The sequence below is a fragment of the Enterobacter sp. ENT03 genome (assembly GCF_019218745.1).
Classification (GTDB): Bacteria; Pseudomonadota; Gammaproteobacteria; order Enterobacterales; family Enterobacteriaceae; genus Enterobacter_D.
This window is the reverse complement of sequence record NZ_JAHUXA010000005.1, coordinates 57672-173014: the sequence shown is the minus strand read 5'-3', so window position 1 is coordinate 173014 and position 115343 is coordinate 57672. Positions and strand designations below refer to the sequence as shown.

112 protein-coding genes and 2 tRNA genes (2 of these 114 cut by a window edge) are annotated in these 115343 nt (G+C 54.6%); 65 read left to right on the top strand and 49 right to left on the bottom strand.

Annotated features, from left to right (window positions below; all coding sequences use genetic code 11):
• A protein-coding gene (gene msrP, locus KW828_RS10020; RefSeq protein WP_218336222.1) for a protein-methionine-sulfoxide reductase catalytic subunit MsrP crosses the window boundary here: on the bottom strand, positions 1 to 732 show its 5' portion. It extends 270 nt beyond the left edge of the window; 732 of the gene's 1002 nt are visible here — the first part of the coding sequence; its start codon is at positions 730 to 732; its stop codon lies off the left edge, out of view.
• Positions 733 to 914: 182 nt separating this feature from the next.
• Here msrP and csrD point away from each other — a divergent pair, with 182 nt between their 5' ends.
• The 8 genes from csrD (at position 915) to tldD (ending at position 13203) form a co-directional block, all read left to right on the top strand.
• Entirely contained in the window at positions 915 to 2855 is a 1941-nt protein-coding gene (csrD, locus tag KW828_RS10015; RefSeq protein ID WP_218336221.1) for an RNase E specificity factor CsrD, read from the top strand.
• Between the two features lie 307 nt (positions 2856 to 3162).
• Positions 3163 to 4206 carry a rod shape-determining protein MreB gene (mreB, locus tag KW828_RS10010; protein WP_006818047.1) on the top strand — a complete coding sequence of 348 codons (1044 nt, stop codon included), beginning with the start codon at positions 3163 to 3165 and terminating at the stop codon, positions 4204 to 4206.
• A 68-nt stretch (positions 4207 to 4274) separates the two neighbouring features.
• Positions 4275 to 5270 (top strand): rod shape-determining protein MreC, encoded by a 996-nt coding sequence (mreC, locus tag KW828_RS10005; RefSeq protein WP_218336220.1) that lies wholly within the window; start codon positions 4275 to 4277, stop codon positions 5268 to 5270.
• Positions 5270 to 5758 carry a rod shape-determining protein MreD gene (mreD, locus tag KW828_RS10000; protein ID WP_218336219.1) on the top strand — a complete coding sequence of 163 codons (489 nt, stop codon included), beginning with the start codon at positions 5270 to 5272 and terminating at the stop codon, positions 5756 to 5758. Before mreC ends, mreD begins: the two co-directional genes overlap by 1 nt.
• Before the next feature lie 9 nt (positions 5759 to 5767).
• Positions 5768 to 6361, top strand: coding sequence for a nucleoside triphosphate pyrophosphatase (locus KW828_RS09995; RefSeq protein ID WP_218336218.1), 594 nt, complete (start codon positions 5768 to 5770; stop codon positions 6359 to 6361).
• Positions 6351 to 7820: a ribonuclease G gene (rng, locus tag KW828_RS09990; RefSeq protein WP_218336217.1), complete on the top strand. Its 1470-nt coding sequence runs from the start codon at positions 6351 to 6353 to the stop codon at positions 7818 to 7820. Before KW828_RS09995 ends, rng begins: the two co-directional genes overlap by 11 nt.
• Before the next feature lie 58 nt (positions 7821 to 7878).
• Positions 7879 to 11673 carry an AsmA2 domain-containing protein YhdP gene (gene yhdP, locus KW828_RS09985; protein ID WP_218336216.1) on the top strand — a complete coding sequence of 1265 codons (3795 nt, stop codon included), beginning with the start codon at positions 7879 to 7881 and terminating at the stop codon, positions 11671 to 11673.
• A gap of 81 nt (positions 11674 to 11754) precedes the next feature.
• Positions 11755 to 13203 (top strand): metalloprotease TldD, encoded by a 1449-nt coding sequence (gene tldD, locus KW828_RS09980; RefSeq protein WP_218336215.1) that lies wholly within the window; start codon positions 11755 to 11757, stop codon positions 13201 to 13203.
• 140 nt (positions 13204 to 13343) lie between these two features.
• Here tldD and aaeR read toward each other — a convergent pair whose 3' ends face one another.
• Positions 13344 to 14273, bottom strand: a complete 930-nt coding sequence (gene aaeR / locus KW828_RS09975) for an HTH-type transcriptional activator AaeR (RefSeq protein WP_218336214.1) — start codon at positions 14271 to 14273, stop codon at positions 13344 to 13346.
• 177 nt (positions 14274 to 14450) lie between these two features.
• On the opposite strand from aaeR, the gene aaeX reads away from it, so the two are divergent.
• From aaeX to KW828_RS09950, 5 genes are all read left to right on the top strand, one after another.
• Positions 14451 to 14654 carry a p-hydroxybenzoic acid efflux pump operon protein AaeX gene (gene aaeX, locus KW828_RS09970; protein ID WP_072569538.1) on the top strand — a complete coding sequence of 68 codons (204 nt, stop codon included), beginning with the start codon at positions 14451 to 14453 and terminating at the stop codon, positions 14652 to 14654.
• A gap of 7 nt (positions 14655 to 14661) precedes the next feature.
• On the top strand, positions 14662 to 15594 hold the full coding sequence (aaeA, locus tag KW828_RS09965) for a p-hydroxybenzoic acid efflux pump subunit AaeA (protein WP_218336213.1): 933 nt from the start codon (positions 14662 to 14664) through the stop codon (positions 15592 to 15594).
• Positions 15595 to 15599: 5 nt separating this feature from the next.
• The gene (aaeB, locus tag KW828_RS09960; RefSeq protein ID WP_218336253.1) at positions 15600 to 17567 is read left to right on the top strand and encodes a p-hydroxybenzoic acid efflux pump subunit AaeB; all 1968 of its coding nucleotides are present in this window, start codon (positions 15600 to 15602) and stop codon (positions 17565 to 17567) included.
• An 84-nt stretch (positions 17568 to 17651) separates the two neighbouring features.
• Positions 17652 to 19106 (top strand): NAD-dependent succinate-semialdehyde dehydrogenase, encoded by a 1455-nt coding sequence (locus KW828_RS09955; RefSeq protein WP_218336212.1) that lies wholly within the window; start codon positions 17652 to 17654, stop codon positions 19104 to 19106.
• Positions 19107 to 19152: 46 nt separating this feature from the next.
• The gene (locus KW828_RS09950; protein ID WP_218336211.1) at positions 19153 to 19428 is read left to right on the top strand and encodes a barstar family protein; all 276 of its coding nucleotides are present in this window, start codon (positions 19153 to 19155) and stop codon (positions 19426 to 19428) included.
• Positions 19429 to 19482: 54 nt separating this feature from the next.
• On the opposite strand, the gene yhcN is transcribed toward KW828_RS09950, so the two are convergent.
• Both yhcN and argR read right to left on the bottom strand, forming a co-directional pair.
• Positions 19483 to 19746: a peroxide/acid stress response protein YhcN gene (gene yhcN / locus KW828_RS09945; RefSeq protein WP_218336210.1), complete on the bottom strand. Its 264-nt coding sequence runs from the start codon at positions 19744 to 19746 to the stop codon at positions 19483 to 19485.
• 369 nt (positions 19747 to 20115) lie between these two features.
• Positions 20116 to 20586 carry a transcriptional regulator ArgR gene (gene argR, locus KW828_RS09940; protein ID WP_072569543.1) on the bottom strand — a complete coding sequence of 157 codons (471 nt, stop codon included), beginning with the start codon at positions 20584 to 20586 and terminating at the stop codon, positions 20116 to 20118.
• A gap of 414 nt (positions 20587 to 21000) precedes the next feature.
• Here argR and mdh point away from each other — a divergent pair, with 414 nt between their 5' ends.
• The gene (mdh, locus tag KW828_RS09935; RefSeq protein WP_218336209.1) at positions 21001 to 21939 is read left to right on the top strand and encodes a malate dehydrogenase; all 939 of its coding nucleotides are present in this window, start codon (positions 21001 to 21003) and stop codon (positions 21937 to 21939) included.
• A 63-nt stretch (positions 21940 to 22002) separates the two neighbouring features.
• Here the strand turns inward: mdh and degS are convergent, their stop codons facing one another.
• The 3 genes from degS to zapG all read right to left on the bottom strand — a co-directional run bounded on the left by degS (position 22003) and on the right by zapG (position 25099).
• Positions 22003 to 23070 carry an outer membrane-stress sensor serine endopeptidase DegS gene (gene degS / locus KW828_RS09930; protein WP_218336208.1) on the bottom strand — a complete coding sequence of 356 codons (1068 nt, stop codon included), beginning with the start codon at positions 23068 to 23070 and terminating at the stop codon, positions 22003 to 22005.
• 88 nt (positions 23071 to 23158) lie between these two features.
• A complete protein-coding gene (degQ, locus tag KW828_RS09925; protein ID WP_218336207.1) occupies positions 23159 to 24529 on the bottom strand; it encodes a serine endoprotease DegQ in 1371 nt (456 codons plus the stop codon).
• A 171-nt stretch (positions 24530 to 24700) separates the two neighbouring features.
• Positions 24701 to 25099 (bottom strand): Z-ring associated protein ZapG, encoded by a 399-nt coding sequence (gene zapG, locus KW828_RS09920; protein ID WP_218336206.1) that lies wholly within the window; start codon positions 25097 to 25099, stop codon positions 24701 to 24703.
• A 193-nt stretch (positions 25100 to 25292) separates the two neighbouring features.
• Here zapG and zapE point away from each other — a divergent pair, with 193 nt between their 5' ends.
• The 10 genes from zapE to nanQ all read left to right on the top strand — a co-directional run bounded on the left by zapE (position 25293) and on the right by nanQ (position 33814).
• On the top strand, positions 25293 to 26417 hold the full coding sequence (zapE, locus tag KW828_RS09915) for a cell division protein ZapE (RefSeq protein WP_218336205.1): 1125 nt from the start codon (positions 25293 to 25295) through the stop codon (positions 26415 to 26417).
• A 243-nt stretch (positions 26418 to 26660) separates the two neighbouring features.
• Positions 26661 to 27089, top strand: coding sequence for a 50S ribosomal protein L13 (rplM, locus tag KW828_RS09910; RefSeq protein WP_017374839.1), 429 nt, complete (start codon positions 26661 to 26663; stop codon positions 27087 to 27089).
• A gap of 14 nt (positions 27090 to 27103) precedes the next feature.
• Positions 27104 to 27496, top strand: a complete 393-nt coding sequence (gene rpsI, locus KW828_RS09905; RefSeq protein WP_064543072.1) for a 30S ribosomal protein S9 — start codon at positions 27104 to 27106, stop codon at positions 27494 to 27496.
• A 313-nt stretch (positions 27497 to 27809) separates the two neighbouring features.
• On the top strand, positions 27810 to 28448 hold the full coding sequence (sspA, locus tag KW828_RS09900) for a stringent starvation protein SspA (protein WP_072569548.1): 639 nt from the start codon (positions 27810 to 27812) through the stop codon (positions 28446 to 28448).
• Positions 28449 to 28453: 5 nt separating this feature from the next.
• On the top strand, positions 28454 to 28951 hold the full coding sequence (gene sspB / locus KW828_RS09895) for a ClpXP protease specificity-enhancing factor (protein ID WP_088221653.1): 498 nt from the start codon (positions 28454 to 28456) through the stop codon (positions 28949 to 28951).
• A 135-nt stretch (positions 28952 to 29086) separates the two neighbouring features.
• Positions 29087 to 29869: a transcriptional regulator NanR gene (gene nanR / locus KW828_RS09890; RefSeq protein ID WP_218336204.1), complete on the top strand. Its 783-nt coding sequence runs from the start codon at positions 29087 to 29089 to the stop codon at positions 29867 to 29869.
• A gap of 149 nt (positions 29870 to 30018) precedes the next feature.
• A complete protein-coding gene (gene nanA, locus KW828_RS09885; RefSeq protein ID WP_218336203.1) occupies positions 30019 to 30912 on the top strand; it encodes an N-acetylneuraminate lyase in 894 nt (297 codons plus the stop codon).
• Positions 30913 to 30978: 66 nt separating this feature from the next.
• Positions 30979 to 32478 (top strand): MFS transporter, encoded by a 1500-nt coding sequence (locus tag KW828_RS09880; RefSeq protein ID WP_218336202.1) that lies wholly within the window; start codon positions 30979 to 30981, stop codon positions 32476 to 32478.
• Positions 32475 to 33350, top strand: a complete 876-nt coding sequence (locus KW828_RS09875) for an N-acetylmannosamine kinase (RefSeq protein WP_218336201.1) — start codon at positions 32475 to 32477, stop codon at positions 33348 to 33350. The genes KW828_RS09880 and KW828_RS09875 overlap by 4 nt, the downstream gene beginning before the upstream one ends.
• Positions 33347 to 33814, top strand: a complete 468-nt coding sequence (gene nanQ, locus KW828_RS09870; RefSeq protein WP_218336200.1) for an N-acetylneuraminate anomerase — start codon at positions 33347 to 33349, stop codon at positions 33812 to 33814. Before KW828_RS09875 ends, nanQ begins: the two co-directional genes overlap by 4 nt.
• Before the next feature lie 31 nt (positions 33815 to 33845).
• Here the strand turns inward: nanQ and KW828_RS09865 are convergent, their stop codons facing one another.
• The 3 genes from KW828_RS09865 to gltB form a co-directional block, all read right to left on the bottom strand.
• Complete coding sequence (locus tag KW828_RS09865; RefSeq protein WP_218336199.1) at positions 33846 to 36677, bottom strand: autotransporter outer membrane beta-barrel domain-containing protein; 2832 nt, start codon at positions 36675 to 36677, stop codon at positions 33846 to 33848.
• A gap of 300 nt (positions 36678 to 36977) precedes the next feature.
• Entirely contained in the window at positions 36978 to 38396 is a 1419-nt protein-coding gene (gene gltD, locus KW828_RS09860; RefSeq protein WP_218336198.1) for a glutamate synthase subunit GltD, read from the bottom strand.
• 9 nt (positions 38397 to 38405) lie between these two features.
• Entirely contained in the window at positions 38406 to 42866 is a 4461-nt protein-coding gene (gene gltB, locus KW828_RS09855; RefSeq protein ID WP_218336197.1) for a glutamate synthase large subunit, read from the bottom strand.
• A gap of 671 nt (positions 42867 to 43537) precedes the next feature.
• On the opposite strand from gltB, the gene KW828_RS09850 reads away from it, so the two are divergent.
• From KW828_RS09850 to mtgA, 4 genes are all read left to right on the top strand, one after another.
• Entirely contained in the window at positions 43538 to 44467 is a 930-nt protein-coding gene (locus KW828_RS09850) for a TIGR01212 family radical SAM protein (protein ID WP_218336196.1), read from the top strand.
• A 105-nt stretch (positions 44468 to 44572) separates the two neighbouring features.
• On the top strand, positions 44573 to 46912 hold the full coding sequence (gene arcB, locus KW828_RS09845; RefSeq protein ID WP_218336195.1) for an aerobic respiration two-component sensor histidine kinase ArcB: 2340 nt from the start codon (positions 44573 to 44575) through the stop codon (positions 46910 to 46912).
• A gap of 232 nt (positions 46913 to 47144) precedes the next feature.
• A complete protein-coding gene (elbB, locus tag KW828_RS09840; RefSeq protein ID WP_218336194.1) occupies positions 47145 to 47798 on the top strand; it encodes an isoprenoid biosynthesis glyoxalase ElbB in 654 nt (217 codons plus the stop codon).
• Positions 47795 to 48526 (top strand): monofunctional biosynthetic peptidoglycan transglycosylase, encoded by a 732-nt coding sequence (gene mtgA, locus KW828_RS09835; RefSeq protein WP_218336193.1) that lies wholly within the window; start codon positions 47795 to 47797, stop codon positions 48524 to 48526. The genes elbB and mtgA overlap by 4 nt, the downstream gene beginning before the upstream one ends.
• A 41-nt stretch (positions 48527 to 48567) precedes the next feature.
• Here the strand turns inward: mtgA and npr are convergent, their stop codons facing one another.
• From npr to KW828_RS09780, 11 genes are all read right to left on the bottom strand, one after another.
• A complete protein-coding gene (gene npr, locus KW828_RS09830) occupies positions 48568 to 48840 on the bottom strand; it encodes a PTS phosphocarrier protein NPr (RefSeq protein WP_088221666.1) in 273 nt (90 codons plus the stop codon).
• Positions 48837 to 49691: an RNase adapter RapZ gene (gene rapZ / locus KW828_RS09825; RefSeq protein ID WP_072569561.1), complete on the bottom strand. Its 855-nt coding sequence runs from the start codon at positions 49689 to 49691 to the stop codon at positions 48837 to 48839. The genes npr and rapZ overlap by 4 nt, the downstream gene beginning before the upstream one ends.
• 45 nt (positions 49692 to 49736) lie before the next feature.
• Positions 49737 to 50228 (bottom strand): PTS IIA-like nitrogen regulatory protein PtsN, encoded by a 492-nt coding sequence (ptsN, locus tag KW828_RS09820; protein ID WP_218336192.1) that lies wholly within the window; start codon positions 50226 to 50228, stop codon positions 49737 to 49739.
• An 82-nt stretch (positions 50229 to 50310) separates the two neighbouring features.
• Positions 50311 to 50598 carry a ribosome hibernation promoting factor gene (gene hpf, locus KW828_RS09815; protein WP_088221668.1) on the bottom strand — a complete coding sequence of 96 codons (288 nt, stop codon included), beginning with the start codon at positions 50596 to 50598 and terminating at the stop codon, positions 50311 to 50313.
• 22 nt (positions 50599 to 50620) lie between these two features.
• Entirely contained in the window at positions 50621 to 52054 is a 1434-nt protein-coding gene (gene rpoN, locus KW828_RS09810; protein WP_218336191.1) for an RNA polymerase factor sigma-54, read from the bottom strand.
• A 47-nt stretch (positions 52055 to 52101) separates the two neighbouring features.
• On the bottom strand, positions 52102 to 52827 hold the full coding sequence (gene lptB, locus KW828_RS09805) for an LPS export ABC transporter ATP-binding protein (RefSeq protein ID WP_218336190.1): 726 nt from the start codon (positions 52825 to 52827) through the stop codon (positions 52102 to 52104).
• Positions 52828 to 52833: 6 nt separating this feature from the next.
• Positions 52834 to 53388, bottom strand: coding sequence for a lipopolysaccharide ABC transporter substrate-binding protein LptA (gene lptA / locus KW828_RS09800; RefSeq protein ID WP_218336189.1), 555 nt, complete (start codon positions 53386 to 53388; stop codon positions 52834 to 52836).
• Positions 53357 to 53932 carry an LPS export ABC transporter periplasmic protein LptC gene (gene lptC / locus KW828_RS09795; protein WP_218336188.1) on the bottom strand — a complete coding sequence of 192 codons (576 nt, stop codon included), beginning with the start codon at positions 53930 to 53932 and terminating at the stop codon, positions 53357 to 53359. Before lptC ends, lptA begins: the two co-directional genes overlap by 32 nt.
• Positions 53929 to 54495 (bottom strand): 3-deoxy-manno-octulosonate-8-phosphatase KdsC, encoded by a 567-nt coding sequence (gene kdsC / locus KW828_RS09790; protein WP_218336187.1) that lies wholly within the window; start codon positions 54493 to 54495, stop codon positions 53929 to 53931. Before kdsC ends, lptC begins: the two co-directional genes overlap by 4 nt.
• 14 nt (positions 54496 to 54509) lie before the next feature.
• Positions 54510 to 55496, bottom strand: coding sequence for an arabinose-5-phosphate isomerase KdsD (gene kdsD, locus KW828_RS09785; RefSeq protein ID WP_218336186.1), 987 nt, complete (start codon positions 55494 to 55496; stop codon positions 54510 to 54512).
• A 12-nt stretch (positions 55497 to 55508) separates the two neighbouring features.
• Positions 55509 to 56486, bottom strand: a complete 978-nt coding sequence (locus KW828_RS09780; RefSeq protein ID WP_218336185.1) for a calcium/sodium antiporter — start codon at positions 56484 to 56486, stop codon at positions 55509 to 55511.
• Between the two features lie 224 nt (positions 56487 to 56710).
• Here KW828_RS09780 and mlaF point away from each other — a divergent pair, with 224 nt between their 5' ends.
• From mlaF to murA, 7 genes are all read left to right on the top strand, one after another.
• On the top strand, positions 56711 to 57523 hold the full coding sequence (gene mlaF / locus KW828_RS09775; protein ID WP_218336184.1) for a phospholipid ABC transporter ATP-binding protein MlaF: 813 nt from the start codon (positions 56711 to 56713) through the stop codon (positions 57521 to 57523).
• A gap of 7 nt (positions 57524 to 57530) precedes the next feature.
• Positions 57531 to 58313, top strand: a complete 783-nt coding sequence (gene mlaE, locus KW828_RS09770; RefSeq protein WP_218336183.1) for a lipid asymmetry maintenance ABC transporter permease subunit MlaE — start codon at positions 57531 to 57533, stop codon at positions 58311 to 58313.
• A gap of 3 nt (positions 58314 to 58316) precedes the next feature.
• Complete coding sequence (gene mlaD, locus KW828_RS09765) at positions 58317 to 58871, top strand: outer membrane lipid asymmetry maintenance protein MlaD (RefSeq protein WP_218336182.1); 555 nt, start codon at positions 58317 to 58319, stop codon at positions 58869 to 58871.
• A gap of 13 nt (positions 58872 to 58884) precedes the next feature.
• Positions 58885 to 59520 (top strand): phospholipid-binding protein MlaC, encoded by a 636-nt coding sequence (mlaC, locus tag KW828_RS09760; protein ID WP_218336181.1) that lies wholly within the window; start codon positions 58885 to 58887, stop codon positions 59518 to 59520.
• Positions 59520 to 59813: a lipid asymmetry maintenance protein MlaB gene (gene mlaB, locus KW828_RS09755; RefSeq protein WP_129363609.1), complete on the top strand. Its 294-nt coding sequence runs from the start codon at positions 59520 to 59522 to the stop codon at positions 59811 to 59813. Before mlaC ends, mlaB begins: the two co-directional genes overlap by 1 nt.
• 126 nt (positions 59814 to 59939) lie before the next feature.
• Positions 59940 to 60194: a BolA family iron metabolism protein IbaG gene (ibaG, locus tag KW828_RS09750; protein ID WP_072569576.1), complete on the top strand. Its 255-nt coding sequence runs from the start codon at positions 59940 to 59942 to the stop codon at positions 60192 to 60194.
• A 53-nt stretch (positions 60195 to 60247) separates the two neighbouring features.
• A complete protein-coding gene (gene murA, locus KW828_RS09745) occupies positions 60248 to 61507 on the top strand; it encodes a UDP-N-acetylglucosamine 1-carboxyvinyltransferase (RefSeq protein ID WP_218336180.1) in 1260 nt (419 codons plus the stop codon).
• 75 nt (positions 61508 to 61582) lie between these two features.
• Here murA and sfsB read toward each other — a convergent pair whose 3' ends face one another.
• Together sfsB and ispB are read right to left on the bottom strand one after the other, a co-directional pair.
• Positions 61583 to 61855: a DNA-binding transcriptional regulator SfsB gene (gene sfsB / locus KW828_RS09740; RefSeq protein WP_218336179.1), complete on the bottom strand. Its 273-nt coding sequence runs from the start codon at positions 61853 to 61855 to the stop codon at positions 61583 to 61585.
• Positions 61856 to 62084: 229 nt separating this feature from the next.
• Complete coding sequence (ispB, locus tag KW828_RS09735) at positions 62085 to 63056, bottom strand: octaprenyl diphosphate synthase (protein WP_218336178.1); 972 nt, start codon at positions 63054 to 63056, stop codon at positions 62085 to 62087.
• A 257-nt stretch (positions 63057 to 63313) separates the two neighbouring features.
• Here ispB and rplU point away from each other — a divergent pair, with 257 nt between their 5' ends.
• From rplU to cgtA, 4 genes are all read left to right on the top strand, one after another.
• A complete protein-coding gene (rplU, locus tag KW828_RS09730; protein WP_072569580.1) occupies positions 63314 to 63625 on the top strand; it encodes a 50S ribosomal protein L21 in 312 nt (103 codons plus the stop codon).
• A 20-nt stretch (positions 63626 to 63645) separates the two neighbouring features.
• On the top strand, positions 63646 to 63903 hold the full coding sequence (gene rpmA, locus KW828_RS09725) for a 50S ribosomal protein L27 (RefSeq protein WP_017457338.1): 258 nt from the start codon (positions 63646 to 63648) through the stop codon (positions 63901 to 63903).
• Between the two features lie 96 nt (positions 63904 to 63999).
• On the top strand, positions 64000 to 64965 hold the full coding sequence (locus KW828_RS09720; protein WP_218336177.1) for a DMT family transporter: 966 nt from the start codon (positions 64000 to 64002) through the stop codon (positions 64963 to 64965).
• Between the two features lie 15 nt (positions 64966 to 64980).
• On the top strand, positions 64981 to 66144 hold the full coding sequence (gene cgtA, locus KW828_RS09715; RefSeq protein ID WP_218336176.1) for an Obg family GTPase CgtA: 1164 nt from the start codon (positions 64981 to 64983) through the stop codon (positions 66142 to 66144).
• Positions 66145 to 66204: 60 nt separating this feature from the next.
• Here the strand turns inward: cgtA and dacB are convergent, their stop codons facing one another.
• A complete protein-coding gene (gene dacB, locus KW828_RS09710) occupies positions 66205 to 67638 on the bottom strand; it encodes a serine-type D-Ala-D-Ala carboxypeptidase (protein WP_218336175.1) in 1434 nt (477 codons plus the stop codon).
• 247 nt (positions 67639 to 67885) lie between these two features.
• Here dacB and greA point away from each other — a divergent pair, with 247 nt between their 5' ends.
• Positions 67886 to 68362, top strand: a complete 477-nt coding sequence (gene greA, locus KW828_RS09705; RefSeq protein WP_218336174.1) for a transcription elongation factor GreA — start codon at positions 67886 to 67888, stop codon at positions 68360 to 68362.
• A 154-nt stretch (positions 68363 to 68516) separates the two neighbouring features.
• On the opposite strand, the gene yhbY is transcribed toward greA, so the two are convergent.
• Positions 68517 to 68810, bottom strand: a complete 294-nt coding sequence (gene yhbY / locus KW828_RS09700) for a ribosome assembly RNA-binding protein YhbY (protein ID WP_218336173.1) — start codon at positions 68808 to 68810, stop codon at positions 68517 to 68519.
• Between the two features lie 123 nt (positions 68811 to 68933).
• Between yhbY and rlmE the strand changes: the two genes are divergently transcribed.
• The 6 genes from rlmE (at position 68934) to KW828_RS09670 (ending at position 74536) form a co-directional block, all read left to right on the top strand.
• Entirely contained in the window at positions 68934 to 69563 is a 630-nt protein-coding gene (rlmE, locus tag KW828_RS09695) for a 23S rRNA (uridine(2552)-2'-O)-methyltransferase RlmE (protein WP_072569586.1), read from the top strand.
• 99 nt (positions 69564 to 69662) lie between these two features.
• The gene (gene ftsH, locus KW828_RS09690; protein WP_218336172.1) at positions 69663 to 71597 is read left to right on the top strand and encodes an ATP-dependent zinc metalloprotease FtsH; all 1935 of its coding nucleotides are present in this window, start codon (positions 69663 to 69665) and stop codon (positions 71595 to 71597) included.
• Between the two features lie 99 nt (positions 71598 to 71696).
• A complete protein-coding gene (gene folP / locus KW828_RS09685) occupies positions 71697 to 72545 on the top strand; it encodes a dihydropteroate synthase (protein WP_218336171.1) in 849 nt (282 codons plus the stop codon).
• A complete protein-coding gene (gene glmM, locus KW828_RS09680; protein ID WP_218336170.1) occupies positions 72538 to 73875 on the top strand; it encodes a phosphoglucosamine mutase in 1338 nt (445 codons plus the stop codon). The genes folP and glmM overlap by 8 nt, the downstream gene beginning before the upstream one ends.
• Positions 73876 to 74103: 228 nt before the next feature.
• Entirely contained in the window at positions 74104 to 74436 is a 333-nt protein-coding gene (gene secG, locus KW828_RS09675) for a preprotein translocase subunit SecG (RefSeq protein ID WP_072569590.1), read from the top strand.
• 13 nt (positions 74437 to 74449) lie between these two features.
• Positions 74450 to 74536: transfer RNA gene (locus KW828_RS09670), tRNA-Leu, on the top strand.
• A 116-nt stretch (positions 74537 to 74652) separates the two neighbouring features.
• Here KW828_RS09670 and argG read toward each other — a convergent pair.
• Entirely contained in the window at positions 74653 to 75999 is a 1347-nt protein-coding gene (gene argG / locus KW828_RS09665; RefSeq protein ID WP_218336169.1) for an argininosuccinate synthase, read from the bottom strand.
• Between the two features lie 454 nt (positions 76000 to 76453).
• Between argG and KW828_RS09660 the strand changes: the two genes are divergently transcribed.
• From KW828_RS09660 to mtr, 12 genes are all read left to right on the top strand, one after another.
• A tRNA-Met gene (locus KW828_RS09660) sits at positions 76454 to 76530 on the top strand.
• 209 nt (positions 76531 to 76739) lie between these two features.
• On the top strand, positions 76740 to 77192 hold the full coding sequence (rimP, locus tag KW828_RS09655) for a ribosome maturation factor RimP (protein WP_140419630.1): 453 nt from the start codon (positions 76740 to 76742) through the stop codon (positions 77190 to 77192).
• Between the two features lie 28 nt (positions 77193 to 77220).
• A complete protein-coding gene (gene nusA, locus KW828_RS09650; protein ID WP_129363586.1) occupies positions 77221 to 78708 on the top strand; it encodes a transcription termination factor NusA in 1488 nt (495 codons plus the stop codon).
• Positions 78709 to 78732: 24 nt separating this feature from the next.
• Positions 78733 to 81444 (top strand): translation initiation factor IF-2, encoded by a 2712-nt coding sequence (gene infB / locus KW828_RS09645; protein ID WP_088221696.1) that lies wholly within the window; start codon positions 78733 to 78735, stop codon positions 81442 to 81444.
• Positions 81445 to 81575: 131 nt separating this feature from the next.
• Positions 81576 to 81977: a 30S ribosome-binding factor RbfA gene (gene rbfA, locus KW828_RS09640; RefSeq protein ID WP_088221697.1), complete on the top strand. Its 402-nt coding sequence runs from the start codon at positions 81576 to 81578 to the stop codon at positions 81975 to 81977.
• On the top strand, positions 81977 to 82921 hold the full coding sequence (gene truB / locus KW828_RS09635; protein ID WP_218336168.1) for a tRNA pseudouridine(55) synthase TruB: 945 nt from the start codon (positions 81977 to 81979) through the stop codon (positions 82919 to 82921). The genes rbfA and truB overlap by 1 nt, the downstream gene beginning before the upstream one ends.
• A 151-nt stretch (positions 82922 to 83072) precedes the next feature.
• Positions 83073 to 83342, top strand: coding sequence for a 30S ribosomal protein S15 (gene rpsO / locus KW828_RS09630; RefSeq protein WP_004385056.1), 270 nt, complete (start codon positions 83073 to 83075; stop codon positions 83340 to 83342).
• 244 nt (positions 83343 to 83586) lie between these two features.
• Positions 83587 to 85722: a polyribonucleotide nucleotidyltransferase gene (pnp, locus tag KW828_RS09625; RefSeq protein WP_088221700.1), complete on the top strand. Its 2136-nt coding sequence runs from the start codon at positions 83587 to 83589 to the stop codon at positions 85720 to 85722.
• Between the two features lie 112 nt (positions 85723 to 85834).
• The gene (gene nlpI / locus KW828_RS09620; protein WP_218336167.1) at positions 85835 to 86719 is read left to right on the top strand and encodes a lipoprotein NlpI; all 885 of its coding nucleotides are present in this window, start codon (positions 85835 to 85837) and stop codon (positions 86717 to 86719) included.
• Between the two features lie 110 nt (positions 86720 to 86829).
• Positions 86830 to 86907 carry a protein YrbN gene (gene yrbN, locus KW828_RS09615; protein WP_099458804.1) on the top strand — a complete coding sequence of 26 codons (78 nt, stop codon included), beginning with the start codon at positions 86830 to 86832 and terminating at the stop codon, positions 86905 to 86907.
• Positions 86900 to 88837, top strand: a complete 1938-nt coding sequence (locus KW828_RS09610) for a DEAD/DEAH family ATP-dependent RNA helicase (protein ID WP_218336252.1) — start codon at positions 86900 to 86902, stop codon at positions 88835 to 88837. Before yrbN ends, KW828_RS09610 begins: the two co-directional genes overlap by 8 nt.
• A gap of 154 nt (positions 88838 to 88991) precedes the next feature.
• Positions 88992 to 90236 (top strand): tryptophan permease, encoded by a 1245-nt coding sequence (mtr, locus tag KW828_RS09605; RefSeq protein WP_218336166.1) that lies wholly within the window; start codon positions 88992 to 88994, stop codon positions 90234 to 90236.
• Between the two features lie 135 nt (positions 90237 to 90371).
• Here mtr and KW828_RS09600 read toward each other — a convergent pair whose 3' ends face one another.
• The 3 genes from KW828_RS09600 to KW828_RS09590 all read right to left on the bottom strand — a co-directional run bounded on the left by KW828_RS09600 (position 90372) and on the right by KW828_RS09590 (position 93358).
• Complete coding sequence (locus tag KW828_RS09600) at positions 90372 to 91379, bottom strand: luciferase-like monooxygenase (protein ID WP_218336165.1); 1008 nt, start codon at positions 91377 to 91379, stop codon at positions 90372 to 90374.
• Between the two features lie 99 nt (positions 91380 to 91478).
• Positions 91479 to 92372: a U32 family peptidase gene (locus tag KW828_RS09595; protein WP_218336164.1), complete on the bottom strand. Its 894-nt coding sequence runs from the start codon at positions 92370 to 92372 to the stop codon at positions 91479 to 91481.
• Entirely contained in the window at positions 92363 to 93358 is a 996-nt protein-coding gene (locus tag KW828_RS09590) for a peptidase U32 family protein (RefSeq protein ID WP_218336163.1), read from the bottom strand. Before KW828_RS09590 ends, KW828_RS09595 begins: the two co-directional genes overlap by 10 nt.
• 241 nt (positions 93359 to 93599) lie before the next feature.
• Between KW828_RS09590 and KW828_RS09585 the strand changes: the two genes are divergently transcribed.
• On the top strand, positions 93600 to 94124 hold the full coding sequence (locus KW828_RS09585; protein ID WP_218336162.1) for an SCP2 domain-containing protein: 525 nt from the start codon (positions 93600 to 93602) through the stop codon (positions 94122 to 94124).
• The gene (locus KW828_RS09580; protein WP_218336161.1) at positions 94118 to 94621 is read left to right on the top strand and encodes a GNAT family N-acetyltransferase; all 504 of its coding nucleotides are present in this window, start codon (positions 94118 to 94120) and stop codon (positions 94619 to 94621) included. The genes KW828_RS09585 and KW828_RS09580 overlap by 7 nt, the downstream gene beginning before the upstream one ends.
• On the opposite strand, the gene KW828_RS09575 is transcribed toward KW828_RS09580, so the two are convergent.
• Complete coding sequence (locus tag KW828_RS09575; protein ID WP_218336251.1) at positions 94608 to 94925, bottom strand: GIY-YIG nuclease family protein; 318 nt, start codon at positions 94923 to 94925, stop codon at positions 94608 to 94610. The two genes, KW828_RS09580 and KW828_RS09575, sit on opposite strands and share 14 nt — an antisense overlap.
• Positions 94926 to 94963: 38 nt before the next feature.
• Between KW828_RS09575 and KW828_RS09570 the strand changes: the two genes are divergently transcribed.
• The gene (locus tag KW828_RS09570; protein ID WP_218336160.1) at positions 94964 to 95401 is read left to right on the top strand and encodes a YhbP family protein; all 438 of its coding nucleotides are present in this window, start codon (positions 94964 to 94966) and stop codon (positions 95399 to 95401) included.
• Here KW828_RS09570 and KW828_RS09565 read toward each other — a convergent pair.
• Complete coding sequence (locus KW828_RS09565; RefSeq protein ID WP_218336159.1) at positions 95387 to 95905, bottom strand: type 1 glutamine amidotransferase domain-containing protein; 519 nt, start codon at positions 95903 to 95905, stop codon at positions 95387 to 95389. The genes KW828_RS09570 and KW828_RS09565 overlap by 15 nt on opposite strands.
• Positions 95906 to 96034: 129 nt before the next feature.
• Between KW828_RS09565 and KW828_RS09560 the strand changes: the two genes are divergently transcribed.
• The gene (locus KW828_RS09560; protein ID WP_218336158.1) at positions 96035 to 96682 is read left to right on the top strand and encodes an NAD(P)H-binding protein; all 648 of its coding nucleotides are present in this window, start codon (positions 96035 to 96037) and stop codon (positions 96680 to 96682) included.
• Between the two features lie 76 nt (positions 96683 to 96758).
• Complete coding sequence (locus KW828_RS09555; protein ID WP_218336157.1) at positions 96759 to 97796, top strand: permease; 1038 nt, start codon at positions 96759 to 96761, stop codon at positions 97794 to 97796.
• A 43-nt stretch (positions 97797 to 97839) separates the two neighbouring features.
• Here KW828_RS09555 and dolP read toward each other — a convergent pair whose 3' ends face one another.
• From dolP to KW828_RS09535, 4 genes are read right to left on the bottom strand one after another with little or no spacing between them, the layout of a single operon-like run.
• Positions 97840 to 98415 carry a division/outer membrane stress-associated lipid-binding lipoprotein gene (gene dolP / locus KW828_RS09550; RefSeq protein ID WP_218336156.1) on the bottom strand — a complete coding sequence of 192 codons (576 nt, stop codon included), beginning with the start codon at positions 98413 to 98415 and terminating at the stop codon, positions 97840 to 97842.
• 9 nt (positions 98416 to 98424) lie between these two features.
• Complete coding sequence (gene diaA, locus KW828_RS09545) at positions 98425 to 99015, bottom strand: DnaA initiator-associating protein DiaA (protein ID WP_088221712.1); 591 nt, start codon at positions 99013 to 99015, stop codon at positions 98425 to 98427.
• A gap of 23 nt (positions 99016 to 99038) precedes the next feature.
• Positions 99039 to 99434, bottom strand: coding sequence for a YraN family protein (locus KW828_RS09540; protein ID WP_218336155.1), 396 nt, complete (start codon positions 99432 to 99434; stop codon positions 99039 to 99041).
• Complete coding sequence (locus KW828_RS09535; protein WP_218336154.1) at positions 99392 to 101488, bottom strand: penicillin-binding protein activator; 2097 nt, start codon at positions 101486 to 101488, stop codon at positions 99392 to 99394. The genes KW828_RS09540 and KW828_RS09535 overlap by 43 nt, the downstream gene beginning before the upstream one ends.
• A 62-nt stretch (positions 101489 to 101550) precedes the next feature.
• Here KW828_RS09535 and rsmI point away from each other — a divergent pair, with 62 nt between their 5' ends.
• Positions 101551 to 102414, top strand: a complete 864-nt coding sequence (rsmI, locus tag KW828_RS09530; protein ID WP_218336153.1) for a 16S rRNA (cytidine(1402)-2'-O)-methyltransferase — start codon at positions 101551 to 101553, stop codon at positions 102412 to 102414.
• A gap of 73 nt (positions 102415 to 102487) precedes the next feature.
• On the opposite strand, the gene KW828_RS09525 is transcribed toward rsmI, so the two are convergent.
• From KW828_RS09525 to agaF, 6 genes are all read right to left on the bottom strand, one after another.
• A complete protein-coding gene (locus KW828_RS09525; RefSeq protein WP_218336152.1) occupies positions 102488 to 103240 on the bottom strand; it encodes a galactosamine-6-phosphate isomerase in 753 nt (250 codons plus the stop codon).
• A 59-nt stretch (positions 103241 to 103299) separates the two neighbouring features.
• A complete protein-coding gene (agaD, locus tag KW828_RS09520; protein ID WP_218336151.1) occupies positions 103300 to 104091 on the bottom strand; it encodes a PTS galactosamine transporter subunit IID in 792 nt (263 codons plus the stop codon).
• Positions 104081 to 104884, bottom strand: coding sequence for a PTS galactosamine transporter subunit IIC (gene agaC / locus KW828_RS09515; RefSeq protein ID WP_218336150.1), 804 nt, complete (start codon positions 104882 to 104884; stop codon positions 104081 to 104083). Before agaC ends, agaD begins: the two co-directional genes overlap by 11 nt.
• Positions 104885 to 104936: 52 nt before the next feature.
• Positions 104937 to 105413 carry a PTS galactosamine transporter subunit IIB gene (gene agaB / locus KW828_RS09510; RefSeq protein ID WP_218336149.1) on the bottom strand — a complete coding sequence of 159 codons (477 nt, stop codon included), beginning with the start codon at positions 105411 to 105413 and terminating at the stop codon, positions 104937 to 104939.
• Between the two features lie 247 nt (positions 105414 to 105660).
• The gene (locus KW828_RS09505) at positions 105661 to 106818 is read right to left on the bottom strand and encodes an SIS domain-containing protein (RefSeq protein WP_218336148.1); all 1158 of its coding nucleotides are present in this window, start codon (positions 106816 to 106818) and stop codon (positions 105661 to 105663) included.
• Between the two features lie 20 nt (positions 106819 to 106838).
• The gene (gene agaF / locus KW828_RS09500) at positions 106839 to 107273 is read right to left on the bottom strand and encodes a PTS galactosamine/N-acetylgalactosamine transporter subunit IIA (protein WP_218336250.1); all 435 of its coding nucleotides are present in this window, start codon (positions 107271 to 107273) and stop codon (positions 106839 to 106841) included.
• Between the two features lie 322 nt (positions 107274 to 107595).
• Here agaF and KW828_RS09495 point away from each other — a divergent pair, with 322 nt between their 5' ends.
• On the top strand, positions 107596 to 108384 hold the full coding sequence (locus tag KW828_RS09495) for a DeoR family transcriptional regulator (RefSeq protein ID WP_371316114.1): 789 nt from the start codon (positions 107596 to 107598) through the stop codon (positions 108382 to 108384).
• Positions 108385 to 108439: 55 nt separating this feature from the next.
• Here the strand turns inward: KW828_RS09495 and KW828_RS09490 are convergent, their stop codons facing one another.
• The 8 genes from KW828_RS09490 to agaE form a co-directional block, all read right to left on the bottom strand.
• Positions 108440 to 109213 (bottom strand): DeoR/GlpR family DNA-binding transcription regulator, encoded by a 774-nt coding sequence (locus tag KW828_RS09490; RefSeq protein ID WP_218336146.1) that lies wholly within the window; start codon positions 109211 to 109213, stop codon positions 108440 to 108442.
• A gap of 110 nt (positions 109214 to 109323) precedes the next feature.
• Positions 109324 to 110367, bottom strand: a complete 1044-nt coding sequence (gene gatD, locus KW828_RS09485) for a galactitol-1-phosphate 5-dehydrogenase (RefSeq protein WP_218336145.1) — start codon at positions 110365 to 110367, stop codon at positions 109324 to 109326.
• Between the two features lie 45 nt (positions 110368 to 110412).
• Positions 110413 to 111786, bottom strand: coding sequence for a galactitol-specific PTS transporter subunit IIC (locus tag KW828_RS09480; RefSeq protein WP_218336144.1), 1374 nt, complete (start codon positions 111784 to 111786; stop codon positions 110413 to 110415).
• A gap of 4 nt (positions 111787 to 111790) precedes the next feature.
• Positions 111791 to 112075: a PTS galactitol transporter subunit IIB gene (gene gatB / locus KW828_RS09475; protein ID WP_218336143.1), complete on the bottom strand. Its 285-nt coding sequence runs from the start codon at positions 112073 to 112075 to the stop codon at positions 111791 to 111793.
• A 29-nt stretch (positions 112076 to 112104) separates the two neighbouring features.
• Positions 112105 to 112569: a PTS galactitol transporter subunit IIA gene (gatA, locus tag KW828_RS09470; protein WP_218336142.1), complete on the bottom strand. Its 465-nt coding sequence runs from the start codon at positions 112567 to 112569 to the stop codon at positions 112105 to 112107.
• Positions 112566 to 113855: a tagatose-bisphosphate aldolase subunit GatZ gene (gene gatZ / locus KW828_RS09465; RefSeq protein ID WP_218336141.1), complete on the bottom strand. Its 1290-nt coding sequence runs from the start codon at positions 113853 to 113855 to the stop codon at positions 112566 to 112568. Before gatZ ends, gatA begins: the two co-directional genes overlap by 4 nt.
• Positions 113856 to 113942: 87 nt before the next feature.
• Positions 113943 to 114797, bottom strand: coding sequence for a tagatose bisphosphate family class II aldolase (locus KW828_RS09460; protein WP_218336140.1), 855 nt, complete (start codon positions 114795 to 114797; stop codon positions 113943 to 113945).
• Between the two features lie 214 nt (positions 114798 to 115011).
• Positions 115012 to 115343, bottom strand: partial view of a PTS N-acetylgalactosamine transporter subunit IID gene (gene agaE, locus KW828_RS09455; protein ID WP_218336139.1) — the final stretch only. It continues 538 nt past the right edge of the window; only the last 332 of its 870 coding nucleotides appear in the window; the start codon falls outside the window, past its right edge; the stop codon is at positions 115012 to 115014.

The window sequence follows — 115343 nt, the reverse complement described above, 5'->3', positions numbered from 1 at the left end:
ATATTTCCACGGTACGGTCAGGCGAACCGGCGCGCCGTTTTGCGGCGGCAGGGCTTTACCGTAGACCCCGACGGTTAACAGCGTCAGCGGATGCATGGCTTCATCTATACGCAGTCCTTCAACATAAGGGTATTTCAGGCCGCCGCCGATAAAGCGATCTTTCTGACCGGGCATTTCGTCAGGGGAATATAAGGTTTCGAACGCCACATACTTTGCATCGCTGGTGGGTTCAACCAGCGCGAGAAGTTTATGCAGCGGGAAGCCGATCCACGGCACCACCATCGACCAGGCTTCCACGCAGCGCATACGATAAATGCGCTCTTCAAGTGGAAAGCGCGTCGTCAGCGCATCATGATCAAGGGTCAGCGGCTTTGCCACTTCGCCACTGATGGTCAGCGTCCAGGGATCGGTTTTCATGCTACCGGCATTCGCCGCCGGATCGGCTTTATCGAGGCCAAATTCGTAAAAATTATTGTAGCCCGTAACTTTTTCTTCAGGCGTCAGAGAAAGTTTACTCTGCCATTCATCAGGTTTATTAAAGTCCAGCGGCTTCCCGGCGGGCGCTTTTGGCCGATCATTACCTTTAAACCAGCTCAGCAGATCAGCATGGGCTGTAGAGGAAAGAGAAAGGGCGGTAGCACTGATGCCCAGCGTTTTTAGTACCTGACGTCGTTGCAGCATAAACACCGATTCTGCCGTGACATCGGCTTCTGTTAGTTTTCGTGGTTTCATCTCATCCTCCGTCTGCTTTATATAAGCATGATGGATGAGTTGCGCCAGCGCGAGTGTGTTACCAAAATTTGCCTGCTAACTTTTGTTTGATAGTATCCCGTTTCCTGCTGCAAGTTAGCGCTTACTCTACACTGTGTCATGACGGCATAAAGCGCCCTTCAACCTACGGAGTTAACTCAGGGATGCGATTAACGACGAAATTTTCAGCCTTTGTCACGCTGCTCACCGGGCTGGCAATGTTTATCACCCTGCTAGGTTGTTCGTTCAGCTTTTACACTGCCATTCAGAACAAAATCAGCAATCGGGTGCAGTCAGTAGCGGCCATTATTGATAGCCGCCTTGTTTCAACGCCGATAAACGTCCTCAGCAAGCAGCTCAATGAAATCATGGTGCCGGTGGATATTGCGCGCATCGTCATTAAGCAGGGCGATCACACGCTGGTTAATCAGACGGTAAAAGATGTCTATCGCCCGCAGGGCAGCACCACGCAGTACCGGGAAATAACCATCAATTCGCTGAAAAATCCCGGCACGACTATTTCGCTGGTTTACCAGGATCCGATGGTTAACTACTTCCATTCCCTGCTCGCCACCGCCCCGTTGACCCTGGCCATCGGCTTTATGGTGATCATTATTTTTCTGGCAGTGCGCTGGCTGCGGCGACAGCTCGCCGGGCAGGAATTGCTGGAAAACCGCTCGTTAAAAATCCTTAACGGCGAACGTGGCCCGCAGGTGCGCGGTAGCGTCCATGAATGGCCATCGCGCACCAGCAGCGCGCTGGATGTGCTGTTAACGGAGATCCAGAGCGCGGCGGATCAGCGCAGTCATATGGATACGCTGATCCGTTCCTATGTCGCGCAGGACACCAAAACAGGACTCAGCAATCGGCTGTTCTTCGATAACCAGCTGGCAACGCTGCTCGACGATCAGGAAAACGTCGGGGCGCACGGCGTGGTTATGCTGATCCGTCTGCCGGATTTTGATTCGCTGCGCGACAAATGGGGGGCGGCTGCCACTGAAGAGAACTTGTTTGTCCTCATCAACTTGCTTTCCACCTTTATGCTGCGTTACCCCGGTGCACTATTGGCCCGGTATCACCGTAACGATTTCGCCGTTTTACTCTCGCACCGGACGTTAAAAGAGTCAGAGAGTATCGCCGCCCAATTGCTCAAATCCGTAGATGCGCTGCCTCCGTCAAAAATGCTGGATCGCGATGACATGATCCACATCGGCATTTGCGCCTGGCGGGGCGGGCAATCCACTGAGCAGGTCATGGAGCACGCCGAAGGTGCCGTGCGTAATGCGGTGTTGCAGGGGGGGAATAGCTGGGCGGTGTGGGACGACACATTGCCGGAGAAAGGCCGCGGTAATGTCCGCTGGCGTACCCTGATCGAACAGATGCTCAGCCGCGGCGGCCCGCGCTTTTATCAGAAACCCGCCGTTACCCGCGACGGGCGCGTGCATCACCGGGAACTGATGTGCCGCATTTTTGACGGCGATCAGGAGGTCATTTCGGCGGAATACATGCCGATGGTATTGCAGTTCGGCCTGGCGGAGCAGTATGACCGCCAGCAGATCACCCGGCTGATGCCTTTTCTGCGCTTCTGGCCCGAGGAAAATTTTGCGCTGCCGATCACCGTGGAGGCGCTGATCCGTCCGCAGTTCCAGCGCTGGCTGCGTGACACGTTGATGCAATGTGAAAAATCGCAGCGCAAACGGATTATTTTTGAACTTGCAGAGGCAGATGTGTGTCAACACATCAGCCGCTTACAACCGGTCGTGCGCTTAATGGCGGCATTAGGTGTACGGATCGTGGTGGCTCAGGCGGGTTTAACCCTGGTCAGTACCCGTTGGATCACGGCACTGGATGTCGAACTGTTGAAGCTCCATCCGAGTCTGGTGCGCAATATCAGTAAGCGCACCGAAAACCAGTTGCTGGTACAAAGTCTGGTTGAGACATGTAAGGGGACGCAGACGCGCGTCTTCGCTACCGGGATCCGTACTAAAGGGGAATGGCAGACCCTGATTGAGCGCGGAGTAGCAGGCGGACAGGGCGATTTTATTGCGTCGTCGATGCCGCTTGACACAGAAGTGAAAAAATATTCACAAAGATACTCTGTTTGACCTGCCGTTTAACGTTATTTCACGTAGAATAACGCGCGCTGTATCTTGTGGGGGTGTGCATGTCTGCCCGCCAGTTCGTGCAGTAAAAAAGCCAGTGAATGACCTTAGACTGGTTGCAAAGTGATAGCGAGGAACGCTGCGGTCTTAATCTGTCCTGATGGAGTCAGGTCGATTTGTAACTCAAGGACATAAACTGCACTAATTTTCACCGTAGCCGTCGATTTTTGCGCCTTGTCGCTGCTGCGTGTGGTTGGTAAAGTAAGCGGATTTTATTCTTCCGCCCCAGCTTTCAGGATTATCCCTCAGTATGTTGAAAAAATTTCGTGGCATGTTTTCCAATGACTTGTCCATTGACCTGGGTACCGCGAATACCCTCATTTATGTAAAAGGACAAGGCATCGTATTGAATGAGCCTTCTGTTGTGGCTATTCGTCAGGATCGTGCTGGTTCCCCGAAAAGCGTCGCTGCGGTTGGTCATGAAGCTAAACAGATGCTTGGCCGTACGCCGGGAAACATTGCGGCTATTCGCCCAATGAAAGACGGCGTTATCGCTGACTTCTTCGTGACGGAAAAAATGCTGCAGCACTTTATCAAACAGGTGCACAGCAACAGCTTTATGCGTCCAAGCCCGCGTGTGCTGGTGTGCGTGCCGGTTGGCGCAACTCAGGTTGAGCGTCGTGCTATCCGCGAATCCGCACAAGGCGCAGGCGCCCGTGAAGTCTTTCTAATTGAAGAGCCGATGGCTGCCGCAATTGGCGCAGGCCTGCCGGTTTCAGAAGCAACGGGTTCCATGGTGGTGGATATTGGTGGCGGTACCACAGAAGTGGCCGTTATCTCCCTGAACGGCGTGGTTTACTCCTCGTCTGTGCGTATCGGCGGCGACCGCTTCGATGAAGCCATCATTAATTATGTGCGTCGTAACTACGGCTCGCTGATCGGTGAAGCGACCGCTGAACGTATCAAACATGAAATCGGTTCGGCTTACCCGGGTGACGAAGTGCGCGAAATCGAAGTGCGTGGTCGTAACCTGGCAGAAGGCGTGCCGCGTGGCTTCACCCTGAACTCTAACGAAATCCTCGAAGCGTTGCAGGAACCGCTGACCGGTATCGTCAGCGCGGTAATGGTTGCACTGGAACAGTGCCCGCCGGAACTGGCTTCTGACATCTCCGAGCGCGGTATGGTGTTGACCGGTGGCGGCGCGTTGCTGCGTAACCTTGACCGCCTGCTAATGGAAGAGACAGGTATTCCTGTCGTAGTTGCAGAAGATCCACTGACTTGCGTCGCGCGTGGCGGCGGCAAGGCGCTGGAAATGATCGACATGCACGGCGGCGATTTGTTCAGCGAAGAATAGTCGGCGTCAGATCCGAAGCGGTGGTGACGCGGCTTCGGATCTGTCCGGCCTGAGAATACGCATAGCCTATGAAGCCAATTTTTAGCCGTGGCCCGTCGCTACAGATTCGCCTTATCCTGGCGGTACTGGTTGCGCTTGGTGTCATTATCGCCGACAGCCGCCTGGGTGCGTTCAGTCAGATCCGAACGTACATGGATACCGCCGTCAGTCCTTTCTACTTTGTCTCAAACGGTCCCCGTGCCTTACTCGACAGCGTATCGCAAACGCTGGCTTCACGTGACCAACTCGAACTTGAAAACCGGGCGCTGCGTCAGGAGCTGCTGCTGAAAAACAGCGAACTGCTGATGCTGGGGCAGTACAAACAGGAGAACGCGCGTCTGCGCGAGCTGCTGGGTTCACCGCTGCGCCAGGATGAACAAAAAATGGTGACGCAGGTCATCTCGACGGTCAACGATCCCTACAGCGATCAGGTGGTTATCGATAAAGGCAGCGTGAACGGTGTTTACGAAGGCCAGCCAGTGATCAGCGATAAAGGCGTGGTCGGACAGGTGGTCGCGGTGGCGAAACTTACCAGCCGCGTGCTGTTGATCTGTGACGCCACCCACGCGCTGCCCATTCAGGTATTGCGTAACGACATCCGCGTTATCGCGGCGGGTAACGGCTGCACTGACGATCTGCAACTGGAGCACCTGCCTGCCAATACCGATATTCGTGTCGGCGATGTGCTGGTCACCTCAGGTCTGGGTGGACGTTTCCCGGAAGGCTATCCGGTAGGCGTTGTGTCGTCCGTTAAGCTGGATACACAACGGGCTTATACCGTGATCCAGGCGCGTCCGACGGCAGGTTTACAGCGTTTACGCTATCTGCTGCTGTTGTGGGGTGCCGACCGTAACGGGGCTAACCCGATGACGCCGGAAGAGGTTCACCGCGTTGCCAACGAACGCCTGATGCAGATGATGCCCCAGGTATTGCCTGCGCCTGATTCGATGGGGCCGCCTGCACCCGTGCCTGCACCTGCAACCGGGCTGTCGCAGCCTGCCGGTACAGTGCCGGGAGGACAATAGTGGCCAGTTATCGTAGCCAGGGGCGCTGGGTTATCTGGCTCTCGTTTCTCATCGCGTTGTTATTGCAGATTATGCCCTGGCCGGATGACATCCTGGCTTACCGGCCTAATTGGGTACTGCTGATCCTGCTCTACTGGATCCTCGCCTTGCCGCACCGCGTGAATGTTGGTACAGGTTTAGCCGTCGGTGCCATACTGGATCTTATCAGTGGCTCCACGCTTGGCGTGCGGGCCCTGTCGCTAAGCATCATTGCTTACCTCGTGGCATTCAAATTCCAGCTTTTCCGCAACCTCGCGCTCTGGCAGCAGGCGCTGGTGGTGATGCTGCTGTCGCTTGCCACCGAGGTGATTGTGTTCTGGGCCGAGTTCCTGGTGATCAACGTCTCTTTCAGACCCGAAGTGTTCTGGAGCAGCGTGGTAAACGGTGTGCTCTGGCCATGGCTTTTCCTGCTGATGCGTAAAATTCGCCAGCAGTTCGCGGTGCAATAAAAGGGTGTTATGACCGATCTCTATCTTGCCTCCGGCTCCCCTCGTCGCCAGGAACTGCTCACGCAACTGGGCGTCTCATTTGAACGTATTCTGCCTGGCACAGAAGAGTGCCGACATGCGCAGGAAAGTGCGCAGCAGTACGTGGTGCGTCTGGCGCGGGAAAAAGCCCTGGCGGGCGTGGCGCAAGCCCCGCGCGATTTGCCGGTGCTCGGCGCTGATACCATTGTTATTTTAAATGGCGAAGTGCTGGAAAAACCGCAGGATAGCTTACATGCTGCTAAGATGTTGCATCAGCTTTCCGGGCAAACGCATCAGGTGATGACCGCCGTGGCGCTGGCCGATCGTCAGCACATTCTTGACTGTCTGGTAGTCACAGAAGTGACATTCAGAGTACTCTCTGACGATGAGATCATGACGTATATCGAAAGCGGTGAACCGATGGATAAAGCGGGCGGCTATGGGATCCAGGGACGGGGCGGCTGCTTTGTGCGACGGATAAACGGCAGTTACCACGCTGTTGTCGGTTTACCGCTGGTAGAAACCTATGAATTGCTAAGCAATTTTAACGCACTGCGCAAGGGACAGAATAAAGATGACGGCTGAATTACTGGTAAACGTAACGCCATCAGAGACACGCGTGGCGTACATTGATGGCGGCATTCTGCAGGAAATTCACATTGAGCGTGAGGCGCGGCGTGGAATAGTCGGCAATATCTACAAAGGTCGCGTGAGCCGTGTGCTGCCCGGTATGCAGGCGGCTTTTGTAGATATTGGTCTCGACAAGGCGGCGTTTCTTCACGCTTCCGACATCATGCCGCATACCGAATGCGTAGCAGGGGAAGAGCAGAAAAACTTCACCGTTCGCGACATTTCAGAGCTGGTGCGTCAGGGACAGGATCTGATGGTGCAGGTGGTGAAAGATCCGCTCGGCACTAAAGGCGCGCGTCTGACCACTGACATCACCCTGCCATCCCGTTACCTGGTCTTTATGCCTGGCGCGTCCCACGTCGGCGTCTCTCAGCGTATTGAAAGCGAAACCGAGCGCGAGCGCTTAAAGCGCGTCGTGGCTGAATATTGCGATGAGCAGGGCGGTTTTATCATCCGTACCGCCGCAGAAGGCGTGTGTGAAGAAGATCTGGCCTCCGATGCAGCCTACCTTAAGCGCGTGTGGACGAAAGTCATGGAGCGCAAAAAACGCCCGCAGACGCGGTATCAGATGTATGGCGAACTGGCGCTGGCCCAACGTGTGCTGCGCGATTTTGCCGATGCGCATCTCGATCGCATTCGCGTCGATTCCCGTCTGACCTTTGAAGCGCTGCTGGAATTCACCGCCGAATACATCCCGGAGATGACCAGCAAGCTGGAGCATTACAGTGGGCGTCAGCCGATTTTCGATCTCTTTGACGTCGAAAACGAAATTCAGCGCGCACTGGAGCGTAAGGTCGAACTGAAGTCCGGCGGGTATCTGATCATCGATCAAACGGAAGCGATGACCACCGTCGACATCAATACCGGGGCCTTTGTTGGCCACCGTAATCTTGACGACACTATCTTTAATACCAACATCGAAGCGACGCAGGCCATCGCCCGCCAGCTTCGTCTGCGCAACCTTGGCGGCATTATCATTATCGACTTCATCGACATGAGTAATGAAGATCATCGCCGCCGGGTACTGCACTCCCTTGAACAGGCGCTGAGTAAGGATCGCGTGAAAACCAGCATCAACGGTTTCTCGCAGCTCGGCCTGGTTGAGATGACCCGTAAACGCACCCGCGAAAGCGTCGAACATGTGCTGTGCCACGAATGCCCGACCTGCCACGGTCGCGGGACGGTGAAAACCGTGGAAACCGTGTGCTATGAAATCATGCGCGAAATTGTCCGTGTGCATCATGCCTACGATTCCGATCGTTTCCTGGTCTATGCTTCACCTGCAGTGGCTGAGGCGCTGAAAAGCGAAGAGTCCCACGCGCTGGCGGAAGTTGAAATCTTTGTCGGCAAACAGGTCAAAGTGCAGATTGAACCGCTCTATAATCAAGAGCAGTTCGACGTAGTGATGATGTAATTCGTAGCATGCTGCGACACGATCAAGGCCTGCTGAGCGGGCTGACAAGGAGAGATGCGTGAGGCGACTGCCGGGGATATTGCTGCTGACGGGGGCGACGCTGGTGGTCATCATCGCGCTGCTGGTAAGCGGCCTGCGACTGATGCTGCCGCATCTGGACAGCTGGCGTCCGGCTATCCTTGCGAAAATCGAATCCTCCACCGGCGTACCGGTTGATGCAAAGCAGGCTACCGCCAGCTGGCAAAACTTTGGCCCGACGCTGGACGTGCGCGGCATTCATGCCGAAATGAAAGACGGTGGCGAGGTGTCCATTCAGCGAGTTACGCTGGCGCTTGACGTCTGGCAGAGCCTGCTGCACCTGCGCTGGCAGTTCCGCGATCTGACCTTTTATCAGCTTCAGGTTCGCACCAATACTCCCCTGCAACAGAGCAATGACAGCGACGGTCTGGAAACGAACCGCCTGAGCGATCTGTTCCTCCGCCAGTTCGACCATTTCGATCTGCGCGACAGCCATATCAGTTTCCTGACCCCCTCCGGGCAGCGTGCCGAGCTGGCGGTGCCGAAGCTGACGTGGCTCAACGGCAAAAACCGCCATCGCGCTGAAGGTGAAGTCAGTCTCTCCAGCCTGACCGGCCAGCACGGCGTGATGAAAGTGCGCATGGATTTGCGTGACGACGAGGGGCTGCTGAATCATGGCCGCGTATGGCTACAGGCGGATGATATTGACGTCAAACCCTGGCTTGGCAAATGGATGCAGGACAATGTGGCGCTGCAAACGGCCCGCTTCAGTCTGGAAGGCTGGCTGACACTGAGTAAAGGCGAAGTGTCCGGCGGCGATGTCTGGCTTAAACAGGGCGGTGCCAGCTGGAAAGGCGATACACAGCCGCACCGTCTGTCCGTCGATAACCTGACGGCGCACATTACCCGCCAGCAGCAAGGCTGGCAGTTTGATATTCCCGAAACCCGCATCACCATGGACGACAAACCCTGGCCCAAAGGCGCGTTGTCGCTGGCCTGGATCCCGGCTCAGGATGCAGGCGGGGCGAACGGCATCCGCAGCGACGAGTTGCGCGTACGCGCCAGCCACCTTGAACTGAACGGGCTGGACGGCATGTTGCCGATTGCCGAAAAAATTTCCCCGGCCCTTGGCGAGATCTGGCGCGCCATGCAGCCGACCGGGCAAGTAGAACAGCTGGCGCTGGATATTCCCCTGCAGGCCACTAACAAAACCCGTTTTCAGGCCAACTGGCACGATCTTGCCTGGCAACAGTGGAAAATGCTGCCGGGCGTGGAACATTTCACCGGGACGCTTTCCGGCAGCGTGGAAGACGGCAGGCTGACCGCCAGCATCAACCAGGCAAAAATGCCGTATAAAACGGTATTCCGCGCGCCGCTGGAAATCGAAAAGGGCGTTGCCACACTTAACTGGCTGAAAAATGACAAAGGTTTTCAGCTTGATGGCCGACAGATTGATGTTAAAGGCACTGGCGTGCATGCGCGGGGCGATTTCCGTTATCTGCAACCCGCCGGGGATGAACCCTGGCTTGGGATCCTCGCCGGGATCAGCACCGATGATGCCGGACAGGCCTGGCGCTACTTCCCGGAAAACCTGATGGGGAAAGCGCTGGTGGATTACCTGAGCGGGGCGATCCAGGGCGGTCAGGTGGATAACGCAACACTGGTCTATGGCGGCAATCCGCACCTGTTCCCGTATAAACACAACGAAGGTCAGTTCGAGGTGCTGGTGCCGCTGCGCAACGCCACCTTTGCGTTCCAGCCTGACTGGCCAGCACTGAAAAATCTCGATATGGAGCTGGACTTCCTTAATGACGGCCTGTGGATGAAAACCGACGAGGTCAGTCTGGGCGGTGTCAAAGGCCGTAATCTGCGGGCGGTGATCCCGGATTACCTGAAGGAAAAACTGCTGATCGACGCCGATATTAGTGGGCCGGGAAAAGCCGTCGGACCTTATTTTAACGATACGCCGCTCAAGGATTCATTAGGCACCACGCTGGAAGAACTTCAGCTTGATGGCGATGTAAGCGCTCGCTTACATCTGGACATTCCGCTTGATGGCGAAATGACGACGGCCAAAGGCGACGTGCAGCTGAATAACAACAGCCTGTTTATCAAGCCGCTCAACAGTACGCTGCATAACCTGAAGGGGCAGTTCAGCTTTGAAAACGGCAATCTGAAAAGCGAGCCGCTTACCGCCCGCTGGTTTAATCAGCCGCTCAACGTCAGTTTCTCCACCACCGAAGGCGAGAAAGCCTATCAGGTGGCGGTAGATCTGGACGGCAACTGGCAGCCAGCGGGTATCGATGCGCTGCCAAAACAACTGCGTGATGCTGTCAGCGGTAGCGCCGCGTGGACGGGTAAGGTGGGCATTGAACTGCCTTATCACGCCGATGCGCATTACAGCGTGGATATTAAAGGCGACTTAAAAAATATTGCCAGCCAGCTGCCTTCTCCGCTGGAGAAAGCCGCCGGTCAGCCGTTGCCGTTAACGGTAAACGTGGACGGCGATCTGCGCCATTTCGATCTGACGGGCAAAGCGGGCAGCGACAACCATTTCAATAGTCGCTGGCTGCTAAGTAAAAAGCTGACGCTGGATCGCGCTATCTGGACCTCGGAAAGCCGCACGCTGCCGCCACTGCCGGAAACCGCTGGCGTGGAACTGAATCTGCCGCCGCTGGATGGCGCGCAATGGCTGGTGCTGCTTCAGCAGGGCGTGGCGACTAACGTCAGTAGTGCGACGGCGTTCCCGGAAAATATCACCCTGCGCACCCCGGCGCTGACGCTCGGCGGGCAGCAGTGGAATAACCTGAGTATCGTGAAGCAGCCGGTAGCGGGTGGTTCGAAAGTTGAGGCGCAGGGGCGTGAAATTAACGCTACCGTCACTATGCTGGATAACGCACCGTGGCTGGCGGCGATCCGCTATCTCTATTACAACCCGACGGCGGCTAAGCGCGATCCGCTGTCGCCAACGACGCTGCTCACTAAACGACAAATTGATTTCAGCGGCTGGCCTGACCTTCAGTTACGCTGCGCGGAATGCTGGTTCTGGGGGCAAAAATACGGGCGGCTTGACGGCGATTTCACCATCAAAGGCGACACCTTAACGCTGAAAGAAGGGCTGCTGGACACCGGCTTTGCGCGTCTGACGGCAAACGGCGAGTGGGTCAACCGCACGGGTGAAGAGCGCACGTCGATTAAGGGCCGACTGAAGGGCGATAAGATCGACGCGGCAACCAATTTCTTTGGTGTTGTCACCCCGCTGCGCAAAGCGCCTTTTGATATTGATTACGACCTGCACTGGCGCAACCCGCCGTGGCAACCGGAAGAGGCCTCCCTTAACGGCATTTTGCGCACCCGACTGGGTAATGGCGAAATCGCGGATGTCAGTACCGGACGTGCCGGACAACTGCTGCGTCTGGTCAGTTTCGACGCGCTGCTGCGCAAACTGCGGTTTGACTTCAGCGATACCTTCAGCGAAGGGTTCTACTTTGACTCGATCCGCAGTACCGCCTGGATCAAAGATGGCGTGATGCATACCGATGATACGCTGGTGGACGGGCTGGAAGCCGATATTGCCATGAAAGGGTCGGTGGATCTGGTTCGCCGTAAGCTTAATGTGGAAGCCGTGGTCGCGCCGGAGATCTCCGCAACCGTCGGCGTGGCGGCAGCCTTTGCCGTTAACCCGATCGTTGGCGCGGCGGTCTTTGCCGCCAGTAAGGTACTGGGTCCATTGTGGAATAAAGTCTCCATCCTGCGCTACCAGATCACCGGCACCATGGATAAACCACAAATTAATGAAGTGCTGCGCCAGCCGCGCAGCCCGGCTAAGCAATGATTTGACGGGGGCGAGTAATTGCCTCACTCTCAATAGATATGTTTTCTACCGCTAACCTGGCGGCAACCAAAGAGTAGCAACATGACGAGTTTGAATCTGGTTAGTGAACAATTGCTAACGGCGAATGGCCTGAATCATCAGGATCTGTTTTCCATTCTTGGCCAACTGGCCGAGCGCCGTCTTGATTACGGCGATCTCTATTTCCAGTCGAGCTATCACGAGTCCTGGGTTTTAGAAGACAACATTATTAAAGACGGCTCGTATCACATCGACCAGGGTGTCGGCGTGCGGGCGGTCAGCGGCGAAAAAACGGGCTTTGCGTATGCCGACCAAATCAGTCTGCTGGCGCTGGAACAGAGCGCGCAGGCGGCACGTACGATCGTGCGCGACAGCGGCGATGGCAAAGTGAAAACCCTGGGCGCGGTGGAATATGGCGCGCTCTATACCAGCATCGATCCGCTGCAAAGCATGACCCGCGAAGAGAAGCTCGACATTTTGCGCCGCGTGAATGCGGTGGCTCGTGCGGCTGATACGCGCGTACAGGAAGTGAATGCCAGCCTTACCGGCGTCTATGAACTGATCCTCGTGGCGGCTACCGACGGCACGCTGGCGGCGGATGTCCGTCCGCTGGTTCGTCTGTCGGTCAGCGTTCAGGTGGAAGACCAGGGCAAACGCGAGCGCGGTTCAAGCGGCGGCGGCGGTCGTTTCGGCTATGAATGGTTCCTCGCCGATGCGGGCGGTGAAGTCCGTGCGGATGCCTGGGCGAAAGAAGCCGTGCGTATGGCGCTGGTCAATCTCTCCGCCGTAGCGGCGCCTGCGGGTACGCTGCCGGTGGTACTGGGTGCGGGCTGGCCCGGCGTGCTGCTGCACGAAGCGGTGGGTCACGGTCTGGAAGGCGACTTTAACCGTCGTGGCACCTCGGTATTCAGTGGGCAGATGGGGCAACTGGTGGCGTCTGAACTCTGTACCATCGTTGATGACGGCACGATGCACGATCGTCGCGGCTCGGTGGCGATTGATGATGAAGGTACGCCTGGCCAGTACAATGTGCTGATCGAAAACGGCGTGCTGAAAGGTTATATGCAGGACAAGCTAAACGCGCGTCTGATGGGCGTCGCGCCAACCGGTAACGGCCGCCGCGAATCCTATGCCCATTTACCGATGCCGCGCATGACCAACACTTATATGCTGGCCGGTAAATCCACGCCGCAGGAGATCATCGAGTCTGTCGAATACGGCATCTACGCGCCTAACTTTGGCGGCGGTCAGGTAGATATTACCTCCGGTAAGTTCGTTTTCTCGACGTCCGAAGCGTATCTCATTGAAAACGGTAAAGTGACGACGCCAGTGAAAGGTGCCACGCTGATCGGCTCCGGTATCGAAGCCATGCAGCAGGTGTCGATGGTCGGTAACGATCTGCAACTCGACAGCGGCGTAGGCGTATGCGGCAAAGAAGGGCAGAGTCTGCCGGTAGGCGTGGGTCAGCCGACGCTGAAAGTGGATAACCTGACCGTGGGCGGCACGGCGTAATTCATTGTGTGAAATTGCCCGGCGGCGCTGCGCTTGCCGGGCCTACAATATTGTAGGTCGGGTAAGCGCAGCGCCACCCGACAAGACCGAGCCCAGATTGTAAGCCGGGTATGTATCTCGCGCCCGACAACGTCCCGACATTATTTCTCTTTCCCCCGCCCGCGCATGGCCTGAAACAGGTTAGCGACCTCAACAAAGTAATCCGTCAGATAGTTAATACACACCTGCACCTTGAGCGGCAGCTTATCTTTTTCGGTATAAAGCGCGTACACCGGACGCGGATCCGACTGGTAGCGCGGAAATAAAATCTCCAGTGTGCCGCGATTGATCTCGTCGATCACCCACATCAGCGGCACATAAGCTACTCCGGCACCAGCGGTCAGCCAGCGGGTCAACGTCATCGGATCGTTTGTCACAAAACGGCCCTCGGGGATCAAGCGCGTGGATAATCCCTCTGGAGCGATCAGCTCAAATTCGTTATCGGGGCGCACGCTATATTCCAGCCAGGAATGATTAGTCAGATCCGCCGGTTTTTCCGGCGTGCCGTACTGCGCCAGGTAGCTTTTCGCGGCGCACACCACCATTGGCATGGTTCCCAGTCGGCGCGAGAACAGGCTCGAATCCTGCAATGCGCCTACGCGGATCACCACGTCCAGCCCGTCGGCGATGAGATCTGGCGCGGGGATGCCGGTGACCAGATTCACCGTCAGCCCAGGGTAATCCTTCAGCATTTGCGCGGTCATTCCGGCGAGAACATTTTGTGCCATAGTTGAAGAACAACCGATGCGCAGTGTGCCGATGGGGGTGTTATTAAAAGCGTACAGCTGTTCATGCACGTCCTGCACTTCATGAAGCATGCGACGGCAGCCCTGATAATAAATCTTACCCGCTTCGGTCAGCGCCAGGCTGCGGGTGCTGCGGTTTAAGAGCTTCACCTGTAGCTCGTCTTCCAGTTTTGAGACGGTCTGGCTGATTGAGGAAACACTCATATGCAGCTGCCGTGCGGCGGCGGTAAATGACCCCAGCTCGACGACCCGGGCGAACACCGACATGCGTTTTAATCGTTCCATTGTTCACTCTGGCTTAAAAGTGATTTAGATCACACTATATAGATAACAGCATAACAGTTAGGCTAGTATATAGTTAGCTGAATAACAGATACGTCACTCTCGCCTGGCCTTTCTGGCCCTTATTCCTGCGGTGACGTGAATAATACTTATCTCCTGCACGCTTTAATCAAGGTCAACATGAGTCTGTTTCCCGTGGTCGTGGTGTTCGGTCTGTCGTTCCCACCGATATTCTTTGAGTTACTTATATCACTGGCGCTTTTCTGGCTGGTGCGCCGACTGTTGCTCCCGACCGGGATCTACGATTTTGTCTGGCACCCGGCATTGTTTAATACAGCGCTATATTGCTGCTTATTTTATTTACTGACGCGCCTGTTCGACTGAGGTTGATGTGAAAACACTAACAAGAAATTTTAGCCGTACTGCCATCACCGTGGTGATGGTTATTCTGGCATTTATTGCCATCTTTCGCGCCTGGGTCTATTACACCGAATCGCCGTGGACACGTGACGCGCGTTTTAGTGCGGATGTGGTTGCCATCGCGCCGGATGTCGCGGGGCTGATCACCGATGTAAAGGTTCACGATAACCAACTAGTACAGAAAGATCAGGTGCTGTTCACCATCGATCAGCCGCGCTATCAAAAAGCCGTCGAAGAAGCGGAGGCTGATGTGGCGTACTATCGCGCACTGGCAAGTGAAAAACGCCGCGAAGCCGGACGGCGTAATCAATTAGGCATTCAGGCGATGTCCCGCGAGGAGATTGACCAGTCCAACAACGTCTTGCAGACGGTGATCCACCAGCAGGCAAAAGCCCAGGCGACGCTGGATCTGGCAAAACTGGATCTCGAACGTACCGTGATCCGCGCCCCGGCTGCAGGCTGGATCACCAACCTTAACGTCTATACCGGGGAGTTTATTACCCGCGGCTCGACGGCGGTGGCGCTGGTGAAACAGAATTCATTTTATGTGCTGGCCTATATGGAAGAGACCAAACTGGAAGGCGTGCGCCCGGGGTATCGCGCCGAAATTACGCCGCTCGGCAGTAACCGGGTGATCAAAGGCACCGTTGACAGCGTGGCCGCCGGGGTTACCAACGCCAGCAGCAGTCGTGATGCCAAAGGCATGGCGACCATTGATTCCAATCTGGAATGGGTTCGCCTGGCGCAGCGCGTGCCGGTGCGTATTCGCCTTGACGATCAGAAAGAGAATCTCTGGCCGGCGGGCACAACCGCAACGGTGGTGATCACCGGCGAAAAAGACCGGGACGAAAGCCAGGACTCCTTCTTCCGCAAACTGGCTCACCGTCTGCGTGAGTTCGGTTAAGCATGATGGGTATTTTTTCCATCGCCACACAGCACATCCGCTTCGCCCTGAAACTGGCGTGCGCCATTGTGCTGGCGCTGTTTGTCGGCTTTCACTTCCAGCTTGAAACCCCGCGCTGGGCGGTACTGACGGCGGCGCTTGTCGCCGCAGGCCCGGCCTTTGCGGCAGGGGGGGAACCCTATTCCGGCGCGATCCGCTACCGCGGGATGCTGCGTATTATTGGCACCTTTATCGGCTGTGCGGCGGCGCTGACTATTATTATTCTGCTGATCCGTGCGCCACTGCTGATGCTGGTGGTGTGCTGTATCTGGGCCGGATTTTGTACCTGGATCTCCTCACTGGTGCGCGTTGAAAACTCCTATGCCTGGGGGCTGGCGGGCTATACCGCGCTGATCATTGTGATCACCATTCAGTATGAACCGCTGCTGACGCCGCAGTTTGCCGTCGAGCGTTGCAGCGAGATCGTGCTGGGGATCGTCTGCGCCATCGTTGCGGATCTGCTGTTTTCGCCGCGCTCGATCAAACAGGAGATCGACCGCGAACTCGACAGCCTGCTGGTGGCGCAATACCAGCTGATGCAGTTCTGCATCATGCACGGCAGCGGTGAAGAGATGGATAAAGCCTGGGGTGCGCTGGTGCGTCGTACCAACGCGCTCGAAGGCATGCGCAGCAACCTGAATATGGAATCCTCGCGCTGGACGCGCGCAAACCGGCGGCTGAAAGCAATTAATACCCTGTCGCTAACGCTGATCACCCAGGCCTGTGAAACCTGGCTTATTCAGAATTCCCGCCCGGAAGCGGTGACGGATACTTTCCGCGAGCTTTTTGCCGAGCCGGTGGAAACCGCGCAGGACGTGCATAAACAGCTCAAACGTATACGCCGGGTACTCATCTGGACCGGCGAGCGCGATACGCCGGACACCATTTACAACTGGGTAAGGGCGGCGACACGTTATCTGCTGCTCAAGCGCGGCGTGATCAGCAATACCAGAATCAGCGCTACGGAAGAAGAGGTGCTGGACGGTGAAACGGTGATGAAGGCCGGTTCCGCCGAGCGCCATCATGCGATGGTAAACTTCTGGCGCACCACCCTCTCCTGTATTCTTGGCACCCTGTTCTGGCTGTGGACCGGCTGGACATCCGGTAATGGCGCGATGGTGATGATCGCTGTGGTGACTTCGCTGGCGATGCGCCTGCCTAACCCGCGCATGGTGGCCGTCGATTTCGTTTACGGTACGCTGGCGGCGCTCCCCTTAGGCGCGTTCTATTTCCTCGTGGTGCTTCCCTCAACGCAACAAAGCATGCTGCTGTTATGTATCAGCCTCGCGGTAATGGCCTTCTTTATCGGTATCGAAGTGCAGAAACGACGGCTGGGATCGCTGGGGGCGCTGGCGAGCACCATCAACATTATCGTGCTGGATAACCCGATGACCTTTGAGTTCAGCCGCTTTCTGGACAGCGCGCTGGGCCAGATTGTGGGTTGTATCCTGGCGTTCACGGTGATCGTGCTGATCCGCGATAACTCCCGCGCGCGCACCGGACGGATGCTGCTCAATCAGTTTATGACTGCGGCGGTCTCCTCGCTCACCACCAATACTGCCCGGCGTAAAGAAAACCATCTGCCAGCGCTGTATCAGCAACTGTTTTTACTGCTGAGCAAATTCCCGGACGATGTTGCTAAATTTCGCCTGGCGCTGACGTTGATCATCGCCCATCAGCGGTTGCGTGACGCGCCGGTGCCGGTGAATGCCGATCTGTCGGCCTGGCATCGCCAGTTGCGGCGCACGGCGGATCACGTCATGTCTGCCACCAGCGACCATAAACGGCGGCACTACTTTACGCAGTTGCTGGCAGAGCTTGACGTCTATCAGGAGAAGCTGCGCAGCTGGTCCGCACCGGATCAGGTGACGTATCCCGTGAAGCGGCTGGTGGATATGCTCCACAAATATCAGCATGCGCTGACCGACAGTTAAGCCGACAAACCGACGCCAGAAGCGTCGGTTTTTTTATGGCTATACTTAACGTTATTGCCCGAAAACTGAGGATCAGGAGGACATATGGCAACGCAGTCACTACAGGATCATGCGCTATTTCAGACAGGCTATTTTGTTGATGGCGTATGGAAAACGCTGGCAACGACTTTCGACGTGACCAACCCGGCGACGGGCGAGGTGATTGCTAAGGTCGCAAAAGCCGGTAAAAAAGAGACCGAAGACGCGATCGCCGCCGCCAGCCGTGCATTTCCCGCATGGCGCGCGAAAACCGCCAAAGAGCGTTCCACCATCCTCTACCGCTGGTATGAACTGATTATCGAGAACAAAACCTGGCTTGGACAACTGATGACCGCTGAGCAGGGCAAGCCACTGAAAGAAGCTGAGGGTGAAGTGGACTATGCCGCCAGCTTTATTCAATGGTTTGCCGAGCAGGCCAAGCGTGCGAATGGCGAGATCATTCCGCCCGCCAAAGCCGGTTCGCGTATTTTTGCCACCCGTGAACCCATTGGCGTGGTGGCGGCAATCACGCCGTGGAATTTCCCGATGGCGATGCTGACCCGTAAGCTCGGCCCGGCGCTGGCAGCAGGCTGTACTGCTTTGATAAAACCCGCGAATAATACGCCGCTCAGCGCCTTTGCGCTGATCCAGCTGGCGAAAAAAGCGGGGGTACCTGATGGCGTGCTTAACGCGGTGGCAGGCACGACGGCGGAGATCAGCGACGCCATTATGGCAAGCCCGGAGGTCCGCAAAATCTCCTTTACCGGATCGACGGCGGTCGGCAAAACCCTGATGCGTAACGCCGCGGAAACCATGAAAAAAGTGTCGATGGAGCTGGGCGGCAATGCGCCTTATATCGTCTTCGACGATGCTGATATTGATGCCGCGGTGCAGGGGGCGGTTGCCAATAAATTCCGTAACGCCGGGCAGGTTTGCGTCAGCGTTAACCGCTTCTATATTCATGAGTCGGTCTACGAGACTTTTGTCAGCAAACTCGCCAGCGCTGTCAGCGCCCTGAAAGTGGGCAACGGGGTGGAAGATGGTGTGGTGGTTGGCCCGCTGATCGAACCCTCAGCGGTGGATAAAGTCCGTGAGCATGTCGAGGATGCCGTGGCGAAGGGCGCGAAAGTGCTGGCTGGCGGTAAGGCCCATGCGGTGGGCGGTAACTTCTGGGAGCCAACTGTGCTTGGCGACTGTAGCGAGGGGATGAAACTGGCCGCCGAAGAAACCTTTGGCCCGCTGGCTGCTTGCTTCCGTTTTACTTCCGAAGAGGAAGTGATCCGCCGCGCTAACGATACGCCGTTCGGTCTTGCCGCTTATTTTTATACGCAGGATTTGGCGCGGGTATTCCGTGTCTCGCAGGCTATTGAAAGCGGCATGATTGGCGTCAATGAATGCGCGGTTTCGACGGAGGTGGCCCCGTTCGGTGGCGTTAAAGAATCAGGGCTTGGCCGCGAAGGATCGGTGCTGGGTCTGGAAGAGTTTCTGGAAGTGAAAACCCTGCATCTTGGGGGATTATAAACATCAGCGGCGGCACTCGCCGCCTGTGTGCGCTGGGTGGCTGGCCATGAACAGTATTTATACTTTTGATTTTGACGAAATCGAGGATCAGACGGATTTCTACCGTGAATTTGCGCGCGCCTTTAATATTCAGCAGACGAAGGTGCACGATCTGGATTCTCTCTGGGAAGTGGTGACCGGGGGAAGCCTGCCGGTACCGCTGGAGATTGAGTTCACGCATCTGGCGGAAAAAGAGCGGCGTCGGTATGGTGCGCTGATCCTGTTATTTGATGAAGCAGAAGAAGAGCTGGAAGGGGCGCTGCGCTTTAATGTGTGCGCCTGAGGCAAAAAAAAGCCCCTGCTGTGCAGGGGCAATAAAATGGCATTGCAGAAGGATTTATTTATAGAGTTCTGCAGTCGCGTGCCAGCTGTCGCCGGTACGGGCTTCGATGATGCGGTAAGAAGACGCACCTTCTTGTTCAGCTTTTTTATCCAGCGCGGCACGAATATCCATCGGAGAAGCATTCACCCCACCTACGGAAACAGTACCGATTGACTGACGGTTCTGTGCCTGGTCGCTGCCGATAGAGTTAGCGGCAAAAGCGCCAAAGGACAGGACGGAAAGGATGCTCAGGGTTGCTACGGTTGTTTTGATTTTCATGATGTTTACCTCGTCGAATTCTTTTACTGAAGGCCTTTCTTTGTGACCTTCATCACAGAATCAAGTATACACTAGTCACGCGAATAATTAATACCATGCTAATGGTTTCACTGTGCATTTAGTTTTAAAGGCAGCGATTTATATACCCAGAGCGAATTAAAAACGGCGATTTTTTAACATCGATCCTATAAATAATCATAAAAATCATGTTGATAGGTGAATTTGGTTTTTTGTGCGGTTTCATTCACTGGGTGAATGTAATAAGGCAGGGAATCGCACTTAATGTTAAAGAAATGTGCGTGATAAATAGCGGAAATGGGGGAAACCGCAGTGGGATCCCCCGGGCGTTAACCGTTGGTAAGGGTGAAACTACAGTTCCTGTTCGAAGAGCACGAGGATCGCTTCGTACAGCTCTTTAACGGTGAAACCGCTGGCAGGCGTGGTGAAAATCGTGTCGTCCCCGGCAATAGTACCGAGAATACCTTCTGATTTACCTAATGAGTCCAGCAGGCGGGCAATCAGCTGCGCGGCACCCGGACTGGTGTGGATAACCACTACGGCTGCGTTGTAATCAATATCCAGTACCAGATTTTTCAGTGGGCTGGAGGTGGTCGGCACGCCCAGTTCCGCAGGCAGGCAGTACACCATCTCCATCTTCGCGTTGCGGGTGCGCACGGCACCAAATTTGGTCAGCATGCGCGAGACTTTGGACTGGTTAATGTTGTCGAAACCCTGCTCCTGCAACGCAAGCACGATTTCACCCTGGGAGCTGAATTTTTCTTCTTTGAGCAGCGCTTTGAACGCTTTGATTAATTCTTCTTGTTTGGCCGAACTTCGCATAAGTCACCCGTGGAGTGGCGAGAGAAACACCATTATTATGCATATAAATGAATTTTTATGCAAATGGTCAGCCCGATTAAAGGCTGAAATAATGTAATGAAAGGGCGCGATTTTATCAAAAAACGTTATCGATAAACATGCCTGCGTCACGCGCCGCCAATTTGGTTAAAAGTAAATTAAATGTTATCAAAATGATGTTGTTTTGAGGGCTTTAACAGGTGTATTGTACCGCCACGGCCCGGTTGCTGACGCTGTAAAGCAGTACACTTCCTTACAAATAGCGGGAAGTGAATAATGCTAAAAGCGTGCGAGGCCGCATTCTTTTGTCATGGATATTGTTAACATTTACCGAAGTATTAAAGGTCGCCAGCAACGGTTTCAACATATTTACCTTACCATAATAAGGAGTTTAGGATGAAAGTTGCAGTCCTCGGCGCGGCAGGTGGTATCGGCCAGGCGCTTGCCCTTCTTCTCAAGACCCAACTGCCTTCAGGCTCGGAACTCTCTCTGTACGACATCGCTCCGGTTACTCCCGGTGTGGCAGTTGATTTGAGTCATATCCCTACTGCAGTAAAAATCAAAGGTTTCTCCGGTGAAGACGCCACCCCTGCGCTGGAAGGTGCGGATGTGGTGCTGATCTCCGCAGGTGTAGCCCGTAAGCCTGGGATGGATCGCTCCGATCTGTTCAACGTTAACGCCGGTATCGTGAAAAATCTGGTCAGCCAGGTGGCGAAAACCTGTCCGGGCGCTTGTGTGGGTATTATCACCAACCCGGTAAACACCACCGTCGCGATCGCGGCTGAAGTGCTGAAAAAAGCCGGTGTTTACGACAAGAACAAACTGTTTGGTGTGACCACGCTGGATATTATCCGTTCCAACACTTTCGTGGCGGAGCTGAAAGGTAAGCAACCGGGCGACGTCGAAGTGCCGGTGATCGGTGGACACTCTGGCGTGACGATTCTGCCGCTGCTGTCGCAGATCCCGGGCGTGAGCTTCACTGAGCAGGAAGTTGTCGATCTGACCAAACGTATTCAGAACGCGGGTACCGAAGTGGTGGAAGCGAAGGCCGGTGGCGGTTCCGCTACGCTGTCGATGGGCCAGGCCGCTGCGCGCTTTGGTTTATCGCTGGTACGTGCGCTGTCAGGCGAAAAAGGTGTGGTGGAATGCGCGTATGTTGAAGGTGATGGCGAATACGCTCGCTTCTTCTCGCAGCCACTGCTGCTGGGCAAAAATGGCGTGGAAGAGCGTCAGTCCATCGGCAAACTGAGCGCGTTTGAACAAAGCGCGATGGAAGGCATGCTGGACACGCTGAAAAAAGACATTCAGCTGGGCGAAGAATTCGTCAACCAGTAAGCGCCTGCGCGGTCGCTGAACGCGAAAAAAAGCCGGAATTGTGTTCCGGCTTTTTTACGTCTGTCAGGTGGTGGCAGGGTATTCCTGAATGGTGACCTTGAGCGAGAGTTTTTTGTCTTCGCGCATCACTTCGACCGGAATTTCTGAGCCAGGGCGGATCTCCGCTACCTGATCCATGGTTTCCAGTGCTGAAACCGCCGGTTTGCTGTTCACCGAAATGATCACGTCGTTCACCTGGATCCCCGCGCGCGCCGCCGGACCGTCCGGTGCCACTTCGTTCACCACGATCCCCTGGATCTGATCGATGCCGCCACCCTGGGTATGCAGCGGGGCGATCTCTCTGCCGCTGATGCCGATATAGCCGCGGATCACGCGCCCGTCACGGATCAGCTTATCCATAATTTTGGTGGCCAGCTGGAATGGAATAGCGAAACCAATACCTTCCGGCGTTTCACCGTCGTTACTCTTGTCAAAGGAGAGGGTGTTGATGCCCATCAGCTCGCCCAGCGAGTTCACCAGCGCGCCGCCGGAGTTGCCGTGGTTGATGGAGGCGTCGGTTTGCAGGAAGTTCTGCCGCCCTGACGGGTTCAAACCGATACGACCGGTAGCACTGACGATCCCCTGCGTAATGGTCTGCCCGAGGTTATACGGGTTACCTATCGCCATCACCACATCACCGATGTGCGGCATGCGTTTACGGTTGATAGGGATCACCGGTAACCCGCCGGTCGCATTAACTTTTAGTACGGCCAGGTCGGTTAAGGCATCTGACCCCACCAGTAAGGCCTCAAACACGCGGCCATCCTGCAGCGCGACGATAATCTGGTCGGCGTCGTTGATCACATGTTTGTTGGTAATAATGTAGCCGCGTTCGTCCATGATCACCCCGGAACCCAAGGTACGGATCTCCAGCTGGTTGTTCGCGGAAGCATTCACGCTGCGGTTATAGACATTGACGACAGCCGGAGCCGCGCGGCGAACCGCCTGGTTATAGCTCACTGGCGTATCATCAGCGCTGTCAAATTTTGGCGTCGACAGAGGGTTGAGCTGGCGTAAAGAGGGCATAGCAGCCAGAAGAAGGCCACCAACAATCAAACCGATTGCAACGGAGCGTATGAGCTTTACAAACATGATGCAGGCGTCACCAGAGAGAGAATGGGCAGCATAGCATGAGTTAACCGGGCATCACACGTGGGATGATGCCCGGCTCCACAAATACCTAACGTAATAATAAATAAAGCGTATCGTTACCGCGCACCACGTGCAGGGCAATGATATTGGGTTTGGCTTCCAGCACTTTGCGCATTTCCGCTATCGACTGCACGCGGTCCCGGTTAACGCCAATGATGACATCATCTTTATGCAGACCGGTCTGCGCGGCAGGGCTGCTCTTTTCGACATCAGAGATAGTGATGCCTTTTGTACCGTCTTTTAACTGACCGTCGTTTAAGGTTGCGCCCTGCAGCGCCGGGGCGATCATTTCTGCGCTGGCCGACGACGAGGTGCTCTTATCCAGCGTGACTTCCACGTCCTGCGGTTTACCGTCACGCAGCAGGCCCAGCTTCACTTTCGAGCCTGGCTCGGTTGTCGCGATACGGGAGCGCAGTTCGGCAAAGCTGTTCAGCGGTTTACCGTTGAGGCTGACGATCACGTCACCGGATTTGATCCCTGCTTTAGCGGAACCCGAGTTTGGCAACACTTCACTGACGAACGCGCCGCGCTGCACGTTGAGGTCAAACGCTTTGGCAATATCCGCGCTCATTTCCATGCCTTTAATACCCAGCAGCCCACGCTTGATTTCACCGAACTGGATCAGCTGCTTCGCGAGGGTTTGCGCCATATTACTCGGAATGGCAAAACCAATTCCGACGCTGCCGCCACTCGGGGCAAGGATTGCGGTGTTAATGCCGATAAGCTCGCCGTTCAGGTTTAACAGCGCGCCGCCAGAGTTACCGCGGTTGATGGAGGCATCGGTCTGGATAAAGTTTTCCAGCCCTTCAAGGTTCAGGCCGCTACGGCCAAGCGCCGACACAATGCCTGACGTGGCGGTCTGGCCAAGGCCAAACGGGTTACCCACGGCGACGGCAAAATCGCCTACCCGCAGGGCGTCGGAATCGGCGACGGCAATTTGCGTCAGGTTCGTCGCGTTTTGCAGTTGCAGCAGCGCGATGTCGCTCTGGTCGTCGCCGCCAATCAGTTTGGCGTCAAACTCACGGCCATCATTCAGCTGCACGCTGATTTTTTGCGCCTGGTTGATGACGTGATTGTTGGTCAGCACATAGCCTTTGGCGGCGTCGATAATCACCCCGGAACCGAGGCCCTCAAACGGCTGCGCCTGTTGATCCGGCGCGTCCTCACCAAAGAATTTTTTCAGCTCTTCCGGCACCTTCGGATTTTGCTGCACTGCCGTGCCTTCTACCTGCACGCTGACGACCGCAGGCAATACTTTTTCCAGCATCGGCGCGAGGCTTGGGATCGCGGCCTGGCCGGGAACCTGCGACGGCAACGCCGCCATGGTCTGTAACGGCGCAGAAAGCGCTAACCCGACACCTAACGCTAACGCACTCAACAGCTGGTTTTTTTTCTTCATTGATGCTGGCTCTCGTAACCTGAAGTGTAAGGAAAAACGCCCCGTAACAGAGGGATGTTATTGAAATTTTGCACGGGTAACAATGAGGACAATGACTAAATAATAGTTGTGATGGGAAAGAAGAGGCGGGCGCAACCTGCGCGCCCGTAAAAAACGTGGCTCAACAGTTGGTTAATTGCGTTTCGGGGCACCGCGCAGCAGGCCCGATGCGCCTTCTGAATAGTCACGCGGCATCTGTACCGGCGCCTGATCGTTGCCCGCTTCCGATTCGGCAAGACGATTGCGGAACGGGTTCATCTCAGCAGACATTTCCGGCAGCAACTGGCTGGAGCTTTTTGCCATGTGCTGATACAGCTGGCGATAATCATGGGCCATGTTATCAAGCAGCTCGGCGCTGTGGGCAAAATGACCGACTAACTCTTCACGATACTCTTCCAGCTCGGCTTTATTTTTTTCCAGCTCGTATTGCAGGGCCTGCTGGTTGCGTAACTTGCGATTACCAAAACGCATGGCTACAGCACCAATCACGATGCCGACGACTAAACCAATTAGCGCATATTCCCAGGTCATGAACATCTCCCGTTGTCTTGTGATTCCGTAGGGTGTTGGCAGGGAGGCTCCTCGCCTGTGCCTGATTATGCCACTATAACCGCTAATTCCGTATAAGTGGAATCCCAGGGCGACATCGCGTAGTGTGGAGCGGCCTTTTTTTCGTCAACCGTGAGCTGCGGCATACCGATACTCAAGGAATAACAATAACATCATGCAAAGTATTACCCCCTCATCGCGATACCAGCAAGCCCTGGATGCGGGCACGCATCAGCCTGATGACGTTCAGCGCGATGCCGTTAACCGTCTGCAGGCTATCTGGCAACAACTGACGCAAACTCCGATTACCCCCCCAGCACGTGGCGGGTTGATGGCGGCTTTCGGCAAATTGCTGGGCAAGAAAGACGAAGCGGCACCAGCCCCGGTACGCGGCTTATATATGTGGGGCGGCGTCGGGCGCGGCAAAACCTGGCTGATGGATATGTTTTATCAAACCCTGCCCGGTAACCGTAAACAGCGTCTGCACTTTCACCGCTTTATGCTGCGCGTCCATGAAGAGTTGACGGCGTTACAGGGAGAGACCGATCCGCTGGAAATCATTGCTGATCGCTTTAAAGCCGACACCGACGTGCTCTGCTTTGATGAGTTTTTTGTGTCGGACATTACCGATGCCATGCTGCTTGGCGGCCTGATGAAAGCGCTGTTCTCGCGCGGCATTACGCTGGTGGCGACATCCAATATTCCGCCGGATGAGCTTTACCGCAACGGCCTGCAACGCGCACGCTTCTTGCCGGCGATTGAGGCGATCAAGGCCAACTGCGATGTGATGAACGTGGATGCGGGCGTGGATTACCGTCTGCGTACCCTGACGCAGGCGCATCTGTGGCTCTCGCCCTTAACTGACGAAACGGCGCAGAAGATGGAAGCACTGTGGCTGGCGCTGGCGGGTACGCCGCGGGAGCAGCAGCCTGAACTTGAGATTAATCATCGCCCGCTGCAAACCCTGGGGGCAGAAAATCAGACGCTGGCGGTTTCTTTTACTACGCTATGCGTCGAGCCACGTAGCCAGCACGATTACATCGCGCTGTCGCGCCTGTATCACACGGTGATGTTGTTCGACGTGCCAGTGATGACACCACTGATGGAGAACGAAGCGCGGCGCTTTATCGCGCTGGTGGATGAATTCTACGAACGTCACGTGAAGCTGGTGGTCAGCGCGCAGGCTCCGCTGCACGAGATCTATCGGGGCGAGCGAGTGAAGTTTGAATTCCAGCGCTGCTTTTCCCGCTTACAGGAGATGCAAAGCGAGGAGTATTTAAAGCGCGAGCATCTGGCCTGATTGCTGCCCCGGCACGGCGTGGGGAAAAGTATCGTCGCAATCACAAAAAGGGGTCGATCTTTGTACCCGACTTCCCTATAATCTTGCGACCCCACGTTACGAGAAAGTTTTTTTCCCAAAACTTTTGTGTGCCGGCATAGGCTATTCGAAGGGGTAGGTTTGCTGGACAATGTCGTGTGAACCTCAACTGACTAAACGTTTGGGTGTTCACCAACGTGTAACTATTTATTGGGTAAGCTTTTAATGAAAACTTTTACAGCTAAACCAGAAACCGTAAAACGCGACTGGTATGTTGTTGACGCGACCGGTAAAACTCTGGGCCGTCTGGCTACCGAACTGGCTCGTCGCCTGCGCGGTAAGCATAAAGCGGAATACACTCCGCACGTAGATACTGGTGATTACATCATCGTTCTGAACGCAGAAAAAGTTGCCGTAACCGGTAACAAGCGTACTGACAAAATGTATTACCATCACACCGGCCACATCGGTGGTATCAAAGAAGCGACCTTTGAAGAGATGATTGCCCGCCGTCCTGAGCGTGTGATTGAAATCGCGGTTAAAGGCATGCTGCCAAAAGGCCCGCTGGGTCGTGCTATGTACCGTAAACTGAAAGTTTACGCGGGTAACGAGCACAACCACGCGGCACAGCAACCGCAAGTTCTGGACATCTAATCGGGATTATGGCAATGGCTGAAAATCAATACTACGGCACTGGTCGCCGCAAAAGTTCCGCAGCTCGCGTTTTTATCAAACCGGGCAGTGGCAAAATCGTTATCAACCAACGTTCTCTGGAACAGTACTTCGGTCGTGAAACTGCCCGCATGGTAGTTCGTCAGCCGCTGGAACTGGTCGACATGGTTGAGAAATTCGATCTCTACATCACCGTTAAAGGTGGTGGTACTTCTGGTCAGGCTGGTGCGATCCGTCACGGTATCACCCGCGCTCTGATGGAGTACGACGAGTCCCTGCGTGGCGAACTGCGTAAAGCTGGCTTCGTTACTCGTGATGCTCGTGAAGTTGAACGTAAGAAAGTCGGCCTGCGTAAAGCACGTCGTCGTCCTCAGTTCTCCAAACGTTAATCTGTTTCTGCTCACGCAGAATACAGTTGGCGAAAAAACCCGCTCCGGCGGGTTTTTTTATGCCTGAAAATTTAGTTATCCATCCTAATCGATTGATTCCTGCCTCTTTTTGAGCATTTGCGCAATACCCTCACCACAAAGCCCGCAAAATCTGGTAAACTATCATCCAATTTTGTGCCCAAATGCCGGGGATAGTTCATTTTTTGTTTGAATATTGAACAACGAAATGTACCCGGGTGGATGGATTACTTACATCTGGCGAGCCACGTTGTGGTTTGCAGCAGTAATATTCTGAATATACCTGGAGGTTTTCATGGCTGTCGCTGCCAACAAACGTTCGGTAATGACGCTGTTTTCTGGTCCTACTGACATCTATAGCCACCAAGTCCGCATCGTGCTGGCCGAGAAAGGTGTTAGTTTTGAAATTGAGCATGTGGAGAAGGATCATCCGCCTCAGGATCTGATTGACCTCAACCCGAATCAAAGCGTACCGACACTTGTAGATCGCGAGCTGACCCTATGGGAATCTCGCATCATTATGGAATATCTGGATGAGCGTTTTCCGCATCCGCCGCTGATGCCGGTATACCCGGTTGCGCGTGGTGAAAGCCGCCTGTACATGCAGCGTATCGAAAAAGACTGGTACTCATTGATGAACGTTGTCGTGAACAGCACCGGTGCTCAGGCGGATACCGCCCGTAAACAGCTGCGTGAAGAGCTGCTCGCAATCGCGCCGGTATTTGGACAGAAGCCTTACTTCCTGAGCGATGAGTTTAGCCTGGTCGACTGCTATCTGGCACCGCTGTTATGGCGTCTGCCGCAACTGGGTATTGAACTCAGCGGCGCGGGTGCCAAAGAGCTGAAAGGCTACATGACTCGTGTATTTGAACGCGATTCTTTCCTCGCTTCACTGACAGAAGCCGAACGCGAAATGCGCCTTGGCCGGGGTTAAAAAGCATGGAAATGTCACAACTGTCTCCACGCCGTCCGTATCTGCTGCGCGCATTCTATGAATGGTTGCTGGATAACCAGCTCACGCCGCATCTGGTGGTAGATGTGACCCTGGAAGGTGTGCGTGTGCCAATGGAATATGCTCGTGACGGGCAGATTGTGTTGAATATCGCGCCGCGTGCTGTCGGCAATCTGGAACTGGCTAACGACGAAGTGCGCTTCAACGCGCGTTTCGGTGGTGTGCCGCGCCAGGTGTACGTTCCGCTGGCTGCCGTACTGGCAATTTATGCCCGTGAAAACGGCGCAGGCACCATGTTTGAGCCGGAAGCGGCTTATGATGGTGATGCCATTTCTCTCAACGACGATGACGAGAGCGCCCCGTCAGAAAGTGAAACGGTCATGTCGGTTATCGATGGCGACAAGCCCGATAACAGTGATGACAACGATCCTGATGACGATCCGCCGCCGCGCGGTGGCCGTCCGGCGTTACGCGTTGTGAAGTAAACTAACAGGCCCCGACGGGCCTGTTTTTTTGCCTTCGATAACTCCCACCGCGCGCCGACGCTGGTCCACCTTTCGCCAGCCTAATATTCCTGTGTTATGATGACCTTGCTGTCACACTCTACTTATCCGGGCGCTATGAACGCATTTGATCCTGACTCTGACCATTCTGCTGAGAACATTGCGCACAAGCTGCGTCGTCGCCCACTGGCGCGTAAAAAGCTCTCGGAGATGGTGGAAGAAGAGCTGGAGCAGATGATCCGCCGCCGTGAAGTGGCCGAGGGCGAGCAGCTACCGTCCGAGCGTGAACTGATGGCGCTGTTCAACGTTGGCCGCCCGTCGGTGCGTGAAGCGCTGGCCGCATTAAAGCGTAAGGGCCTTGTGCAGATCAGCAACGGCGAACGGGCGCGCGTGTCGCGGCCCACTGCCGATACCATTGTCAGCGAGCTGTCCGGCATGGCGAAAGATTTCCTTTCACGGCCTGGTGGTATCGCCCATTTTGAACAACTGCGTCTGTTCTTTGAATCCAGTCTCGTGCGTTACGCCGCCGAGCACGCCACCGAGGCGCAGATTGAACAGCTCAGTAAAGCGCTGGAGTGGAACAGTCAGACGCTGGATGATAACGCGCTTTTCATCCGCTCTGATGTCGAGTTTCACCGTGTACTGGCGCAGATCCCCGGTAATCCTATCTTTAATGCCATTCATCTTTCGCTGCTCGACTGGCTGATCGCCGCCCGGCCGACCGTACCGGAAAAAGAACTGCATCAGCATAATAATGTCAGCTATCAGCAACATATCGAGATAGTCAATGCGATCCGCCAGCGCGATCCTGACGCCGCCGATCGTGCTCTGCATACCCATCTGAACAGCGTTTTTGCCACCTGGCACGTCTTCGACAAAAAGAAAAAATCCCGCACCTGATCCCGTAATGTCCTGACGATCCCCGCACGATCATTTAGTGAGGCAGATCGCATTCCCTGCGTTTGGGGAGTGAAATGTCTATTTTATGATCTGGTATAACAGGTATAAAGGTATATAGTCATGCAATCGTAACCCGTCAGGAGAAGTTCATGTCTGTTCAGTTAAAAGGCGTTATGCCCGCGCTGTTAACCCCGTTCGACGCCAGCGAAAATCTGGATACCGAAAGTCTGCGCCGTCTGGTGCGCTTCAATATCAGTCAGGGAATTGATGGGCTGTACGTCGGCGGATCCACCGGCGAAGCTTTTGTCCAGAGCACTAAAGAACGTGAAGAAGTGCTGGAGATCGTGGCCGAAGAAGCCAAAGGCAAAATTACGCTGATTGCACATGTCGGCACCGTCAGCACCCGGGAAACGCAGCAACTGGCGAAAGCGGCCAGCCGTTACGGATTTGATGCGGTATCCGCCGTCACGCCGTTCTACTATCCCTTCAGTTTCGCTGAGCACTGCGATCACTACCGGGCGGCCATTGATGCGGCCGATGGTCTGCCGATGGTGGTTTATAACATCCCGGCGCTGAGCGGCGTGAAGCTAACGCTCGATCAAATCAGCACGCTGGTCACGTTGCCAGGCGTCGGCGCGCTGAAACAGACTTCGGGCGATCTCTTTCAGATGGAGCAGATCCATCGCGCCCATCCGGAGCTGGTGCTTTATAACGGTTATGACGAAATCTTTGCCTCTGGTCTGCTGGCCGGGGCGAATGGCGGTATCGGCAGCACCTATAACATCATGGGCTGGCGCTACATGGGGATTGTCCGCGCGCTGGCCGAAGGCGACAACACCACCGCGCAGCGTTTGCAGACCGAGTGTAATAAAGTGATCGACCTGCTGATCAAGGTGGGCGTTTTCCGCGGTCTGAAAACCGTGCTGCACTATATGGACGTGCTGGCGGTGCCGCTGTGCCGTAAACCCTTCGCCCCGGTTGATGAACACTACCTGCCAGCGTTGCAAGCCCTGGCGGATCAGTTGCTTGCTGAAAAGCGCTAACCTGATGCCGGGCGGCAACAGGTCAGCCCGGCCCTGAATAAACAGACCGAGCGTCGGGAGTACATTATGACTATGCCTGCCCAAAGCATCCCGTGGTATCGCCATCTTGATCGCAGTCAGTGGCGGGCGTTCAGCGCCGCCTGGCTTGGTTATCTGCTGGATGGTTTTGATTTTGTCTTGATCGCGCTGGTGTTAACCGAGATCCAGGGCGAGTTCGGCCTGACCACGGTGCAGGCGGCAAGTCTGATTTCTGCCGCCTTTATTTCCCGCTGGTTCGGCGGGCTGATGCTGGGGGCGATGGGTGACCGCTACGGTCGACGCCTCGCAATGGTCACCAGCATTATTTTATTCTCCGTCGGAACGCTGGCCTGTGGTTTTGCGCCGGGCTACACCACCATGTTTATCGCCCGTCTGGTGATCGGCATGGGAATGGCGGGCGAATATGGCTCCAGCGCCACCTACGTGATTGAAAGCTGGCCGAAGCAGCTGCGCAACAAGGCGAGCGGCTTTTTAATCTCCGGTTTCTCTGTTGGCGCGGTCATCGCGGCTCAGGTCTACAGCCTGGTGGTGCCGGTATGGGGCTGGCGCGCGCTGTTTTTTATCGGCATCGTGCCAATCGTTTTCGCCCTCTGGCTGCGTAAAAACATCCCGGAAGCGGAAGACTGGCAGCAAAAACACGCCGGTAAAGCACCGGTGCGCACCATGGTCGATATTCTTTATCGGGGAAAACGTCGCGTCCTGAACGTGCTGATGACGGTGATTGCCGCCGCTGCACTGTGGTACTGCTTTGCCGCGCAGATGAAAAATATGGGACTGGTGATCGCCTTTGGCCTGCTGTGTGCGGCGATCTTTATCAGCTTTATGGTGCAAAGCAGCGGCAAACGCTGGCCGACGGGCGTGATGCTGATGGTGGTGGTGCTGTTTGCTTTCCTCTATTCATGGCCGATTCAGGCGCTGTTGCCGACGTACCTGAAGACCGACCTGGCATACGATCCGTCGACGGTCGCGCGGGTGCTGTTCTTCAGCGGCTTTGGCGCGGCGGTGGGCTGCTGTGTGGGTGGTTTTCTTGGCGACTGGCTGGGTACGCGTAAAGCCTATGTTTACAGCCTGCTGGCCTCGCAGCTGTTGATCATTCCGGTCTTTGCCATAGGTGGCGCTAATATCTGGGTGCTGGGTTTCTTACTCTTCTTCCAGCAGATGCTGGGGCAGGGGATCTCCGGGATCTTGCCGAAGCTGATCGGCGGCTATTTCGATACCGATCAACGCGCGGCAGGGCTGGGCTTCACCTATAACGTCGGGGCGTTGGGCGGTGCGCTGGCACCCATTATCGGCGCGCTGTTCGCGCAAAAAATGGAGCTGGGCACCGCGCTGGGATCGCTCTCATTCAGCCTGACCTTTGTGGTGATCCTGTTGATTGGTCTTGATATGCCCTCCCGCGTCCAGCGCTGGCTGCGACCGGAAGCCCTGCGCACGCACGATGCCATTGATGGCAAGCCCTTCAGCGGCGCAATGACACACAACCTGGATAAAAGTGACGTACTGAAGGCAAAGAGGGCGGCGAAATGACCACGCTGGCCATCGACATCGGCGGCACCAAACTTGCTGCCGCGCTGGTGGACGACGAGGGGCGATTATCCCGCCGTGCCACGGTACCGACGCCCGCCAGCCGGACACCTGATGCGCTGGAAGCCGCCCTGCGCGATCTGCTGATGCCGCTCTGTCCACAGGCGCAACGCTTTGCCATCGCCTCTACCGGCATTATTCAGGACGGCGTGCTGACGGCCATTAATCCAGACAATCTTGGAGGGCTGGCGCAGTTTCCGCTGGTAGCTTGTGTCGAAAGACTTACCGCTTTACCGGGGATAGCGCTAAACGATGCGCAGGCTGCGGCATGGGCGGAATATCAACCGCTGGCGGCACGCGTGCGCGACATGGTGTTTCTGACCATTTCGACCGGCGTTGGCGGGGGCGTGGTGCGTGACGGCAGGCTGGTTATCGGGAAGGGCGGCCTGGCGGGGCATTTCGGCCATACGCTCGCCGATCCGCACGGGCCGCGCTGTGGCTGCGGGCGTACCGGCTGCGTGGAGGCTATCGCCTCAGGGCGCGGGATCGCGGCGGCCGCGCAGGACGATCTGGCGGGATCGGATGCGAAAACCATTTTTGCCCTCAGCGCACAAGGGCATGACGGTGCCGGGGCGCTGGTGACGCGCTCGGCAGAAGCGCTGGCGCGTCTGATCGCCGATGTGAAAGCGGCTACCGACTGCCAGTGCGTGGTGCTCGGCGGTAGCATTGGCCTGGCGCCGGGTTATCTCACCCGTGTGCAGACGGCGCTGTCACGCGAACCGGCGCGATACCATACCGAATTATTAGCGGCTCACTATCAGCACGATGCCGGACTGCTTGGCGCGGCGTGGTGGGCTAACGGAGTGAAAGCATGATTTATGGCGATATTCACCAGCCGGAAGCGGCAGGGTTACCCGTCGGCTTGCAGAATGCGCTGCGGCAGGCGCTGGCACTCGCACCGGAGCAGTTGTCGCCCGGACGTCACGAGCTCGCCGGTGAGGCATGTTTCATGAACGTGATGCTTTACAGCACGCAGTTGCCGGATACCAAAAAGGCTGAACTCCACCGACAGTATGTGGATGTGCAGATCGTGTTATCTGGTGAAGAACTGATTTATTACGGCGCGGCGGGAAGCGCGCGGAACTGTGATCAGTGGCATGACGAGGAGGATTATCAGCTGTGTGAGCATATCGATAATCAACAGACGCTGATCCTGCGGGCGGGGATGTTTGCGGTGTTTCTGCCCGGCGAACCGCACAAGCCTGGCTGCATCACGGGGCTGGAAAGTGAAGTAAAAAAAGCGGTGATTAAAGTTCACCGCGCTGAGATCACCGGCTAAAAACTGGGGGCGAACATCGCCCCCAAAAGTATTACCAGCGATAGTTCCAGAGAATATGACCGCCGTAGGCGTCATAACTGTTTTCGCCCCATTCGCCTGTGGCGCGCAGCGAGATCGACATGTTTTTGTTGAGATCGCCGCTAATGCCAACTTCCAGTTGCCCACGGTTTTCTGGGGTTTCGTCATGCGCCGATTCATCATTAAACTGAAGATCGTTCATGCCCGCGCCGTTAAGCCAGTTCACGGAAACCCAGGGCTGCCAGGCACCTGGTGTGGTTTTATCCACATTGCTGAAGCGAACCCCGAGGCGTGTCAGGTAGCTGTCGTCATCCGGCGCGGTGATGCGAGTCCCGTCATTTTCCGTGTGATCTTTTTGGTTGAGGTAGCTATAAACGATTTGGCCCTGTGGCTCGACCTTCCAGTGGCGGTTAGTATCGGAGTCCAGAAGCCATGCGTGGCCCGCTTCAATGGAGGCCGCAAAACCATTGCTGCTGTAGTTTTCACGCGTTGCCCGATCGCCCTGCACCCAGCTGTCATACCAGTTTGCTGCAACCCAGCTATCGATGTAGCTACCCAGGCGTAATTCAGGATCTTGCTGCCAGGTCGCATAAAGACCGACATTGTAGCCGCTGACGTGGCCCTTCGCGGAGCGCTTGTTTGATGCGGCTTGCGCATGGGTTTCGCTTAAGCCAGCGCCCAGCATGAAACCGGCATGCCATTCGCCCTGTTCGGAAGTACGGGTGAGAATATCGCTACCCATCTGAATGACATGTGTTTTGGTGTCGTAGCTGCCGAGAGCGCCATCAACGTTGCTGTCATGGTAGCGTCCACGGACATACATCCAGCCATTTTTCTCTTCACTGCCCCGTGCCAGCAATTGTTCACGATCGTCACGTTTGTGGATAAACATCTGCTGAGCAGCCATATAGTTACCCAGATAGGCGCTGGTTTCTGGATTTAATACTTCTGGCGGAGTGGGATCGTTATCGCCGCCGTTGTCGCCGCCGTTGTCGCCGCCGTTATCGCCGCCGTTGTCGCCGCCGTTATCGCCGCCGTTGTCACCGCCGTTGTCGCCACCGTTGTCGCCGCCGTTATCGCCGCCGTTGTTGCCACCGTTGTCACCGCCGTTGTTGCCGCCGTTATCGTCATCCTTTTTTTCAGAAACGAGGAACCAGTCTTTATTTTTTTTCGTCAGATCGTATTCCCACTTGCCGACTGTCGCCGGCGCAGCAAGGGTGAAGGTGGCATCGGAAGAGCCACCTACCGATATAATCTCAATACCGTTAATTGTTTGCGCGCCCTGTCCGCCGATATTGGTGAGCGCCACCTTCGACTCGCCGCGAGTACTGCCGGTGATGGTCAGTCGGTCAGTCGCAGCGTTGTCATCCGCAAGTGTGGTATTCATGATGAGCTTGCTGCCCGCAGTGCCAGCATAATCACCATTGATGGTAAAGCGTTGTCCCGGTTGGGTGGCCGTGCTACCAATAATCAACGAGCCGCTATTGTTGACGTTGCCATTCACGGTATCTGCGGTAGAAGAAGCCGTATTGCCTGCTGTCGCCACATTCCAGGCCGCAAGGGTGCCGCCTGCCATAATATCGATATTTCCCGTTACTGAACCGTTACTGGCGAGCGTCGCACTATTATTGATTGTGATGGTGGCCGGTGCGGCAGTGGTACCCAGCAAGCTATCCTGTGCGATTAATGTGGTGCCGCCATTGAGTTCAGTCCCGCCAGTGTAACTAAAGGTACCGTTGAGCGTCAGGGTACTGGCATCGGATTTCACGACATGGCCGGTGCCGTTTATATCACTGCTGAAGGTTGAATCGCCGCTCTGGTTAAATACCAGCGTACCGTTATTGATTACCGCATCTGAAGTAAATGCCGCGGTATGAGTGGCATCGCCTAACTGCAAGGTAGCACCATTATTAATCGTTGTGCCGCCAGCATTGTTGACCTTTCCGGTCAGTATTAATATGCCGCTGGAAACTTGCAGGGCTTTATCATTCGCTTTCTGATCCAGGTCGTTACCCAGCAAATCAATGTCACCGCTTAATGTCCAGGCTTCACCCGCCATATTCAGTGAGGCAAAACCGTCCCCCTCATTAAGACCGATAAAATTGCTGTCTTCTGTGCCGCTGTCTTTCAGGAGCAATGTATTAGTTTTGGAGTTAGTGCTAAGGACATCGCCTTCAAGAGTAGAGCCTGATAGGAGTACGAGACTATTCTTTTCTGACGACTCGAACTTTATTGCATAATCTTTGCCGCTGATTGTCCCTGCGTTACTTATATTCGCTGAAGCATCATCAATTACAGTAATACCTGTGCCATTTTCACTTATAATTTTTCCATCGTTTTGTAACGATGCTTTATCATGTTTTACCAGGATCGCATCGCCGTTTTCAGATTTAATTAAATCATGGTTTTCTAAGGCGAAATTATTCTCACCAATAATGGCGTTCTCTTTTCCTGAAATAGTTGCGCCTTCATTGTTAATGATTTCTAATTGCGCGCTACTGATGATCCTTATACCATAGGTATTTCCTTCAATGACGTTATTGTTGATTAGCTTTCCTTCCATGTCATTGATATTTATGGCTCCCCCAACGCTGTTTTTCACAGTCCCATTGTTGGTAATATTTTTAATAAAGGAGCCATTAACATTCAAAGTAGGGGACATGGGTGAGTTTATGTCTAACACTGTCCCCGTATTTATATCGTAAAATTCGGCGGAGTCATCTAATTCGCCAGGCACGGTAATGGTCGTTGCAAATGCTACCGAAGAAGAACATAAAAAAACCGCTGGCATTAATTTCAATATTGATTTGGTGATCAGGTTCAGTTGATGTGGTGTATACGACATAATTACTTCCATTGTAAGCATTGAAATAAGCGAGAAATGCTATTCCTATGTCTTTACCAAGTAAACGCGATAGTCGATAACGGCAGGTTGATGGTTACAAATGACGTTCATTTTAAGATGATATTATTTGGCTGGTGAATTTAATCATATGTACTAATGATTAAAGTAAATGTTTAGTGTGAAAAATTGTGATGCTGTCGAGGATTAAGGCAGAAACAGCTAATAGAATGATTAATTATGTAACAGGTTAAAAATATGAATCACCGTGGCGGTGCAGGATCACACCACCACGGCGAGGGCTTACACTTCCAGCCAGTTCATAATACCTTCTGCCGCTTTACGCCCTTCGGCGATCGCGGTGACCACCAGATCCGATCCACGCACAATGTCGCCACCGGCAAAGATTTTCGGGTTGCTGGTCTGGAAGGCGTTTTCATTGCCTTCCGGCGCGATGATACGGCCCTGCGAATCCAGCTCGACGCTGTGTTTCGCCAGCCACTCCATGCTGTGCGGGCGGAAACCAAACGCCATGACCACCGCATCGGCCGGTAATACGTGTTCTGAGCCCGGCACGATCTCCGCACGACGGCGGCCATGGGCATCCGGCGCACCCATTTCGGTACGCGCCATCTTCACGCCGCTCACTTTGCCGTTGGCATTCACTTCAATGCCCAGCGGCTGCACGTTGAACTGGAACTCAACGCCTTCTTCACGGGCATTTTTTACTTCGCGACGTGAACCCGGCATGTTTTCTTCATCACGACGATAGGCACAGGTAACGTGCGTGGCGCCCTGACGGACAGACGTGCGCACGCAGTCCATCGCCGTATCGCCACCGCCCAGCACTACCACGCGACGACCTTCCATACTGACGAACGGCTCGTCCGGCGTTTCGCCAAAGCCCATTAGCTGCTTCGTGTTGGCGATGAGGAACGGCAGAGCGTCAAACACGCCAGAGGCGTCTTCATTCTCTAACCCGCCGCGCATTGACTGATAGGTGCCGACGCCAAGGAACACGGCATCGTAATCCTTCAGTAAATCGTCAAGCTGCACGTCACGGCCGACTTCCACGTTCAGTTTGAACTCAATCCCCATGCCGGTGAAAATTTCACGGCGACGGGTCATGACCTCTTTTTCCAGCTTAAAGGCCGGAATACCAAACGTCAGCAGGCCACCGATCTCCGGGTGGCGATCAAATACCACCGCTTTTACGCCGTTGCGGGTCAGCACATCGGCACACGCCAGACCTGCCGGGCCTGCGCCGATAATCGCCACGCGCTTATCCGTCTGGCGAACGCCGGTCATATCCGGACGCCAGCCCATCTCGAACGCTTTATCGCTGATATAGCGTTCAATATTGCCGATGGTAACCGCGCCAAACTCGTCGTTAAGCGTACAGGAACCTTCGCACAGGCGATCCTGCGGGCATACGCGGCCACAGACTTCCGGCAGGGTGTTGGTCTGATGCGCCAGCTCAGCCGCTTCAAAAATGCGCCCTTCGTTGGCCAGCTTCAGCCAGTTTGGAATGTAGTTATGGACCGGACATTTCCACTCGCAGTAGGGATTGCCGCAGGACAGGCAGCGATCTGCCTGTGCTTTGGCCTGGCCTTCTGAAAACGGCTCGTAAATTTCAACAAACTCTATTTTACGGATCTTCAGCGCTTTTTTCGGCGGATCGACGCGCTGTAAGTCAATAAATTGATAGACATTCTGACTCATTGCTTCCCCTTACTGCGCCTGCACCCGCAGCTCAGCTGCGGAACGACTACGGTGACCCAACAGTGCTTTAACATCGCTGGACTTCGGTTTAACCAGCGCGAATCTGGTGGAGAACGCTGGCCAGTTCGCCAGGATTTCTTCGCCGCGTGAAGAGCCCGTATGCTGTACGTGCTCGGTGATCAAACCACGCAGATGCTCTTCATGGATAGCAAGATCATCGACGCTCAGCACTTCCACCAGCTCCGGGTTAACACGCTTACGGAATTCGCCGTCTTCATCCAGTACGTAGGCGAAGCCGCCCGTCATACCGGCACCGAAGTTAACGCCCGTTTTACCCAGAATGCAGACAATACCGCCGGTCATATATTCACAACCGTTATCGCCGATGCCTTCTACAACGGTGATTGCACCGGAGTTACGCACAGCAAAACGTTCGCCCGCGCGGCCTGCGGCATACAGACGGCCACCGGTTGCACCATACAGACAGGTGTTACCGATAATGCTCGCCTTATGACTGAGGAACGCTGAACCCACCGGCGGACGCACCGCCAGCAGCCCGCCCGCCATGCCTTTACCGACATAGTCGTTGGCATCGCCGGTCAGGTACAGCTCCACGCCACCCGCGTTCCACACACCAAAGCTCTGGCCAGCAGTACCGCTGAAGTGCGCTTTGATCGGATCGGCTGCCAGCCCCTGATCGCCATGCTTCTGGGCGATATAACCGGACAGCGACGCGCCAACGGAGCGGTCGGTGTTACGAATATCAAACCAGAAGGTTTTGCTCTGGCCGTCGTCCACATAGGGCTTCGCCTGCGACAGCAACTGCGCGTTCAGCACACCGTTATCAAACGGCGGATTATGCTCGGTGCAGTGCAGCGCTTTACCCGGATGCGGTTCGGCAGTTTCCAGCAGTTTGCTCAGATCCAGCTTCTGCTGCTTGGCGGTGTAACCTTCCAGCGCGATCAGCAGATCGGTGCGGCCAATCAGATCCACCAGGCGTTTCACGCCCAGCTGCGCCATCAGCTCACGCGTTTCACGGGCGATAAATTCAAAGTAATTGGTCACTTTGAACGGCAGACCGTGGTAATGGTTTTTACGCAGTTTGTCGTCCTGGGTAGCGACGCCGGTGGCGCAGTTGTTCAGGTGGCAAATACGCAGGTATTTACAGCCGAGCGCAACCATCGGACCGGTGCCGAAGCCGAAGCTTTCCGCGCCGAGGATGGCGGCTTTGATAATATCCACGCCGGTTTTCAGACCGCCATCCACCTGCAGGCGGATCTTATGGCGCAAACCGTTAGCAACCAGCGCCTGCTGGGTTTCCACCAGGCCCAGCTCCCACGGACAGCCCGCGTATTTCACGGACGACAGCGGGCTTGCACCGGTGCCGCCGTCGTAACCGGCAATGGTGATCAGATCAGCATAGGCTTTTGCCACGCCGGTGGCGATGGTGCCAACACCAGGCTCAGACACCAGCTTCACGGAGATCATCGCTTTCTGGTTGACCTGTTTTAAGTCAAAAATCAGCTGCGCCAGATCTTCGATGGAGTAAATATCGTGGTGCGGCGGCGGTGAAATCAGCGTCACGCCTGGCACGGAGTAACGCAGTTTAGCGATGTACGGGGTGACTTTATCACCCGGTAACTGACCGCCTTCGCCAGGCTTCGCGCCCTGAGCTACTTTAATCTGGATCACATCGGCATTGACCAGGTAGGCCGGGGTAACGCCAAAACGTCCTGAAGCCACCTGTTTGATGCGCGACACTTTATTGGTGCCATAGCGCGCCGGATCTTCGCCGCCTTCGCCGGAGTTGGAATTGCCGCCGATGCTGTTCATCGCTTCCGCCAGCGCTTCGTGCGCTTCCGGGCTTAACGCACCGATCGACATGGCTGCCGTATCGAAACGCTTGAACAGCTCTTGGGCCGGTTCCACGTCGTCAATGCTGACGGCGTCGGCAGGCGGATTGATCGCCAACAGATCGCGCAGCGTCGCCGCCGGGCGTTCGTTAACCAGCTTCGCATACTGCTGATAATCGCTGTAATCGCCGGTTTGCACTGCCTGTTGCAGCGTGCGCACCACGTCCGGGTTATAGGCGTGGTATTCCCCGCCATGAACGTATTTCAGCAGACCGCCCTGATCCAGTGGCTTACGCGCCAGCCAGGCACGCTTCGACAGGTTCAGCAGATCCTGCTGGAAGTCGCTGAAGCTTGCGCCGCCGATACGGCTGACCACGCCATTGAAGCAAAGGTCTGCCACATCGTCATGCAGACCGACCGCTTCGAACAGCTTCGAGCAGCGATATGAGGCGATGGTCGAGATGCCCATTTTGGACATGATCTTGTACAGACCTTTGTTGATGCCGTTACGGTAGTTCAGCATCACGGTACGGTAGCTTTTCTCGATGGCGCGGGTATCGATCAGTTTCGCCAGGGTTTCATAGGCGAGGTACGGATAGATAGCGGTCGCGCCAAAGCCCAGCAGCACGGCAAAGTGGTGCGGATCGCGCGCGCTGGCGGTTTCAACAATGATGTTGGCGTCGCAGCGCAGATTTTTTTCCACCAGTCGGGTCTGAACCGCGCCCACCGCCATCGGTGCCGGTACCGGCAGACGATTTTTGGCGATGTTGCGATCCGAGAGCACCAGCAGTACCGTGCCGTCGCGTACCATGGCTTCCGCTTTATCACACAGCGCTTTTACCACCTCTTCAAGCGTGCTGTCGTTCACGTCAAAGGTGATATCAAGCGTGTCGGCGCGGTAGTGATGCTCCGTCATGGTGGTGAGCTGTTTGAAATCGGAGTACAGCAGGATCGGCGATTTGAAACTCAGGCGATGCGCCTGGCCTTCTGCTTCACAGAAGACGTTCATTTCGCGGCCAATGCTGGTAGCCAGCGACATCACATGCGCTTCACGCAGCGGATCGATTGGCGGGTTAGTGACCTGCGCAAACTGCTGACGGAAGTAATCGTAAATGATGCGCGGCTGGCTGGAGAGCACGGCAAACGGGGTATCGTCGCCCATTGAACCGACTGCTTCCTGACCGTTTTCGCCCAGCACGCGGATGATAGAGTCCAGCTCTTCCGCGCTGTAGTTAAACTGTTTCTGGTAGCTGCCCAGCAGATCGTCGTCCATTTCGCGGCTGCCAACTTCTTCATCCGGCAGATCTTCAAACGGCACCAGACGACGGACGTTTTTCTCCATCCACTCTTTATAAGGGTGGCGGCTTTTCAGATCGTCATCGGTTTCCGCAGAGTGCAGGATGCGGCCACCGCGCGTGTCGATTACCATCAGCTCGCCCGGTCCGACGCGGCCTTTTTCCACCACTTCGTCCGGCTGATAATCCCAGATACCCACTTCAGAGGCGCAGGTGATCAGCTTATCTTTGGTGATCACGTAGCGCGCCGGACGCAGGCCGTTACGGTCGAGGTTACAGGCTGCGAAACGACCATCGGACATGACGATGCCCGCCGGGCCATCCCACGGCTCCATGTGCATGGAGTTAAAGTCGAAGAACGCGCGCAGCTCCGGATCCATGTCCGGGTTGTTCTGCCAGGCTGGCGGCACCAGCAGACGCATGGCTCGTACGATGTCCATACCGCCGGCAAGCAGCAGCTCCAGCATGTTATCCATGGAACTGGAGTCAGAGCCGGTTTCGTTGACGAACGGCGCGGCGTCATGCAGATCGGGGATCAGCGGCGTCTGGAACTTATAGGTACGCGCGCGCGCCCACTGACGGTTACCGGTGATGGTATTGATTTCACCGTTATGTGCCAGATAGCGGAAGGGCTGCGCCAGCGGCCAGCGCGGTACGGTGTTAGTGGAGAAGCGCTGGTGGAACAGACAAATGGCTGATTCCAGGCGCAGGTCTGCCAGATCCAGGTAGAAGCGCGGCAAATCTGCCGGCATACACAGACCTTTATAGATGTTGACCAGGTTCGACAGGCTACAAACGTAGAAATCTTTATCTTCCACCAGACGCTTTTCAATGCGACGGCGCGCGATAAACAGGCGGCGCTCCATATCACGTGGACGCCAGCCCGCAGGGGCGTTGACAAAGATCTGCTCAATACGTGGCAGCGAGGAGAGGGCGATTTCACCGAGCACCCCTTCATTGGTCGGCACGTCGCGCCAGCCAACAATAGACAGGGTTTCTTGCTGTAGCTCTTCTTCGACAATACGGCGCGAAGCGGCCGCTTTTTCAGGATCCTGATTCAGGAACAGCATGCCAACAGCGTAGTTTTTGGCTAAGCGCCAGCCGCGCTCTTCGGCAACGATGCGGAAGAAACGATCGGGTTTTTGCAGCAGTAAACCGCAGCCATCGCCGGTTTTACCATCAGCAAGGATCGCGCCACGGTGCTGCATTCGGGCCAGTGCGTGAATAGCAGTACGCACTACCTTGTGGCTAGGTTCGCCTTCTATGTGGGCGATCAGGCCGAAACCACAGTTATCCTTCTCAAGGGATTTATCGTACAACATATCAGTGAACCTCCCCAGGCTCTACGGGAGTCCGTCTTAACCGACGCGCACAGGCGCAGAAAGAGCATGGCGACGGGTTTTAAGGCCCTGGGTGTCGCCCTCTTTTTTTTCCTTTTCGCATCGATACACAAGTGTTGAGGACTTGCTTAAGAGGGAATCTCAATTACTGCATAAATATGATGAGCTGACTGCTCATCCAGAAAGCTTCCAGCGGATCCTCAAGTTATCGGGAATCGGCACACAGGTCAAATGGCAATCTTATTTATACAAATATGTGCTAAAGATAAGTTAACACATTGAATATTATTGTTATTGTTGATTTTTTAACGGCTTTGGCAGGCACGGCGACCTTTAACGGAGTGTGATCTCTCTCACTATAAGAAAGCGCTGTTATTACCGCGCTGTCCTGTGTTTATATTTACCAGCAGAATAATTAACTGGCTTTTATCATGAACCCGCTTAAAGACACTGTTTTACGCTGACGGAATTCTTTTTGAAAAATATCCCGCCAACATAAGTAAAAGTAATCAGCATTCGACTGAATGAAATTGCGGTAATTGTGATTGATTATGCAATGGATGTGCGTCCTCTCTGGCGATTGATCCAGGTCATCGCCGACAAAGACTAAAAATGGCAGGCTTGGCCCTTTCATAAGGCCGGTCTATCAATTTATGCAGTTACAGAAATTAGTCAATATGTTTGGTGGCGATCTCGCCCGTCGTTACGGGCAGAAGGTCCATAAACTGACGCTGCATGGCGGTTTCAGTTGCCCTAATCGCGATGGCACTATCGGACGGGGCGGCTGCACTTTCTGTAACGTGGCCTCCTTTGCTGACGAAACGCAGCAGAACCACTCAATTGCGGAGCAGCTCTCTTATCAGGCCACGCTGGTCAATCGCGCCAGGCGCTATCTCGCCTATTTTCAGGCCTACACCAGTACCTGGGCAGAAGTGCAACTATTGCGCGCCATGTATCAGCAGGCGGTCAGCCAGGCCAGCATCGTCGGACTGTGCGTCGGCACCCGTCCGGACTGTGTGCCGGATGCGGTATTAGATTTGCTGAGTGAATACCATGACGCGGGCTATGAAGTGTGGCTGGAGCTCGGGCTACAAACCGCCCACGATAAAACGCTGCATCGCATTAACCGCGGCCATGATTTTTCCTGCTATCAGCACACCACCCGCCGGGCGCGGGAACGCGGCCTGAAAGTGTGCAGCCATCTGATTGTCGGTCTGCCTGGCGAAGGGCAGGCCGAGTGCCTCGACACGCTGCACCGCGTGGTGGAGACGGGCGTGGACGGGATTAAGCTGCATCCGCTGCACATTGTCACCGGCAGCACAATGGCGAAGGCCTGGGAGGCAGGGCGTCTGCACGGCATTGCGCTGGAAGACTATACCGTCACCGCGGGGGAGATGATCCGCCATACGCCCGCAGAGGTGATTTACCATCGTATATCCGCCAGTGCGCGTCGCCCGACTCTGCTCGCCCCGCTGTGGTGCGAAAATCGCTGGACCGGCATGGTGGAACTGGATCGTTACCTGAATCATCACGGTGTGCAGGGATCGGCTCTGGGTCGCCACTGGGTGATGCCTTCCCCCTGAGTTTTTCCGCGTCGTGCGGGATTAATTCGCACTTTTTCACACAAGCTTCAACGCCTTGCTCAGAATTGAGTATTATTGTGCCAGGTTGTCGCGAAGGGATCCCCTATGAAGCAAATCCGAGTACTGGCGCAATACTATGTCGATCTGATGATGAAGCTCGGCCTGGTGCGCTTTTCCATTCTGCTGGCGCTGGCGCTGGTGGTACTGGCGATTGTCGTGCAGATGGCGGTCACCATGGTGCTGCATGGCCGTGTGGAAAGCATTGATGTTATTCGTTCTATCTTCTTCGGTCTGCTCATCACCCCCTGGGCGGTCTACTTCCTCTCGGTGGTGGTTGAACAACTCGAAGAGTCACGGCAGCGCCTTTCGCGGCTGGTGGATAAACTCGAAGAGATGCGCGACCGCGATCTTAAGCTCAACGTGCAGCTGCGGGATAATATCTCCCAGCTGAACCAGGAGATCAGCGACCGTGTGAAAGCGGAAGCGGAGCGTCAGGCCACGTTCGAACAGCTCAAAATCGAAATGCAGGAGCGCGAACAGACGCAGATCCAGCTGGCGCAGCAATCCTCTTTTCTGCGTTCGTTCCTTGATGCTTCGCCGGACCTGGTTTTCTATCGTAACGAAGACAAAGAGTTTTCCGGCTGCAACCGGGCGATGGAACTGCTGACCGGTAAAAGCGAAAAACAGCTGGTTAACCTGAAGCCGCAGGACGTGTATTCCCCGGAAGCCGCCGAGAAAGTGCTGGAAACTGATGAGAAAGTCTTCCGCCACAATGTGTCACTCACCTATGAGCAGTGGCTGGATTACCCGGACGGGCGTAAAGCCTGCTTCGAGATCCGCAAAGTGCCCTATTACGACCGCGTGGGTAAGCGCCACGGTCTGATGGGCTTCGGACGCGACATTACCGAGCGTAAGCGCTATCAGGATGCGCTGGAGCGCGCCAGCCGCGACAAGACCACCTTTATCTCTACTATCAGCCATGAGCTGCGTACACCGCTCAACGGCATCGTCGGCCTGAGCCGCATTCTGCTGGATACGGAACTCACCGCCGAGCAGGAAAAATACCTGAAAACTATCCATGTGTCGGCGGTAACGCTGGGCAATATCTTTAACGATATTATCGATATGGACAAAATGGAGCGGCATAAAGTCCAGCTGGATAATCAGCCGGTGGACTTCACCAGCTTCCTTGCCGATCTGGAAAACCTCTCCGGTCTTCAGGCGCAGCAAAAAGGGCTGCGCTTCGTGATGGAGCCTGCGTTGCCGCTGCCGCATAAAGTGATCACCGACGGCACACGCCTGCGGCAGATCCTGTGGAACCTGATCAGCAACGCCGTCAAATTTACCCTGCACGGGCAGGTGGTTGTGCGCATCCGTTATGACGCGCCGCAGGAGATGTTGCGCTTTGAAGTGGAAGATTCCGGCATCGGCATCCCGCAGACTGAGCAGGATAAAATCTTCGCCATGTATTATCAGGTAAAAGACAGCCACGGCGGAAAACCGGCGACTGGCACGGGCATTGGCCTTGCCGTCTCCCGTCGGTTGGCGAAAAGCATGGGCGGCGATATTACGGTGTCGAGCATTGCGGGTAAAGGTTCGGTGTTCTCGTTATCAGTGCGGGCTCCGGCCGTTGCGGAAGAAGTGGACGACGCGTTTGAAGAAGATGATATGCCGCTGCCGGCGCTGAACGTTCTGCTGGTGGAAGACATCGAGCTGAACGTGATTGTCGCACGTTCGGTGCTGGAAAAACTGGGTTGTAGCGTGGATGTGGCGATGACCGGCAAGGCCGCGCTGGAGATGTTCAAACCCGGTGAATACGATCTGCTGCTGCTGGATATTCAGCTGCCGGACATGACCGGGCTGGATATTTCCCGTCAGCTTACCAGCCGCTACGCGCCTGACGATCTGCCGCCGCTGGTGGCATTAACCGCCAACGTGCTGAAAGATAAACAGGAATATCTTAACGCCGGTATGGATGATGTGCTCAGCAAACCGCTGGCAGTGCCGGCGTTAACGGCCATGATCAAAAAGTTCTGGGACACCTGTGACGATGAGGAGAGTGATGTGACCCCTGTAGATGATGGTAAATCACAAACGCTGTTGGATCTGCCGATGCTGGAGCAGTATCTGGAACTGGTCGGGCCGAAGCTCATCACCGATGGCGTGGCGGTATTTGAAAAGATGATGCCGGGCTATATCAGCGTGCTGGAGTCTAATTTCACCGCCCGCGATCAGAAAGGGATCACTGAGGAAGGCCATAAAATCAAAGGGGCCGCAGGCTCTATTGGTCTGCGCCGTTTGCAGCAGTTAGGACAACAAATCCAGTCGCCGGATCTGCCTGCCTGGTGGAATAACGTGGGTGAGTGGATCGACGAGATGAAACAGGAGTGGCCGCACGATGTGGCGGTGCTGAAAGCCTGGGTGGCGAATGCCAGTAAAAAATAACCCCGGATAAACCGGGGTGCGCGAATACTGCGCCAACACCAGGGAAACCGAGGCTGCGCCGGGATTGTTGGTTTTATTGATTAACAGGCACAGACGAGATAGACGGAAAGTTCGCTCTTAAGATACCAAAACTTGAATCATTTGTTACGTGAATCAGTGAAATGTGTGAAGCCCGGCGTTGTTATTAAAATAATTAGTGTTTTTCAGTCTATTGCCAGAAAGGATGAGCAGCATGAAAAAAGTAGGTATTGTCCTCAGCGGATGCGGCGTTAACGACGGATCAGAGATCCACGAAGCCGTACTTTCTCTGCTGGCGATCGCCAGAAACGGGGCTGAAGCAGTCTGTTTTGCTCCGGATAAAAGCCAGAGCGATGTGGTGAATCATCTGACCGGCGAACCCATGGCGGAAAGCCGCAATGTGCTGATCGAAGCTGCGCGTATTGCCCGCGGCGCGATCCAGCCCCTCTCGCAGGCGTCGGCGGAAACGCTGGATGCTTTGATCGTGCCAGGTGGCTTTGGCGCGGCGAAAAACCTGAGTAATTTTGCCAGCCAGGGGGCGGAGTGTACCGTTGACCCCGATCTGAAACGTCTGGCGCTGGCAATGCATGCGGCGGGCAAACCGCTGGGCTTTATCTGTATCGCCCCGGCGATGCTGCCGAAGATTTTCGACTTCCCGCTGCGCCTGACCATCGGCACCGATATTGACACCGCCGAGCTGCTCGAAGAGATGGGTGCAGAGCATGTGCCCTGCCCGGTGGATGATATTGTCGTGGATGAAGACAATAAAGTGGTCACCACCCCGGCTTACATGCTGGCGCAGAACATCGCTGAAGCGGCGGCGGGCATTGATAAGCTGGTCGCCCGCGTGCTGGTTCTGACGGAATGAAGCGACGCCGCGCGCCGTTAATGGCAACGGTGAAGTCTTATCTGTGGCGAATCGCACTGGTGCTGGCGCTGTTCTGGGGCGGCGGCATTGCGCTGTTTTCCGTCGTGCCGGTGCCGTTTTCTGCGGTGATGGTCGAACGTCAGCTATCGGCGTGGCTCGGCGGGGATTTCGGCTACGTTGCGCATTCAGACTGGGTCAGCATGAGCGATATTTCACCGTGGATGGGGCTGGCGGTGATCGCCGCAGAAGATCAGAAATTCCCGGAACACTGGGGATTTGACGTCGCCGCCATCGAAAAAGCGCTGTCACATAATGAACGCAATGAGAACCGTATTCGTGGAGCCTCGACCCTTTCCCAGCAGACGGCAAAAAACCTGTTCCTGTGGGACGGGCGCAGCTGGCTGCGTAAAGGGCTGGAAGCGGGATTAACGCTGGGGATGGAGACGGTATGGAGTAAACGCCGCATCCTGACGGTTTATCTGAACATTGCGGAATTTGGGGACGGGGTGTTTGGCATTGAAGCCGCAGCACAGCGCTATTTTCATAAGCCAGCCAGCCGGCTGACGATGTCGGAAGCGGCATTGCTGGCGGCGGTGTTGCCAAATCCACTGCGTTTTAAGGCCGACGCGCCATCGGGCTACGTGCATAATCGTCAGGCATGGATCATGCGCCAGATGCGTCAACTGGGCGGTGAAGGGTTTATGCGCGAGCAGGGATTATATCAATAAATTCACCCAACCCGCGGGAGAGAGGCGGGTGAGGGGATGGCTCAGTCCTCGTCAAACCCGGCGTTGAACAGCGCGATCACCGCAGCCAGGGCCTCTTCTTCCTGCGGGCCGGTGGCCTCGATCTCTATCTGACGGCCTTTTGCGGAATCCAGCATCAGCAGCGCAATCACGCTGTTCGCTTCCGCTTCGGTGCCTTCTTCGTTACGTAGCAGCACGTCCGCATCGAAGCCCTGCATCAGCTCAAACAGTTTCATCGCCGGGCGCGCATGCATGCCCAGCTTATTGGTGATTTCCACGGTTTGTTTTACGGTCATGATTTGCGTTTTTCCAGCGTACGATGACGGGATTGCACATTTTTGCCGCGCGAACGGAAGTAATCCGCCAGCTGTTCAGCGATATAAACCGAACGGTGTTTACCACCGGTACAACCAATGGCGACCGTTAAGTAGCTGCGGTTGTTGGTTTCCAGCATCGGCAGCCACAGTTCCAGATAGCTGCGCGTCTGATAAATAAAGTTATGCACTTCAGTATGACGATCGAGGAACGCCGCCACCGGCTTGTCCAGACCGGTCATTGGACGCAGCTTCGGATCCCAGTGCGGGTTAGGCAGGAAGCGCACGTCGAAGACGTAATCTGCATCAATCGGGATACCGTGCTTGAAGCCAAAAGATTCAAACACCATCGTCAGTTCGCGCTCGCGTTTACCAAGCAGACGCGTACGCAGCATTTCGGCCAGCTCGTGCACCGACATTTCCGAGGTATCAACGATCAGATCGGCGCGAGAGCGCAGCGGCTCCAGCAGATCGCTTTCTTCGTCGATGGCGCTTTCCAGCGACAGGTTTTTGCTGGACAGCGGATGCAGACGACGGGTATCGCTGTAACGACGGATCAGTGTGTTACGGTCGGCATCAAGAAACAGTAACTGCGGAGAAAACGCATCGGGCAGATTGTTCATCGCCTGTTCGAAGATCTCCGGCGATTCCGGCATATTACGCACATCAATGCTCACCGCCGCCGAAATCTGGCGGTCAGCAAGCGAGCGCGCCAGCTCTGGCAGCAGCACGACGGGCAGGTTATCGACGCAGTAGAAGCCCATGTCTTCCAGCGCTCGCAGGGCTACTGACTTCCCCGATCCCGAACGACCACTGACGATCATCAGTACCATGTACCGTTTCTCCTCCGGACAACAAAGACGAAGGCCAATTCCTGGTTAAGCATCGTCCTGGGTGCCTTCTGTTTCCGTGATGATTTTATAAAGTTCTTCATCGCTTTGCGCGCTGCGCAGACGGCGACAAATGGTTTTATCCGCCAGGCGGCGGGCGACTAAAGAGAGCGTATGCAGATGCGTTTTGGTCTGATCGGCCGGCACCAGCAGCGCAAACAGCAAATCCACCGGCTGATTGTCGATAGCATCAAAGGCGATAGGCGTTTCAAGCTGCACGAAGACACCTACGGCACGCAACGTATCTTCCTCCAGCTTACCGTGGGGGATCGCGATGCCGTTACCGATGCCGGTACTGCCCATCTTCTCACGCGTCAAAATAGCTTCGAATACCACTTGAGGTGGCAGACTTAGCTGTTTTGCGGCCAGTTCACTGATGATTTCCAGCGCACGTTTCTTGCTCTGGCAGTGAACACCGCTGCGGGTACATTCCTGGTTAAGGACATTGCTCAATTGAAGAGCTGAATCGTTGTTCATCATAATTTCACCTAAGCGCTAACTGTACAAATGGCCTGTTGTGTTTCACAACAGGCCGTCCTGCACCCGTTAACTGCCCGGACAATTAGTGTTGTTTCAGTTTATCTTTATGTTTTGTGAGCTGCCGAGAAAGTTTATCAATTAAACCATCAATGGCGGCATACATATCCTGCCCTTCCGCACTGGCGTGGATCTCTCCGCCGTTGACATGCAGGGTGGCGTCGGCGACATGCGTCACCTTTTCCACCTTCAGAACAATGTAGACCTGGTTGATCCTGTCAAAAAATTGCTCCAGCTTGGCAAATTTTGTCTGTAAAAATTCGCGCAAGGCTTCAGTAATCTCGACGTTGTGTCCTGTGATATTGAGCTGCATAGTGTCTTCCTTATCGGTTGAGTCAGACCAGCTGTTTACGCTGGTTAGACGGCGGAATGGATAAAGACTCTCGATACTTCGCAACAGTGCGGCGCGCTACCATGATACCCTGGTCGGACAGCAGGGTAGTTAGCTTACTGTCACTCAGTGGTTTCGCCGGGTTTTCTGCGGCAATCATTTTCTTCACCAGCGCGCGAATTGCAGTGGACGACGCTTCGCCGCCGCTGTCGGTATTCACATGACTGGAGAAGAAATACTTAAGCTCAAAAATGCCCCGTGGGCTGTGCAGATACTTCTGGGTTGTAACACGTGAAATGGTCGATTCGTGCATCTCGACGGCCTGGGCAATATCAGCCAGCACCATCGGTTTCATATATTCTTCGCCTTTATCAAAAAAGGCCTGCTGCTGTTCGACGATGCAGCGGCTAACGCGCAGCAGCGTGTCGTTACGACTTTCCAGACTTTTGATCAGCCATTTGGCATCCTGCAAATTACTGCGGATAAACTGACTGTCGGCGTCATTGCGCGACCCGTTGCACATAGCGGCGTAGTGCTGATTGATTTGCAGACGGGGAATGCTGTCGGAATTAAGCTCGACCGTCCAGCGGCCCTGATGCTTACGCACCAGCACGTCAGGTATGACATATTCGGGTTCGCCGGTCTGGATCGACTGACCGGGGCGCGGATCGAGGGACTGGATCAGATTGACGGCTTCTTTCAGCACGTCTTCTTTCAGCCGCGTCACGCGCATCAGCGAACGGAAATCGTGATTGGCCAGCAGATCGAGGTGATCGCTGATGATCAACTGCGCTTCATCGCGCCATGGGGTGTCTTTGGTAAACTGGGAGAGCTGGATCAGCAGGCAGTCGCGCAGATCGCGGGCGGCTACGCCAACCGGATCAAAACGCTGGACGCGCTTTAGCACCGCCTCGACTTCATCCAGCCCGACCTCTTCATCGCCCATGCTTTCGAGAATATCGTCCAGCGAGACGGTCAGATAACCGGTGTCATCCACCGCGTCAACAATGGAGGTGGCGATGGCGCGATCGGTATCGGAAAACGGCGTCAGTTCCACCTGCCACATCAGGTAATCCTGCAGGGATTGAGTGGTTTCACCCTGATAGACCGGCAGTTCGTCGTCCTGATAATCGACACCGTTACCGGAAGGGGTACCGGCGGTGTAGATCTCGTCCCAGCTGGCATCCAGCGGCAGCTCGTCAGGCATTTCTTTCTGTTCAAGGGCATCGACGGAATCCAGGGTTTCGGTGTCCTGGGTCGGCTGGGTGTCTATCTCTTCATGCGGATCGGTTTGCTCCAGCAATGGGTTGCTTTCCAGCGCCTGCTGTAATTCTTGCTGAAGTTCCAGCGTAGACAATTGCAGCAGGCGGATGGCCTGCTGCAATTGTGGCGTCATGGCCAGCTGTTGGCTGAGCCGTAGTTGCAAACCTTGCTTCATATTCAGAGCAGTCTTCTCCGCTTAAACCCTTTATTTTCTCTACCCTATCAGAGTCTGAAGTCTTCCCCAAGATATACGCGCTTAACCTGTTCGTCTTCAAGGATTTGCTGCGGCGAGCCGTGTGCAATCAGATGCCCCTGGCTGACGATATAAGCCCGCTCACATACCGCCAGCGTTTCGCGAACGTTATGGTCGGTGATCAGCACACCGAGGCCGCTGTCGCGCAGGTGTTCAATAATACGTTTGATGTCGATAACGGAAATCGGATCCACACCGGCAAAAGGCTCATCCAGCAGAATAAATTTCGGATCCGCGGCCAGTGCGCGGGCGATCTCTACACGACGGCGCTCGCCGCCCGATAACGCCTGGCCGAGGTTATCGCGCAGGTGTTCAATATGGAACTCTTCCATCAGCTCGTTCGCGCGATCTTCACGCTGTTGCGTGGTGAGATCGTCACGGATTTGCAGTACCGCCATCAGATTATCGAATACGCTCAGGCGGCGGAAAATAGACGCTTCTTGCGGCAGATAGCCGATGCCGCGGCGGGCGCGAGCGTGCAGGGGCAGCAGACTGATGTCTTCGTCGTCAATGATGATGTTGCCGGCATCGCGCGACACAATCCCCACCACCATGTAAAAGGTCGTCGTTTTACCTGCCCCGTTAGGACCAAGCAGACCGACAATTTCACCGGAGTTAACGGTCAGGCTGACGTCTTCCACCACGCGGCGGCCTTTATAAGCTTTGGCGAGATTTTTTGCAGTTAAAGTTGCCATAACGGATCAGTTACTCTTTTTTTGTGCCGGAGCGGAGGTTGCGCTTTTATCCTGCAGTTGCGATGGCACCAGAACGGTGGTGACGCGCTTACCTTTTTCGCTGTAAGCCTGCATTTTCTGCTCTTTCACCAGGTAGGTAATTTTGTCGCCTTTGATGTTGCTGTCGAGCTGCTCAAGGAAGGCGTCGCCGGTCAATACCACGAAGTCATTCTGCAACTCGTAATGCAGCTGCGAGGCGTGGCCTTTCACCGGCTTACCGCTATCCTGCATCTGATAGAACGTAGCAGGTTTACCAAAGCCATCGATCACTTCTTTGCCTTCTTCACCACCCGGGCGCGTCACGACAACTTTATCGGCATTGATTTTGATCGTGCCCTGCGTGACCACCACGTTGCCGGTAAAGGTCACCACGTTGCCCTGCATATCTAACGATTGCTGATCGGATTCAATATGAATGGGCTGATCGGTATCACCGGTCAGCGCAAACGCGGGAATACTGGCGGCCAGAAGCGTACTGGCAAGCATAAGGTTAAGGCTGAGTTTGTTTGTTTTGAATTTCATATGAGGTTCTAACCTTTTCAATCAGCTCGGCGTTTTTGCTGCGTAAGTTGCCGCGCATTTTCAGGCCGCTGGAATTAAATGTCGTTCCGTACAACGTAACCAGATCATTTGACGTAACATCCTGAGTAATCAGGTTAATCTGGGCGTTATCCGTAGTGATTTTACGCAGTTGAGAATCAGCGGTCAGGGCGTTGACCTCAACGTGTCCATAAAGGTAAAGCATCCGGTCATCGGTCAGTTTGGCCTTATCCGCCTTAAGTGACCATGTTGGAATTTTGTCCTTGTCGAAAGTCGTTAACACCGGCTGCGTAAACCATGACAGCTCTTGTTCGGAAAAATATTCGACATGCTGTGCGATCAGACGGTAATTCAGCGCACCTTCCGGGCTGTAAACGACGGTGTCTGTATGCTCGCTACGGTAAGTTGGCTCATTGGTGTTAGCCACGACCTGATCGGTGTCGTCTTTGTCTGCCAGATTAATGCCAATCAGCACCAGTACGACCAGCGACAGCAGAATGATAACCCAACGTCTGGTTTTACTCATATTGATTGCCCTGTGGCTGCTTCAAGTTTGCCCTGCGCCAGTAACAGCAGATCGCAGACTTCCCGGACGGCTCCACGGCCGCCATGAATATAGGTCACGTAATCGGCACGCGGGATCAGCATCGGATGCGCGTCGGCTACCGCCACGCTCAGCCCCACTTCTGCCATCACCGGCCAGTCGATAAGATCGTCGCCAATATAGGCCACTTCATCCGCTGATACCGCCAGATCCGCCAGCAGTTTGTTAAACGCAATACGTTTGTCCGACTGCCCCTGATAAAGATGCGTAATGCCGAGCGTAACGCAGCGATCTTCTAATAGTTTAGCCTTACGGCCAGTAATGATGGCAACGTCGATACCGGAGGTCAGTGCACAACGAATGCCGTAACCGTCACGGACGTTAAACGCCTTTAACTCTTCGCCGTTGTTGCCCATAAAAATCAGTCCATCCGACATGACACCGTCCACGTCGAGGATCAGCAGGCGGATTTTCTCCGCCTTTGCCATCACTTGCGCGCTGACGGGACCGTAGCAGGTTGCAAGTGAAGCACCAGCGTTACTCATTGTTTTTATCCTTATTACACTACGCCTGCGCGCAGTAGATCATGCATATGTACCACACCCAGCAACTGGTCGCCATCGGCAACCATAACCACGGTTATGTGGCGGGACTGCATCAGGTTGAGTACGTCGACCGCCAGCACCCCGGAGCGTACACGAATACCGCCAGGCGTCATGACGTCTGCAATACCCAGACTACGGACATCAGCCCCCATGTCGAATACACGGCGTAAATCGCCATCGGTGAAAATGCCTTCGATTTTCATCAAATCGTCGCAAATTACTGTCATGCCCAGATTTTTGCGCGTGATCTCCAGCAGCGCATCGCGCAACGAGGCGTCTTTGCTGACGTGCGGGATCTCATCGCCGGTGTGCATGATGTCATTCACGCGCAGCAGCAGTTTGCGACCGAGCGCACCACCTGGATGGGAGAGCGCAAAATCTTCCGCCGTAAAGCCGCGGGCTTTCAGCAGCGCCACTGCCAGCGCGTCACCCATCACCAGCGCCGCCGTGGTGCTGGAGGTCGGGGCCAGCCCCAGCGGGCAGGCTTCGCGCGGTACTTTAACGCATAAATGAATATCTGACGCGCGCGCCATACTGCTTTCCGGGCGGCTGGTCATACAGATCAGCGGCACCTGCAAACGCTTTAACACCGGGATCAGCGCCAGAATTTCGTTGGATTCACCGGAATTCGACAGGGCGATCACAATATCCTGCGGTGCCACCATGCCCAGATCGCCGTGCGCCGCTTCGCCGGGATGCACGAAGAACGACGGGGTGCCGGTACTGGCAAAGGTCGCGGCCATTTTACGTCCTATATGACCCGATTTGCCCATCCCCATCACCACGATTTTACCGGCGCAGTAGAACATTTTTTCACAGGCTTCGCTGAAGTCCTGATTAATGTACTGATCGAGATGAGCCAGGCCTTCACGTTCAATATCCAGGACATCCTTACCTGCCTGCTGAAAGTCAAAGCCCGGCGGCAAATCTATGTGCGACATATACAGTTCCCATTAACCGGTAAAGAAAGGCGACAGCCAGTAGAGCATCGCCAACCAAAGGATAAAACCGCTGATTAACAGCGCGCCCGCGCTTTTGCCCGTCTGACAACGTGGACGCCAGCACAAGAGGGCGAAAATCAGGCTGACCACCAGCATCACGCCATAATCACGGCTGAACGCCAGCGGATTAAACGCGCCGGGGGCAATGAGGGCTGGCAGCCCCAGCACGATAGCTAAATTGAAAATATTGGAGCCGATAATGTTGCCAATGGCGATGTCATCTTCACCTTTGCGTGCCCCGGCAATCGCCGTCGCCAGCTCGGGTAAGCTGGTGCCGATGGCGATAACGGTCAACCCGATGGTCAGCTCGCTCATAGCAAAGAAGTTTGCCAGCACGGTGGCGTTATCGATCACCATGCGGGTGGCCATTGGCATAATAATCAGCGCCACGCCCAGCCACAAAAAGGCCACCGACAGGCTGCCTTCACGCGGCAACTCCGCGATCTGTTCACGGGTCAGGCTGTCATTACCCTGACGTTCGGCGAGGCGGCCTATTTTTACACTAAACAGCAGCCATATGACCGCCAGTAACAGCAAGAAGATCCCGTCAAGGCGGGACAGGCTGCCGTCATAGAGCACGCTGCCTGCCAGCAGGCTCATAATTAACATTAGCGGCAATTCGCGACGCAGAATATCAGAATGTACGGTAAAAGGATGGAGTAGCGCGGCAAGACCGAGGATCAGCAGAATATTGACGATATTGGATCCGATCGCCGTACCAATAGCCAGATCGATCTGTCCGTGCATGGACGCGGCGGCAGAGACAATGATTTCTGGCAGCGACGTGCCAATGCTGACGACGGTAAGGCCGATGATCAGCGGCGGGATCCCCAGACTGCGACACAGGATGGATGCGGCAAACACCAGACGATCGGCACTGTAGACCACCAAAAGTAAACCAATTATTAACAGCCCCGTGGCTAAAAGCATCTAAAGTCCTTTCTTCAGGTATAATCATCGGCCCGCAACTACGATCGTCAGGCAGGATTGGGATCGTAAAACCAATGATTTCTTAATTTTGACTTTATGCGGCTTAAAAGTAAAACAAATGCCAGCATTCGCTAACCACAGCGAGTAATATTCTGTAAAAATGTTGGGTTCAGGGTGCGATAGCGCGAAATGCTTACCCCTAACAAGGCTAAAAGGATAAGTAAATGAGCCAGACTGTGGCGAATTTAGTCGATGTCCGTGGCGTCAGCTTCTCCCGTGGCAGCCGGAGCATCTTCGACAATATTTCGCTGACGGTCCCGCGCGGAAAGATCACCGCGATCATGGGGCCGTCAGGGATCGGTAAGACAACGCTACTTAGACTCATTGGCGGTCAGATCCCACCGGACGCCGGTGAGATCCTCTTTGATGGCGAAAACGTGCCGGAGATGTCCCGCACAAGGCTCTACACCGTGCGCAAAAGAATGAGCATGCTGTTTCAGTCTGGCGCGTTGTTCACCGACATGACCGTTTTTGATAATGTCGCCTACCCGTTGCGTGAACATACGCCGTTGCCGGCGCCACTGCTGAAAAGCACGGTCATGATGAAACTTGAAGCCGTCGGGCTTCGCGGCGCGGCAAAACTGATGCCGTCTGAACTGTCGGGCGGCATGGCGCGACGCGCGGCGCTGGCGCGAGCGATCGCGCTGGAACCCGATTTGATCATGTTCGATGAACCTTTTGTCGGCCAGGATCCCATTACCATGGGCGTGCTGGTGAAGCTTATTTCAGAGCTGAACAGCACCCTGGGCGTCACCTGTATTGTCGTCTCGCATGACGTACCTGAAGTGCTGAGTATCGCGGATTACGCCTACATCGTGGCAGACAAAAAAATTGTTGCCCATGGCAGCGCGCAAGGATTGCAGGAAAATGCCGATCCCCGGGTGCGTCAGTTCCTTGATGGCATTGCGGATGGTCCGGTACCGTTTCGTTATCCTGCTGGCGATTATCTTCATGATTTATTAGGAACAGGGAGTTAAGCCACTCATGCTGTTAAATTCACTGGCCTCTCTTGGACAGCGTGGCATCAGTACGCTTGCCACCTTCGGGCGTGCCGGGTTGATGTTATTCAATGCGCTGGTCGGTAAACCCGAGTTTCGCAAGCACGCGCCGCTGCTGGTTCGCCAGCTTTATAATGTGGGCGTGCTGTCGATGCTGATCATCATCGTGTCCGGCTTTTTTATCGGCATGGTGCTGGGATTACAGGGCTATCTGGTGCTCACCACCTACAGCGCGGAAACCAGTCTCGGTATGCTGGTATCGCTTTCGCTGTTGCGTGAGCTTGGACCGGTAGTCGCCGCGCTGCTGTTTGCCGGCAGGGCAGGTTCAGCGCTGACCGCTGAAATCGGGCTGATGCGCGCCACCGAGCAGCTTTCCAGTATGGAAATGATGGCCGTCGATCCGCTGCGTCGGGTGATTTCACCTCGCTTCTGGGCCGGGGTGATCTCACTGCCGTTGCTGACGTTGATTTTCGTTGCGGTCGGCATCTGGGGTGGCTCGCTGGTGGGCGTGAACTGGAAAGGCATTGACGCGGGCTTCTTCTGGTCAGCAATGCAAAATGCCGTCGATCTGCGTCTGGATCTGGTGAACTGTCTGATTAAAAGTGTGGTGTTCGCCGTCTCGGTAACATGGATTGCATTGTTCAATGGTTATGATGCAATTCCGACTTCAGCAGGGATTAGCCGGGCAACTACACGTACCGTTGTGCACTCATCGTTGACCGTTCTCGGCCTCGATTTTGTGCTCACCGCACTGATGTTTGGGAATTGAGTGATGCAAACGAAAAAAAGTGAAATTTGGGTTGGCGTGTTTTTATTGATCGCTATGCTGGCGGCGCTATTTGTGTGTCTGAAAGCGGCGGATGTCACCTCGTTGCGAACCGAACCGACATACCGTATTTATGCCACTTTCGATAATATCGGCGGATTAAAAACCAACTCGCCGGTGCGCATTGGCGGCGTCGTGGTCGGGCGGGTCGCGGATATTACCCTCGATCAGAAAACCTATCTGCCTCGCGTTTCGCTGGATATTGAAGAGCGTTATAACCAGATCCCGGACACCAGCTCGCTGGCGATCCGTACGTCTGGCCTGCTGGGGGAGCAATATCTGGCCTTAAACGTCGGTTTTGACGACCCGGAGCTGGGGTCTTCTATGCTTAAAGAAGGCAGTACGATCGAGGATACCAAATCCGCCATGGTCCTTGAGGATCTGATCGGACAATTCCTTTACAACAGCAAAGGAAGCGATAATAAGCCATCTGAGGAGGCGCCCGCGCCGGATGCCGCTAATACTGATGCAACGACGCCTGCTGAACCGACGATTCATTGAGGAGAATTAACGCATGTTTAAACGACTTTTAATGGTAGCAATGCTGGTGATTGCCCCGCTGACTGCCGCAAATGCTGCGGATCAGAGCAATCCTTACAACCTGATGCAGGAAGCGGCAAAAAAGACTTTTGATCGCCTCAAGAACGAACAGCCGCAAATCCGTTCCAATCCGGATTACCTGCGTCAGATCGTTGATCAGGAGCTGCTGCCTTATGTGCAGGTGAAATATGCTGGTGCGCTGGTGCTGGGACGCTACTACAAAGAAGCCACGCCCGCGCAACGTGAAGCCTACTTTGCGGCGTTCCGTGAGTATCTGAAGCAGGCTTATGGTCAGGCGCTGGCGATGTATCACGGCCAGAGTTATCAGATTGCCCCGGAAAAACCGCTGGGCGATGCGACGATCGTGCCGATCCGCGTCACCATCGTGGATCCAAATGGTCGTCCGCCGGTGCGTCTGGACTTCCAGTGGCGTAAAAACAGCCAGTCCGGTAACTGGCAGGCGTATGACATGATCGCAGAAGGCGTCAGCATGATCACTACCAAACAGAACGAGTGGAGCGATCTGCTGCGTACCAAAGGTATTGATGGCCTGACCGCGCAGCTGCAGTCGATTTCTCGTCAGAAAATCACCCTGCAAGAGAATAAATAATGGCGCAGCATCTCAGCTGGACACGTGACGGTGAGCGCCTTGCTTTGCAGGGCGAGCTTGATCAGGACGTGCTTAACCCGCTCTGGGATGCGCGAGCCGAAGTGCTGCAAGGCGTAAGCGTTATCGATCTCACCGCGCTTACGCGTGTGGATACCGCCGGCGTCGCCTTGCTGGTGCACTTCATCGCCCTTGTCAAAAAACAGGGCAGGGCGGTGAAACTGGAAGGCGTCAGCGATAACGTCCTGACATTAGCGCAACTTTATAATTTGCCTGCCGACGCCCTGCCTCACTAATATTTTCAGTACGTTACTACCCGTAGCCTCGCGAGATTTTTTAGCGAGGCTTTTTGCTTATTTAAGACAGCGCCACTTTCCTCTAAGATGTTGGACTGTTTTCATTCTCGGACAATAGTAGATCCCATGGAAAATCATGAAATTCAGAGCGTGTTGATCAATGCACTCTCTCTCCAGGAAGCCCACGTCACTGGCGATGGCAGTCACTTTCAGGTTATTGCTGTGGGTGAAATTTTCGACGGCATGAGCCGGGTCAAGAAGCAGCAAGCTGTTTATGGCCCGCTGATGGAATACATTGCGGATAACCGCATCCACGCCGTCTCGATCAAAGCGTATACGCCTGCCGAATGGGCGCGCGATCGTAAACTCAACGGTTTTTGAGCTGCCGGTAACGCACCGTCAGTATTTGTGAATTCTTAACAGAGAACAGATGAATGGATAAGTTTCGTGTACAGGGGCCTACGCGGCTTCAGGGCGAAGTGACAATTTCCGGCGCGAAAAACGCCGCCCTGCCAATTCTCTTCGCCGCATTGCTGGCTGAAGAGCCTGTCGAAATCCGTAACGTTCCTAAACTGAAAGATATTGATACCACCATGAAGCTGCTCAGCCAGCTCGGGATGAAAGTGGATCGTAACGGCTCCGTATGGATCGATGCCCGTGACGTCAATATCTTCTGCGCACCGTACGATCTGGTGAAAACCATGCGTGCCTCCATCTGGGCGCTTGGCCCGCTGGTGGCACGTTTCGGTCAGGGTCAGGTTTCCCTGCCGGGCGGCTGCGCGATTGGCGCGCGTCCGGTTGACCTGCATATCAGCGGCCTTGAGCAACTGGGCGCGCAGATCAAACTGGAAGAAGGGTACGTTAAAGCTTCTGTGGATGGCCGCCTGAAAGGCGCGCATATCGTGATGGACAAAGTCAGCGTTGGCGCGACGGTTACCATCATGTCTGCTGCCACGCTGGCAGAAGGCACCACCATTATCGAAAACGCCGCGCGTGAACCGGAGATCGTCGATACGGCGAACTTCCTCAATACGCTGGGCGCGAAAATCACCGGCATGGGCACCGACAAGATCACCATCGAAGGTGTTGAGCGTCTGGGCGGCGGGGTTTACAGCGTACTGCCTGACCGTATCGAAACCGGTACCTTCCTGGTGGCGGCAGCCATTTCCGGCGGTAAAATCGTCTGTCATAAAGCGCAGCCGGATACGCTGGATGCAGTACTGGCAAAACTGCGTGAAGCGGGCGCCGATATTGAAGTGGGCGAAGACTGGATCAGTCTGGACATGCACGGCAAACGCCCGAAAGCGGTTAACGTGCGTACTGCACCGCACCCGGCGTTCCCGACAGACATGCAGGCACAGTTCACGCTGCTGAATCTGGTAGCGGAAGGGACAGGCGTGATCATCGAAACGATCTTTGAAAATCGCTTCATGCACATTCCTGAGCTGATCCGTATGGGCGCGCGCGCGGAGATCGAAAGCAATACCGCAATCTGCCATGGCGTGGAAACTCTGTCTGGCGCACAGGTTATGGCAACCGATCTGCGTGCATCCGCGAGCCTGGTGCTGGCAGGTTGTATCGCTGAAGGCACCACCATTGTCGATCGTATTTATCACATTGACCGCGGTTATGAGTGTATCGAAGATAAACTGCGTGCGCTGGGTGCCAATATTGAGCGCGTAAAAGGCGAATAAGCCTGAGAATAATGCAACCCCCTGTTCGGTGGTAGCGACAAGGGGTTGTTGCAGTCTCGATGACGTCAGCAGCGGTTAGTTGCGCTTCTGCTGGCGCATCATGCTGGTACGATCGATAAACTCATGGGTGACCGGGTCGTGGTAACGCGACGGCCAGATGATCCAGGGATCGGTACCCAGCGCTTTTGCAATTATCCATTCTCCCTTTGGCCATGAGCGCGACAGTGCATTCGCCAGCGTTGATGAACTTAGTCCGTTGCGACGTGACTCTGCCGCCAGTGACGTCCCTTTCTTGCGCAATCCGGCAATAATATCGGCAGGATGCCAGTCGATAAATTTACTTTCCATCACTCCTCCCTGCGGTTGAATTGTGCGCGGCTTTTCCTGATGCGCCGCAGCAACTCACTATACTCCTTACGGCGTGTTGTTCTAAAAAGTTCATGTAAACGAAAGTCGAATTCAGAATTTATTAAGATCGAAAGGCTTGTCTGGCGAGGTTTATTGGGAGCGGGCTTGAGTATTATGAGAACTTATTAGAATCTTTCCGCGCAGTACGCGGAAAGATATTACCGGGGAATTAGCGGTCGCGCTGCACGGCGATATGAGCGAGGCCAATAAGTGCATCGCGCCACGGGGAGTCAGGGAGTACCTGAAGAGCAAAGATTGCCTTGTCGGCTTCTTCTTCGGCTCGCTGACGTGTCCACTCAAGTGAACCACAGTCGGCCATGGCTTCCAGAACGGGTTCTAAAAGATGCCGTCCGTTACCCTGTTCAATCGCCTCGCGGATCATCTGCGCTTGTTGCGGCGTACCGTTACGCATCGCATGCAGCAGCGGCAGCGTGGGTTTGCCTTCATTGAGGTCGTCGCCAACGTTTTTGCCTAAGGTTTCCCCGTCGGCGCTGTAGTCGAGCAGATCGTCAATAAGCTGGAAAGCGGTGCCCAGATAGCGGCCATAGTCCTGCAGGCCTTTTTCCTGCGCCGCAGTACAGTCGGCGAGAATGCCCGAGCACTGCGCCGCGGCTTCAAACAGACGGGCGGTTTTACTGTAAATCACCCGCATGTAGTTTTCTTCAGTAATGTTCGGGTCGTTAACGTTCATCAGCTGCAGGACTTCGCCTTCAGCAATGACGTTTACCGCCTCTGACATCACCTCCAGCACTTTCAGTGAGCCGAGACTGGTCATCATCTGGAAGGAGCGGGTATAAATAAAATCGCCCACCAGTACACTGGCGGCATTGCCAAAAGCCGCGTTAGCCGTGGCTTTGCCACGACGCATATCAGATTCATCAACCACGTCATCGTGCAGCAGCGTGGCGGTATGGATAAATTCGATTAATGCCGCAAGGGTGACGTGCGCATTTCCGTCATAGCCGATAGCCCGTGCGGCAAGAACTGCGATCATCGGACGGATGCGTTTACCGCCGCCACTGACGATGTAATAACCCAACTGGTTAATCAACTGAACATCGGAGTTGAGCTGCTGAAGGATCGCCGCATTCACACCCGCCATATCTTGCGCGGTTAACTCATTGATTTTTTCTAAATTCATCGCTAATGCCGGGCTTAAAGTCCTGTTTACCACATATCAAAATGGGATAACGAAGGGTTACGGGTTAGAATAGTATCGTCGATTGTACTGAAAAAACGCGCCAGATAAACGTTACCGTACACGTTGTGTTTTTTTTCTTCGAGGATTGATGATCACACTTGTCAAAGCTTCGCGTTTTGCGTAATATTCGCGCCCTATTGTGAATATTTATAGCGCACTCTGAATCACACAAAAGGTGCGCGGAAGCGGAGTTTTTTATGTACGCGGTTTTCCAAAGTGGTGGTAAACAACACCGAGTAAGCGAAGGTCAGACCATTCGCCTGGAAAAGCTGGACATCGCAACTGGCGAAACTATCGAGTTCGCTGAAGTTCTGATGATCGCAAACGGTGAAGAAGTCAAAATCGGCGTTCCTTTCGTTGATGGCGGCGTTATCAAAGCTGAAATCGTTGCTCACGGTCGTGGCGAGAAAATTAAGATTGTTAAGTTTCGTCGTCGTAAACACTACCGTAAGCAGCAAGGCCATCGTCAGTGGTTCACTGATGTTAAAATCACTGGCATCAGCGCTTAAGACTAGGGGAGCAGATTTAAATGGCACACAAAAAGGCTGGCGGCTCAACTCGTAACGGTCGCGATTCAGAAGCTAAACGTCTGGGCGTAAAACGCTTTGGCGGAGAAGCAGTACTGGCAGGTAGCATCATCGTTCGTCAACGTGGTACTAAATTCCACGCTGGCAGCAACGTTGGTTGTGGCCGTGACCACACTCTGTTCGCTTTGACTGACGGTAAAGTTAAGTTCGAAGTTAAAGGCCCGAAAAACCGTAAGTTCATCAGCATCGTTGCTGAATAAGTTTTTCGCGTCCCGGTAACGGATGAAAGCCCCGCAACACGTTGCGGGGCTTTTTACATTCGACGTCCGGAAAATCTCTTGTAGGGAAAACGGGCAATGAAGCAGCAGGCAGGCATTGGTATTCTTTTGGCGCTGACGACAGCCATGTGCTGGGGTGCATTGCCAATCGCAATGAAGCAGGTGCTGGAAGTGATGGAACCGCCAACCATCGTGTTCTATCGCTTTTTAATGGCAGCTATTGGTCTGGGTTCGATTCTGGCCATCAAAGGCAAACTGCCACCGATGCGCATTTTCCGTCAACGCCGCTGGCTGGTATTGCTTGCTATTGCCACCGGGGGCTTATTCGGGAATTTCATTCTCTTCAGCTCTTCTCTACAATATTTGACCCCTACGGCTTCACAAGTGATTGGACAACTCTCACCGGTGGGCATGATGGTGGCCAGCGTGTTTATCCTTAAGGAGAAAATGCGCGGCACACAGATCATTGGGGCAATAATGCTGCTTTGCGGACTGGTGATGTTTTTCAACACCAGTCTGGTGGAGATCTTCACTCGTTTGACGGATTACACCTGGGGTGTGATCTTCGGCGTGGGAGCAGCAACGGTCTGGGTAAGCTATGGCGTCGCACAAAAAGTATTATTGCGTCGTCTGGCCTCACAGCAGATCCTCTTTTTGCTGTACACTTTATGTACAATAGCGTTGTTGCCGCTGGCCAAACCGGCGGTGATCGCCGAACTCAGCCAATGGCAAATGGCGTGCCTGATATTTTGTGGGCTGAATACGCTGGTCGGCTATGGTGCGCTGGCGGAAGCCATGGCGCGCTGGCAGGCGGCGCAGGTGAGCGCGTTAATCACGCTTACTCCGCTGTTTACGTTGTTGTTTTCAGATTTATTATCACAGGCCTGGCCCGATTTCTTCGCCAGACCGATGTTAAACCTTTTAGGTTATCTCGGTGCGTTTGTCGTGGTTGCGGGCGCGATGTATTCCGCCATAGGCCATCGCCTGTGGGGACGTCTGCGCAAGCGTGAAGTGGTTGTCACTTTACCCCGCTCAGGCGAATGAGTAACGGAGAGTAAAATGAAGTTTGTTGATGAAGCGACGATCCTGGTCGTGGCAGGTGATGGCGGTAACGGTTGTGTAAGCTTCCGCCGTGAAAAATATATCCCCCGTGGCGGCCCTGATGGCGGCGACGGTGGTGACGGTGGTGACGTCTGGCTGGAAGCGGATGAAAACCTGAATACCCTTATCGATTACCGCTTTGAAAAATCCTTCCGCGCTGAGCGTGGTCAGAATGGTCAAAGCCGTGACTGTACCGGTAAGCGCGGCAAAGATACCTGCGTTAAGGTGCCGATCGGTACACGTGTTATCGATCAGGGTACCGGCGAAACCATGGGCGACATGACCAAACACGGTCAGCGTCTGATGGTCGCGAAAGGTGGCTGGCACGGCCTGGGTAACACCCGTTTTAAATCGTCCGTCAACCGTACGCCACGTCAGAAGACGATGGGGACGCCGGGCGAGAAGCGTGACATTCAGCTGGAGCTGATGCTGCTGGCTGACGTGGGTATGCTGGGTATGCCAAACGCCGGTAAATCCACCTTTATCCGTGCTGTGTCTGCGGCCAAGCCGAAAGTGGCGGATTATCCGTTTACCACCCTGGTACCAAGCCTCGGCGTGGTGCGTATGGATAACGAGAAAAGCTTTGTGGTGGCAGACATCCCTGGCCTTATCGAGGGTGCTGCGGAAGGTGCGGGTCTGGGTATTCGCTTCCTGAAACATCTTGAGCGTTGCCGCGTACTGCTTCACCTCATCGACATCGATCCGATTGATGGTTCCGATCCGGCGGAAAATGCGCGCATCATCACTGGCGAGCTGGAAAAATACAGCGAAAATCTGGCAGGTAAGCCGCGCTGGCTGGTGTTTAACAAAATCGACCTGATGGACAAAGCGCAGGGAGAAGAGAAAGCGAAAGCTATCGCCGAAGCCCTGGGCTGGGATGACAAGTATTACCTGATCTCTGCCGCAAGCCAGCAGGGCGTTAAAGACCTGTGCTGGGATGTGATGACCTTCATCATCGAGAACCCAATCGTTCACGCTGAAGAAGAGAAGCAGCCAGAGAAAGTCGAATTCATGTGGGATGATTATCATCGCCAGCAGCTGGAAGAAGTAGAAGCTGAAGAAGACGACGAAGACTGGGATGAAGAAGACGACGAAGGCGTTGAGTTTATCTACAAGCGTTAAGACAGACTAACCGTCTGACAGTCAAAAGCCCGGTACGCGTAATGCGACCGGGCTTTTTGTTTAATTGTTCTGGTAAATATCTTTGTACAGACGGCTTTCAAAACGCACCAGCGGGATGCGGCGGTTACGCTGGTCGGCAGGTTCAACGGCATAGCCGGAAAGATACTGCACAAACGCCATACGCTGACCGCTGGCGGTCGTAATAAACCCAGCCAGGTTATACACGCCCTGCAGGGAGCCCGTCTTCGCCGACACTTTGCCGTCCACGCCCGCCTGATGCAGACCCGCGCGGTATTGCAACGAGCCATCGTAGCCGGCCAGTGGCAGCATGGAGATAAAGTTAAGCTCGGTATCGTGCTGGGCAATATATTGCAACACCTGCATCATGGTGGCCGGAGAAATCAGGTTATGACGCGACAAGCCTGAACCATCCACCACAATGCTGTTACCTAAATCAACGCCCGCCTGCTGGCGCAGGATCTGCCGTACTGCATCAGAGCCCGCGCGCCACGTCCCCGGCACGCCGAAACGCGCGTGGCCGATGGTACGAAACACGGTATCGGCGATCATATTGTCGGATTTCTTCAGCATGATTTTCAGCAGATCGTGCAAAGGGGCCGACTGCTTACTGGCGATCACCGTTCCCGGCTCATTGACCTGCGTCTGACGTAGCAGGGTACCTGAATAGGTGATCCCTGCCTGTTTCAGTTCGTCTTTAATAATGGCACCGGCATAGCTTGCGCCATCCTGAATGGCGAACGCCAGTGGCAGAGGGTCTGCACGCTGCGTCATACAGCCTGTCAGCGTGAAACGGTTTAAGTCACCCGGAACCACGTCCAGCTCGCAGTACTGGCCCTCTGCGCTACCACGGGCCAGTGTACGCACCTGGCTGAACATGTTCACCGGATAATAGGAGGCGACACGGATAAACGCCAGGTCATTGGCTTTCGGGGCGCTATAGAGCGATACCGAGAAACAGTTACGGTCGACAATCGCCGCTGCGGGTGGCGCGCTGAAGCACTGCGTCATGTCATTCCACGGCCAGCCGGGCGCTTTGTCATGACTGGCAAAAATCGAGGTATCAACCAGCACATTACCCGCGATTTCACGCACGCCCGCTTTCTTCAGTACCGCAACCATATTGCGAATATCCTGACGTTTTAACGTTGGATCGCCGCCGAAACGTGCCGTCAGGTCGCCTTTTAGCACTCCGTTTTCAATCGGCGCTTTGCTTTCAAGAGTGGTGGTGAAGCGGTAATCCGGGCCAAGTTGCAGCAGGGCGGCGAGCGCAGTGATCACCTTCTGCGTACTGGCGGGAAGGGCCATTTGCTGGCTGTGATATTCAATATCCGGTGCCTGAGCGCCAATCTTCTGCACCATCAGGGCGAGGTTCGCGCCGGCAGGTAACTGATTGATGTACTCGTCGACATTCGCCGCCTGAACATTCATCGCTATACTGGTGGTCAATCCGATGACAAATCTGGAAAATCGCATAATCTCGCGCTAACAACCTGGAAACAGGCCGTCATACTACGGTGCATCGCCCTTGAAAGTAAACGATGACCCATAGTGAACTTCGCGGTAAAATGCGTATCAAATTGAAAAATTGCTTCTGACCTGGAGCTTCGACTCCGGGTCAGTTTTCTTTTGCTTCTGGTCCGGGAACCCGATGAAAAACGGGCGGGCTTAGCTGCCGGGGCGGGTCACCGCTCCCTACAGGAATGTTCAAGAGGTATAACAAATGCAAGCTATTCCGATGACCTTACGTGGTGCCGAAAAACTGCGCGAAGAACTGGATTTTCTCAAATCCGTGCGCCGTCCTGAAATTATCGCAGCCATTGCCGATGCCCGTGAGCACGGCGATCTCAAAGAAAACGCTGAATACCATGCTGCCCGCGAACAGCAGGGCTTCTGTGAAGGACGTATTGCAGATATTGAAGCAAAACTGTCCAACGCACAGGTGATTGATATTGCCAAAATCCCAAATAATGGACGTGTGATTTTTGGCTGTACGGTGACCGTACTGAATCTCGATAACGACGAAGAGCAGACCTATCGTATCGTTGGCGATGACGAAGCTGATTTTAAGCAGAATCTGATTTCTGTGAATTCGCCTATCGCTCGTGGCCTGGTAGGCAAAGAGCAGGACGATGTGGTCGTCATCAAAACGCCGGGCGGCGAAGTCGAATTCGAAATCATCAAAGTGGATTATCTTTGATTAGGTTACAATGTGTAATATGTTGACGCATTGTAAAGAAAAGAAAAAGGCCGCGAAGCGGCCTTTTATCAACACTCAGAGCGTGGCATTTTGCTCGTCTGCTTTTAGAAAACCCCTCGTTTTACACAAATTTTGTGTTTAACTGAGGATATTCTTAACGTGGCAGCGCGATTTTACGGTCTGCTGTTGGGCGATACAGAACCAGCGTTTTACCGATGACCTGTACATTACAGGCGCCGGTTTCACGAACAATGGCTTCCACGATCAACGTTTTAGTGTCGCGGTCTTCAGTCGCGATTTTAACCTTGATAAGCTCATGGTGTTGTAACGCATGTTCAATCTCGGCCAGTACCCCTTCGGTCAGACCATTGTTGCCAAGCTGTACTACCGGCTTGAGCGGATGTGCCAGACCTTTCAGGTGCTGTTTTTGTTTAGTACTCAGATTCATCGTATATTTTTGCTTACGTTGGGATTGAAAACGGTTCATTCTACCGCCATCTCCCTTATATCGCCAAATTGCCGTGTGGAAATTTACACCATCGGCTCACGATGAACCCAGATGGAATGTTAAATGACAGGTAAAAAGCGTTCTGCCAGCTCAAGTCGCTGGCTTCAGGAACACTTTAGCGATAAATATGTTCAAGCGGCACAGAAAAAGGGGTTACGTTCCCGTGCCTGGTTTAAACTTGATGAAATACAGCAAAGTGACAAACTCTTTAAGCCGGGAATGACGGTTGTCGACCTGGGCGCAGCACCTGGCGGCTGGTCACAGTATGTGGTAACACAGATTGGTGGCAAAGGCCGTATCATCGCCTGTGATCTTTTACCTATGGATCCTATCGTTGGTGTGGACTTCCTTCAGGGTGACTTTCGTGATGAATTAGTCGTGAAAGCGTTACTCGATAGGGTAGGCGACAGTAAAGTCCAGGTCGTAATGTCAGACATGGCACCGAACATGAGCGGAACACCCGCGGTGGATATTCCCCGCGCCATGTATCTGGTGGAGCTGGCATTGCAAATGTGTCGTGACGTATTGGCCCCTGGCGGCAGTTTTGTAGTGAAGGTGTTTCAGGGCGAAGGCTTCGATGAGTATCTAAGGGAAATTCGCTCCCTGTTTACGAAGGTGAAAGTTCGTAAGCCGGACTCTTCTCGTGCGCGTTCACGTGAAGTGTACATTGTAGCGACCGGGCGAAAATCATAACCCGTTGATTTCAGACAATCGTTTGAATGAAGCTGGATATGGCGTATCCTGACGCTGTTTTTAACACAGTTGTAATATGAGGTTAATCCCTTGAGTGACATGGCGAAAAACCTAATACTCTGGCTGGTCATTGCCGTCGTGCTGATGTCAGTATTCCAGAGCTTTGGGCCCAGCGAGTCTAATGGCCGTAAGGTTGATTACTCTACCTTCCTGCAAGAGGTCAATCAGGACCAGGTTCGCGAAGCGCGTATCAACGGACGTGAGATCAACGTTACCAAGAAAGATAGTAACCGTTACACGACTTACATCCCGGTAAACGACCCGAAACTGCTTGATAACCTGCTGACGAAAAATGTCAAAGTGGTTGGCGAGCCGCCGGAAGAACCTAGCCTGCTGGCTTCAATCTTTATTTCCTGGTTCCCGATGCTGTTGCTGATTGGGGTCTGGATATTCTTTATGCGTCAGATGCAGGGCGGCGGTGGCAAAGGTGCCATGTCGTTCGGCAAGAGTAAGGCGCGTATGCTCACCGAAGATCAGATCAAAACCACCTTTGCTGATGTCGCAGGTTGTGACGAAGCAAAAGATGAAGTGGCGGAACTGGTTGAATACCTGCGTGAGCCGAGCCGTTTCCAGAAGCTGGGCGGTAAAATTCCAAAAGGCGTGCTGATGGTAGGGCCGCCGGGTACCGGTAAAACGCTGCTGGCGAAAGCCATAGCCGGTGAAGCGAAAGTGCCATTCTTTACCATTTCAGGTTCAGACTTCGTGGAAATGTTCGTTGGTGTCGGTGCATCTCGTGTGCGTGACATGTTCGAACAGGCTAAAAAAGCCGCTCCATGTATCATCTTTATCGATGAAATTGACGCCGTAGGCCGTCAGCGTGGCGCAGGTCTGGGTGGTGGTCACGATGAACGTGAGCAGACCCTGAACCAGATGCTGGTTGAGATGGATGGCTTCGAAGGTAACGAAGGTATCATCGTTATCGCTGCGACTAACCGTCCAGACGTACTTGACCCGGCGCTGCTGCGTCCAGGCCGTTTCGACCGTCAGGTTGTGGTCGGTCTGCCGGATGTGCGTGGCCGTGAGCAGATCCTGAAAGTGCATATGCGTCGCGTACCGCTGTCGCCGGATATTGACGCGGCAATCATTGCCCGCGGCACACCTGGCTTCTCCGGTGCAGATCTGGCGAACCTGGTGAACGAAGCAGCGCTGTTTGCTGCCCGTGGTAACAAGCGCGTCGTGTCGATGGTGGAATTCGAAAAAGCGAAAGACAAAATCATGATGGGTGCGGAACGTCGCTCCATGGTGATGACGGAAGCGCAAAAAGAGTCCACGGCGTATCACGAAGCAGGCCACGCGATCATTGGTCGTCTGGTGCCGGAACACGACCCGGTGCATAAAGTGACCATCATTCCGCGTGGTCGTGCGCTGGGTGTGACCTTCTTCCTGCCTGAAGGCGACGCGATCAGCGCCAGCCGTCAGAAACTGGAAAGCCAGATTTCAACGCTGTACGGCGGTCGTCTGGCAGAAGAGATTATCTACGGCGTAGAGCATGTTTCTACCGGTGCGTCGAACGACATTAAAGTCGCGACTAACCTGGCGCGCAACATGGTTACCCAGTGGGGCTTCTCCGACAAACTCGGTCCGCTGCTGTACGCAGAGGAAGAAGGGGAAGTATTCCTTGGCCGTTCTGTTGCGAAAGCGAAGCATATGTCTGATGAAACGGCCCGTATCATCGACCAGGAAGTCAAAGCGCTGATTGAACGTAACTACAATCGCGCCCGTGAGATCCTGAATGCGAACCTGGATATTCTGCATGCGATGAAAGACGCGCTCATGAAATATGAGACCATCGACGCACCGCAGATCGATGACCTGATGGCACGTCGCGATGTGCGTCCGCCGGCGGGTTGGGAAGATCCAGGCGCCTCCAATAACTCTGACGATAATGGCACCCCGCGTGCACCGCGTCCGGTCGACGAACCGCGTACGCCGAATCCGGGCAATACCATGTCAGAGCAGCTGGGCGACAAATAAGTTTTTCGCACTGATGCTGTGTCTGTATCACTTCAAACCCTGGAGCTTGCTCCGGGGTTTTTTATTATTTTGTTCACCTCGTTATACAAGGGATGACTTATGAAACGCTTTGCTCAGGGGTCCGTGCTCGACCTGTCGCATCCACATGTTATGGGTATTCTTAACGTTACGCCGGATTCCTTTTCTGATGGTGGCGCGCATAACACGCTGATCGAGGCGGTAAAACACGCTAACCTGATGATTAATGCTGGGGCGACCATTATTGACGTTGGCGGTGAATCGACACGTCCTGGAGCACGGGAGGTGAGTGTGGATGAAGAGTTGTCCCGTGTTGTTCCGGTGGTTGAAGCGCTCGCTCAGCGTTTCGAAGTGTGGATCTCGGTGGATACCTCAAAGCCGGAAGTGATCCGCGAAATCGCCCGCGTCGGAGCGCACCTCATCAATGATATCCGTTCTCTGACGGAACCGGGGGCGCTGGAGGCGGCGGCAGAGACCGGGCTGCCGGTCTGTCTTATGCATATGCAGGGCGATCCTAAAACCATGCAGGACGCGCCAAAATACGATGATATTATTACTGACGTAATGCGCTTTTTTATCGACAATATTGCTCGGTGTGAGCAGGCAGGGATCGCAAAAGAGAAATTGTTGCTCGACCCGGGATTCGGTTTCGGTAAAAATCTCTCCCACAACTATGAGTTGCTTGCCCGCTTATCTGAGTTCCATCAGTTTGAGCTACCGTTGCTGGTGGGAATGTCGCGAAAATCGATGATTGGCCAGTTACTGAATGTGGGGCCATCTGAACGCCTCAGCGGCAGCCTGGCGTGTGCGGTGATCGCGGCAATGCAGGGCGCGCATATTATTCGTGTCCATGACGTAAAAGAAACGGTAGAGGCTATGCGAGTGGTCGAAGCCACACTGTCAGCGAAGGGAAATAAACGCTATGAGTGAACGTAAATATTTTGGAACAGATGGTATTCGTGGTCGTGTAGGTGATGCACCCATCACGCCGGATTTTGTTCTTAAACTCGGCTGGGCCGCCGGTAAAGTCCTGGCGCGCCATGGCTCACGTAAAATCATTATCGGCAAAGACACGCGTATTTCCGGCTATATGCTGGAATCGGCGCTGGAAGCCGGACTGTCAGCGGCGGGCATTTCTGCATCTTTCACCGGACCTATGCCGACCCCAGCGGTTGCTTACCTGACGCGTACCTTCCGCGCAGAAGCGGGGATTGTCATTTCCGCTTCCCATAACCCGTTCTACGATAACGGCATTAAATTTTTCTCCATTGATGGCACCAAGCTGCCGGATGACGTGGAAGAGGCGATTGAAGCCGAGCTGGAAAAAGAGATCACCTGTGTGGATTCCGCGCTGCTGGGTAAAGCCAGCCGTATCGTGGATGCTGCCGGGCGTTACATCGAATTCTGCAAAGGCACCTTCCCGAACGAACTCAGCCTTAAGGGGCTGAAAATTGTGGTGGATTGCGCACACGGTGCCACCTACCACATCGCGCCAAACGTGTTCCGTGAGTTGGGCGCAAATGTCATTACCATTGGCTGCGAGCCTAACGGCGTTAACATCAACGAAGAAGTGGGTGCCACGGACGTTCGCACGCTGCAGGCCAGCGTAGTGGCAGAAAAAGCCGACATCGGTATTGCTTTTGATGGCGACGGTGACCGCGTGATCATGGTGGATCACGAAGGTAATAAGGTGGATGGCGATCAGATACTCTATATCATCGCCCGTGAAGGCCTGCGTCAGGGGCAACTTCGCGGTGGCGCGGTCGGTACGCTGATGAGCAATATGGGACTGGAGCTGGCGCTGAAACAGCTCGGGATCCCGTTTGCGCGCGCAAAAGTAGGCGACCGCTACGTGCTGGAAAAACTGCAGGAAAAAGGCTGGCGCATTGGCGCGGAAAACTCCGGCCATATTCTGCTGCTGGACAAAACCACCACCGGCGACGGTATCGTGGCTGGCCTGCAGGTTGTTGCGGCAATGGTACGTAACCATATGACCCTGCACGATCTGTGCAGCGGCATGAAGCTGTTCCCGCAAATCCTCATCAACGTGCGCTTTACTGCCGGCAAAGGTGATCCGCTGGAAGATGAAACCGTGAAAGCGGTCACCGCACAAGTGGAAACAGCGCTGGGCAATCGTGGCCGCGTGTTGCTGCGTAAATCCGGTACCGAGCCGTTGATCCGCGTGATGGTGGAAGGCGAAGACGAGGCGCAGGTAACCGAATTCGCGAACCGTATTGCAGACGCGGTGAAAGCCGTCTAATGCAGGGTTAAGCGCTTAAAAAGGCGGCGTTTGCCGCCTTTAAAATGCGTAGATTTGGCTTTTTTGCTGTTTTTTTCTTCACTTGATACAATGCGTTGAAATTGCCCTTGCGCCGGTCATGCGCTTTGGTTAGTATTCACACCCGCTTCAGTGGGAAACGAAATAACGTCCCGCTTTTATGGTCAGAAGCTAATGTTACGCGGCAGCCCCGCAAGGAACAGGTTGATTATGTACGAAGCTCTTTTGGTAGTTTTCCTTATTGTGGCAATTGGCCTTGTTGGTCTGATTATGCTGCAACAAGGTAAAGGCGCTGATATGGGAGCCTCCTTTGGCGCAGGCTCATCTGCTACGCTGTTCGGTTCAAGTGGTTCTGGTAACTTCATGACCCGCATGACAGCTGTATTAGGTACCCTGTTCTTCATCATCAGCTTGGTGTTGGGTAACATTAACAGCAATAAAACCAGCAAAGGAAGCGAGTGGGAAAATCTGAGCGCGCCAGCGAAATCTGAGCAAACTCAGCCAGCTGCTCCGGCTAAGCCGACCAGCGATATTCCGCAGTAATAGCAGTATCAGTGCTGAGGTGGTGGAATTGGTAGACACGCTACCTTGAGGTGGTAGTGCCCTAACGGGCTTGTGGGTTCGAGTCCCATCCTCAGTACCAATATTCCGAAAGAAAGACATCGAAAGATGTCTTTTTTTTCGTCTGTAATTTACCATTGCGGATGAATGGCAAATAAAAAAGGGCGCTTTAAGCGCCCTTTATTTTTACCGCGACGATTATTTCTTCTCGTTATGTTCCAGACTGTCCATCTGCGGCAGACCCGTTGCGGCGGATGCTGTCAGCAGACCCGACTGAGCATAGCCAAACAGCTTCTCGCGAGTATCTGCGATATCCAGATTACGCATGGTCAACTGCCCGATACGATCGTCCGGTGAGAAGACTGAATCGCCTTTTTCCATGGTCAGACGTTCTGCTTTGTAAGTCAGATTGTCCGATACGGTATTCAGGATCGAGTAGTCATTACCGCGACGCAGTTCCAGCGTCACTTCACCGGTAATAGCGCTTGCCACCCAGCGCTGCAGCGCGTCACGCAGCATCAGCGCCTGAGAGTCAAACCAGCGGCCCTGATACAGCAAGCGGCCCAGTTGACGGCCGTGAGCATGGTACTGCTCAATAGTGTCTTCATTATGAATGCCGGTCAGCAAACGCTCATAGGCGATGTGCAGCAGCGCCATGCCAGGGGCTTCGTAAATACCGCGGCTTTTCGCTTCGATGATACGGTTTTCAATCTGATCGCTCATGCCCAGACCGTGACGACCGCCGATGCGGTTTGCTTCCAGCATCAGTTCGACATCATCACTGAAAGTCTGGCCATTCAGAGCAACAGGGTGACCTTGTTCAAAACGGATGGTCACCTCTTCCGCAGGGATCTTAACGTTCTCATCCCAGAATTTAACGCCCATGATGGGGTTAACGATTTTTACGCTGGAGTTAAGGAATTCGAGATCCTTCGCTTCGTGCGTCGCACCCAGCATATTAGAGTCAGTGGAGTAGGCTTTTTCGACGGACATTTTGTATTCAAAACCGCAGGCAATCATAAATTCAGACATTTCCTGACGGCCGCCCAACTCATCAATAAAGTCGGTATCAAGCCACGGTTTGTAGATTTTCAGCTCAGCGTTCGTCAGCAGACCGTAACGATAAAAGCGCTCAATGTCGTTGCCTTTATAGGTGCTGCCATCGCCCCAGATGTTCACGCCATCTTCTTTCATGGCGGCAACCAGCATCGTGCCGGTTACAGCACGGCCCAGCGGCGTGGTATTGAAATAGGTCAGCCCGCCGGTAGTGTTATGAAATGCACCACACTGGATTGCGGCGATACCTTCCGCGACCAGCTGCTTTCTGCAGTCGATTAGGCGTGCGTTCTCTGCACCATACTCCTTCGCACGGCGAGGAATAGCCTCATAGTCATCCTCATCTGGTTGGCCCAGATTTGCCGTGTAGGCGTAAGGAACCGCGCCTTTTTGGCGCATCCACAGCAGGGCCGCGCTGGTGTCGAGACCACCGGAGAATGCAATACCAATACGTTGTCCAACCGGAAGATGCTTGAGAATCGTCGTCATAAAATAAATCCCTGCTTAATATACTGATGGTGAGAGACTTAACAGCCACGCCATGATGTTTGTCACCGGAAGATGATCACCGCTTAGCTTCTCATCATTAATGCATTTTTATGCAAAATTAGTGAGTTTTCATTTAAACATCTTTTGAGGCTGATCGAAAGCAAAGAGTGACGTAATCGTTAAAAAAATCGCGCATAAACGCGTCCTGCGGGCTTTCCGGGACCGAACCTTCACCAGACTGCCCGGATTGGATGAGGTCAGCGACTATGCAAAACCGTGCGTGTTACCTGCATTTTGAGGTTACTCTGCGTTTTCCGCGAAAGGCGTATGGTTTTCCTTGCAATGAACAAAATCAATTGATTATAATGCTCGCCTTATCAGAAGTTCCCGGTGTTTACACCTGTCTTAACTTGCATTTAATGCATGATCGGCGTAGTATTTGCCACGTTTCAGGCGCGGGGTGGAGCAGCCTGGTAGCTCGTCGGGCTCATAACCCGAAGGTCGTCGGTTCAAATCCGGCCCCCGCAACCACTTTCCCTTAGTGTTCTTTTTCAAATATACTGTGAAGACGTTTGAGCCTTCCTCTTTTGGATTTGAAAAAAATACTCCTGGAAGGTTTCCAGGCCGCAGTTGCGGCTATAGGGTTCAGTTATCTAAAGCCCCGATTTATCGGGGTTTTTTGTTATCTGACTACAGAATAACTGGGCTTAGCGCCCTTTTTTTATGTCTTGGGGGTGGGTTTGTCCACATTAGAGCAAAAATTAACAGAGATGATCACTGCGCCGGTTGAGGCTCTGGGCTATGAACTGGTCGGCATCGAATTTGTACGCGGTCGCACATCTACGCTGCGCATCTATATTGATAGTGATAATGGCATCAATGTTGATGATTGTGCTGATGTCAGCCACCAGGTGAGCGCGGTAATGGATGTAGAAGATCCCATCACTGTTGCTTACAACCTGGAAGTCTCCTCACCGGGTCTCGATCGCCCTTTATTCACCGCCGAACACTATGCACGTTATGTCGGCGAAGAAGCCACGCTGGTACTGCGTATGGCGGTGCAAAACCGTCGCAAGTGGCAGGGTGTAATTAAGGGAGTTGACGGTGAAATGATCACCGTTACGGTCGACGGTAAAGATGAAGTGTTCGCTTTAAGTAATATCCAGAAAGCGAACCTGGTCCCCCACTTTTAACAGTCTGGATTGAGGTGAAAGGCCCCCAATGAACAAAGAAATTTTGGCTGTTGTTGAAGCAGTTTCCAACGAAAAATCGTTGCCGCGTGAGAAAATTTTTGAAGCGCTGGAAAGTGCTCTGGCGACAGCAACCAAGAAAAAATACGAGCAAGAGATCGATGTTCGCGTAGAAATCGATCGCAAAAGCGGCGACTTCGACACCTTCCGTCGCTGGGTTATCGTAGAAGAAGTCACTCAGCCGACCCGTGAAATCACGCTGGAAGCTGCGCGTTACGAAGATGAAAGCCTGAATGTGGGTGACTACGTTGAAGATCAGATTGAATCTGTCACCTTTGACCGCATTACTACACAGACGGCAAAACAAGTTATCGTACAGAAAGTACGTGAAGCTGAGCGCGCCATGGTTGTGGATCAGTTCCGCGAGCATGAAGGTGAGATCATCACCGGCGTGGTGAAAAAGGTGAACCGCGACAACATCTCTCTGGATCTGGGCAGCAATGCTGAAGCTGTGATCCTGCGTGAAGATATGCTGCCGCGTGAGAACTTCCGTCCAGGCGACCGTATTCGTGGCGTGCTTTACGCCGTGCGTCCGGAAGCGCGTGGTGCGCAGCTGTTCGTGACGCGTTCCAAACCGGAAATGCTGATTGAACTGTTCCGCATTGAAGTGCCAGAAATTGGCGAAGAAGTCATTGAAATCAAAGCCGCTGCTCGCGATCCAGGTTCTCGCGCGAAAATCGCCGTGAAAACCAATGATAAGCGTATCGATCCGGTGGGTGCTTGCGTAGGTATGCGTGGTGCACGTGTTCAGGCGGTTTCAACCGAACTGGGCGGTGAGCGTATCGATATTGTTCTGTGGGATGATAACCCGGCGCAGTTCGTTATCAACGCGATGGCACCGGCTGATGTCGCCTCCATCGTGGTGGACGAAGATAAGCACACCATGGATATCGCGGTAGAAGCGGGTAACCTGGCGCAGGCGATTGGCCGTAATGGTCAGAACGTGCGTCTTGCTTCTCAACTGAGCGGCTGGGAACTCAACGTGATGACCGTTGATGATCTTCAGTCTAAGCATCAGGCGGAAGCCCATGCAGCGATCGACACCTTTACTAAGTATCTCGACATCGACGAAGATTTCGCCACGTTACTGGTAGAGGAAGGTTTCTCGACGCTGGAGGAACTGGCCTATGTGCCGATGAAAGAGCTGCTGGAAATTGACGGTCTTGATGAAGCGACCGTTGAAGCCTTGCGCGATCGCGCTAAGAACGCACTGACCACCCTGGCCCTGGCACAGGAAGAAAGCCTCGGTAATAATAAACCGGCTGATGACCTGCTGAGCCTCGAAGGGTTGGATCGCGAAATGGCGTTTAAACTGGCTGCTCGTGGTGTTTGTACGCTGGAAGATCTCGCCGACCAGGGCATCGACGACCTGAGTGATATTGAAGGTCTGACCGACGAGAAAGCGGGTGAGCTGATTATGGCCGCACGTAATATCTGCTGGTTCGGTGACGAAGCGTAATAAACTGTAGCAGGAAGGAACAGCATGACAGATGTAACCGTAAAAGCGCTGGCCGCTGAGATTCAGACCTCCGTGGACCGCCTGGTACAGCAATTTGCTGATGCAGGGATCCCGAAGTCGTCTGACGACTCAGTGACAGCACAAGAAAAACAGACATTGTTAGCGCACCTGAACCGTGAACATGGTTCAGCGCCTGACAAGCTGACGTTGCAGCGCAAAACGCGCAGCACACTGAATATCCCTGGCACCGGCGGTAAAAGCAAATCGGTGCAGATCGAAGTCCGCAAAAAACGCACCTTTGTAAAACGTGATCCGCAAGAGGCTGAACGTCTCGCCGCGGAAGAAGAGGCGAAGCGCGAAGCGGAAGAGAAGGCCAGTCGTGAAGCGCAGGAAGCTGCTAAGCGTGAAGCCGAGGAAAAAGCCAAGCGTGACGCACAAGAGAAAGCGAAACGTGAAGCCGAAGAAAAAGCGAAACGCGAATCCGCTAACCCGGTGAAACGCGAAGCTGCGGAAACGAGCAAAGTGAGCAATCAACAAACTGACGAAATGACCAGGACTGCCCAGGCTGAAAAAGCCCGTCGTGAAGCCGAAGCGCAAGAACTTAAGCGCAAAGCCGAAGAAGAGGCACGTCGTAAACTGGAAGAAGAAGCACGCCGCGTGGCAGAAGATGCGCGTCGTATGGCTGAAGAAAACGAGAAAAATGGTGTCAATGTGGCTGCTGAACCGGTTGAAGAGTCCAGTGACTATCATGTAACCACTTCTCAACATGCGCGTCAGGCAGAAGACGACAGCGACCGCGAAGTCGAAGGTGGCCGCAGCCGTACCCGTACTGCTAAAGCACCGCGCCCGAAAAAAGGCAACAAGCACTCCGAATCGAAAGCCGATCGCGAAGAAGCGCGCGCTGCTGTTCGTGGCGGTAAAGGCGGCAAGCGTAAAGGTTCCTCTTTACAGCAGAGCTTCCAGAAACCGGCTCAGGCAGTTAACCGCGACGTTATCATCGGTGAAACCATCACCGTGGGCGAACTGGCTAACAAAATGGCAGTAAAAGGTTCTCAGGTCATCAAAGCGATGATGAAACTGGGCGCAATGGCCACCATCAACCAGGTTATCGATCAGGAAACTGCGCAGCTGGTTGCGGAAGAAATGGGCCACAAAGTTATCCTGCGTCGTGAAAACGAGCTGGAAGAAGCGGTAATGAGCGACCGTGACACTGGCGCTGCGGCAGAAGCTCGCGCACCTGTTGTGACTATCATGGGTCACGTTGACCACGGTAAAACCTCTCTGCTGGACTACATTCGTTCAACGAAAGTGGCCTCTGGCGAAGCGGGCGGCATTACCCAGCACATCGGTGCGTACCACGTTGAAACTGACAACGGTATGATCACCTTCCTGGATACCCCGGGTCACGCCGCGTTTACCTCTATGCGTGCTCGTGGTGCGCAGGCAACGGATATCGTTGTTCTGGTTGTGGCCGCGGACGATGGCGTGATGCCGCAGACTATCGAAGCAATCCAGCACGCGAAAGCGGCGCAGGTGCCGGTAGTGGTTGCGGTGAACAAAATTGATAAGCCAGAAGCTGACCTGGATCGCGTGAAAAACGAACTGTCCCAGTACGGCGTGATGCCGGAAGAGTGGGGCGGTGAGTCTCAGTTCATCCCTGTATCTGCGAAAGCCGGTACCGGTATTGATGACCTGCTGAACGCCATCCTGCTGCAGGCTGAAGTTCTGGAACTGAAAGCGGTTCGCAAAGGTATGGCGAGCGGCGCGGTTATCGAATCCTTCCTGGATAAAGGTCGTGGTCCGGTAGCAACAGTTCTGGTACGTGAAGGTACGCTGAACAAAGGCGACATCGTGCTTTGTGGCTTCGAATATGGCCGTGTTCGTGCAATGCGTAACGAACTGGGTCAGGAAGTTATGGAAGCCGGTCCGTCTATTCCGGTTGAAATCCTGGGTCTGTCCGGTGTGCCGGCTGCCGGTGATGAAGTGACCGTGGTACGTGACGAGAAGAAAGCGCGTGAAGTTGCACTGTATCGTCAGGGCAAATTCCGTGAAGTCAAACTGGCACGTCAGCAGAAATCTAAACTTGAGAACATGTTCGCGAACATGACTGAAGGCGAAGTTCACGAAGTGAACGTCGTACTGAAAGCTGACGTACAGGGTTCTGTCGAAGCGATTTCCGATTCCTTACTGAAACTGTCTACCGACGAAGTGAAAGTGAAGATCATCGGTTCCGGCGTAGGTGGTATCACCGAAACCGACGCCACGCTGGCTGCAGCATCCAACGCCATTCTGGTTGGCTTCAACGTGCGTGCTGATGCCTCTGCGCGTAAAGTGATTGAAGCGGAAAGCCTGGATCTGCGTTACTACTCCGTCATCTACCATCTGATCGACGAAGTGAAAGCGGCGATGAGCGGCATGCTGTCTCCGGAACTGAAACAGCAGATCATTGGTCTGGCCGAAGTGCGCGACGTGTTCAAATCACCGAAATTCGGTGCGATCGCGGGCTGTATGGTTACCGAAGGGACGATCAAACGTCACAACCCGATCCGCGTTCTGCGCGACAACGTGGTTATCTACGAAGGCGAGCTGGAATCCCTGCGCCGCTTCAAAGATGACGTTAACGAAGTCCGTAACGGCATGGAATGTGGTATCGGCGTTAAGAACTACAACGACGTTCGCGTTGGCGATATGATCGAAGTGTTCGAAATCATCGAGATCAAGCGTACCATCGCTTAACCGTCGTAATGCCCGGTGGCTGGGTTGCAGGCCTGATAAGCGTAGCGACATCAGGCCTGGAAGCACCACCCGGCAACTATTTCAAAAGGGGCTTTTAGCCCCTTTTTTGTCTTTATTCTGGAGGACTTATTATGGCGAAAGAATTTGGCCGCCCTCAGCGTGTTGCGCAGGAGATGCAAAAAGAGATCGCGCTTATCCTGCAACGCGAAATTAAAGATCCACGTCTGGGCATGATGACCACCGTTTCCGGTGTCGAGATGTCCCGTGACCTGGCGTATGCGAAAGTGTTTGTTACCTTTCTGAACGACAAAGACGAAGCGGCCATCAAGGCTGGTATCAAAGCATTACAGGACGCGTCCGGTTTTATCCGCTCGCTGCTGGGTAAAGCACTGCGTCTGCGTATCGTGCCGGAACTGACCTTCTTCTACGACAACTCGTTGGTGGAAGGTATGCGTATGTCCAACCTGGTGACCAACGTGGTGCGTCATGACGATGAACGTCGTGTGAACCCGGACGACACCAAGGAGGACTAATGAGTCGTCCTCGTCGTCGCGGTCGCGATGTGCACGGCGTACTGTTACTGGATAAGCCACAAGGCATGTCCAGTAATGATGTGCTGCAAAAAGTTAAACGTCTCTACAATGCTAACCGTGCCGGGCATACCGGCGCGCTGGATCCCCTGGCGACCGGCATGTTGCCGATTTGCCTGGGAGAGGCGACGAAGTTTTCCCAGTATCTGCTGGATTCGGATAAGCGTTATCGTGTTATTGCGCGTCTCGGCCAGCGCACGGATACCTCCGATGCCGACGGACAGATTGTTGAAGAGCGCCCGGTGACTTTCAGTGCAGAGCAGCTGGCTGCCGCGCTGGAGACCTTCCGCGGTGATATTCAGCAAATCCCGTCCATGTATTCGGCCCTGAAATACCAGGGAAAGAAGCTGTACGAGTACGCGCGTCAGGGTATTGAGGTGCCGCGTGAAGCCCGTCCCATTACCGTTTACGAGCTGCTGTTTATCCGTCACGAAGGGGATGAGCTGGAGCTGGAAGTACACTGCTCGAAAGGCACCTATATCCGCACGATTGTGGACGATCTCGGTGAAAAGCTCGGCTGTGGCGCGCATGTGATTTTTCTGCGCCGTCTGGCGGTTAGCAAATACCCGGTCGATCGCATGGTGACGCTTGAGCAGTTGCAGACGCTGGTTGAGCAGGCCGGTGAGCAGGATATTCCTGCTGCCCAGCTTCTTGATCCGTTGCTGATGCCGATGGACAGTCCCGCTGCGGACTTCCCGGTGGTGAATATTCCTGCCGTTAGCGCCGCCTACTTCAAGAACGGTCAGCCCGTTCGCGCGGCCGAAGCGCCGACCGAAGGACTGGTGCGCGTAACGGAAGGGCCAGAGTCGGTGTTTATCGGCATGGCAGAAATCGACGATCAGGGTCGCGTGGCACCACGCCGCCTGGTGGTTGAGTACCCGGCGTAATCCATCGTAGTCACCTTGCGATAACAAGGTACTGCGAGTAGAATATTGCCGCTTAACGTCAGGTAAGGTGTTTAACATCTTCCGTCGTTAAACCTGGGGTTGCTGAATTAGAGATTGGCACCCTTTCATTCTTTTAATTTTGGAGTTTAAAATGTCTCTAAGCGTTGAAGCTAAAGCAAAAATCGTTTCCGAGTTTGGTCGTGGCGAGAACGACAGCGGTTCTACCGAAGTTCAGGTTGCCCTGCTGACTGCTCAGATTAACCACCTGCAGGGTCACTTTGCAGAGCACAAAAAAGATCACCACAGCCGTCGTGGTCTGCTGCGTATGGTTTCTCAGCGTCGTAAACTGCTCGACTACCTGAAACGTAAAGATGTTGCACGCTACACCGCGCTGATCGAGCGTCTGGGTCTGCGTCGCTAAGTCTGGCGAGTTTCACAGAAAGGGGCCTTAACGGCCCCTTTTTTCAACCAGACGGCAGCAATTCACCCTAAACTATTGTATTGTTGCTGTGAATGATCTTCGTTGCAGAGGTTCGCGCGGCTAATGAGAGGCTTTACCCGGTTTGGGTTAGGGTTGTCATTAGTCGCGAGGATGCACAGAAGATCGGGTACTAACGTCAGCACACCCAGCGGTGTGCTGTCATTCATTAAGAAAGGATAAAATTTTGCTTAATCCGATCATTCGTAAATTTCAGTACGGTCAACACACCGTAACGCTGGAAACCGGCATGATGGCGCGTCAGGCGACGGCAGCTGTTATGGTAAGCATGGACGACACCGCGGTATTCGTTACCGTTGTAGGTCAGAAAAAAGCGAAGCCGGGCCAGGACTTCTTCCCGCTGACTGTTAACTATCAGGAGCGTACTTACGCTGCTGGTAAAATCCCGGGTGGCTTCTTCCGTCGTGAAGGTCGTCCAAGCGAAGGCGAAACGCTGATCGCGCGTCTGATTGACCGCCCGGTTCGTCCGCTGTTCCCGGAAGGCTTCGTTAACGAAGTACAGGTTATCGCGACTGTTGTTTCTGTTAACCCACAGGTTAACCCGGATATCGTGGCAATGATCGGCGCCTCTGCTGCGCTGTCCCTGTCCGGTATCCCGTTCAACGGCCCAATCGGTTCTGCCCGCGTAGGTTACATCAATGACCAGTACGTGTTGAACCCGACCCAGGACGAGCTGAAAGAAAGCAAACTGGATCTGGTTGTTGCCGGTACCGAAGGCGCTGTGCTGATGGTTGAATCCGAAGCTGAGCTGCTGAGCGAAGACGTGATGCTGGGCGCAGTGGTGTTTGGCCACGAGCAGCAGCAGATCGTGATCCAGAACATCAACGACCTGGTGAAAGAAGCGGGCAAACCGCGTTGGGACTGGCAGCCAGAAGCCGCTAACGAAGCGCTAAATGCGCGCGTTGCTGCGCTTGCTGAATCCCGTCTGAGCGATGCTTACCGCATCACTGACAAACAAGAGCGTTACGATCAGGTTGGCGTTATCAAATCTGATGTAATTGCCGCTCTGCAGGCAGAAGATGAAACCCTGGACGAGAACGAACTGGGTGACATCCTGCACGCAATCGAGAAAAACGTTGTTCGTAGCCGTATTCTGGCGGGCGAGCTGCGTATCGACGGTCGTGAAAAAGACATGATCCGTGGTCTGGACGTGCGTACTGGCGTTCTGCCGCGTACCCATGGTTCCGCACTGTTCACCCGTGGTGAGACGCAGGCGCTGGTTACCGCGACCTTGGGTACCACCCGTGATGCGCAGAACATCGACGAACTGATGGGCGAGCGTACTGACAGCTTCCTGTTCCACTACAACTTCCCTCCGTACTCCGTTGGTGAGACGGGCATGGTCGGTTCGCCGAAGCGTCGTGAAATTGGTCACGGTCGTCTGGCGAAGCGTGGCGTGCTGGCTGTGATGCCGGAAGCTGACAAATTCCCGTACACCGTACGTGTGGTTTCAGAAATTACCGAATCTAACGGTTCTTCTTCCATGGCGTCCGTATGTGGTGCTTCTCTGGCCCTGATGGATGCAGGCGTGCCGATCAAAGCGGCCGTTGCGGGTATCGCAATGGGTCTGGTGAAAGAAGGCGACAACTATGTTGTGCTGTCTGACATCCTCGGCGACGAAGATCACCTGGGCGATATGGACTTCAAAGTTGCGGGTTCCCGCGAAGGTATCTCTGCGCTGCAGATGGATATCAAAATTGAAGGTATCACCAAAGAGATCATGCAGGTTGCACTGAACCAAGCTAAAGGTGCGCGTCTGCACATCCTGGGCGTGATGGAACAGGCAATCAACGCACCGCGTGGGGATATTTCGCAGTTCGCACCGCGTATCCATACCATCAAGATCAGCCCGGACAAGATTAAAGACGTCATCGGTAAAGGTGGCTCTGTGATCCGTGCGCTGACCGAGGAAACCGGCACCACCATCGAAATCGAAGATGATGGCACCGTGAAAATCGCAGCGACCGACGGCGAGAAAGCGAAATACGCTATTCGTCGTATCGAAGAGATCACGGCAGAAATCGAAGTGGGTCGCGTCTACAATGGTAAAGTGACCCGTATCGTTGACTTTGGCGCATTCGTTGCCATCGGTGGCGGTAAAGAAGGTCTGGTGCACATTTCTCAGATCGCTGACAAGCGTGTAGAGAAAGTGACTGACTATCTGCAGATGGGTCAGGAAGTCCCGGTTAAAGTTATGGAAGTTGACCGTCAGGGCCGCGTCCGTCTGAGCATTAAAGAAGCGACTGAACAAACTCAGCCTGCTGAAGCGCCGCAAGCGCCAGTAGCAGAACAAGGCGAGTAAGGTTGCTGTTTAGCTCTCCGTCGTTGGCGGAGAGTTTTCATTCCGGGCAGGATGCTGTGTTTGCAGCCGGGGGACAGGATGTCCATCTAATTGTTGTCTTCGGGAGTGGGAAATGAAGCCTTTTTTGCGCTGGTGTTTCGTTGCGACAGCTTTAACGCTGGCAGGATGCAGCAACTCTGCCTGGCGTAAGAGCGAAGTCCTGGCGGTGCCATTGCAACCGACTTTGCAGCAAGAAGTGATTCTGGCACGCATGGAACAAATTCTTGCCAGTCGGGCTTTAACCGATGATGAACGCGCACAGCTTTTATATGAGCGCGGAGTGTTGTATGATAGTCTCGGTCTGAGGGCACTGGCGCGAAATGATTTTTCACAAGCACTGGCCATCCGACCCGATATGCCTGAAGTATTCAATTACTTAGGCATTTACTTAACGCAAGCGGGCAATTTTGATGCCGCTTATGAAGCGTTTGATTCTGTACTTGAGCTTGATCCAACTTACAACTACGCGCACTTGAATCGCGGTATCGCTCTGTATTACGGCGGTCGTGACAAGTTAGCGCAAGATGATCTGCTAGCGTTTTATCAAGACGATCCCAATGATCCTTTCCGTAGCCTCTGGCTTTACATCGCTGAGCGTAAGCTCGATGAAAAGCAGGCCAAGGAAGCGCTAAAACAGCGCTTCGAGAAATCGGATAAAGAGCAATGGGGATGGAACATTGTCGAGTTCTACCTCGGTGACATTAACGAAGCAACGTTAATGGATCGCCTGAAGGCGGACGCAACGGATAACACCTCGCTCGCTGAGCATCTCAGTGAAACCAACTTCTATTTAGGTAAGTTCTACCTAAGTCTGGGGGAAAAGGACAGCGCTACGGCACTGTTCAAGTTAGCGGTCGCTAACAACGTACACAACTACGTTGAGCATCGTTATGCATTGTTGGAATTATCGCTCTTGGGCCAGGAGCAAGATGACCTGGCAGAATCGGACCAGCAATAGCTGACGAACAACGATCAGCCCATCAACTTTATTAATAAAGTCATCATCCTAACGGGTGAGGGCGTTTTTGTTCGTTAATCAACTAAATTTGAGCCGGTTCACACTTTTCAATGAAAATTGCAGATCAATTTCACGATGAGTTACGTAGACTGGCCGCCATCAATGAGGCACATGTACTACATGACTGATACCATCGAAACCACTTTTTCTGATCTTGGGCTGAATGCCTCTATCCTTCAGGCCCTGACCGATCTGGGTTACGAAAAGCCATCTCCAATCCAGGCAGAGTGTATCCCACATCTGCTGGGTGGCCGCGATGTTCTGGGTATGGCCCAGACCGGTAGCGGCAAAACTGCAGCGTTTTCATTACCGCTGCTGCACAACCTTGATCCTGAGCTGAAAGCGCCACAGATTCTGGTGCTGGCACCGACCCGCGAACTGGCGGTTCAGGTTGCAGAAGCCATGACGGATTTCTCTAAACATATGCACGGCGTAAACGTGGTGGCCCTTTACGGCGGCCAGCGTTATGACGTGCAGCTGCGCGCCCTGCGTCAGGGTCCACAAATTGTTGTGGGTACCCCGGGTCGCCTGCTCGATCACTTAAAACGTGGCACGCTGAACCTGTCCAACCTGAAAGGTCTGGTACTGGACGAAGCGGATGAAATGCTGCGTATGGGCTTCATCGAAGACGTTGAAACCATCATGGCTGAGATCCCGGCTGAACATCAGACCGCGCTGTTCTCTGCCACTATGCCGGAAGCTATCCGTCGCATTACCCGCCGCTTTATGAAAGAGCCGCAGGAAGTGCGCATTCAGTCCAGCGTAACCACTCGCCCGGACATCAGCCAGAGCTACTGGTCTGTCTACGGCATGCGTAAAAACGAAGCGCTGGTGCGTTTCCTGGAAGCAGAAGATTTTGATGCGGCGATTATCTTCGTTCGTACCAAAAATGCGACCCTGGAAGTGGCTGAAGCGCTGGAGCGTAGCGGTTACAACAGCGCTGCGCTGAACGGTGACATGAACCAGGCACTGCGTGAGCAAACCCTGGAGCGTCTGAAAGATGGTCGTCTGGACATCTTGATTGCGACCGACGTTGCGGCCCGTGGCCTGGACGTTGAGCGTATCAGCCTGGTGGTAAACTACGACATCCCGATGGACTCCGAGTCTTACGTGCACCGTATCGGCCGTACCGGTCGTGCTGGCCGTGCAGGTCGCGCACTGCTGTTCGTTGAGAACCGCGAGCGTCGTCTGCTGCGTAACATTGAACGCACCATGAAGCTGACCATTCCGGAAGTTGAACTGCCGAACGCAGAACTGCTGGGCAAACGCCGTCTGGAAAAATTCGCCGCCAAAGTCCAGCAGCAGCTGGAAAGCAGCGATCTGGATCTGTACCGTGGCCTGCTGTCAAAAATTCAGCCGGTTGCTGACGAAGAGCTGGACATCGAAACGCTGGCTGCTGCGCTGCTGAAAATGGCGCAGGGCGAACGTCCGCTGATCCTGCCACCAGAAGCGCCGATGCGTCCGAAGCGTGAATTCCGTGACCGTGACGAGCGTTTCGAACGCCGTGGCGACCGTAACGATCGCAACGACCGTGGTCCGCGTGCTGACCGTCCTGAGCGTAGCGGTGAAGATCGTCCGCGTCGTGAACGTCGTGACGCTGGCGAAATGGAACTGTACCGCATTGAAGTGGGCCGTGATGATGGTGTTGAAGTTCGTCACATCGTTGGCGCTATCGCTAACGAAGGCGACATCAGCAGCCGTTACATCGGTAACATCAAGCTGTTCGGTACCCACTCCACCATCGAGCTGCCGAAAGGTATGCCGGGCGAAGTTCTGCAACACTTCACCCGTACGCGTATCCTGAACAAGCCGATGAACATGCAGCTGCTGGGTGATGCACAGCCGCACGAACGTCGTGCTGGTGGTGATCGTCCTGCTGGCGAACGTCGCTTCGGTGGCGGTGCTGGCGGCGAGCGTCGTGAAGGTAGCCGTGGTCCACGTCGTGAAGGCGCAGCGCCAGGTGCTGGCCGTTTCAGCGGCGAACGTCGTGAAGGCAACCGTGGCCCGCGTCGCGAAGAAGGCGCTGCCTCCGGTCGTCGTCGCTTCGGTGATGCATAATCGCGTAACGCATAAACCTTTACTGTAAAGCAAACGTTCCAGCCCCGATCTTAACAATCGGGGCTTTTTTTATCTGTTTTGTACTCATGTACTGGTACAATGCATGCGCAATGCTTCACAGACCGAAGCTGTTATAACACCGGAGATTAAACGGATGGCGACGTTAACAACCACACACACCACTCCCTCGCTGCTGGCAGGCGTTGTGATTATTGCGGGTACGATCATTGGCGCAGGCATGTTTTCCCTGCCGGTGGTGATGTCCGGCGCGTGGTTCTTCTGGTCACTGGCGGCGCTGATCTTCACATGGTTTTGTATGCTGCATTCCGGCCTGATGATCCTCGAAGCGAACCTCAACTATCGGATTGGATCCAGCTTCGACACCATTACCCGCGATCTGCTCGGTAAACGCTGGAACGCCATCAACGGCATTTCCATCGCCTTTGTGCTTTATATCCTGACCTACGCCTACATTTCCGCGAGCGGCTCGATCCTGCATCACACCTTTGCGGAGATGTCGCTGAACGTTCCGGCGCGGCTGGCGGGATTTGGCTTTGCAATGCTGGTGGCGTTTATTGTCTGGCTGTCCACCCGCGCGGTCAGCCGCATGACCGCCATTGTGCTGGGTGCCAAAGTCATCACTTTCTTTCTGACCTTCGGTAGCCTGCTGGGGCATGTTCAGCCTGCCACGCTGTTCAACGTGGCCGAAAGCAACGCGTCTTATACGCCTTACCTGCTGATGACACTGCCGTTTTGCCTCGCCTCATTTGGCTATCACGGCAACGTCCCCAGCCTGATGAAATTCTACGGCAAAGATCCGCGCACTATCACGCGCTGTATTGTCCTCGGCTCGCTGCTGGCACTGGGGCTGTATGCGGTCTGGTTGCTGGGTACGATGGGCAATATCCCGCGCCCGGCCTTTATCGCAATCGCCGCGCAGGGCGGAAATATCGATGTGCTGGTGCAGGCGTTAAGCGGCGTACTGAATAGCCGGAGTCTGGATCTGCTGCTGCTGGTGTTTTCCAACTTTGCGGTCGCCAGCTCGTTTCTTGGCGTGACGCTGGGGCTGTTTGACTATCTGGCGGATCTGTTTGGTTTTGATGACAGCGCGGCAGGGCGCTTTAAAACTGCGGCGCTGACCTTTCTGCCGCCAGTGGCGGGCGGTTTGCTGTGGCCGAATGGTTTTCTGTATGCGATTGGCTATGCCGGGCTGGCGGCCACCATCTGGGCGGCGATTGTCCCGGCGCTGCTGGCGCGAAAATCACGCAAGCGCTTTGGCAGCCCGCGGTTTCGCGTCTGGGGCGGTAAACCGATGATTGCCCTGATCCTGATTTTCGGCGTCGGCAACGCCCTTGTGCATCTGTTGTCGAGCTTCAACCTGCTGCCGGTATATCAGTAGTTAATCTCTAGCCGGATGGCGGCTACGCCTTATCCGACCTGCAGCATTGATTTTGTAGGCCGGGCAAGCTTGCGCCGCCCGGCAAAATCTGCAAACGTAGGCCCGGTAAGCGTAGCGCCACCGGGCAGGCCAGAACTATCCCAACAACTCTTCTTTCACCTGCATTGCCAGGTCAAACGAATGCAGACGCGCCTGATGATCGAAAATCTGGCCGTTAACCATGATCTCATCCGCCTGGGTTTCACGCAGAATCGACTCCAGCCCGTGACGGACCTTCGCTTTATCTCCCACCAGCGACATGCTCAGCGCCTGCTGCACACCGTATTTCTCTAACGGCGACCAGAACTGATCGATGTTATCAATCGGCGGCGGCAGCTGCGAGGTTTCACCCCGACGCAGTTTCACAAACGCCTGCTGCATGGACGTGAACAGGAATTCCGCATCGCGATTACTGTCAGCGGCCACGATATTGATGCACACCATCGCATACGGCTTTTCAAGGCGCGCCGAGGGCTTAAAGTTGCTGCGGTACAGGTGCAGTGCCTGGAAGAGCATGTCCGGGGCAAAGTGCGAGGCAAACGCAAACGGCAGACCAAGCTGCGCGGCGAGCTGGGCGCTGTAAAGGCTGGAGCCAAGCAGCCAGACGGGGATCTTCTCGCCGTAGCCGGGCACCGGGCGCACATGCGGGTTCGGATCGCGGGCATCAAACCAGTCCACCAGCTCCGCCACGTCGCGCGGGAAGTTATCAACGTCGCCGCTCATATGACGGCGCAGCGCCATCATGGTGCGCTGATCGCTACCCGGCGCGCGGCCCAGCCCCAGATCGATACGGCCCGGATAGAGCGTATTGAGCGTGCCAAACTGTTCGGCGACCACCAGCGGCGAGTGGTTTGGCAGCATCACGCCGCCGGAGCCGAGGTGCAGGCTCGTGGTATTGGCCGCCAGATAGCCAATCAGCACTGACGTCGCCGCGCTGGCGATGCCGGTCATATTGTGATGCTCAGCCAGCCAGAAGCGATGATAGCCACGTTTTTCAGCGAGACGGGCCAGATCCAGAGAGTGACCAAAGGCGTCTTTCGCAGAAGCGCCCTGCGGGATCGGTGCGAGGTCGAGCACCGAAAAAAGCGGGGAGGTATCGGTCATATTGTGCTCACTTTGTTACAGGCTAATTCTTTAATACTGCATTAAAGCGTAGCTAAAGCTGTTAACAAAGTGAGCTATCTGTGTGAATGAAGCGATCGACTACACCAGTTCCAGACCGGCGACCCGCTTCCAGTAGCCGTTGCAGTCACTGTGTGCCGCCAGCGGCAGTGGGGCGTCGCCGTTCGCGTTGGTGCGGAAGGCCGCCAGCATGTCCAGCGTTTGTGTGCCCATCGGCGACAGGCGCACAATATCTACCAGCCCGTGCATGGAGGTCTGCTCATTGCCGAGGTTATAGACATAGCCGCTCATGGTCTGAATACCGTTTAACACGAACACCTGCTGATCTTCCTGCGACAGCACATTGCGGCCGGTCGGGTAGTTGATGCAGCAGGTTTCGCACTCATCTTTGGGCCGGTCTTCCGAGCGGGCGGTAAAGCAGCGCGCGGAATAGGCCAGCGGCAGATGACCATAGCTCAGCACTTCCACTTCAAACTGATTGCGGATCCCCAGTTCATCGCACTGATTCAGCAGGTTAGCCAGCCAGTCGCGGGATAATTCCACCGGCATACACCAGCGAACCATTCCCTGTTTGTGCAACAGGCGCAGCGTCACGGCGTTATAGCAGTTCAGCGCATGACCGGCGACAAACGGCAGCTTCCGCTCGGCGCACATATTTACCACGCCGAGATCGCTGGCTTCCAGCATGAACTCGCCATTTTCCACATAGCGTTTCAGCTCGTTTAGTTCCGAGGCAGCCTGTACCAGCGCCAGCGTCGACAGCACGACCTGTTTGCCGCTTTGCGCCAGCGCTTTCGCCATCTCCAGCCAGTCGCCCACTTTGGTGGCGCGGCGCTTGCTGCATACCGCTTCGCCAAGATAAATAATATCGGCTTCGCTGCGGGCGGCCTGCTGATAGAAATTTTCCAGCGTCTCTTTTGGCCAGTAGTAGAGCACCGGTCCTAATGCATATTTCATTGCTTTTCTCACTGCCATTTACGGTGATAGGCGCCAAGCGTCGTTTGCGTGCCTTCCGACATCGCCCCAAGCGTATCCATCCACGCCGTCTGCGGGGCGTAGGTTTCCGGCGCGGCCAGGCAGTTATCGATAGCCTGACGCCAGACTTTCGCCACCTGGCTGACGTACGCCGGGCTGCGCTGGCGGCCTTCGATTTTCACCGAGGCAATATTGGCGGCCAGCAGTTCCGGTAACAGCGCCAGCGTGTTCAGACTGGTTGGCTCTTCCAGCGCGTGATAGCGCTCGCCATCCACCAGATAGCGCCCTTTGCACAGCGTCGGATAGCCTGCGTTTTCCCCTTCCTGATAGCGGTCGATCAGCACATCGTTCAGGCGTGATTCCAGGCCCTGCGGCGTCTGCTGCCAGCGCACAAAGCGCGCCGGAGAGCAGGCACCCACAGTATTTGGTGACTCGCCGGTCAGGTAGGAGGATAAATAACACCGTCCCTCCGCCATAATGCACAGGCTGCCGAAAGCGAACACTTCCAGCGGAACCGGCGTGGTGCGCGACAGCTGTTTAACCTGATGGATCGACAGCACGCGCGGCAGTACCACGCGCGCCACGTCAAAATGGCGATGATAAAAACGAATGGCTTCGTCGTTGGTGGCCGATGCCTGCACCGAGACATGGCGTTCTATATGGGGATAGCGTTCGGCGGCGTATTCGAGCATCGCCAGGTCGGCGAGGATCAGCGCATCCGCGCCGAGCTGCGCCGCCATGTCCACCGCCCGCTGCCAGCGCTGGTAGCCGTCAGGGTGGGCAAAAGTGTTAATGGCGATATGCAATTTTTTGCCGTGCTGGTGAACATAGCTCACCGCTTCCTGGAGTTTTTTCTCCGTAAAATTCAGTCCGGCAAAATGGCGGGCGTTAGTGTCATCTTTCAGGCCGATATAGACGGCGTCGGCTCCGTTCTCGATGGCCGCCTTCAGCGCCGGGAGGTTTCCGGCCGGGCAGAGCAACTCCATAATATATCCTGCGGTTCAACGGGCCAGCCTGACCCGGACGCACCTGAGAGGTGCAAAAATTGTTAACGAGCTGGGATTTTAGTTAACCCTTCGGCGACAATTTTTGATTTGAGGCAGTTAATCGCGTATTGATGGCACCAATAATGGCGTATTTCTTCTTCGTAATTGTTGATTTGCGCCGCTATGTGATTTGTATGATGTGGCAGAATAGGCGGACTAATCATTTCAGGGAGTAATGCTTGTGTTGGATAAACTGCGCTCACGTCTCGTTCTCGCGGGTCCGTCTTTACTCAGCGTGCCTGTGAAGCTCGCGCCTTTCGCCCTTAAACGCCAGGTACTGGAACAGGTTTTGCGCTGGCAGTTTCAGCAGGCGCTGGCGGACGGCGAACTTGAGTTTCTCGAAGGACGCTGGTTAAGTATCGACGTGCGGGATATTGGCCTTCAGTGGTTCACCTCCGTTGAGAACGGCCAGTTAATCGTGCGCCAGTCTGCCAACGCTGATGTCAGTTTTAGCGCGAATGCCAGCGATCTGCTGATGATCGCCGCCCGTAAACAGGATCCGGATACGTTGTTTTTCCAGCGCCGTCTGATGATCGAAGGTGATACGGAACTGGGTCTGTACGTGAAAAATCTGATGGATGCCATTGAACCTGAGCAGATGCCGAAACCATTGCGCATCATGCTCATGCAACTGGCTGAATTTGTTGAGGCGGGCCTGAAAACGCCCCCTGAAACTAAACCTCTTTCTGTAGGTGAGCCATGCTGATTAGAGTCGAAATCCCCATTGATGCGCCAGGCATTGACGCATTACTCCGTCGCGCTTATCCGGGCGATGGCGAAGCGGGTCTGGTACAGGATCTGCGTGAAGATGGTTTAATCACGCTCGGTCTGGTGGCAACGGACGACGAAGGGCAAGTCGTGGGCTATGTGGCCTTCAGCCCGGTCTCCGTTCATGGTGAGGATTTACAGTGGGTGGCGCTTGCGCCGCTGGCCATTGACGAAAACTACCGTGGGCAGGGCCTCGCGCGACAACTGGTGTATGAAGGGCTGGATTCGCTCAATGAGTTTGGCTATGCCGCCGTGGTGGCGTTAGGCGATCCGGCATTCTATGACCGACTCGGTTTTGAGCGGGCGGCCCATTACGATCTGCACTGCCGCTGGCCGGGAACGGAAACCGCCTTCCATGTCCATCGCCTGGCAGACGACGCCTTTAACGGCGTCACTGGGCGGGTGGAGTATCACGATCATTTCAATCGCTTTTAAGCACCGGCGTTTGCAGACTCTCTAACAGCGCTGCAAACGAATCCTCTCCGTTGACGAGGCGCTCTTTCTGGCGCTTCGTCAGTTGCTTGATCCGGTATTCGATTCTCAGCGCAAGCGAGCGCTCACCAACCGGTTCGGTAAACGCCAGCCGCAGTTCGCCTTTGCCCCGCAGCGCCTTCGCGCCTTTACCCGACTGGTGCTGGCTAAAACGGCGGGACACGTCGGTGGTAATCCCGGTGTAGAGCGAATTATCAGCGGTGCGAATGAGATAAACAGACCAGAGCGTCATTACAGCGTTCACTATATTAAGATGAGCGCACCATAGCATGAGGAAGAAGTCCGATGGAATCACTCGCCGCCATTAATCGCTGGCTGTCCAGACAACACGTTCTGACATGGTGTGTCACCCGCGATGGGGAATTGTGGTGCGCTAACGCTTTTTATCTCTACGATCCGGTAAAAGTGGCGTTCTATGTGCTGAGTGAAGACCATACCCGACATGCGCAAATGACCGGGCAAAACGCGCCGGTGGCGGGCACCGTTAACGGGCAGCCAAAAACCGTGGCGCTGATCCGAGGCGTGCAGTTTAAAGGGGAGATCCGTCGTCTGAATGAGGAAGAAAGCGGCGTACCGCGAGGGCAGTATACGCGCCGCTTTCCGGTTGCCAGAGCGCTATCGGCTCCCGTCTGGGAAATCATCCTCGACGAGATAAAATTTACCGATAACACGCTGGGCTTCGGGAAAAAACTTCACTGGATCCGCGACTCAGGCACCGAGTAAGCGCAGGGCTTCGCGGTTAAACGCGGGAAGATCGTCCGGCGTCCGGCTGGTGACGATCTGATTGTTGTCGATGACCACTTCCTGGTCATAGAACTCAGCACCCGCGTTTTTCAGGTCGATAACAATGGGTTTGACCGTGGTGAGCTTACGCCCCCGCACCACTTCGGCACTGATCAGCAGTTGTGGACCGTGGCAGATGGCAAACACCGGCTTGCCGGAATTCACAAAGTCACGGGTAAAGGTAACAAAGCGATCGTCGCCGCGCAGCGTATCCGGCGAGTGACCGCCCGGCAGCAGCAGCGCATCAAATTCGTCAGGTTTCACCTCATCGATAGCTTTATCAATGGTGATACTGGCTTCCCCTTTCTTACCTTTGACCGTCTTCCCGGCTTCCATCTCAATGGTGACCACGTCATGGCCAGCTTTACGAAACGCCTCGGCGGGTGAGGTAAACTCTGAATCTTCAAACTCGTCGGTTATCAAGACTGCAATCTTCTTGCCCATATTTCCTCCGCTGTTTTGGGTTCAGACAGGTGATTTCGCCATAAATCGTTAATAATGACGAACAGTGCTATTAAGCCTGGTCCAGTGACGCGACATTGCAAGCCGGACTAATCTGCAAAAGGGGATGAGATGACTCAGGTATTGATCACCGGCGCGACCGGTCTGGTAGGGGGACATCTGCTGCGAATGCTTCGGCAGACACCGGAAATCACCGCCATCACTGCGCCCACTCGCCGCCCGTTAGCGGATGCTGACGGTGTATTTAACCCCTATGATCCGCAGCTCAGTGACGCGCTGGCGCAGGTAAAAGATCCGCTGGATATTGTGTTTTGCTGCCTGGGCACCACGCGCCGGGAAGCGGGGAGCAAAGAAGCATTCATTCACGCAGATTATACGCTGGTGGTGGATACGGCGATTACCGGTCAGCGGCTGGGGGCAAAACATATGCTGGTGGTGAGCGCGACCGGCGCTAATCCTCATTCGCCGTTTTTCTATAATCGTGTTAAAGGCGAAATGGAAGAGGCGCTGAAAGCGCAGCACTGGCCGTATCTGACGCTGGCTCGCCCGTCGATGCTGCTCGGCGATCGCAGTAAAAAGCGCTTTAATGAGTCGCTGATGGCACCGTTATTCCGTCTGTTGCCGGGGAACTGGAAATCCATCGAGGCGCGTGATGTGGCGAAAGCGATGCTGATCACCGCGCTTTCTCCTGGTCAGGAAGGCGTAACGGTACTGGATTCCGCGCAGCTACGGGAAATAGCCCGCCGCGCGCAGGATTAATCGTTCCCAAACGCGGCATGCAGGCGTAGTATTTTCCGGCTCAATAAAACACACTTCATTGTTCCTGGAAAATGCTATGACTGGTCAGTCTTCATCTCAGGCGGTTTCCCCCATTCAGTGGTGGAAACCCGCACTCTTTTTTCTCGTCGTTATTGTCGGGCTCTGGTATGTGAAATGGCAGCCGTATTACGGTAAAGCCTTCACCGCCGCCGAAACGCACAGCATCGGTAAATCTATTCTCGGTCAGGCCGCCAGCAGCCCGTTCCAGGCGGCGCTGGATTACGCGATGGTCTATTTCCTCGCCGTCTGGAAAGCCGCCGTTCTTGGCGTGCTGCTCGGCTCACTGATCCAGGTGCTGATCCCGCGTGACTGGCTGCTGCGCACCCTCGGGCAGCCGCGTTTTCGCGGTACGCTGCTCGGCACGTTGTTTTCCCTGCCGGGAATGATGTGCTCCTGCTGCGCAGCGCCAGTGACGGCGGGTATGCGTCGTCAGCAGGTCTCCATGGGCGGCGCACTGGCATTCTGGATGGGTAACCCATTACTCAATCCCGCGACGCTGGTCTTTATGGGCTTTGTGCTCGGCTGGCACTTTGCGCTGATCCGTCTGGTGGCCGGGCTGGTTACGGTAATTGGCGTGGCTGCGCTGGTGCAGCATCTGGTTAAAGACAGCCCCCAGCCCGCCGGGCCGGTGGACGTGACGATCCCGCAGACGCAGGGCGGTTTTATGGCGCGCTGGGGTAAAGCGCTGTGGTCGCTGTTCTGGAGCACCATTCCGGTGTATATCCTCGCCGTGCTGGTGCTGGGTGCCGCGCGCGTCTGGCTGTTCCCTCATGCGGATGGCGCGATCAATAATTCCCTGCTGTGGATCATCGCGATGGCCGTAGTCGGCTGCCTGTTCGTGATCCCAACCGCTGCAGAAATCCCGATCGTGCAGACTATGATGCTGGCAGGCATGGGCACCGCGCCCGCGCTGGCGCTGCTCATCACCTTGCCGGCGGTCAGCCTGCCGTCGCTGATTATGCTGCGTAAGTCGTTCCCGGCGAAAGCCCTGTGGCTGACCGGTGCGCTGGTGGTATTGTGCGGGATGATTGTCGGCGCGCTGGCGCTGCTGTGAGAGTTGACACCCTCTCCCGCGGGAGAGGGGTAATGTGAGGGGATTATTTAATAAAGGTAAAAGCCGTTGTCACGTGCTTCACGCCGCTTACCCGGCTGGCAATATCTGCCGCCGCCTGCGCTTCACGCTCTGTCACCATACCCAGCAGGAACACTTCGCCGTTCTCGGTGGTGACCTTCACGTTCGACGATTTCACCTGATCGCTGCCTAACAGCTGCGAACGAACTTTGGTGGTGATCCAGGTATCCGATGACGCCGTGCCCAGCCCAATCGGCTGACCCTGACGGATCTCGTTATACACTTCGGTGGTGCCTTCCACGCCCATGGCGATCTGTTTGGCGCGCGCGGAGAGCGAACTGTCCGGAGACTGTCCCACCAGCAGGACTTTGCCCTGATAAGCGGTCACGTTGATACGGGTGTTTTTCTTGATTTGCTCATCTTTCGACAGCGCACTGTTGACGCGCACTTCCAGCGTACCGTCATCCACTTGCGTACCCACGGTACGCGGATCCGTTGCCGCTTTCGTGCCCACCGCTGCCGTCCCGACGACCGCAGCAGCAACACATCCCTGAAGCAATAATGCGGAAATAAGGACTGCGAGGGGCGAAAATGCCTTCATGTGTACTCCTTAATCATCCTGGTGAGGAAAAAGCGTGTTATCGATCAGATCGCACAGGCAGTTCACCGTCAACATATGCATTTCATGAATACGTGCACTTCGATGCGACGGTATGCGAATTTCAACATCCTGAGGTCCCAGAAGCCCGGCCAGTTCGCCGCCGTCGTAACCTGTCAGCGCAACGATCGTCATATCGCGCGTCACCGCCGCTTCCACCGCTTTGACGATGTCCCGGCTGTTACCGCGCGTAGAGATGGCGAGCAGGACATCGCCCGCATGGCCTAATGCCCGCACCTGTTTGGCATAGATCTCTTCCTGACGGCGATCGTTGGCAATCGCAGTTAAGACCACATTATCGGTATTAAGTGCAATGGCGGGTAAACTGGGGCGGTCTGTTTCGTAACGATTGATCATGCTGGCAGCAAAATGCTGTGCATTGGCGGCTGAGGTGCCATTACCACAACAGAGGATTTTGTTGCCGTTGAGCAGGGACTGAACCAGCGTCATGGCCGCACGGGAAATCGCATCCGGCAACGCTTCCGCCGCCGCAATCTGGGTTTGAATGCTTTCCGTAAAGCAGACTTTAATTCTCTCGAGCACGATAATCCCTATAATTTAAGCAATTATGAGTGGTCGTTAAAGGCGTCTTGTATCCACTCAACATCATTTCCGGTGAAGGCTATCACATCGAACCGGCAATCCACAGTATCAAAACTCCCATTGTGCCGGGCAAGCCACAAACGCGCGGTTTGCAGCAATCTCAACTGTTTTTGCCGGGTGACGCTGGCCGCAGCGCCGCCAAATGTCGCCGTTTTGCGGTAGCGAACTTCAATGAAGACCGTCGTCGGACCGTGTTTCATTATCAGATCAATTTCGCCGCCACGCGCATGCACGTTGGCGGCGATAAAACGCAGTCCTTTGCTTTCCAGCCAGCGACGCGCGCGAACCTCCCACGCCTCGCCGGTCTGTTTACGCGTTAACTGGCCGGGACGATCTGCCCCTGCTGGAATTTGAGCCATGATAACTTCCTGTTAATCACACAATCCTGTGTGGCAGAGAGATCGCCGGTGTTGCCGTTAATCTCAAAGCCCGGAACCTGGCGCATTTGCGAGAAGTGATTCGCCAGCGTCCAGGCATCCACGCCCATGGCGTACAGACGCGCCAGCGAATAATCGTTATTCACGCTGCGCAGCGCCTGCTGCATCAGCGCCGGATTACTGCCCGCCAGCATCGGGATCTCGCTGTACTGCAGGCCTTCCATCTCCAGACGGAAATCAGGGCCGGCGATGCCTTTCGCACTGCGTGAACTGGCGTACAGCGTCGCGCGCGACTGGCTGCCATTACGCATGGCGATCATCGGTTTGATCAGCGCAATTTCATCTGGCGTCGCCAGAATATACGCCGCATCAACATTGCCGCCGCCGCTGATCTGGGCATCGCTCGGCGGTGCCGGAATGGTCAGACCGCCAATGGTGACGCCCTGCTGCGCAGGCAGACTGGCGGTGACCGGGCTGCCGGTCAGCGCAATACCGGTATTGCTATTGATGCCCATTTTCAGCTCGGCGGTAGAACCGAATTTCTGTTGCAGCACCGTACCGCCGCCAATTTTTTGCCACTCTTCGGCAAAAGCATTGGTGACGCGATCGCCCAGCGCGCTGCGTGGCACCAGCAACAACGGCGCGCGGTGGCCCTGATCCCAGATATGGTGCGCCGCATCGCGAGCTTCATCTTCCGGCGACAGGGCGAAATAACAGATATTGGCGCGGCTCTCGACTTTTTCCGGCTGATTAAGGGCCAGCACGTTAAGCGCCGTATTGCTCTTCATCAGCTCTTCGACGTTAGGTTTCAGCAGCGGGCCTACCACAATGCTGGCACCATCCTGCTGAACCTGGGTGAGGATTTGATCCAGCGGCTGCGTGGTGGTGTCGTAGACTTTCAGCTCTGCGCCAGGGTTGGCGGGAGTGCTTACCGCAGCCGGTGCGGCGGCTGGCGTCGTCGCCGTTGCGACTGGCGCATCGGAGGATGGCTCTGCCGCGGCAGTATCGGCCGGTTGTGCGTCGGCGGGAGCTGCCGGTTGCGGCTGAGCGTCAGCGTTAAGATCGCCGACCTGCGCCGCTGACGGACTGACAACATCCGCCTGTGGCTCGCTGCCTTCTTCAGTGGTAGCCGCCTGTGCAACCTGCGACGGCACGGCCGGACCCGATACAGCAGCAACGCCGTTCTTCGCGGCTTCAAAACCTTGCTGGATAGTGCGACCAAACACGGCGGCCTGACCGTTCAACGGCAACAGCAGCGCAATTTTGTGGGTGGACGCCGGGGTAAAGTTCTGCACGTTGACCAGCTGTGACGGCAGCATCTTCGCGCCAGGGTTTTGCGGATAACGTACCTGCCAGTCGCTAATACCGGCTTTCAGCATGTTTGGATCGTTACGGTTATCAAACCAGACGCGCTGTAGATCCAGCCAGCCCTGCAGGACATTTTCATCGGCGTTGATCACCAGCGCCTGCGCCTGTTCCGGCGTCATCTGCGACAGCGCCTGCCAGGTGGCATCGATATTGGCCTGTTTTTCTTTCGCGGCCAGTAGTGGCTCCTGGGCAATCAGCGCGCGCAGTAACGTCAGGGAAGGGCGGCCCTGTTGCGTGGTAATACCCGCCTGCCAGAAGCGGCTTTGCTGATTTTTATCGAGCGTCGACGGATCCAGTTTGCCGAGGATCGCCTGCGCGCCCTGGAAATCTTTCTGTGCGACTTTCAGTTCTGCTGCCAGCAACGTCTGCTCACGACGCTGGGCGTCGCTGAGTTCCTGCGGCAGCTTAGCGAACAGTTCGCTGGCCTGCTGCGTTTTGCCTTCTTTCAGCAGTGCACGAATGGCGAGTAATTGCCAGTTGGTCTTGCTATCATCTGCGCTCTGCTGCATCTGGTTCAGGTAATAACCCGAATCAGCCTGCTCTGCGCCCTGCATGTGCGCACTGCTCTGGTCCGGTGATTGCGTTCCGCAGCCTGCAAAAAGCAGGGCGGCCAGCACCACAGGCAGACAACGCGTGGCTTTTGAACGAAGAAATGTTGACGGTACCATTCTGTATCCAGTGATATTTTTTAGGCAATGCTCAATATTAAATCGGCACTACGGACGAAACAATGAAACAACGCGAATCAGCTGAGAATTCTCAAGGTCAGCTTTATATTGTACCCACTCCTATCGGGAATTTGGCTGATATTACACAACGTGCTCTCACCGTGTTGCAAAACGTTGATTTAATTGCGGCTGAAGACACGCGGCACACAGGATTACTGCTGCAACATTTTGCTATTAGCGCGCGTTTGTTCGCCCTGCACGATCATAACGAGCAGCAAAAAGCGGAAACGCTGGTGGCAAAACTCAAAGAAGGCCAGAACATCGCGCTGGTGTCTGATGCGGGCACGCCGCTGATTAACGATCCTGGCTACCATCTGGTGCGCACCTGCCGCGAGGCCGGGATCCGCGTGGTGCCGCTGCCGGGACCCTGTGCTGCCATCGCCGCATTAAGCGCCGCCGGGCTGCCATCCGATCGTTTCTGCTACGAAGGATTCCTGCCAGCTAAATCAAAAGGCCGCCGCGACACGCTGAAAGCGCTGGAAGCGGAACCGCGCACGCTGATTTTCTACGAGTCCACTCACCGTCTGCTGGACAGCCTGGAAGATATTTGCGCCGTGCTGGGCGAGGCTCGCTATGTGGTGCTGGCGCGCGAACTGACCAAAACCTGGGAGTCGATCCACGGTGCGCCCATCGGCGAACTTCTGGCCTGGGTGAAAGAAGATGAAAACCGTCGCAAAGGCGAAATGGTGCTGATCATCGAAGGGCATAAAGCGCAGGAAGAAGAACTGCCTGCGGATGCCCTGCGTACGCTGGCGCTGTTACAGGCGGAATTGCCGCTGAAAAAAGCCGCAGCGCTGGCGGCCGAGATCCATGGCGTGAAGAAAAACGCGCTGTACAAATATGCTCTGGAGCAGCAGGGAGAGTAACTCGCTTGCGGTAGAACTCCCCCGTAGGCCCGGCAAGCTTGCGCCGCCGGGCATTATTTCCGTACTCAAATCTTCAGTCGGTGAACGCTAAAGCTTGTGCGCTGACCCTTTGAAATTCTGAACCGTCAAACAGGCATCGCACACGAGGATGCAACCAGAGGAATGAAGCTGGAAGGGCACAGCTCACGCTTCTTTGTTGTAACTCAGCAAATGCCTTTTGTTTACCTTCTCCGGCGACCAGAAGCAGCACCTCTTTCGCGGAAAGAATATCAGTAAGGCCCAGGGTTATGCCCTGCTCGACGGGGACGGCGGCATTTTTAAGCATGTCGTGATGACGGGTTTTTTCATCCAGTACCGTGATATGGCACGAAGGCATCAGGCATTCCCCAGGCTCGTTGAGTCCCAGATGACCATTCTTTCCCAGACCTAATAAGCAGAGATCAATACCGCCTTTTTGCGTAATAAGGGTTGCGACGCGGCTACACTCGTCTGCGGTAACGTGCTGCGAGCGAAAAGAAATGAAATGTTCAGCGTCGATGCCAAGTGGATCAACAATGTGTTTTCGTAGAAAGCTTTCGCAGGTCCCCACATTTTCAAGCGGTATTCCTAACCACTCATCAAGTTTGACGAACGTCACGCCGCGAATATCAAGATTATTTTTTTTCACTGCGTCAACGAATAACGGATAAGTTAGCTGCGGAGTCCCTCCTGTAGCCAGGCAAATAACCGCCTGAGGGTTAAGCGAGATGGTTTTCAGTAGATGATCGCTCGCGGCCTGGCTGAGTGCCTGAAAGTCAGGGCAGTATTCAAAGTTCATTGTATCCATATAATGAGTCTCTTATCAGGTAATAGCGGGATGCGATTTCCCCGCTATTTCACCGGGTTCTACAGAATTCCTGCCGCGGAAGCAGCAATAGAAAGGATAAACGTTATGCCAATGAGCAATACAGGATGGGCTTTGTTAACACGTAGCAAGTAATACATCAGTAGGGTGTAACCCATAGGTAAAATATTCGGGAAAACCTTATCAAAGAAGTCTTTTTGTAATGCCACACTGTGAGTGTCATCAATAGCAAATATAGTGACGACATTAATATGGACATAGGAAGCAATCAGCCCGCCAATAACCGTGATACCAAGGATCGTCGCCGAGCGGGCGATCATCTGTGAATTTTCCCGCACCTTGTCGATCGCTTTGATCCCCACCGAGTAGCCGACGTGCGTCCAGCCGACACGTAAAAAGAAGATCGCGACATATACAGCAAAAAACAGGATGGGTCCCAGAATATTTCCCTGGCTCGCAAAAGAGGAACAAATTCCGGCCATAATCGGCAGCAGGGTAAACCAGAATATAGCATCGCCGATCCCGGCAATGGGGCCAAAGAGCGCCACTTTTAAGCCTTTAATGGTGTCGCGGTTTTCGCCTTTCTCTTCCATTGAAATCAATAACCCCATCAGAAAACCGACAAGGTTCGGGTGAGTATTAATAAACTCAAGATGATCTTTCATCGCGGCGGTAAGGCCTGCTTTATCATCTTTATAAATCTTTTTCAGAACAGGGAGCATCGCCCAGGTAAAACCACCTGCCTGCATCCTTTCATAGTTAAAACTGGCCTGAAGCAATGAAGAACGAAAACCCAGGCGCGAAATATCTTTTTTACTGATTTCAGATCCCATTGCTGTAATCCTCTTCATTATTTTTATTGGTGACAGGTTGTGGCTGTGCCTGTTGTTTCGCTTTCGCATTAAAAAACTCATACACGGCGAAGCCCGCACCGAGAACGGCGACCGGAAGAAGGTTGCTTACCTGGATGTAACAAACAAAAAGGAAGCCTGCGATCAGATAAGGAATGTATTGTGCTTTGAACATGACGCGTAGCAGCAGACCAAAACCCACGGCTGGCAGAATACCGCCCGCCACTTCGAATCCATGCGTCAGCCAGGCTGGCATGGCTTTCACCAGCGACTGCATTGCGCCCTGCGCCAGGTAAGTACAGAGGAAGGCGATAATGGCGTAGGAGGAGGCGACAATCAGCGTTGTCATCCAGTTCAGGCGCGACAATCCGCCCGTGTCGGCGTCCTTCGCACATTTATCGGCTTTTGCCATAAACAAAGAGAAGGTGGAGTAAAAGAACAGAATGACGTATTGCATCAACAGGCTGAAAGGTAAGCCGAGGCCGATAGCGGTTTTAGCATCAACCCCTGTTGACCAGGCGATCACCGTGGTCATCAGTCCCGCCATAATGGGGTTCGGCGGCTGCACGCCACCGGCCGGTGTCAGACCCGCGAACGCCAGCTCAGTTAAGCCACCCGTGATCAGGCCAATGTGAATATCGCCCAGTATTGCGCCGGTTAAGGTACAGACGATAATTGGGCGGAACATAAAGAGTGCTTCAAGCCAAAAGTCGATCCCCAGAAAAAATACCAGGGCTGCAAGGCCAAGGCCTTGCATCAAGGTTATTTCATGCATTTAAACGCCTCGTTATGGTAATGGGCTTTTGTCGGTTTTCTCGAGACACACGCTAATCAGGAATAATTTCTTTCTGATCGCCAGGCACATCCTGAATGAAGACATTGACGTTTTTGCTTTTAATAAATCGCAAATCGTCTAAATCCTGCGCGTTGACATAAACTTTGCTACTAATTTGCTTTTTACCTTCTGAGAAATGCATATTGCCCACGTTAACCTCTTTTAAAGCAACACCACCCTCAACAAGCTGCCGCACGATGCCAGGAGTACGACAAATAAGAAATATTTTTTGATGCGGTGCGGCTTTGGCGATAACGTTTATTGTCTTTTCCACCGTGAAGAAACGAATGCCAAAGCCATAAGTATCAGCGGTAATGCCCATGAGTTTTTGCTGGACGTCATCATTCGCAACGTCATCGTCAACGACGACCAGTAAATTTGCGCCCAGGGTGGACGTCCATGTCACGCCGACCTGACCATGCACCAGGCGATTATCAATACGTGTTAACAGAATATTTGGAGTATTCATATTATCAATTCCAGCTAAAATTTATTTAAATAGCGAAACGGCCTTAACTTTTTCAGACGAGTGATTCTGTGATTAATTTCCCTGATGAACCACACACTTTAATTTTATTTCTGACAAGCGTTTGCATTGCATTCATACCCACGCCCAAAAGCAATATGTTTAAAAAGACCTGGCATAATGAATATTGAAAGCAGGAATAGCATAACGACCGGCTTGCAGAATATTGAGTGGAAAGGATAGCCATAGACTACTCCTGGTCTTCCCACGGATGGATAACAACGCCCTGGACCACACGGTTAACAGTACCGCTGATGGACGGTGAGTCAGGGGTGATACCCGCCTTAATGGATTGCGTGAGCGCAAAGATCTGCGCGTACATGAGAAAGCAGAACGCTTGTTCAACATCGTTGAATGCGCGTGCGGGTGGCAGGTAAAGATGTGGCCCGTCGCTGATTGCAGCGCAGCTTTCGTCTGCAATCGGCAGCACCTGCATCGCCTGTCCGTCGCGCTGTAATTCACGTAGCAGATCCAGATCGTACTGGCGGGTGTAAGGGTGAGCGGAGATAAACATGACGATCAGCGTGTTTTTATCGATCAGTGATTTTGGTCCATGGCGAAATCCCGTTGGCGTTTCATAGAACGCTGCCAGTTTTCCTGCCGTCAGCTCCAGCACCTTCAGCGCCGATTCCCGCGCCGCGCCCTGTAAGCCACCGCTGCCGAGGTACACCACGCGCTGATAAGGTGCATCACCAAACACTGCACCGCTGAAATCACCCTGTGAGGCGATGATCTGCTGGCAACGATTTGCTACGTCGGCAAAGGTGGTGCTGTTGATCGCATCGGGCGCAAATACCGCAAGGCAGCTCGCCATCATGGTGGTGATACTGCTGGTCATGGCGAACCCGCGATCATGGGTTTCTTCAGGCATCAGCAGCGCAAAGGCGTTATCGCTGGCCTGGGCGTTCTGATACAGCGCCCCTTCGGCATGGCAGGTAATGACAAGGTGATAGCTGTTTTCCACAAACCGATCGACCAGCTCAACGGCGGCCACGCTTTCCGGACTGTTACCGGAGCGCCCGAAAGACACCAGCAACGTCGGCTGTTCCGCCCGTAAATAATCCATGGGATTGGTCAGCAGATCGGTGGTGGGGATAGCCAGTACAGGATGGCGGGTATGCTGCGCCAGCCAGAGTGCGACAGTGTCGCCAATAAACGCTGAGCTACCCGCCCCGGTCAGGATGATGCTCAGGTTGGGCTGAGAGAGCAGGGGCGTGAGAAACGCATCCAGATCGGCGCGTTGCTGTTCTGTCTGCCGAAGCGCCTGTAGCCAGACTTCAGGTTGCTGGCGGATCTCTTTTTCGGTCCAGGTCATGTTCATAGTTAACTCCTTAATGATGATTAACATTTTTTGGTTCAGCGGCGGGATCAAATGCCGTCTGTAAGTTCATCTGGTTCGCGTGTGCGCTGAAGCTCATCGGCCAGGCAGGTCAGCCCCTGATGGCCGCCCGTCAGCGCCTGCTTACGTAGCGCTTCGCCACATAAGCCTTCTCGTTCCATCACGGCTTCCAGCACCAGTTGCAGATTGGTGCCAGCGATCACTTCATGGCCGCCGTGCAGCATCGCCAGCGTTGAGGCCACCCGGAAGGGGGTGCCGCCGAGAAGATCGGTCAGGAACAGGATTTCATTCGCGCTTTGGAGTGTGGCGATGGCGTCTTGCATCTGCGAGGTGAGCAGCGCCGTGGTGGAGGTTTCCGGGAAATCAATCGCAATAAACCGAGGCGGCTGGCCGAGGATCTGTTTCACCGCTTTTTCCAGTCCACAGGCAAAGCCGCCGTGGCCGCAAAGGATAATGCCGGGCAGCGAGTCTGGAATAACGAAGGTGTCGGTATGGACGGAAAGCAGTTCTGACATTGCATTCTCCTTTTTGATTGGGCTTTCACTGTCTTTCTTTTTGCGAGGAGCTTGTCTTTTGGTTTCTTTCATAATGGATTTAATTGCCAGAAAAAGATAATGAAACATTATGGATTTGCGATCCTCCTCGTAAAATAACGAAATGAAAGATTGTGGTATGCGTGAGGTTGTTCAGGCTAGTGTCTTGCAATACAAAGCAATACAAGCGTTAATAGTGAAAACGAACTGAAAGGTTCAATGTTTAACGTGACCGCGTTGGGTACATGAGGTAGTGGAGAAGAAAATGGTGGGAACCAGTGAGCGACGTGAACAGATCATTCAGCATTTGCGCCGCACGGGAAGCGTGCAGGTTAATGAGCTGGCAAGCTTGCATGGCGTATCAACCGTTACGATACGCAACGATTTGGCCTACCTGGAAAAACAGGGAATTGCGATGCGGGCGTACGGTGGGGCGATTATCAACGACACGCCCGGTTCGCCTGCCGAGCCAACCGTAGATGAAAAAAGTATGCGTAATACGGGGGTTAAGCACCGTATTGGTCAAAAAGCTGCGGAGATCATTGAGCCTGGCCACCGCATTATTCTGGACTCAGGTACCACGACGCTGGAAATTGCCCGCTGTATGCGTGAGCATCATGACGTTATTGCCATGACTAACGGTATGAATATTGGCAGTGCGTTGCTGGAAGCGGAAGGCGTAGAGCTGCTGATGACCGGCGGGGCGCTTCGCCGCCAGTCGCTGTCGTTTTATGGCACCCAGGCGGAGCAGTCGCTACAGAACTACCATTTTGACATCTTATTTTTAGGGGTTGATGCGTTTGACGTGGAGCGTGGCGTCAGCACGCATAATGAAGATGAAGCTCGCCTGAATCGCCAGATGTGCGAGGTCGTCGATCGCATTATCGTGGTAACCGACGCCAGTAAATTCAATCACTCCGGCTTGCATAAAATCATTGATACCCAAAGGATTGATACCATTATTACCGATGACAGCATTCCGGCGCAGCGGCTGCAGGAACTGCGTAAAATGGGTATCAACGTACTGCTGGTGGAAGCGTAAAAGCGGAATAATAAAGGTGCAGCGCAGACCTCTTATCTGCGCTGCGTGTGCTGCATCAGACAATAATCAGTTCTCTGTTTTTTTGCCGGAATGCGGTGATGTCACTTTCCCGGATGCTGTCGTCGGTAATGATGCAGTCTATTTTCTCCATCGGCAGCACCTGGTTAAAACCACGCCGGTTGAATTTCGTGGCATCCAGGACGGCGATCACTTTATTGGCGGCGGCAGCCATAACGCCGCTAATGGAATAGCCCTCGTTAAAGGTGGTGATGCCGTTTTTAATATCGATGCCGTCTGCGCCCACAAACATGAGATCGGCACTGATCCCCTGAAGCGACAACTCGGCAATCGTACCGTGCATTGAATGGGTTTTATGGCGCACGGTGCCGCCGCAAACCACCAGAATAATGTCTTTATTGTTTGCAAGTTTATATGCAGCCGGAAGGTTATTGGTGATCACGGTGATATTGGCGCGCGTGGTTAGGGCTTCGGCAATAAGCATGGTGGTGCTACCGCTATCCAGAATAATCGTCATCCCTTCTTCGATCATTGCTGCCGCTGCCTGGGCAATGCGTTTTTTGGGATCGCTGGCCAGCTGATAGCGATCTTCAAGGATCACTTCCTGATTGTCGCCTTCTGCCAGATGGCTGCCCGGTTTTGCCGCACCGCCGTGAAAGCGGGTGACCAGACCCTTTTCTTCCAGCAGTCGCAAATCGGCGCGGATGGTCACTTCTGAAATGCCAAAGGTATTTGAGAGATCCAATACCAGCACGCTGCCCTGAGTGTTAATCAGGTCAACAATTTTGTTCCTTCGCTCAAATGAATTCATACAAGTTTGCCTGACGATAAATTGCGCCTAGTTTAATCGAAGGATTGCGAAAGGTGAACGCTAAATTTCGAAAGGGAATGTGAGCCAGCGCAGGTTGCTGGCTCATGAGGTCAGTCCAGCTTGAGCATTATTTTTCCCTGCATGGGCGCGCCATTCAGGGCTTTAACCGCGCTGGCAAAGCTTTCTGCATCGCCGCGATGGGCGATCAGCGGTTCAAGCTGGAGGCGTTTTTCTGCCAGCAGGCGGGCTGCTGTTTGCCATTCGTCACCCGGCCAGGGGCTGGAGTAGTTCATCCAGCTACCAATAAGCGTAAGCTCTTTACGCAGGATCTGTCCGAAGACCGTCTGGGGCAGTGTCAGATCGTGGTGCAGAGTACCCACCAGCGCCAGTTGCGCGCGCGGCCCGGCAATTTCAATGGCCAGCGATACCGTTTTCGGGTTGCCTGCCGTCTCCAGCACCAGTTGGTCAAACTGCACATCCGCCAGCGCCGCCTGTATCTCGCTGGCACTCATTTCCAGGCTGTTGAAAACATAAGTCGCGCCCAATGCTTTTGCCAGCGCCAGCTTTTGCGGATTGACATCAATGGCCGTCACGCTTGCTGCCCCCAGCTCGCGGGCGCATTGCATCGCCAGCAGGCCGATGGTGCCCGCGCCGACGATAATCACGTTTTTGCCCTCGCATCCCTGTGCCAGATGGAACGCGTGCAGCCCGACGGTAATCGGCTCAATAAACGCCCCGTCTTCAATGGGTAAATCGGCGGGCAGACGGAACAGATTAGCCCGTTTCACTACCACGTATTCCGCGTTACCGCCTTCACTGCGCGAGCCAACAAACTGGTACTGCTTGCAGAGCGAAAAATAGCCTCGCTGGCATGGAGGGCAGTCAAAGCACGGCAGCAAGGGTACGCAGGCAACGGCATCACCAGGCTGAATATCAGTGACGCCTGCGCCATAAGACTCAACGTAACCGCTGAATTCGTGCCCTAACGTGATGGGATAATAGTGTGCACCCTGAGCAAAAATACGCGGAATATCGGAACCGCAAAGCCCGGCGCTAATGACCTTCACCAGCACGTCGTCATCGGCCTGAACCTGCGGTATGGGGCGTTCTTCAACGCGCACGTCTCCCTCAGCGTGGATCACCACTGCTTTCATAATGTTCTCCAGAGATGGAAGGGGGATCACGCGTCCCCCGGTAAGTTAAGAAACGGTCTGACTCTGTTGGGTTGCGGCGGCTTTTTCAGCGGCCTCGACGTTGCGTGCTCGACGCCAGGTGAGCAGGACACCCGCCAGATAAAGGGTGGCGATGACCACAAAACCGACCACGTTCTGCCAGGTGAAAAGCTGGATCAGCAGCCAGGTAATGGGCGAACCGCCCTGGTCCATCGACGCCACCATGCCGCCCGCCTTCAGCGTGCCTGCATTAGCAGCCAGTTGAGTGTGTAAACCGATAGTCTGCGTGGCAATCCATAGCGTAATGCCCATGATGATGACGCCGGAGATCAGTGTGCGGAACAGGTTGCCCTGATGCACCGCCACCGCCATCGCCACAAAGAAGCCAATGGTTGCCAGGTCGCCAAAAGGCAACACCTGATTGCCCGGCACCAGTACGGCCACCAGAATGGTCAGCGGGATGAAAATCAGGCTGGCGGAGACCACCGAGGTATGACCGAGCAGCAACGCGGGATCGAGGCCGATTAAGAACTCCTGGCCACCAAATTTAGCCTGTAAGCGTTTACGGGCATGTTTGGCAATCGGCGTCAGGCCATCCATGATGGGTTTAATCACGCGCGGCATCAGCAGCATTACCGCAGCCGTTTTCACCGCCAGTTGCAGCACGCCTTTGGCGTCATAACCCGCCAGCAGGCCGATGACCAGCCCCATGACAAAGCCCACCGTGACCGGCTCACCGAACGGGCCAAAGCGTTTTTGCACATCGTCGGCGCTGAAATGAATGCGGTTAAGACCGGGGATTTTTTCAATAATGAAATCCACCAGTACCGCCACCGGCCCGAGATAAGCCGACGAGCCGTGCGGAATAGCAATCCCCTCAAGGCCGAAGAAATCGCGCGTATCTTTGGCAAACCAGTCCCCCAGTTTATAGACGAACGCGGCATGAACCACGACGCCCAGAATACCTAACCAGTAAGAGCCGGTCGCCAGATGCAGCATTGCGCCGGTAAAGGTCATGTGCCAGATGTTCCAAATATCGACGTTAACGACCCGTGTCATTCGGGTCATCAGCATGACAATATTGACGCCAATCGCCAGCGGAATGGCGATCAGCGCGATCTGCGACGCCCAGGTCATCGGTGATGAGCCGGGCCAGCCGATGTCCACCACATGCAGGTTGATCTGAAACTGCTCCGCCATGGCTTTTGCCGCCGGTCCGATGGAGTCGAGCATCAGACCGATCACAAGCCCAATACCGACAAAGCCGATGCCAATATGTAAACCGGACTTAAAGCAATCCCCGAGCTTCATGCCCAGCAGTTTTGAAAAGAGGATGATCACCAGCGGCAACATGACCGTTGGCCCTAAGTCGAGGATATAACGCATTATTTCGCTAAACATGGCGTCACCCCTGCAGAATAGTCAGGATTTTTTGCTGTAAAGCTTCGATGCCTACGCCGGAAACGAACGGCATTCCGTGTACCACCGGGATGGTGCCAAACGTCCGGTCTACGCGAGCGGTGGTGCAGATAAGATCGGCGCCATCCATGTAGGTTTCGATTTCAGTAACCCGGCACTGCACCAGATCGAGCACGATATTGTTGGCTTCACACAGTTCTTTGATTTCTTCCGCAGCCATCGTCGAGGTCGCTACCGCGCCGCCACAGGCCACAATTATTTTACGTTTCATAGGGTATTCCTTTTATTATCAGTAAATTGTCATGCCTGTGCGCATGACTCTGCTTCTAATAGGGTTTCCTGGAAAAGCGCCGCCAGTTCGGTATCGGGTGCGGTTAAGAGGGCATCCAGGGTGTGCGGATTTTGCAACGCGCTAAAAAGCCGACGCAGAAGTTTTAATTGCGCCGCCGGGTTTTCAACGATCAGGGCGATGATCAACGACACGCCAATGTCTTTATCATCATCCGCCTGCTGAAAACTCACCGGCCTGGCGGGGCGGATCAGGTAAATCGCCGGTGATTTGGCATGAACGGCCTCGCAGTGCGGGATGGCCACGGCGTGATGCTCCAGCGCAATGCCCGTCGGGAAAGTGGCTTCCCGATCCAGAAGTGCCTGAGGGTAACTTTCGTGCACCACGCCTTTCGCCAGCATCTCCTCGCCAATGTGTGCCAGCGCGTGCTGGCAGGTGCTGAATTCAATGCCGGTGCGAACAAAAATCTGACTCATACTGTCTCCGGGGTGTTGACCGTTTCCGCTACGCAGCCAAAGCGATACGCGCGTAAAACGTCCTGAATTTTATCGATGATCAGGTTGTGCGGGGTGGCTGTCAGGGTGCCCTCCGCCAGACGCTCAAACTGTACGGGCATAAACTGGCTAATCAGGCCCAGCGGGAGGGTAACGCCGTCAAGATTGGTGATAAGTTTTTCCACGCTCTGGCGAATACGGGGATGCGGCCAGTAGTAACGAATGCGATCGGAAAGGCTGAAATGAATATCCACCATCGCCTGGCTCCAGGTCGGACGGTAATACTTTTTCCAGTAGCCCGGCTCGTTGAGCATGACTTCATCAATCACCTCCAGCACGCGGCTGCGCTGCTCGGGCACAATCAGTTGGTTTTCCATTTGCGCGAGGGCGAAAATGGCTTCGCGCAGGGCGAACGTCAGCGCCGGACCGACTTTCAGAATGGCATAGTGATCGCGTACCAGCGCACGATAGGCCTGCCGTGTCTGGTAGTCGGTGGAATGCGCTTCATAAACCATCGGCGTACTACTAATCCATGCCGACAGCGCTTTCGCTGCCTCCGGCTGGTAGTGAATAATCTGGGTGTGATCGAACTCCACACCGGGCTGTACGACGATAGCAATGACGCGGGTTAAGGCCTCTTCAAGCCCGATCCGGCGAAACGCAATCTGATGGGTTTCCAGCGTGCGGGCGGCGTCCTCTTCACGTGTGACATGGACGGTGCCGATGGCGCTGGCCTCGCCGCCGGGAACGGGAACTTCGGTGCCGATCACATAGGTCAGATGGCGTTTTTGCTCGTCTGTTGCCACCGCTTCGGCGGCCTGGCACAGCACGGCGGCGCGATCCGCAACGGTCTGGGGATCGAGCGGGGTAGGGTCGTCGGCACAGGACATAGACGCATCAAGGTGTATTTTGCTGAATCCGGCTTCGACATAGGCCTTAATCAGTTCAACCGACTTTTCCATCGCTGACGCGGCGGGTTCGTTTTGCCAACAGTTAGGGCCGAGGTGATCGCCCCCCAGGATCAGCCTTTCACGGGGAAATCCCACCTCCTGCGCAATGTGGTAAACAAATTCGCGAAAATCAGCGGGCTTCATGCCGGTATAGCCGCCAAACTGATTGACCTGGTTGGAGGTGGCTTCAATCAATACCTTTTGGTCGGTGTTGAGGTCGAACCGCAGAGCAGACTCGATGACCAGCGGATGGGCCGAGCAGACGGAACAGATACCTGAATGCTCCCCGGCTTTATGACGAGAGATGATCTCTTTCACTTTTATCTCCGATACCTTCTGTTTATGTTCGTAATATTTTGCATTTATGGCAAAGAGTAATAGCTTTTTTCGTGATCCTGCTTCTGGTTATAACTTTCCTTCGCAGCCGCAATCGCGGATCACTTTTCGCACCACCTCTTTCATGGCAGCTTTGGCCGGGACCATGTAATGCCGGGGATCGCTGGCATCGGTGTGGGTGGAAAGATAGTTTTTGAGCGCCTCTGAAAAGGCGATTTTGAGTTCCGTGGCGACATTAACTTTGCAAATCCCCAGTGAAATGGCGTAACGAATATCCTGGGTAGGCAGACCGGATGCACCGTGCAGCACCAGAGGCACATCGACACGCTGGCGGATCTGCGCCAGGCGCTCAAAATCAAGCCGTGGTGTCGCGGCATACAGGCCATGCGCGGTGCCGATAGCCACGGCTAAGGAATCAATACCGGTCTTTTCCACAAATTCCCGCGCCTGCTCCGGGTGGGTATACAACGCATCCTTTCCATCAACCACCAGATCGTCCTCCTGCCCGCCAAGCCGCCCCAGCTCTGCCTCAACGCTGGCATCGTAGCGGTGGCAGTAGTCGGTCACACGTTTCACCAGCGCGATATTGTCGGCAAAGGGCAGGTGCGAGCCGTCGATCATCACTGAGCGAACGCCGGCGGCGACTTTCGCTTCGATGTCGGCAAGCGTTTCATGGTGATCGAGATGAACGGCGAGCGGATGATGACAGGTTTTTGCCAGTTCTCCGGCGATCGCCACGATGTTGCCAACGCCCGCGTAGCTGAAGGTGCCCGGCGTACCGGCGACAATCAGCGGTGCCTGAAGCTCGGCGGCGGTTTCGACGACGACCTGTAGCGTCTCAAGGTTATGGATGTTAAATGCGGGAACCGCGTAGCCTTCACGCTGCGCTTTTCTGAGCATTGCCTGGGATGAAATGATAAACATCCTTCCTCCGAATTCTTTCGTTTGTTTTCTTCGAAAGAATTTATAGGCTTTCGGAAATGAAAGATGTGATTTTGATCGAAAAAATGAATATCACGAAAGTAAATGGAGGTTTTTGAAAGTTTTGGTAAGTCAGCCTGGCCGCGCGACCTTTGCACAGGCCTACCGTGTGACACCGTAGGCCTGGCGGCTCGCAAGGGGTCTGCTCCCCGGCGATTTAAAGGAAATGACAGAACTTACCGACGATAGCGAGCGCAACGGTGAGCACGATCAGCCGCAGTGGACTCCAGCCGCGACGTACCAGCCAGAACATGGTCAGCGTATAGACCAGAGGCAAAAACGCCGGCATGAGTTTATCGATAACATCGGTCTGCAACTTCACCACCGCATCACCGGCGGTGATTTCCAGCGTCGTATTCAAACGGACATAGGTTGCGACCAGGGCACCAATCACCGTCATCCCGACAATCGATGCCGCATGGCCTACTTTGCGCGTGTTCGCTTTGATTAACGGGATCGCTGCCACGCCCATGCGGTACGCATAGTGCG

Coding starts and splice junctions, on each gene's coding strand:
- mreB (WP_006818047.1), top strand. CDS start 3,163: ATGTTGAAAAAATTTCGTGGCATGTTTTCCAATGACTTGTCCATTGAC.
- zapE (WP_218336205.1), top strand. CDS start 25,293: ATGCAAAGTATTACCCCCTCATCGCGATACCAGCAAGCCCTGGATGCG.
- KW828_RS09490 (WP_218336146.1), bottom strand. CDS start 109,213: ATGAATTCATTTGAGCGAAGGAACAAAATTGTTGACCTGATTAACACT.
- yhbY (WP_218336173.1), bottom strand. CDS start 68,810: ATGAATCTGAGTACTAAACAAAAACAGCACCTGAAAGGTCTGGCACAT.
- agaD (WP_218336151.1), bottom strand. CDS start 104,091: ATGGGATCTGAAATCAGTAAAAAAGATATTTCGCGCCTGGGTTTTCGT.
- lptB (WP_218336190.1), bottom strand. CDS start 52,827: ATGGCAACTTTAACTGCAAAAAATCTCGCCAAAGCTTATAAAGGCCGC.
- infB (WP_088221696.1), top strand. CDS start 78,733: ATGACAGATGTAACCGTAAAAGCGCTGGCCGCTGAGATTCAGACCTCC.
- KW828_RS09460 (WP_218336140.1), bottom strand. CDS start 114,797: ATGTTTATCATTTCATCCCAGGCAATGCTCAGAAAAGCGCAGCGTGAA.
- nanQ (WP_218336200.1), top strand. CDS start 33,347: ATGATTTATGGCGATATTCACCAGCCGGAAGCGGCAGGGTTACCCGTC.
- KW828_RS09880 (WP_218336202.1), top strand. CDS start 30,979: ATGACTATGCCTGCCCAAAGCATCCCGTGGTATCGCCATCTTGATCGC.
- KW828_RS09955 (WP_218336212.1), top strand. CDS start 17,652: ATGGCAACGCAGTCACTACAGGATCATGCGCTATTTCAGACAGGCTAT.
- mlaD (WP_218336182.1), top strand. CDS start 58,317: ATGCAAACGAAAAAAAGTGAAATTTGGGTTGGCGTGTTTTTATTGATC.
- rplU (WP_072569580.1), top strand. CDS start 63,314: ATGTACGCGGTTTTCCAAAGTGGTGGTAAACAACACCGAGTAAGCGAA.
- agaC (WP_218336150.1), bottom strand. CDS start 104,884: ATGCATGAAATAACCTTGATGCAAGGCCTTGGCCTTGCAGCCCTGGTA.
- sspB (WP_088221653.1), top strand. CDS start 28,454: ATGGAAATGTCACAACTGTCTCCACGCCGTCCGTATCTGCTGCGCGCA.
- KW828_RS09580 (WP_218336161.1), top strand. CDS start 94,118: ATGCTGATTAGAGTCGAAATCCCCATTGATGCGCCAGGCATTGACGCA.
- rsmI (WP_218336153.1), top strand. CDS start 101,551: ATGAAACAACGCGAATCAGCTGAGAATTCTCAAGGTCAGCTTTATATT.
- csrD (WP_218336221.1), top strand. CDS start 915: ATGCGATTAACGACGAAATTTTCAGCCTTTGTCACGCTGCTCACCGGG.
- tldD (WP_218336215.1), top strand. CDS start 11,755: ATGACGAGTTTGAATCTGGTTAGTGAACAATTGCTAACGGCGAATGGC.
- KW828_RS09590 (WP_218336163.1), bottom strand. CDS start 93,358: ATGGAGTTGCTCTGCCCGGCCGGAAACCTCCCGGCGCTGAAGGCGGCC.
- dacB (WP_218336175.1), bottom strand. CDS start 67,638: ATGCGATTTTCCAGATTTGTCATCGGATTGACCACCAGTATAGCGATG.
- degS (WP_218336208.1), bottom strand. CDS start 23,070: ATGTTTGTAAAGCTCATACGCTCCGTTGCAATCGGTTTGATTGTTGGT.
- cgtA (WP_218336176.1), top strand. CDS start 64,981: ATGAAGTTTGTTGATGAAGCGACGATCCTGGTCGTGGCAGGTGATGGC.
- aaeB (WP_218336253.1), top strand. CDS start 15,600: ATGGGTATTTTTTCCATCGCCACACAGCACATCCGCTTCGCCCTGAAA.
- KW828_RS09570 (WP_218336160.1), top strand. CDS start 94,964: ATGGAATCACTCGCCGCCATTAATCGCTGGCTGTCCAGACAACACGTT.
- KW828_RS09865 (WP_218336199.1), bottom strand. CDS start 36,677: ATGTCGTATACACCACATCAACTGAACCTGATCACCAAATCAATATTG.
- aaeX (WP_072569538.1), top strand. CDS start 14,451: ATGAGTCTGTTTCCCGTGGTCGTGGTGTTCGGTCTGTCGTTCCCACCG.
- arcB (WP_218336195.1), top strand. CDS start 44,573: ATGAAGCAAATCCGAGTACTGGCGCAATACTATGTCGATCTGATGATG.
- folP (WP_218336171.1), top strand. CDS start 71,697: ATGAAACGCTTTGCTCAGGGGTCCGTGCTCGACCTGTCGCATCCACAT.
- mtgA (WP_218336193.1), top strand. CDS start 47,795: ATGAAGCGACGCCGCGCGCCGTTAATGGCAACGGTGAAGTCTTATCTG.
- greA (WP_218336174.1), top strand. CDS start 67,886: ATGCAAGCTATTCCGATGACCTTACGTGGTGCCGAAAAACTGCGCGAA.
- KW828_RS09600 (WP_218336165.1), bottom strand. CDS start 91,379: ATGACCGATACCTCCCCGCTTTTTTCGGTGCTCGACCTCGCACCGATC.
- lptC (WP_218336188.1), bottom strand. CDS start 53,932: ATGAGTAAAACCAGACGTTGGGTTATCATTCTGCTGTCGCTGGTCGTA.
- elbB (WP_218336194.1), top strand. CDS start 47,145: ATGAAAAAAGTAGGTATTGTCCTCAGCGGATGCGGCGTTAACGACGGA.
- murA (WP_218336180.1), top strand. CDS start 60,248: ATGGATAAGTTTCGTGTACAGGGGCCTACGCGGCTTCAGGGCGAAGTG.
- mlaE (WP_218336183.1), top strand. CDS start 57,531: ATGCTGTTAAATTCACTGGCCTCTCTTGGACAGCGTGGCATCAGTACG.
- KW828_RS09950 (WP_218336211.1), top strand. CDS start 19,153: ATGAACAGTATTTATACTTTTGATTTTGACGAAATCGAGGATCAGACG.
- dolP (WP_218336156.1), bottom strand. CDS start 98,415: ATGAAGGCATTTTCGCCCCTCGCAGTCCTTATTTCCGCATTATTGCTT.
- KW828_RS09995 (WP_218336218.1), top strand. CDS start 5,768: ATGACCGATCTCTATCTTGCCTCCGGCTCCCCTCGTCGCCAGGAACTG.
- KW828_RS09560 (WP_218336158.1), top strand. CDS start 96,035: ATGACTCAGGTATTGATCACCGGCGCGACCGGTCTGGTAGGGGGACAT.
- KW828_RS09780 (WP_218336185.1), bottom strand. CDS start 56,486: ATGCTTTTAGCCACGGGGCTGTTAATAATTGGTTTACTTTTGGTGGTC.
- KW828_RS09505 (WP_218336148.1), bottom strand. CDS start 106,818: ATGTTAATCATCATTAAGGAGTTAACTATGAACATGACCTGGACCGAA.
- zapG (WP_218336206.1), bottom strand. CDS start 25,099: ATGACCTGGGAATATGCGCTAATTGGTTTAGTCGTCGGCATCGTGATT.
- secG (WP_072569590.1), top strand. CDS start 74,104: ATGTACGAAGCTCTTTTGGTAGTTTTCCTTATTGTGGCAATTGGCCTT.
- rpsI (WP_064543072.1), top strand. CDS start 27,104: ATGGCTGAAAATCAATACTACGGCACTGGTCGCCGCAAAAGTTCCGCA.
- KW828_RS09525 (WP_218336152.1), bottom strand. CDS start 103,240: ATGGATACAATGAACTTTGAATACTGCCCTGACTTTCAGGCACTCAGC.
- nusA (WP_129363586.1), top strand. CDS start 77,221: ATGAACAAAGAAATTTTGGCTGTTGTTGAAGCAGTTTCCAACGAAAAA.
- glmM (WP_218336170.1), top strand. CDS start 72,538: ATGAGTGAACGTAAATATTTTGGAACAGATGGTATTCGTGGTCGTGTA.
- aaeR (WP_218336214.1), bottom strand. CDS start 14,273: ATGGAACGATTAAAACGCATGTCGGTGTTCGCCCGGGTCGTCGAGCTG.
- KW828_RS09565 (WP_218336159.1), bottom strand. CDS start 95,905: ATGGGCAAGAAGATTGCAGTCTTGATAACCGACGAGTTTGAAGATTCA.
- nlpI (WP_218336167.1), top strand. CDS start 85,835: ATGAAGCCTTTTTTGCGCTGGTGTTTCGTTGCGACAGCTTTAACGCTG.
- rng (WP_218336217.1), top strand. CDS start 6,351: ATGACGGCTGAATTACTGGTAAACGTAACGCCATCAGAGACACGCGTG.
- argR (WP_072569543.1), bottom strand. CDS start 20,586: ATGCGAAGTTCGGCCAAACAAGAAGAATTAATCAAAGCGTTCAAAGCG.
- gatD (WP_218336145.1), bottom strand. CDS start 110,367: ATGAAAGCAGTGGTGATCCACGCTGAGGGAGACGTGCGCGTTGAAGAA.
- rlmE (WP_072569586.1), top strand. CDS start 68,934: ATGACAGGTAAAAAGCGTTCTGCCAGCTCAAGTCGCTGGCTTCAGGAA.
- KW828_RS09480 (WP_218336144.1), bottom strand. CDS start 111,786: ATGTTTAGCGAAATAATGCGTTATATCCTCGACTTAGGGCCAACGGTC.
- argG (WP_218336169.1), bottom strand. CDS start 75,999: ATGACGACGATTCTCAAGCATCTTCCGGTTGGACAACGTATTGGTATT.
- rplM (WP_017374839.1), top strand. CDS start 26,661: ATGAAAACTTTTACAGCTAAACCAGAAACCGTAAAACGCGACTGGTAT.
- rbfA (WP_088221697.1), top strand. CDS start 81,576: ATGGCGAAAGAATTTGGCCGCCCTCAGCGTGTTGCGCAGGAGATGCAA.
- KW828_RS09555 (WP_218336157.1), top strand. CDS start 96,759: ATGACTGGTCAGTCTTCATCTCAGGCGGTTTCCCCCATTCAGTGGTGG.
- KW828_RS09850 (WP_218336196.1), top strand. CDS start 43,538: ATGCAGTTACAGAAATTAGTCAATATGTTTGGTGGCGATCTCGCCCGT.
- gltB (WP_218336197.1), bottom strand. CDS start 42,866: ATGTTGTACGATAAATCCCTTGAGAAGGATAACTGTGGTTTCGGCCTG.
- rpsO (WP_004385056.1), top strand. CDS start 83,073: ATGTCTCTAAGCGTTGAAGCTAAAGCAAAAATCGTTTCCGAGTTTGGT.
- kdsD (WP_218336186.1), bottom strand. CDS start 55,496: ATGTCGCACATAGATTTGCCGCCGGGCTTTGACTTTCAGCAGGCAGGT.
- rpmA (WP_017457338.1), top strand. CDS start 63,646: ATGGCACACAAAAAGGCTGGCGGCTCAACTCGTAACGGTCGCGATTCA.
- yhcN (WP_218336210.1), bottom strand. CDS start 19,746: ATGAAAATCAAAACAACCGTAGCAACCCTGAGCATCCTTTCCGTCCTG.
- ftsH (WP_218336172.1), top strand. CDS start 69,663: ATGGCGAAAAACCTAATACTCTGGCTGGTCATTGCCGTCGTGCTGATG.
- gatA (WP_218336142.1), bottom strand. CDS start 112,569: ATGAGTCAGATTTTTGTTCGCACCGGCATTGAATTCAGCACCTGCCAG.
- mtr (WP_218336166.1), top strand. CDS start 88,992: ATGGCGACGTTAACAACCACACACACCACTCCCTCGCTGCTGGCAGGC.
- npr (WP_088221666.1), bottom strand. CDS start 48,840: ATGACCGTAAAACAAACCGTGGAAATCACCAATAAGCTGGGCATGCAT.
- lptA (WP_218336189.1), bottom strand. CDS start 53,388: ATGAAATTCAAAACAAACAAACTCAGCCTTAACCTTATGCTTGCCAGT.
- yrbN (WP_099458804.1), top strand. CDS start 86,830: ATGAAAATTGCAGATCAATTTCACGATGAGTTACGTAGACTGGCCGCC.
- sspA (WP_072569548.1), top strand. CDS start 27,810: ATGGCTGTCGCTGCCAACAAACGTTCGGTAATGACGCTGTTTTCTGGT.
- KW828_RS09610 (WP_218336252.1), top strand. CDS start 86,900: ATGACTGATACCATCGAAACCACTTTTTCTGATCTTGGGCTGAATGCC.
- ibaG (WP_072569576.1), top strand. CDS start 59,940: ATGGAAAATCATGAAATTCAGAGCGTGTTGATCAATGCACTCTCTCTC.
- kdsC (WP_218336187.1), bottom strand. CDS start 54,495: ATGAGTAACGCTGGTGCTTCACTTGCAACCTGCTACGGTCCCGTCAGC.
- ptsN (WP_218336192.1), bottom strand. CDS start 50,228: ATGATGAACAACGATTCAGCTCTTCAATTGAGCAATGTCCTTAACCAG.
- sfsB (WP_218336179.1), bottom strand. CDS start 61,855: ATGGAAAGTAAATTTATCGACTGGCATCCTGCCGATATTATTGCCGGA.
- mlaC (WP_218336181.1), top strand. CDS start 58,885: ATGTTTAAACGACTTTTAATGGTAGCAATGCTGGTGATTGCCCCGCTG.
- KW828_RS09875 (WP_218336201.1), top strand. CDS start 32,475: ATGACCACGCTGGCCATCGACATCGGCGGCACCAAACTTGCTGCCGCG.
- rapZ (WP_072569561.1), bottom strand. CDS start 49,691: ATGGTACTGATGATCGTCAGTGGTCGTTCGGGATCGGGGAAGTCAGTA.
- ispB (WP_218336178.1), bottom strand. CDS start 63,056: ATGAATTTAGAAAAAATCAATGAGTTAACCGCGCAAGATATGGCGGGT.
- KW828_RS09540 (WP_218336155.1), bottom strand. CDS start 99,434: ATGGCTCAAATTCCAGCAGGGGCAGATCGTCCCGGCCAGTTAACGCGT.
- truB (WP_218336168.1), top strand. CDS start 81,977: ATGAGTCGTCCTCGTCGTCGCGGTCGCGATGTGCACGGCGTACTGTTA.
- nanA (WP_218336203.1), top strand. CDS start 30,019: ATGTCTGTTCAGTTAAAAGGCGTTATGCCCGCGCTGTTAACCCCGTTC.
- degQ (WP_218336207.1), bottom strand. CDS start 24,529: ATGAAGAAAAAAAACCAGCTGTTGAGTGCGTTAGCGTTAGGTGTCGGG.
- gltD (WP_218336198.1), bottom strand. CDS start 38,396: ATGAGTCAGAATGTCTATCAATTTATTGACTTACAGCGCGTCGATCCG.
- mreC (WP_218336220.1), top strand. CDS start 4,275: ATGAAGCCAATTTTTAGCCGTGGCCCGTCGCTACAGATTCGCCTTATC.
- KW828_RS09535 (WP_218336154.1), bottom strand. CDS start 101,488: ATGGTACCGTCAACATTTCTTCGTTCAAAAGCCACGCGTTGTCTGCCT.
- agaB (WP_218336149.1), bottom strand. CDS start 105,413: ATGAATACTCCAAATATTCTGTTAACACGTATTGATAATCGCCTGGTG.
- KW828_RS09720 (WP_218336177.1), top strand. CDS start 64,000: ATGAAGCAGCAGGCAGGCATTGGTATTCTTTTGGCGCTGACGACAGCC.
- KW828_RS09595 (WP_218336164.1), bottom strand. CDS start 92,372: ATGGCAGTGAGAAAAGCAATGAAATATGCATTAGGACCGGTGCTCTAC.
- rpoN (WP_218336191.1), bottom strand. CDS start 52,054: ATGAAGCAAGGTTTGCAACTACGGCTCAGCCAACAGCTGGCCATGACG.
- mdh (WP_218336209.1), top strand. CDS start 21,001: ATGAAAGTTGCAGTCCTCGGCGCGGCAGGTGGTATCGGCCAGGCGCTT.
- mlaB (WP_129363609.1), top strand. CDS start 59,520: ATGGCGCAGCATCTCAGCTGGACACGTGACGGTGAGCGCCTTGCTTTG.
- mlaF (WP_218336184.1), top strand. CDS start 56,711: ATGAGCCAGACTGTGGCGAATTTAGTCGATGTCCGTGGCGTCAGCTTC.
- nanR (WP_218336204.1), top strand. CDS start 29,087: ATGAACGCATTTGATCCTGACTCTGACCATTCTGCTGAGAACATTGCG.
- gatB (WP_218336143.1), bottom strand. CDS start 112,075: ATGAAACGTAAAATAATTGTGGCCTGTGGCGGCGCGGTAGCGACCTCG.
- hpf (WP_088221668.1), bottom strand. CDS start 50,598: ATGCAGCTCAATATCACAGGACACAACGTCGAGATTACTGAAGCCTTG.